At 74.4% G+C, this 111,748-nt stretch carries 107 protein-coding genes and 2 pseudogenes (1 of these 109 cut by a window edge); 50 read left to right on the top strand and 59 right to left on the bottom strand.

What is annotated here, in order from left to right:
• Positions 1 to 453: the 5' portion of an isocitrate lyase/phosphoenolpyruvate mutase family protein gene (locus tag ACIBPB_RS21880; RefSeq protein ID WP_396841360.1), read on the bottom strand. Its footprint begins 321 nt before the window's first position; 453 of the gene's 774 nt are visible here — the first part of the coding sequence; its start codon is at positions 451 to 453; its stop codon lies off the left edge, out of view.
• 272 nt (positions 454 to 725) lie between these two features.
• Entirely contained in the window at positions 726 to 2,180 is a 1,455-nt protein-coding gene (locus ACIBPB_RS21875) for an MFS transporter (RefSeq protein ID WP_396841359.1), read from the bottom strand.
• Between the two features lie 79 nt (positions 2,181 to 2,259).
• Between ACIBPB_RS21875 and ACIBPB_RS21870 the strand changes: the two genes are divergently transcribed.
• The 3 genes from ACIBPB_RS21870 to ACIBPB_RS21860 all read left to right on the top strand — a co-directional run bounded on the left by ACIBPB_RS21870 (position 2,260) and on the right by ACIBPB_RS21860 (position 5,498).
• Positions 2,260 to 2,655, top strand: a complete 396-nt coding sequence (locus ACIBPB_RS21870) for a winged helix-turn-helix transcriptional regulator (protein WP_396841358.1) — start codon at positions 2,260 to 2,262, stop codon at positions 2,653 to 2,655.
• An 80-nt stretch (positions 2,656 to 2,735) separates the two neighbouring features.
• A complete protein-coding gene (locus ACIBPB_RS21865; protein WP_396841357.1) occupies positions 2,736 to 3,284 on the top strand; it encodes a TetR/AcrR family transcriptional regulator in 549 nt (182 codons plus the stop codon).
• Positions 3,285 to 3,317: 33 nt separating this feature from the next.
• The gene (locus ACIBPB_RS21860; RefSeq protein ID WP_396841356.1) at positions 3,318 to 5,498 is read left to right on the top strand and encodes an MMPL family transporter; all 2,181 of its coding nucleotides are present in this window, start codon (positions 3,318 to 3,320) and stop codon (positions 5,496 to 5,498) included.
• Positions 5,499 to 5,674: 176 nt separating this feature from the next.
• On the opposite strand, the gene ACIBPB_RS21855 is transcribed toward ACIBPB_RS21860, so the two are convergent.
• Positions 5,675 to 6,931 (bottom strand): erythromycin esterase family protein, encoded by a 1,257-nt coding sequence (locus tag ACIBPB_RS21855; protein WP_396841355.1) that lies wholly within the window; start codon positions 6,929 to 6,931, stop codon positions 5,675 to 5,677.
• 89 nt (positions 6,932 to 7,020) lie between these two features.
• On the opposite strand from ACIBPB_RS21855, the gene ACIBPB_RS21850 reads away from it, so the two are divergent.
• Positions 7,021 to 7,212 (top strand): DUF2795 domain-containing protein, encoded by a 192-nt coding sequence (locus ACIBPB_RS21850; protein WP_357321107.1) that lies wholly within the window; start codon positions 7,021 to 7,023, stop codon positions 7,210 to 7,212.
• A 62-nt stretch (positions 7,213 to 7,274) separates the two neighbouring features.
• On the opposite strand, the gene erm is transcribed toward ACIBPB_RS21850, so the two are convergent.
• Together erm and ACIBPB_RS21840 are read right to left on the bottom strand one after the other, a co-directional pair.
• Entirely contained in the window at positions 7,275 to 8,105 is an 831-nt protein-coding gene (gene erm, locus ACIBPB_RS21845; protein ID WP_396841354.1) for an ErmE/ErmH/ErmO/ErmR family 23S rRNA (adenine(2058)-N(6))-methyltransferase, read from the bottom strand.
• 499 nt (positions 8,106 to 8,604) lie between these two features.
• A complete protein-coding gene (locus ACIBPB_RS21840; RefSeq protein WP_396841353.1) occupies positions 8,605 to 9,504 on the bottom strand; it encodes a Gfo/Idh/MocA family protein in 900 nt (299 codons plus the stop codon).
• Between the two features lie 158 nt (positions 9,505 to 9,662).
• On the opposite strand from ACIBPB_RS21840, the gene ACIBPB_RS21835 reads away from it, so the two are divergent.
• Both ACIBPB_RS21835 and ACIBPB_RS21830 read left to right on the top strand, forming a co-directional pair.
• Positions 9,663 to 10,058, top strand: a complete 396-nt coding sequence (locus ACIBPB_RS21835) for a hypothetical protein (protein ID WP_396841544.1) — start codon at positions 9,663 to 9,665, stop codon at positions 10,056 to 10,058.
• Positions 10,051 to 10,532 (top strand): annotated as a pseudogene (locus ACIBPB_RS21830) (hypothetical protein). The gene ACIBPB_RS21835 and the pseudogene ACIBPB_RS21830 overlap by 8 nt, the downstream one beginning before the upstream one ends.
• Here the strand turns inward: ACIBPB_RS21830 and fabG are convergent.
• Positions 10,505 to 11,263, bottom strand: a complete 759-nt coding sequence (gene fabG / locus ACIBPB_RS21825; protein ID WP_396841352.1) for a 3-oxoacyl-ACP reductase FabG — start codon at positions 11,261 to 11,263, stop codon at positions 10,505 to 10,507. The pseudogene ACIBPB_RS21830 and the gene fabG overlap by 28 nt on opposite strands.
• 55 nt (positions 11,264 to 11,318) lie before the next feature.
• Positions 11,319 to 12,971, bottom strand: coding sequence for an alpha-amylase family protein (locus ACIBPB_RS21820; RefSeq protein WP_396841351.1), 1,653 nt, complete (start codon positions 12,969 to 12,971; stop codon positions 11,319 to 11,321).
• A gap of 66 nt (positions 12,972 to 13,037) precedes the next feature.
• Between ACIBPB_RS21820 and ACIBPB_RS21815 the strand changes: the two genes are divergently transcribed.
• Both ACIBPB_RS21815 and ACIBPB_RS21810 read left to right on the top strand, forming a co-directional pair.
• A complete protein-coding gene (locus tag ACIBPB_RS21815; protein ID WP_396841350.1) occupies positions 13,038 to 13,631 on the top strand; it encodes a DUF1349 domain-containing protein in 594 nt (197 codons plus the stop codon).
• 80 nt (positions 13,632 to 13,711) lie between these two features.
• Positions 13,712 to 14,374: a DedA family protein gene (locus ACIBPB_RS21810; RefSeq protein ID WP_396841349.1), complete on the top strand. Its 663-nt coding sequence runs from the start codon at positions 13,712 to 13,714 to the stop codon at positions 14,372 to 14,374.
• Positions 14,375 to 14,387: 13 nt separating this feature from the next.
• Here the strand turns inward: ACIBPB_RS21810 and ACIBPB_RS21805 are convergent, their stop codons facing one another.
• From ACIBPB_RS21805 to ACIBPB_RS21790, 4 genes are all read right to left on the bottom strand, one after another.
• Positions 14,388 to 15,950, bottom strand: coding sequence for a cellulose binding domain-containing protein (locus ACIBPB_RS21805; protein WP_396841348.1), 1,563 nt, complete (start codon positions 15,948 to 15,950; stop codon positions 14,388 to 14,390).
• 136 nt (positions 15,951 to 16,086) lie between these two features.
• A complete protein-coding gene (locus ACIBPB_RS21800) occupies positions 16,087 to 17,511 on the bottom strand; it encodes a carbohydrate-binding protein (protein ID WP_396841347.1) in 1,425 nt (474 codons plus the stop codon).
• 76 nt (positions 17,512 to 17,587) lie between these two features.
• A complete protein-coding gene (locus tag ACIBPB_RS21795) occupies positions 17,588 to 18,331 on the bottom strand; it encodes a YidC/Oxa1 family membrane protein insertase (RefSeq protein WP_396841346.1) in 744 nt (247 codons plus the stop codon).
• 125 nt (positions 18,332 to 18,456) lie between these two features.
• A complete protein-coding gene (locus ACIBPB_RS21790; protein WP_396841345.1) occupies positions 18,457 to 18,750 on the bottom strand; it encodes a DUF6412 domain-containing protein in 294 nt (97 codons plus the stop codon).
• A gap of 124 nt (positions 18,751 to 18,874) precedes the next feature.
• Here ACIBPB_RS21790 and ACIBPB_RS21785 point away from each other — a divergent pair, with 124 nt between their 5' ends.
• From ACIBPB_RS21785 to ACIBPB_RS21765, 5 genes are all read left to right on the top strand, one after another.
• Entirely contained in the window at positions 18,875 to 20,014 is a 1,140-nt protein-coding gene (locus tag ACIBPB_RS21785) for a glutamate--cysteine ligase (RefSeq protein ID WP_396841344.1), read from the top strand.
• A 41-nt stretch (positions 20,015 to 20,055) separates the two neighbouring features.
• The gene (locus ACIBPB_RS21780; protein ID WP_396841343.1) at positions 20,056 to 21,435 is read left to right on the top strand and encodes an FAD-dependent oxidoreductase; all 1,380 of its coding nucleotides are present in this window, start codon (positions 20,056 to 20,058) and stop codon (positions 21,433 to 21,435) included.
• 19 nt (positions 21,436 to 21,454) lie between these two features.
• Positions 21,455 to 22,399: a hypothetical protein gene (locus ACIBPB_RS21775; RefSeq protein ID WP_396841342.1), complete on the top strand. Its 945-nt coding sequence runs from the start codon at positions 21,455 to 21,457 to the stop codon at positions 22,397 to 22,399.
• Positions 22,400 to 22,524: 125 nt separating this feature from the next.
• The gene (locus ACIBPB_RS21770; RefSeq protein WP_396841341.1) at positions 22,525 to 23,946 is read left to right on the top strand and encodes a WGR domain-containing protein; all 1,422 of its coding nucleotides are present in this window, start codon (positions 22,525 to 22,527) and stop codon (positions 23,944 to 23,946) included.
• Between the two features lie 165 nt (positions 23,947 to 24,111).
• The gene (locus ACIBPB_RS21765; protein WP_396841340.1) at positions 24,112 to 24,984 is read left to right on the top strand and encodes an aminoglycoside phosphotransferase family protein; all 873 of its coding nucleotides are present in this window, start codon (positions 24,112 to 24,114) and stop codon (positions 24,982 to 24,984) included.
• 186 nt (positions 24,985 to 25,170) lie between these two features.
• Here ACIBPB_RS21765 and ACIBPB_RS21760 read toward each other — a convergent pair whose 3' ends face one another.
• On the bottom strand, positions 25,171 to 25,980 hold the full coding sequence (locus ACIBPB_RS21760) for an Fpg/Nei family DNA glycosylase (RefSeq protein WP_396841339.1): 810 nt from the start codon (positions 25,978 to 25,980) through the stop codon (positions 25,171 to 25,173).
• A gap of 119 nt (positions 25,981 to 26,099) precedes the next feature.
• Positions 26,100 to 26,627: a hypothetical protein gene (locus ACIBPB_RS21755; RefSeq protein ID WP_396841338.1), complete on the bottom strand. Its 528-nt coding sequence runs from the start codon at positions 26,625 to 26,627 to the stop codon at positions 26,100 to 26,102.
• 162 nt (positions 26,628 to 26,789) lie between these two features.
• Here ACIBPB_RS21755 and ACIBPB_RS21750 point away from each other — a divergent pair, with 162 nt between their 5' ends.
• Positions 26,790 to 27,056 carry a hypothetical protein gene (locus tag ACIBPB_RS21750; protein WP_396841337.1) on the top strand — a complete coding sequence of 89 codons (267 nt, stop codon included), beginning with the start codon at positions 26,790 to 26,792 and terminating at the stop codon, positions 27,054 to 27,056.
• 31 nt (positions 27,057 to 27,087) lie between these two features.
• On the opposite strand, the gene ACIBPB_RS21745 is transcribed toward ACIBPB_RS21750, so the two are convergent.
• Positions 27,088 to 27,975 carry a septum formation family protein gene (locus ACIBPB_RS21745; RefSeq protein WP_396841336.1) on the bottom strand — a complete coding sequence of 296 codons (888 nt, stop codon included), beginning with the start codon at positions 27,973 to 27,975 and terminating at the stop codon, positions 27,088 to 27,090.
• Between the two features lie 178 nt (positions 27,976 to 28,153).
• On the opposite strand from ACIBPB_RS21745, the gene ACIBPB_RS21740 reads away from it, so the two are divergent.
• Positions 28,154 to 29,011: a thrombospondin gene (locus ACIBPB_RS21740; RefSeq protein WP_396841335.1), complete on the top strand. Its 858-nt coding sequence runs from the start codon at positions 28,154 to 28,156 to the stop codon at positions 29,009 to 29,011.
• Positions 29,012 to 29,131: 120 nt separating this feature from the next.
• Here the strand turns inward: ACIBPB_RS21740 and ACIBPB_RS21735 are convergent, their stop codons facing one another.
• Entirely contained in the window at positions 29,132 to 29,491 is a 360-nt protein-coding gene (locus tag ACIBPB_RS21735) for a winged helix-turn-helix transcriptional regulator (RefSeq protein WP_396841334.1), read from the bottom strand.
• Positions 29,492 to 29,594: 103 nt separating this feature from the next.
• Here ACIBPB_RS21735 and ACIBPB_RS21730 point away from each other — a divergent pair, with 103 nt between their 5' ends.
• The 3 genes from ACIBPB_RS21730 (at position 29,595) to rocD (ending at position 32,434) form a co-directional block, all read left to right on the top strand.
• Positions 29,595 to 30,233 carry an NAD(P)-dependent oxidoreductase gene (locus tag ACIBPB_RS21730; RefSeq protein ID WP_396841333.1) on the top strand — a complete coding sequence of 213 codons (639 nt, stop codon included), beginning with the start codon at positions 29,595 to 29,597 and terminating at the stop codon, positions 30,231 to 30,233.
• A gap of 171 nt (positions 30,234 to 30,404) precedes the next feature.
• Positions 30,405 to 31,220 carry a dimethylargininase gene (ddaH, locus tag ACIBPB_RS21725; RefSeq protein WP_396841543.1) on the top strand — a complete coding sequence of 272 codons (816 nt, stop codon included), beginning with the start codon at positions 30,405 to 30,407 and terminating at the stop codon, positions 31,218 to 31,220.
• Positions 31,220 to 32,434, top strand: a complete 1,215-nt coding sequence (rocD, locus tag ACIBPB_RS21720; protein WP_396841542.1) for an ornithine--oxo-acid transaminase — start codon at positions 31,220 to 31,222, stop codon at positions 32,432 to 32,434. Before ddaH ends, rocD begins: the two co-directional genes overlap by 1 nt.
• 62 nt (positions 32,435 to 32,496) lie before the next feature.
• Here the strand turns inward: rocD and ACIBPB_RS21715 are convergent, their stop codons facing one another.
• From ACIBPB_RS21715 to ACIBPB_RS21690, 6 genes are all read right to left on the bottom strand, one after another.
• A complete protein-coding gene (locus ACIBPB_RS21715) occupies positions 32,497 to 33,645 on the bottom strand; it encodes an FHA domain-containing protein (RefSeq protein WP_396841332.1) in 1,149 nt (382 codons plus the stop codon).
• Between the two features lie 143 nt (positions 33,646 to 33,788).
• Positions 33,789 to 34,835, bottom strand: coding sequence for a fatty acid desaturase family protein (locus ACIBPB_RS21710; protein ID WP_396841331.1), 1,047 nt, complete (start codon positions 34,833 to 34,835; stop codon positions 33,789 to 33,791).
• 121 nt (positions 34,836 to 34,956) lie between these two features.
• On the bottom strand, positions 34,957 to 38,949 hold the full coding sequence (locus ACIBPB_RS21705) for an SCO7613 C-terminal domain-containing membrane protein (RefSeq protein WP_396841330.1): 3,993 nt from the start codon (positions 38,947 to 38,949) through the stop codon (positions 34,957 to 34,959).
• 47 nt (positions 38,950 to 38,996) lie between these two features.
• Positions 38,997 to 39,317 carry a divalent-cation tolerance protein CutA gene (gene cutA / locus ACIBPB_RS21700; RefSeq protein ID WP_357321035.1) on the bottom strand — a complete coding sequence of 107 codons (321 nt, stop codon included), beginning with the start codon at positions 39,315 to 39,317 and terminating at the stop codon, positions 38,997 to 38,999.
• A 37-nt stretch (positions 39,318 to 39,354) separates the two neighbouring features.
• Entirely contained in the window at positions 39,355 to 40,377 is a 1,023-nt protein-coding gene (locus ACIBPB_RS21695) for a 1-acyl-sn-glycerol-3-phosphate acyltransferase (RefSeq protein ID WP_396841329.1), read from the bottom strand.
• Complete coding sequence (locus ACIBPB_RS21690) at positions 40,377 to 41,210, bottom strand: patatin-like phospholipase family protein (RefSeq protein WP_396841328.1); 834 nt, start codon at positions 41,208 to 41,210, stop codon at positions 40,377 to 40,379. The genes ACIBPB_RS21695 and ACIBPB_RS21690 overlap by 1 nt, the downstream gene beginning before the upstream one ends.
• A 174-nt stretch (positions 41,211 to 41,384) precedes the next feature.
• Here ACIBPB_RS21690 and ACIBPB_RS21685 point away from each other — a divergent pair, with 174 nt between their 5' ends.
• The gene (locus tag ACIBPB_RS21685; protein ID WP_396841327.1) at positions 41,385 to 42,866 is read left to right on the top strand and encodes a protein kinase; all 1,482 of its coding nucleotides are present in this window, start codon (positions 41,385 to 41,387) and stop codon (positions 42,864 to 42,866) included.
• Between the two features lie 3 nt (positions 42,867 to 42,869).
• On the opposite strand, the gene ACIBPB_RS21680 is transcribed toward ACIBPB_RS21685, so the two are convergent.
• The 9 genes from ACIBPB_RS21680 to ACIBPB_RS21640 all read right to left on the bottom strand — a co-directional run bounded on the left by ACIBPB_RS21680 (position 42,870) and on the right by ACIBPB_RS21640 (position 52,025).
• The gene (locus ACIBPB_RS21680; RefSeq protein ID WP_396841541.1) at positions 42,870 to 43,931 is read right to left on the bottom strand and encodes a glycosyltransferase family 4 protein; all 1,062 of its coding nucleotides are present in this window, start codon (positions 43,929 to 43,931) and stop codon (positions 42,870 to 42,872) included.
• A 141-nt stretch (positions 43,932 to 44,072) separates the two neighbouring features.
• The gene (locus ACIBPB_RS21675) at positions 44,073 to 44,744 is read right to left on the bottom strand and encodes a BON domain-containing protein (protein ID WP_396841326.1); all 672 of its coding nucleotides are present in this window, start codon (positions 44,742 to 44,744) and stop codon (positions 44,073 to 44,075) included.
• A gap of 197 nt (positions 44,745 to 44,941) precedes the next feature.
• Positions 44,942 to 46,480: a trypsin-like peptidase domain-containing protein gene (locus tag ACIBPB_RS21670; RefSeq protein WP_396841325.1), complete on the bottom strand. Its 1,539-nt coding sequence runs from the start codon at positions 46,478 to 46,480 to the stop codon at positions 44,942 to 44,944.
• A gap of 63 nt (positions 46,481 to 46,543) precedes the next feature.
• On the bottom strand, positions 46,544 to 48,097 hold the full coding sequence (locus ACIBPB_RS21665; RefSeq protein WP_396841324.1) for an ATP-binding protein: 1,554 nt from the start codon (positions 48,095 to 48,097) through the stop codon (positions 46,544 to 46,546).
• Positions 48,094 to 48,795: a response regulator transcription factor gene (locus tag ACIBPB_RS21660; RefSeq protein ID WP_046571468.1), complete on the bottom strand. Its 702-nt coding sequence runs from the start codon at positions 48,793 to 48,795 to the stop codon at positions 48,094 to 48,096. The genes ACIBPB_RS21665 and ACIBPB_RS21660 overlap by 4 nt, the downstream gene beginning before the upstream one ends.
• 74 nt (positions 48,796 to 48,869) lie before the next feature.
• Entirely contained in the window at positions 48,870 to 49,490 is a 621-nt protein-coding gene (locus tag ACIBPB_RS21655; protein WP_357321014.1) for a PadR family transcriptional regulator, read from the bottom strand.
• Complete coding sequence (locus tag ACIBPB_RS21650) at positions 49,487 to 50,326, bottom strand: DUF4097 family beta strand repeat-containing protein (RefSeq protein WP_396841323.1); 840 nt, start codon at positions 50,324 to 50,326, stop codon at positions 49,487 to 49,489. Before ACIBPB_RS21650 ends, ACIBPB_RS21655 begins: the two co-directional genes overlap by 4 nt.
• Positions 50,251 to 51,258 (bottom strand): lysophospholipid acyltransferase family protein, encoded by a 1,008-nt coding sequence (locus ACIBPB_RS21645; RefSeq protein WP_396841322.1) that lies wholly within the window; start codon positions 51,256 to 51,258, stop codon positions 50,251 to 50,253. Before ACIBPB_RS21645 ends, ACIBPB_RS21650 begins: the two co-directional genes overlap by 76 nt.
• Positions 51,255 to 52,025 carry a GNAT family N-acetyltransferase gene (locus ACIBPB_RS21640; protein WP_396841321.1) on the bottom strand — a complete coding sequence of 257 codons (771 nt, stop codon included), beginning with the start codon at positions 52,023 to 52,025 and terminating at the stop codon, positions 51,255 to 51,257. Before ACIBPB_RS21640 ends, ACIBPB_RS21645 begins: the two co-directional genes overlap by 4 nt.
• 182 nt (positions 52,026 to 52,207) lie before the next feature.
• Here ACIBPB_RS21640 and ACIBPB_RS21635 point away from each other — a divergent pair, with 182 nt between their 5' ends.
• From ACIBPB_RS21635 to ACIBPB_RS21615, 5 genes are all read left to right on the top strand, one after another.
• Positions 52,208 to 52,864, top strand: a complete 657-nt coding sequence (locus ACIBPB_RS21635) for a hypothetical protein (protein WP_396841320.1) — start codon at positions 52,208 to 52,210, stop codon at positions 52,862 to 52,864.
• Positions 52,865 to 53,026: 162 nt separating this feature from the next.
• Entirely contained in the window at positions 53,027 to 53,965 is a 939-nt protein-coding gene (locus ACIBPB_RS21630; RefSeq protein ID WP_396841319.1) for an ABC transporter ATP-binding protein, read from the top strand.
• Complete coding sequence (locus ACIBPB_RS21625) at positions 53,962 to 54,786, top strand: ABC transporter permease (protein WP_396841318.1); 825 nt, start codon at positions 53,962 to 53,964, stop codon at positions 54,784 to 54,786. Before ACIBPB_RS21630 ends, ACIBPB_RS21625 begins: the two co-directional genes overlap by 4 nt.
• Positions 54,787 to 55,058: 272 nt before the next feature.
• The gene (locus tag ACIBPB_RS21620; protein ID WP_396841317.1) at positions 55,059 to 58,796 is read left to right on the top strand and encodes a multifunctional oxoglutarate decarboxylase/oxoglutarate dehydrogenase thiamine pyrophosphate-binding subunit/dihydrolipoyllysine-residue succinyltransferase subunit; all 3,738 of its coding nucleotides are present in this window, start codon (positions 55,059 to 55,061) and stop codon (positions 58,794 to 58,796) included.
• A gap of 76 nt (positions 58,797 to 58,872) precedes the next feature.
• Positions 58,873 to 59,052, top strand: a complete 180-nt coding sequence (locus ACIBPB_RS21615; RefSeq protein WP_089009804.1) for a DUF6104 family protein — start codon at positions 58,873 to 58,875, stop codon at positions 59,050 to 59,052.
• A gap of 51 nt (positions 59,053 to 59,103) precedes the next feature.
• On the opposite strand, the gene ACIBPB_RS21610 is transcribed toward ACIBPB_RS21615, so the two are convergent.
• The 3 genes from ACIBPB_RS21610 to ACIBPB_RS21600 all read right to left on the bottom strand — a co-directional run bounded on the left by ACIBPB_RS21610 (position 59,104) and on the right by ACIBPB_RS21600 (position 60,789).
• Complete coding sequence (locus ACIBPB_RS21610; RefSeq protein ID WP_396841316.1) at positions 59,104 to 59,622, bottom strand: TetR/AcrR family transcriptional regulator; 519 nt, start codon at positions 59,620 to 59,622, stop codon at positions 59,104 to 59,106.
• Entirely contained in the window at positions 59,619 to 60,044 is a 426-nt protein-coding gene (locus ACIBPB_RS21605) for a hypothetical protein (RefSeq protein WP_396841315.1), read from the bottom strand. Before ACIBPB_RS21605 ends, ACIBPB_RS21610 begins: the two co-directional genes overlap by 4 nt.
• A gap of 169 nt (positions 60,045 to 60,213) precedes the next feature.
• The gene (locus ACIBPB_RS21600) at positions 60,214 to 60,789 is read right to left on the bottom strand and encodes a TetR/AcrR family transcriptional regulator (RefSeq protein WP_396841314.1); all 576 of its coding nucleotides are present in this window, start codon (positions 60,787 to 60,789) and stop codon (positions 60,214 to 60,216) included.
• Positions 60,790 to 60,838: 49 nt separating this feature from the next.
• Between ACIBPB_RS21600 and ACIBPB_RS21595 the strand changes: the two genes are divergently transcribed.
• The 4 genes from ACIBPB_RS21595 (at position 60,839) to ACIBPB_RS21580 (ending at position 65,437) form a co-directional block, all read left to right on the top strand.
• Entirely contained in the window at positions 60,839 to 61,342 is a 504-nt protein-coding gene (locus ACIBPB_RS21595; protein ID WP_396841313.1) for a GNAT family N-acetyltransferase, read from the top strand.
• A gap of 144 nt (positions 61,343 to 61,486) precedes the next feature.
• Positions 61,487 to 62,182 carry a DUF998 domain-containing protein gene (locus tag ACIBPB_RS21590; protein ID WP_396841312.1) on the top strand — a complete coding sequence of 232 codons (696 nt, stop codon included), beginning with the start codon at positions 61,487 to 61,489 and terminating at the stop codon, positions 62,180 to 62,182.
• A gap of 70 nt (positions 62,183 to 62,252) precedes the next feature.
• Entirely contained in the window at positions 62,253 to 64,322 is a 2,070-nt protein-coding gene (gene pta / locus ACIBPB_RS21585) for a phosphate acetyltransferase (protein ID WP_396841311.1), read from the top strand.
• Positions 64,319 to 65,437, top strand: a complete 1,119-nt coding sequence (locus ACIBPB_RS21580; RefSeq protein ID WP_396841310.1) for an acetate/propionate family kinase — start codon at positions 64,319 to 64,321, stop codon at positions 65,435 to 65,437. Before pta ends, ACIBPB_RS21580 begins: the two co-directional genes overlap by 4 nt.
• A gap of 76 nt (positions 65,438 to 65,513) precedes the next feature.
• Here ACIBPB_RS21580 and ACIBPB_RS21575 read toward each other — a convergent pair whose 3' ends face one another.
• Positions 65,514 to 65,684: a hypothetical protein gene (locus ACIBPB_RS21575; protein ID WP_357320969.1), complete on the bottom strand. Its 171-nt coding sequence runs from the start codon at positions 65,682 to 65,684 to the stop codon at positions 65,514 to 65,516.
• A gap of 160 nt (positions 65,685 to 65,844) precedes the next feature.
• Between ACIBPB_RS21575 and ACIBPB_RS21570 the strand changes: the two genes are divergently transcribed.
• The 3 genes from ACIBPB_RS21570 (at position 65,845) to ACIBPB_RS21560 (ending at position 68,404) form a co-directional block, all read left to right on the top strand.
• On the top strand, positions 65,845 to 66,792 hold the full coding sequence (locus ACIBPB_RS21570) for an alpha/beta hydrolase family protein (protein ID WP_396841309.1): 948 nt from the start codon (positions 65,845 to 65,847) through the stop codon (positions 66,790 to 66,792).
• 24 nt (positions 66,793 to 66,816) lie between these two features.
• Complete coding sequence (locus ACIBPB_RS21565) at positions 66,817 to 67,356, top strand: nucleotidyltransferase domain-containing protein (RefSeq protein WP_396841308.1); 540 nt, start codon at positions 66,817 to 66,819, stop codon at positions 67,354 to 67,356.
• Between the two features lie 85 nt (positions 67,357 to 67,441).
• On the top strand, positions 67,442 to 68,404 hold the full coding sequence (locus ACIBPB_RS21560; protein WP_396841307.1) for an alpha/beta hydrolase family protein: 963 nt from the start codon (positions 67,442 to 67,444) through the stop codon (positions 68,402 to 68,404).
• A gap of 27 nt (positions 68,405 to 68,431) precedes the next feature.
• Here ACIBPB_RS21560 and ACIBPB_RS21555 read toward each other — a convergent pair whose 3' ends face one another.
• The 3 genes from ACIBPB_RS21555 to ACIBPB_RS21545 all read right to left on the bottom strand — a co-directional run bounded on the left by ACIBPB_RS21555 (position 68,432) and on the right by ACIBPB_RS21545 (position 71,142).
• Complete coding sequence (locus ACIBPB_RS21555) at positions 68,432 to 69,394, bottom strand: zinc-binding dehydrogenase (RefSeq protein WP_396841306.1); 963 nt, start codon at positions 69,392 to 69,394, stop codon at positions 68,432 to 68,434.
• Positions 69,395 to 69,470: 76 nt separating this feature from the next.
• Positions 69,471 to 70,649 (bottom strand): NADP-dependent malic enzyme, encoded by a 1,179-nt coding sequence (locus ACIBPB_RS21550; RefSeq protein WP_396841305.1) that lies wholly within the window; start codon positions 70,647 to 70,649, stop codon positions 69,471 to 69,473.
• Between the two features lie 142 nt (positions 70,650 to 70,791).
• On the bottom strand, positions 70,792 to 71,142 hold the full coding sequence (locus tag ACIBPB_RS21545) for a S24/S26 family peptidase (protein ID WP_396841304.1): 351 nt from the start codon (positions 71,140 to 71,142) through the stop codon (positions 70,792 to 70,794).
• Positions 71,143 to 71,227: 85 nt separating this feature from the next.
• On the opposite strand from ACIBPB_RS21545, the gene sodN reads away from it, so the two are divergent.
• From sodN to ACIBPB_RS21530, 3 genes are read left to right on the top strand one after another with little or no spacing between them, the layout of a single operon-like run.
• Positions 71,228 to 71,632 (top strand): superoxide dismutase, Ni, encoded by a 405-nt coding sequence (gene sodN / locus ACIBPB_RS21540; protein ID WP_357320949.1) that lies wholly within the window; start codon positions 71,228 to 71,230, stop codon positions 71,630 to 71,632.
• Positions 71,629 to 72,153 (top strand): GNAT family N-acetyltransferase, encoded by a 525-nt coding sequence (locus ACIBPB_RS21535; RefSeq protein WP_357320946.1) that lies wholly within the window; start codon positions 71,629 to 71,631, stop codon positions 72,151 to 72,153. Before sodN ends, ACIBPB_RS21535 begins: the two co-directional genes overlap by 4 nt.
• A 32-nt stretch (positions 72,154 to 72,185) precedes the next feature.
• Positions 72,186 to 72,593 (top strand): ATP-binding protein, encoded by a 408-nt coding sequence (locus tag ACIBPB_RS21530; RefSeq protein WP_357320943.1) that lies wholly within the window; start codon positions 72,186 to 72,188, stop codon positions 72,591 to 72,593.
• Here ACIBPB_RS21530 and ACIBPB_RS21525 read toward each other — a convergent pair.
• Positions 72,587 to 73,039 (bottom strand): hypothetical protein, encoded by a 453-nt coding sequence (locus tag ACIBPB_RS21525; RefSeq protein WP_396841303.1) that lies wholly within the window; start codon positions 73,037 to 73,039, stop codon positions 72,587 to 72,589. The genes ACIBPB_RS21530 and ACIBPB_RS21525 overlap by 7 nt on opposite strands.
• On the opposite strand from ACIBPB_RS21525, the gene ACIBPB_RS21520 reads away from it, so the two are divergent.
• Together ACIBPB_RS21520 and ACIBPB_RS21515 are read left to right on the top strand one after the other, a co-directional pair.
• The gene (locus tag ACIBPB_RS21520) at positions 73,038 to 73,988 is read left to right on the top strand and encodes a diacylglycerol kinase family protein (RefSeq protein WP_357320937.1); all 951 of its coding nucleotides are present in this window, start codon (positions 73,038 to 73,040) and stop codon (positions 73,986 to 73,988) included. The genes ACIBPB_RS21525 and ACIBPB_RS21520 overlap by 2 nt on opposite strands.
• Before the next feature lie 451 nt (positions 73,989 to 74,439).
• Positions 74,440 to 74,697 carry a WhiB family transcriptional regulator gene (locus ACIBPB_RS21515; protein ID WP_088975879.1) on the top strand — a complete coding sequence of 86 codons (258 nt, stop codon included), beginning with the start codon at positions 74,440 to 74,442 and terminating at the stop codon, positions 74,695 to 74,697.
• 96 nt (positions 74,698 to 74,793) lie between these two features.
• Here the strand turns inward: ACIBPB_RS21515 and ACIBPB_RS21510 are convergent, their stop codons facing one another.
• The 4 genes from ACIBPB_RS21510 to ACIBPB_RS21495 are packed head-to-tail and all read right to left on the bottom strand — an operon-like array spanning position 74,794 to position 78,186.
• Positions 74,794 to 75,579, bottom strand: a complete 786-nt coding sequence (locus tag ACIBPB_RS21510) for a sirohydrochlorin chelatase (RefSeq protein ID WP_396841302.1) — start codon at positions 75,577 to 75,579, stop codon at positions 74,794 to 74,796.
• On the bottom strand, positions 75,561 to 76,328 hold the full coding sequence (locus ACIBPB_RS21505; protein ID WP_357320931.1) for a phosphoadenylyl-sulfate reductase: 768 nt from the start codon (positions 76,326 to 76,328) through the stop codon (positions 75,561 to 75,563). Before ACIBPB_RS21505 ends, ACIBPB_RS21510 begins: the two co-directional genes overlap by 19 nt.
• Positions 76,325 to 76,483 carry a hypothetical protein gene (locus tag ACIBPB_RS21500; protein WP_197087885.1) on the bottom strand — a complete coding sequence of 53 codons (159 nt, stop codon included), beginning with the start codon at positions 76,481 to 76,483 and terminating at the stop codon, positions 76,325 to 76,327. The genes ACIBPB_RS21505 and ACIBPB_RS21500 overlap by 4 nt, the downstream gene beginning before the upstream one ends.
• Positions 76,480 to 78,186, bottom strand: coding sequence for a nitrite/sulfite reductase (locus ACIBPB_RS21495; protein ID WP_357320927.1), 1,707 nt, complete (start codon positions 78,184 to 78,186; stop codon positions 76,480 to 76,482). The genes ACIBPB_RS21500 and ACIBPB_RS21495 overlap by 4 nt, the downstream gene beginning before the upstream one ends.
• A gap of 466 nt (positions 78,187 to 78,652) precedes the next feature.
• Here ACIBPB_RS21495 and ACIBPB_RS21490 point away from each other — a divergent pair, with 466 nt between their 5' ends.
• Complete coding sequence (locus ACIBPB_RS21490) at positions 78,653 to 80,197, top strand: glycosyltransferase family 39 protein (RefSeq protein ID WP_396841301.1); 1,545 nt, start codon at positions 78,653 to 78,655, stop codon at positions 80,195 to 80,197.
• An 18-nt stretch (positions 80,198 to 80,215) separates the two neighbouring features.
• Here ACIBPB_RS21490 and ACIBPB_RS21485 read toward each other — a convergent pair whose 3' ends face one another.
• The 5 genes from ACIBPB_RS21485 to ACIBPB_RS21465 form a co-directional block, all read right to left on the bottom strand.
• Entirely contained in the window at positions 80,216 to 81,760 is a 1,545-nt protein-coding gene (locus tag ACIBPB_RS21485) for a glycosyltransferase family 39 protein (protein WP_396841300.1), read from the bottom strand.
• Complete coding sequence (locus ACIBPB_RS21480; RefSeq protein WP_396841299.1) at positions 81,757 to 82,761, bottom strand: glycoside hydrolase family 26 protein; 1,005 nt, start codon at positions 82,759 to 82,761, stop codon at positions 81,757 to 81,759. The genes ACIBPB_RS21485 and ACIBPB_RS21480 overlap by 4 nt, the downstream gene beginning before the upstream one ends.
• Entirely contained in the window at positions 82,758 to 84,410 is a 1,653-nt protein-coding gene (locus ACIBPB_RS21475; protein ID WP_396841298.1) for a glycosyltransferase family 2 protein, read from the bottom strand. The genes ACIBPB_RS21480 and ACIBPB_RS21475 overlap by 4 nt, the downstream gene beginning before the upstream one ends.
• A gap of 266 nt (positions 84,411 to 84,676) precedes the next feature.
• Positions 84,677 to 86,251 (bottom strand): histidine kinase N-terminal domain-containing protein, encoded by a 1,575-nt coding sequence (locus tag ACIBPB_RS21470; protein ID WP_396841297.1) that lies wholly within the window; start codon positions 86,249 to 86,251, stop codon positions 84,677 to 84,679.
• Positions 86,252 to 86,276: 25 nt separating this feature from the next.
• Positions 86,277 to 87,308, bottom strand: a complete 1,032-nt coding sequence (locus ACIBPB_RS21465; RefSeq protein WP_396841540.1) for an SIS domain-containing protein — start codon at positions 87,306 to 87,308, stop codon at positions 86,277 to 86,279.
• Between the two features lie 183 nt (positions 87,309 to 87,491).
• On the opposite strand from ACIBPB_RS21465, the gene ACIBPB_RS21460 reads away from it, so the two are divergent.
• Positions 87,492 to 89,318 (top strand): tetratricopeptide repeat protein, encoded by a 1,827-nt coding sequence (locus ACIBPB_RS21460; RefSeq protein ID WP_396841296.1) that lies wholly within the window; start codon positions 87,492 to 87,494, stop codon positions 89,316 to 89,318.
• A gap of 329 nt (positions 89,319 to 89,647) precedes the next feature.
• Here the strand turns inward: ACIBPB_RS21460 and ACIBPB_RS21455 are convergent, their stop codons facing one another.
• A complete protein-coding gene (locus tag ACIBPB_RS21455) occupies positions 89,648 to 91,234 on the bottom strand; it encodes an MDR family MFS transporter (RefSeq protein ID WP_357320910.1) in 1,587 nt (528 codons plus the stop codon).
• 114 nt (positions 91,235 to 91,348) lie between these two features.
• Here ACIBPB_RS21455 and ACIBPB_RS21450 point away from each other — a divergent pair, with 114 nt between their 5' ends.
• Positions 91,349 to 91,978, top strand: a complete 630-nt coding sequence (locus tag ACIBPB_RS21450; protein WP_396841295.1) for a TetR/AcrR family transcriptional regulator — start codon at positions 91,349 to 91,351, stop codon at positions 91,976 to 91,978.
• 176 nt (positions 91,979 to 92,154) lie between these two features.
• On the opposite strand, the gene ACIBPB_RS21445 is transcribed toward ACIBPB_RS21450, so the two are convergent.
• Both ACIBPB_RS21445 and ACIBPB_RS21440 read right to left on the bottom strand, forming a co-directional pair.
• Positions 92,155 to 92,667 carry a GNAT family N-acetyltransferase gene (locus ACIBPB_RS21445; RefSeq protein ID WP_396841294.1) on the bottom strand — a complete coding sequence of 171 codons (513 nt, stop codon included), beginning with the start codon at positions 92,665 to 92,667 and terminating at the stop codon, positions 92,155 to 92,157.
• The gene (locus tag ACIBPB_RS21440; RefSeq protein WP_357321180.1) at positions 92,664 to 92,885 is read right to left on the bottom strand and encodes a biotin/lipoyl-binding carrier protein; all 222 of its coding nucleotides are present in this window, start codon (positions 92,883 to 92,885) and stop codon (positions 92,664 to 92,666) included. The genes ACIBPB_RS21445 and ACIBPB_RS21440 overlap by 4 nt, the downstream gene beginning before the upstream one ends.
• Before the next feature lie 222 nt (positions 92,886 to 93,107).
• Here ACIBPB_RS21440 and ACIBPB_RS21435 point away from each other — a divergent pair, with 222 nt between their 5' ends.
• Complete coding sequence (locus ACIBPB_RS21435; RefSeq protein WP_369752275.1) at positions 93,108 to 93,182, top strand: 50S ribosomal protein bL37; 75 nt, start codon at positions 93,108 to 93,110, stop codon at positions 93,180 to 93,182.
• Between the two features lie 71 nt (positions 93,183 to 93,253).
• On the opposite strand, the gene rsrA is transcribed toward ACIBPB_RS21435, so the two are convergent.
• The 5 genes from rsrA to ACIBPB_RS21410 form a co-directional block, all read right to left on the bottom strand.
• Positions 93,254 to 93,541 (bottom strand): mycothiol system anti-sigma-R factor, encoded by a 288-nt coding sequence (gene rsrA, locus ACIBPB_RS21430; protein WP_357320900.1) that lies wholly within the window; start codon positions 93,539 to 93,541, stop codon positions 93,254 to 93,256.
• A 2-nt stretch (positions 93,542 to 93,543) separates the two neighbouring features.
• Positions 93,544 to 94,350: a sigma-70 family RNA polymerase sigma factor gene (locus ACIBPB_RS21425; RefSeq protein ID WP_357320897.1), complete on the bottom strand. Its 807-nt coding sequence runs from the start codon at positions 94,348 to 94,350 to the stop codon at positions 93,544 to 93,546.
• Positions 94,351 to 95,419: 1,069 nt separating this feature from the next.
• Complete coding sequence (locus ACIBPB_RS21420; RefSeq protein ID WP_396841293.1) at positions 95,420 to 96,037, bottom strand: alpha/beta family hydrolase; 618 nt, start codon at positions 96,035 to 96,037, stop codon at positions 95,420 to 95,422.
• Between the two features lie 314 nt (positions 96,038 to 96,351).
• Entirely contained in the window at positions 96,352 to 96,744 is a 393-nt protein-coding gene (locus ACIBPB_RS21415; RefSeq protein WP_046563345.1) for a WhiB family transcriptional regulator, read from the bottom strand.
• A 211-nt stretch (positions 96,745 to 96,955) separates the two neighbouring features.
• Entirely contained in the window at positions 96,956 to 97,666 is a 711-nt protein-coding gene (locus tag ACIBPB_RS21410) for an SOS response-associated peptidase (protein WP_396841292.1), read from the bottom strand.
• Between the two features lie 102 nt (positions 97,667 to 97,768).
• On the opposite strand from ACIBPB_RS21410, the gene aroA reads away from it, so the two are divergent.
• The 4 genes and pseudogenes from aroA (at position 97,769) to ACIBPB_RS21390 (ending at position 102,357) form a co-directional block, all read left to right on the top strand.
• A complete protein-coding gene (gene aroA, locus ACIBPB_RS21405) occupies positions 97,769 to 99,070 on the top strand; it encodes a 3-phosphoshikimate 1-carboxyvinyltransferase (protein ID WP_396841291.1) in 1,302 nt (433 codons plus the stop codon).
• On the top strand, positions 99,040 to 100,170 hold the full coding sequence (gene rsgA / locus ACIBPB_RS21400; RefSeq protein WP_396841290.1) for a ribosome small subunit-dependent GTPase A: 1,131 nt from the start codon (positions 99,040 to 99,042) through the stop codon (positions 100,168 to 100,170). The genes aroA and rsgA overlap by 31 nt, the downstream gene beginning before the upstream one ends.
• 289 nt (positions 100,171 to 100,459) lie before the next feature.
• Positions 100,460 to 101,278, top strand: coding sequence for a histidinol-phosphatase (gene hisN, locus ACIBPB_RS21395; protein ID WP_396841289.1), 819 nt, complete (start codon positions 100,460 to 100,462; stop codon positions 101,276 to 101,278).
• A 60-nt stretch (positions 101,279 to 101,338) separates the two neighbouring features.
• Positions 101,339 to 102,357 (top strand): annotated as a pseudogene (locus ACIBPB_RS21390) (hypothetical protein).
• Here the strand turns inward: ACIBPB_RS21390 and ACIBPB_RS21385 are convergent.
• The gene (locus ACIBPB_RS21385; RefSeq protein WP_396841288.1) at positions 102,258 to 103,508 is read right to left on the bottom strand and encodes a glycosyltransferase; all 1,251 of its coding nucleotides are present in this window, start codon (positions 103,506 to 103,508) and stop codon (positions 102,258 to 102,260) included. The pseudogene ACIBPB_RS21390 and the gene ACIBPB_RS21385 sit on opposite strands and share 100 nt — an antisense overlap.
• Before the next feature lie 234 nt (positions 103,509 to 103,742).
• On the opposite strand from ACIBPB_RS21385, the gene ACIBPB_RS21380 reads away from it, so the two are divergent.
• The 3 genes from ACIBPB_RS21380 (at position 103,743) to ACIBPB_RS21370 (ending at position 106,184) form a co-directional block, all read left to right on the top strand.
• Positions 103,743 to 104,741 (top strand): SDR family oxidoreductase, encoded by a 999-nt coding sequence (locus tag ACIBPB_RS21380; RefSeq protein WP_396841287.1) that lies wholly within the window; start codon positions 103,743 to 103,745, stop codon positions 104,739 to 104,741.
• Between the two features lie 58 nt (positions 104,742 to 104,799).
• Entirely contained in the window at positions 104,800 to 105,531 is a 732-nt protein-coding gene (locus ACIBPB_RS21375; RefSeq protein WP_396841286.1) for an ATP-binding protein, read from the top strand.
• A gap of 80 nt (positions 105,532 to 105,611) precedes the next feature.
• Positions 105,612 to 106,184, top strand: coding sequence for a DUF5709 domain-containing protein (locus tag ACIBPB_RS21370; RefSeq protein ID WP_396841285.1), 573 nt, complete (start codon positions 105,612 to 105,614; stop codon positions 106,182 to 106,184).
• 4 nt (positions 106,185 to 106,188) lie between these two features.
• Here the strand turns inward: ACIBPB_RS21370 and ACIBPB_RS21365 are convergent, their stop codons facing one another.
• The gene (locus tag ACIBPB_RS21365; protein ID WP_357321174.1) at positions 106,189 to 106,821 is read right to left on the bottom strand and encodes a response regulator transcription factor; all 633 of its coding nucleotides are present in this window, start codon (positions 106,819 to 106,821) and stop codon (positions 106,189 to 106,191) included.
• Between the two features lie 11 nt (positions 106,822 to 106,832).
• A complete protein-coding gene (gene macS, locus ACIBPB_RS21360; RefSeq protein ID WP_396841284.1) occupies positions 106,833 to 107,957 on the bottom strand; it encodes a MacS family sensor histidine kinase in 1,125 nt (374 codons plus the stop codon).
• Positions 107,958 to 108,072: 115 nt separating this feature from the next.
• Between macS and ACIBPB_RS21355 the strand changes: the two genes are divergently transcribed.
• Entirely contained in the window at positions 108,073 to 108,540 is a 468-nt protein-coding gene (locus ACIBPB_RS21355) for an ATP-binding protein (protein ID WP_357320864.1), read from the top strand.
• 67 nt (positions 108,541 to 108,607) lie between these two features.
• On the opposite strand, the gene ACIBPB_RS21350 is transcribed toward ACIBPB_RS21355, so the two are convergent.
• Positions 108,608 to 109,546: a ribose-phosphate pyrophosphokinase gene (locus ACIBPB_RS21350; RefSeq protein ID WP_357320862.1), complete on the bottom strand. Its 939-nt coding sequence runs from the start codon at positions 109,544 to 109,546 to the stop codon at positions 108,608 to 108,610.
• 64 nt (positions 109,547 to 109,610) lie between these two features.
• On the opposite strand from ACIBPB_RS21350, the gene glpK reads away from it, so the two are divergent.
• Positions 109,611 to 111,098 carry a glycerol kinase GlpK gene (gene glpK / locus ACIBPB_RS21345; protein ID WP_396841283.1) on the top strand — a complete coding sequence of 496 codons (1,488 nt, stop codon included), beginning with the start codon at positions 109,611 to 109,613 and terminating at the stop codon, positions 111,096 to 111,098.
• 366 nt (positions 111,099 to 111,464) lie between these two features.
• A partial coding sequence (locus ACIBPB_RS21340; protein WP_396841282.1) for an endo-1,4-beta-xylanase occupies positions 111,465 to 111,748 on the top strand: 284 nt, incomplete at its 3' end.

The raw sequence follows: 111,748 nt of genomic DNA, 5'->3' as shown, positions 1-111,748 counted from the left end.
GACCCGGGCGTTGAGCACCAGGTCCACGCCGGCCTGCCGGGCCGCCGCCCGGATGCCGGCGAGCAGGTCGGCCTGCTCCTCGACGTCGGACAGCCGCTTGCTGCGCGGGTCGGAGTCCTCCAGGTTGGCGCCCACCGCGCCCGCCGCGAGCAGCCGCTCGACCAGTTCGGCCGGGCGTAGCCCGTACCCCCGCTCCAGGTCGGCGGTGACCGGGACCGGCACAGCGGCGGCGATCCGGCCGACCGCGGCGAACATCTCCGCCACCGGAAGGGCCTCGCCGTCGGCGTGTCCGAGCGCCTCGGCGACCGCGCCGCTGCTGGTGGCGACGGCCGGGAAGCCGGCCGCGACCACGGCGCGGGCGGAGCCGGCGTCCCAGGCGTTCGGCAGGATCAGCGGGTTTCCGGGGCGGTGCAGCGCGCGCAGCGCGGCCGCTCGGCGGCTCAGCTCGGTCATACCGGGATTCTCGTCCGGCCGGCGGCCCGGCCTCAGCGCCAATCCGGTGCCGTTGGACTGGGCCGATTTCGGCGCCGACCCGCGCCTGGCGCCGGCCGCCGGCCGGCGGCCAGGTCCCGGGCCGACCCACCCCGCTCCACCGACGACATCAGATCGGTGGTCGGCGCAGGGCGTCCCGGGCTGGCGGCGGTGAGGTCGCCGGCCGGCGCCCGCGCCATCGTGGTGACCTGTCGTCGGCCGGCGAGCGGAGGTCGCCACGGTGGCGATGGGCGTCAGCGTGCGGAGCGCCCGGCCGGGGCGGCGGAGATCAGGGCGGGTGCCGCCGGGTCGGGCCGGCGGGGCCGCCGGGCGGTGCGGAGCGCGACCAGGAGCGCCGCGGTGACCAGGGCGGCGGCCACCGCGAACGCCGAGCGGTACCCGGCGGCGAGGGCGGCGACCGGTTCGGTGCCGGCGGCGCGCAGCGTGCCGGTGCGGCTCGCCGCGAGGGTGGCGAGGACGGCCAGCCCCAGCGCGCCGCCCACCTGCTGGGTGGTGTTGGCCAGCCCGGAGGCGAGCCCGGCGTCGGCCGGGTCGGCGCCGGCCATGGCGAGCGTGGTGACCGCCGGCAGGGTCAGGCCACCCGCGACGCCGAAGACCAGCATGGCCGGCAGCACGTCGGAGGCATACCGGGCGTCCGCCGGGAGGCGGGTCAGCAGCAGGAAGCCGACCACGGCGAGCGCCAGCCCGCCCACCAGCACGGTGCGGGCGCCGTACCGGTCCACCAGCCGGCCGGCCAGGCCCAGCGAGACGGCGCCGATCACCAGCGGGGTGGGCAGGAAGGCGAAGCCGGTGGCCGCCGGGTCCAGGCCGAGGACGAGTTGCAGGTACAGGGCGAGCAGGAACTGGAAGCCGAAGTAGGCGGCCACCATGAGGAACTGGGTGGCGTTGGCGGCGACCAGGCCGGGCGCCCGCAGCAGCCGGGGCGGCAGCAGCGGGGTGGCGGCGCGGCGCTGCCGGGCGGCGAATCCGGCGAGCAGCGTCATGGCCAGCCCGCCGGCGCCGAGCGTGCGCGGCGAGGCCCAGCCGTGCTCCCCCGCGCCGACGATGGCCAGTACGGCGGCCATCAGCCCGGCCGTGGCCAGCACCGCGCCGAGCAGGTCCAGCCCGGCGCGTAGGCCGGCGCCGTGGTCCGGCGCGACGAGTCGGCGGGTGCCGGCCGCGATCAGCGCCCCGATCGGCAGGTTGATCAGGAAGATCGACCGCCAGCCGGCCAGGTCGGTGAGGATCCCGCCGACCAGCAGGCCGAGCGAGGCGCCGGCCGCTCCGGTGAAGCTGAACACGGCGATGGCCCGGGCCCGCTCGGCCGGCTCGGGGAAGAGCCGGACGATCATGCCGAGGCTGACCGCGGTGGTGAGCGCCCCGCCGACGCCCTGGGCGAACCGGGCGGCGACCAGGGTGCCCGGTCCCTCGGCCAGGGCGCAGAGCAGCGAGGCGGCGCTGAACAGGGCCACGCCGGCCAGGAAGACCTGCCGCCGGCCGAGCAGGTCGCCGAGCCGGCCGGCGAGCAGGAGCAGGCCGCCGAACGCCACCAGGTACGCGTTCACCACCCAGGCCAGCCCGGTGGCGGTGAAGCCGAGGTCGGCCTGGACGGCCGGCAGCGCCACGGCCACGATGCTGCCGTCCAGGATGATCATCAAGCTGCCGGCGCAGAGCACCAGCAGCGCCGGCCAGCGTTTCGTCCCCGTCATGGACATGCCTCCTTGGTGCACGGTTTGTTACCGAGGACATCGTCTGTGACCATGAGGCAGAGCGGAAGGAGGCACTTCGATGTCCCAGGGGAACAGCTGTGTCACCGTGACGGCGAACCAGGCCCGCGCCTGCACCGTCCGGGAGGCGCTGGACCGGGTCGGCGGCAAGTGGAGCATCGGCATCCTGATCGCCGCCTCGCAGGGACCGATCCGCTTCACCGAGCTGGAGCGCCAGGTCGAGGGGATCAGCCGGCGGATGCTCACGCTGACCCTGCGCAACCTGGAGCGGGACGGCCTGCTGCGCCGGCACGTCTACCCGACCGTCCCGCCCAAGGTCGAGTACACCGCCACCCCGGTGGCGCTGGAGCTGTACGAGTCGCTGGTCGCGCTGACCGCGTGGGCCGAGCGGCACCGGGAGTCGATCGGGGCGGCCCGGGCGGCGTACGACCGGGAGCACGGGGCGGCGGCCGGCTGACCGGCGCTGTGGCGAAGACCACCGGATCCCGCTGACCGTTCGGTCAGCACCTGACCGATCGGTCAGGCATGCTGGAGGACATGGCACGAGCGGTTCCGGAGACGCACGCCGAGATCCTGCTCGCGGCCGCCCGTCGCTTCGCCAGCACCGGCTACAAGGGCACCTCGCTGCAGGACATCGCCGGCGAGGTGGGCTGCTCGAAGGCGACCGTGCTCTACCACTTCGCCAGCAAGGAAGCGCTGCTCACCGAGCTGATGGCACCCGCCATCGCGGTGCTGGTGGGGCTCGACGCCCGCATCGCCGAGCAGGAGCGCGGGGCCGACGCGCAGCGGGTCGCCGGGGAGGGCTTCGTCGACCTGGCGGTCCGCTTCCGCCGGGAGATCGCCCTGCTCCGCGGCGAGTTCACCGAGCTGCTCCAGCAGCCGGCCTTCGTGCACATCCGGCAGATCTCCGACCGGCTGATCGACGCGCTGGCCGGCCGCCCCGACCGCCCCTCGGCCCGGATCGCCGCGCTGGTGGTGCTCGCCGGCATCGCCGAGACCTGCGCCGAGTTCATCGACATCCCCGACGACGAGCTGCGGCCCGCCCTGCTGGCCGTGGTCCGCCGGGCGCTCGAACCCGTCACCTGATCCCGCAACCCAATCCGAGGACAAGGAAACCTGATGGCGACCCTGCTGTACCGGCTCGGCCGGGCATCGTTGCGCCGACGGCGACTCGTCGCCGTCGTCTGGCTCGTCGTACTCGTCGGCCTCGGCATCGCCGCGGCCACCCTGAGGGGCCCGACAGCGAGCAACTTCTCCATGCCGGGCACCGAGTCGCAGCGCGCGATCGACCTGCTCGCCGACCGGTTCCCGGCGGCCAGCGGGGCCACCGGCACCATCGCCGTGAAGGCGCCCCAGGACGGTCAGCTCCTCACCCCGCAGGGGCAGGCCGTGGTCGCGCAGGTCACCCAGGAGGCGGCCACCCTGCCCGGGGTGGTCGGCGCGGTCGACCCGTACCAGGCGAAGGCGCTCACCCAGGACGGCCGGTACGCGCTGATCCAGGTGCAGTTCGCCGGCCGGGCCGACGACGTCACCGACGCCCAGCGCGACGCGTACGAGAAGGTCGGCGCGCAGGCCGAGGCGCAGGGCTGGCAGATCGCCCCCGGCGGTGAGGTGCTCAACGCCGAGCCGGAGGTCGGCTCGACGGAGGCGCTCGGCGTGCTGGTCGCCGCGATCGTCCTGGTCATCACCTTCGGCTCGCTGGTCGCGGCCGGGATGACCATGCTGAACGCGCTGATCGGCGTCGGGGTCGGCATGGCCGGCCTCTTCGCGCTCAGTGGCGCGGTCGAGCTGACCAGCACGGCGCCGATCCTGGCCCTGATGCTCGGCCTGGCGGTCGGCATCGACTACTCGCTCTTCATCACCTCCCGGCACCGGCAGAACCTGCTCGACGGGCTCTCCCCCGAGGAGGCGGTCGGCCGCGCGGTCGGCACCGCCGGCTCCGCCGTGGTCTTCGCCGGCGCCACCGTGGTCATCGCGCTGGCCGGCCTCGCGGTGGTGGACATCCCGTTCCTCACCGTGATGGGTCTGGCCGCCGCCGGCACGGTCACCGTGGCCGTGCTGGTCGCGATCACCCTGGCCCCGGCCCTGCTCGGCTTCGCCGGCCGGAAGGTGCTGCCGCGCAAGCGGCGCGACCAGGCGGCGATCGACTCGGCCGCGACCGGCTCGGAGGACCGCTCCGGCTTCGGCTTCCGCTGGGCGCACTGGGTGACCCGGCTGCGCATCCCGGTGATCCTGGTCGGCCTGCTCGGCCTCGGCCTGCTCGCCCTGCCCGCCCAGGACATGCGGCTGGCGCTGCCGGACGCCTCCGCGGCCGCCGCGGGCACCCCGGCCCGGGCCAGCAACGACCTGATCCGGGAGGGCTTCGGTCCCGGCTTCACCGGCCGGCTCGCGGTGGTCGTCACCGCCGACTCGCCGCAGGCCACCCAGGCCGCCGTACCGCAGGTCACCGCGCTGATCCAGAAGACCGACGGGGTGCTCGCGGTGGCCCCGCCGCAGCTCGACCCGAGCGGCCGGACCGCGCTGCTCGGGGTGATCCCGAAGACCGGCCCGACCGACGAGAAGACCGAGGATCTGGTGCACGACATCCGCCGGCAGGTCGGCGGCATCCAGAACGCGGAGGTGATGCTCACCGGCGTCACCGCCATCGGCATCGACGTGTCGGAGAAGCTCTCCGACGCCCTCCCGGTCTACCTGCTGCTGGTGGTGGGCCTGTCCGTGCTGCTGCTGATGCTGGTGTTCCGGTCGATCCTGGTGCCGGTGAAGGCGGCGCTGGGCTTCCTGCTCACCGTGGCGGCCACCTTCGGCATCACGGTGGCGGTCTTCCAGCAGGGCCACCTGGCCGATCTGGTCGGGCTGGACACCCCCGCGCCGCTGGTCAGCTTCCTGCCGATCCTGCTCATCGGCATCCTGTTCGGCCTGGCCATGGATTACGAGGTCTTCCTGGTCTCCCGGATGCGGGAGGACTTCGTGCACGGCGACACCGCCCGGCAGGCCACCATCAACGGCATGGGGCACGGCGCCCGGGTGGTCACCGCCGCCGCGCTGATCATGATCTCGGTCTTCGGCGGCTTCGTGTTCCTGGAAGACCCGATCATCAAGTCGATGGGCTTCGCGCTCGCGATCGGCGTCGCCATCGACGCCTTCGTGGTCCGGATGACCATCGTGCCCGCGGTGATGTCGCTGCTCAACAACGCCGCCTGGTGGCTCCCCCGCTGGCTCAACAAGCTCCTGCCCAACGTGGACGTCGAAGGCGAAGGCCTCCGCGCCCACCTAGCCGACCAAGAACCCGCCCACGTCTAACCCCACCCCCGTCCCCACCCACCCACCCACCCCGCCCCGCCCCGCCCCGCCCGCCCAGCTCGTCGATCAAGGAGTTGTGGCACCGAGCAAAAGCCGCGTAAGCGGACCGAGCAGGCGCCACAACTCCATGATCGACGCGGAAGAAGGGCGGGGCGGGAGGGGCGGGAGGGGCGGGGTTAGACGCCGGCGGGGTAGGTTTCCATTTCGCCGGGGGTGGGCAGGGCCGGTAGGGGGTGCAGGGCGGTGGACTCGTCGCACCAGATGAAGGCGTCGTAGCGCTCGCCGAGGCGGGTCGGCACGTAGTTGCCCCAGGACTCCAGGCTCGGGTCGTAGACCACCCCGATGGCCCGGTGGTCGGCGTCATCGCTCACCCACCCCGGCTGGTCCGGCCCGCCGAAGACCAGCACCGCGCGCTCCGGCAGCAGCTCGTGCAGCCGCCGCTCCACCGAGCCGTCCCGGGCCGGCGGCACCACCATCACCTCGGCCGGTGAGCCCCAGCGGGGCGCCGCCACCACCGTGCCCCGGTAGCTGCCGAAGCCCACCAGCGCCACCGCGTCCCGGCCGTGCCGCTCCCGGGCGAGCTGGCCGATGTTCACCATCCCGCCCGCCGTCATGTCGGTGGCCCGGGCGTCCCCCACGTGCGTGTTGTGCGCCCAGACGATGCCCCGGGAGCCCGGGCCGTACCGGTCCAGCAGCCGGTCCAGGGTGTCGGCCATGTGGGTGTCCCGGACGTTCCACGACTCCGGCCCGCCGCCCACCATCGCCCGGTAGTAGCGCTCCGCGCCGGCCACCACCTCCGCGTTCTGCCAGGCCGAGAAGCGGTCCGGGCCGTCCGCGGCGGCCTGTTCCCGGGTACGCGCCAACAGCCGGACCACCTCCTCCTCGCAGCGGGCGGAGACGAACCGGCTTGCCAGGCCGTACTCCTCGACCTGTCGGCCGTACGGCTCGAAGCAGCGGTACGCCTCCTGGGCCGCCTCCAGCGACGCCGGGTCCTCCTCGCCCAGGTAGTCGAAGATGGCCTGCATGGACTCCCAGAGGCTGTAGACGTCCAGCCCGTGGAAGCCGGCCCGCTCCCCCGCCGGCCGGTCCAGGTTCCACGCGCGCAGCCACCGGCAGAAGCGGGCCACCTCGGCGTTCGCCCACATCCAGGTCGGCCAGCGTTCGAACCGTTCCAGCGCGATCCGTGGATCGGCCAGCCCGCCCGGGGCACCCACCACCGAGCAGTTCACCCGGTCGCAGTCCGGCCAGTCCCCCTCCACCGCCACGAAGTCGAAGCCCTGCTCGGCGATGAGCCGCCGGGTCAGTTGCTCACGCAGCCGGTAGTAGTCGTAGCTGCCGTGCGTCGCCTCACCGATCATGACGATCCGGGCGTCCCGGACGCGTTCCAGCAACGGGTCGAAATCGCTCGGCGCGCCGAGCCGCTGAACCAGCATGCCCGCGGCTACCCGGGTCCCGCCCGCACAAACCGCCGCCCCGCCCCGCCGGCCGGCATGCCCGGGACCGGAACGGGTAGCCGGTCGGCATGACGGTCAGCGGCGTGCAGTTGCAGGAGTACCTGGCCGGGCTCGACTACCCGGTCTCCCGCGAGGACCTGGTCCGCTGGTGCCAGGAGAACGGCGGCAGCACCGAGATGCTTCAGCTGCTCCGGGGGCTGCCGGTGGAGGAGTTCGACAGCCCCGCGGAGCTGGGCGAGGCGCTGAACACGCTCGCCTGACCCGGCCGGGACCGGCCCGCGCCGGGCCGGCTCACCCGCGACGCCGCCTCGGCCTGGCCGGCTCACCCGCGACGCCGCCGCCGCGGCCGGGCCGGGTCCACCGCGTGCAGCAGCCGGAACAGCACCAGCCACTGCTCGGGCCAGACCAGCCCGACCGGGGTGTCCGGGGCCAGCCGGGCGGCCCGCAACGCCCCGTCGACCCGCGCGGCCGGGTGGGCCGCGCGCAGCGAGGCCGCGAGCGAGCCGCCGACCCCGCCGAAGCCCAGCTCCACCATCCGCCGGTACGCGGGCAGCGCCGCCCGGGACAGCAGCGGCTCGGCCCGCCGTTCCAGCCGCAGGATGCCCCCGTCGACGGCCGGCACCGGCCGGAACGCGGTACGCGGCACCCGGCCGGCCAGCCGCCAGTGGTGCTCGGGCCAGGTGAGCACGGTGAGCCGGCTCCACCGGCCCCGGTCGCCGGTGCGCTTGCGGGCGTACTCGAGCTGGGTGAGCAGGGTCGCGGAGCGCAGGTGGGGCGCGGCGAGGCACCAGCGGACCACGCCGGCGGTGAGCGACCACGGGATGTTGCCGACCACCGAGAACGGCTCGTCGGGCGGCGTGGCGGCGAGGAAGTCGGCCGGCCGGACCCGGACCCGCGGCAGCGCCGCGCAGACCTCGGTCAGTTCGGTCAGGACGGCCGGGTCGACCTCGTACGCGATCAGCCGGCCGCACCGGTCGGCGAGCGGGCGGGTCAGTTGGCCGCGCCCGGCGCCCACCTCCAGCAGCAGGTCGTCCGGGTCGGGGCGGGCCGCCCGGACCATCCGCGCGACGGCGGCCGGGTCGGCGAGGAAGTTCTGGGACAGCACGCGACGGGACCGGTCGCGGGCGGTGGTGCGGGATCGGCGGGGCGCCACGGGAATCGTCCTGTCTGTCGCCGGGCGGCGACGGATCCGGACAGGCGCGGGTACGGGCCTGTCCGAGCGGATGGGACTCGGACGACCCTGGAGATCGGCGGGAGACGCGACCCGGCACGCCGCCCGCCCAGCACCGGGCGGTCCCGGCGCACAGCGGACAGCACAGCCCGCACAGCGGACAGCACAGCCCGCACGGCGGGCGGCGGAGCGGATCGGCGCGGGCGAACCGCCGCGTGCCGGGAGGGCAGGCGGCGGAGCGCGACCGGCAGCCGCCGGCGGCCGGGCCCGGTCAGGGCGCGGCGCGGACGGTCAGGTCAGGCGCGGTGGGCGTCCCGGCCGGCCAGGGCCGGACGCCGGACCCGCGGGCGGGCGACCAGAAGGAGCCCTCGCGTGGCCGGCGTACCGACCACGTCGATCAGGGCGTGCGTGAACATGCCGGACAGGTTAGCCATCGGCGGGTCGTGGCGCGACGGATTTCCGCCCCGGCGCCGTGGTCCGCCTACAGCTCGACCGTGCGCCCCTCGGCGCGGGCGGTCTCGGCGGCCTCGAGCACCGCCACCACCTCGCGGCCGAACCGCACGTCGCAGCGGTGGTCCCGGGTGCCCGCCTCGATCTCCTCCAGCAACTGGTCGATCGCCGTGCCGAACGCCTGGAGCACGCTGCCGTCGCCCGGCGGGACGGACTCGATGCCGTTGTCGCCGAAGAAGACGAAGTCCCGGGTGACCGCCTCGGCGGGCGCGTCCAGGGTGAGGGAGATGCTGCTGGTGGCGCCGCCGTCGTGGGTGAGCAGCAGGTGCACCAGCCCGCTCGGGCCGTTCATCGCGGCCACCCGGGTGACCCGGCCGAGCACCGGCAGGATCAGCGACAGCGCGTGCGGGCCGATGTCCCACAGCGCGCCGTGCTGCCGCCGCCACTGGGAGTCCCCGTACGGGTTGCCGGGCTGGTAGATCGAGGCGAACATGGTGCCCCGGGCGTGCTGCCAGCCACCGGCCGCGGCCGTCGCGGCCAGGAAACCGGTGATGTTCGGGTGGAATCGCTGGGTGAAGAAGACCACCGAGGCCACCCCGGCGCCCTGCGCCGCGGCCACCACCCGGTCGGCCTCGGCGAGGCTCAACGCCAGCGGCTTGTCCAGCAGCAGGTGCCGGCCCGCGGCGGCGGCCCGGACGGCGATCTCGGCCTGCACGCCCGGCGGCAGCGCCACGGCGATCGCGTCGCACGCGCCGAGCAGCGCGTCCACGTCGTCGAAGGCCGGTACGCCGTGCCGCGCGGCCAGCGCGCCCGCCTTCGCCGGGTCCCGTCCCCACACCCCGGCCAGCGTGGCCCCGGGGTGGGCGTCGATGGCCGCGGCGTGCGTCTCCGCCGCCCAGTGACCGGTGCCGAACAAGCCGAACCGCAGCACGCGTCCCCCCGCCGTCGTCGTCGCCACGGCGTACGCCGGTGGCCGTGATCCACGCTAGTCCTCCGCCGGCGCCGGTGCGCGCGGACCCCGTCGGCGAGCCGGCCGGCGATGCCTACTACGCCGCTTAGTAGGCTGTGCCGGTGAACGGGACTGCGCCGATGACCAGTGCCGCGGCCGGCGGCTCGCCGGTGGACGGGATCCTCGCGACGGCCGCGATCGTGCTGTCGCTCGTACTCGCCGGCTGGGCCCTGGTGGCGGCGCTGCGCCACCGGGCGCCGGACCGGCCGCAGTTCGCCGGTCTGGCCGTGCTGGAGTTGGCCCTGCTCGGGCTCGCCGTGGCGGCGCTGGTCGCGCTCGGCGGCGGGGAGCGGCCGGGCGAGCCGGGGGCCTTCTTCGGCTACCTGCTCACGCTGGTCTGCCTGCCGCCGCTGGCCTGGGTGCTGGCCCGGATGGAGCCGACCCGCTGGGGCTCGGCGATCGTCTGCGCGGTCTGCCTGGTCACCCCGGTCGTGGTGGTGCGCCTGCAACAGACCTGGGAGGTCGTCGGTGGTTGACGCGCGGGCGCCCGAGCGGGCCGCCACCAACAAGGGGCCGGGCCGGCTGCTGATCGCGGTCTACATCCTCTTCGCGATCGCCGCGACCTCGCGGGCCGGGCTGCAGATCGCCACGAAGTTCGACGAGGCGCCGGTGGCGTACCTGCTCTCCGCGCTGGCCGCGCTCATCTACATCGTGGCGGCGGTCGGGCTGGCCCGGGCCGGGCACACCGGCCGCCGGGTGGCGCTGGCCTGCATTTCCGTGGAGCTGGTCGGGGTGATCGGGGTCGGCATCCTGAGCCTGGCCGACCGCGCGCTCTTCCCGGACGAGACGGTCTGGTCGGGGTTCGGCAGCGGCTACGGCTACATCCCGCTGGTCCTGCCGGTGCTCGGCCTGTTCTGGCTCTGGCGCACCCGGCACGACGCCTGACGGCGCGCCCCGGCGCGGGCCGGGACGCGCCGCGCGGTCAGTCCTTGGGGCCGCCCGCCACGTAGATGACCTGGCCGGAGACGAAGGACGCGCCCTCGCTGGCCAGGAACGAGATGGTGTGCGCGACGTCCTCCGGCCGGCCGGTGCGGCGCACCGGGATCTCCGCGGCGGCGTGCTGCTGGAGCGCCTCGAAGTCGACCTTCATCCGGGCCGCGGTGGCGGCGGTCATGTCGGTGACGATGAAGCCCGGCGCGACCGCGTTGACGGTCACCCCGAACGGGCCCAGCTCGATGGCGAGGGTCTTGGTGAAGCCCTGCAGCCCGGCCTTGGCGGCGGAGTAGTTGGCCTGGCCCCGGTTGCCCAGCGCGGAGGTGCTGGAGAGGTTGACGATCCGGCCCCACTTCCGCTCGACCATGTGCTGTTGGGCGGCCTGGCTGAACAGGAACGCCCCGCGCAGGTGCACGCCCATGACCGTGTCCCAGTCGACGTCGGTCATCTTGAACAGCAGGTTGTCCCGGAGCACGCCGGCGTTGTTGACCAGCACGGTCGGCGCGCCCAGCTCGGCGGCGACCCGCTCGACGGCGGCCGTCACCTGGGCCCGGTCGGCGACATCGGCGCCCACGCCGAGGGCCCGGCCGCCGGCCGCGGCGATGGCATCGACGGTCTCCTTGGTGGCCGCCTCCTCGATGTCGACCACGGCGACGGCCATGCCGTCGGCGGCCAGCCGGCGGGCGGTGGCCGCGCCGATGCCGCGCGCGGCTCCGGTCACGATGGCGACGCGGGGCTCCTCCGACATGATTACCTCCCGGTAACTTGAGCTCGATCGAAGGAGCTTATCCCCGATCGCGCCGTCAGAGGCGGTGGCCCCGACAGATGCGGATCCACCGGTAGCCGTAGCCGGAGAGCTTGAGCCGGTCCAGCTTGCCGACCTCCTCGTAGTTGCGGTCGGTGAACACGTCGATCGGCAGGTCGGCCTCCGGGGCCAGGATGCTCAGGTCGATCTCCACGTCCTCGGTGCCGAGGTTGTGCAGGAAGACCATGGTCCCGGTCGCCCCGTCGGCCCGGTGCGCGAGCACCCCGGGCGGCATCGGCACGTCGATGTGGCTGGTGGAGCCCGAGCCGATCTCCGGGGCCTCCCGGAGGGTACGGATCATCCGCTCGAACCAGCCCAGCAGCGAGCGCGGATCCCGGCGCTGGGCGGTCACGTTGACGTTCTGGTAGCCGTACTCGCCCTTGTCCAGGACGGGGCGGACCAGCTTCTCCGGGTCGGCGGTGGAGAAGCCGGCGTTCTCCTTGTACGACCACTGCATCGGGGTGCGGATCGCCTCCCGGCCGGGCAGCGACAGGTCCTCGCCCATCCCGATCTCCTCGCCGTAGCGCAGCACCGGCGTGCCGCGCAGCGAGAACTGCAGCGCGTACGCCAGCTCGATGCGCCGGCGGTCGTTGCCGAGCATCGGGGCCAGCCGGCGGCGGATGCCCCGGCCGTAGAGGCGCATGTTCTCGTCGGGGCCGAACTGCTCGTACACCTGGTTGCGCTGCTCGGCGGTGAGCCGGGACAGGTCGATCTCGTCGTGGTTGCGCAGGAAGGTGGCCCACTGCCCGCCCTCCGGCAACGCCGGGGTGTCCCGCAGCGCCTCGATCACCGGCTCCGGGTCCTGCCGGGCCAGGGCCAGCATCAGCCGCCCGTTCATCATGAAGTCGAAGAGCATGTGGATCCGGTTGGCCGAGCCGCCGCTGTCGCCGAAGTAGACCGGCAACTGGTCGGGCTCCACATTCGCCTCGGCCAGCAGGACCGCGTCGCCGCGCCGCCACTGCACGTGCTGGCGCAGCTCGGTGAGGAAGTCCAGGTCCTTGGGCGAGTCGGGGTTGCCCGGCTCGGTCCGCTCGATGATGAACGGCACCGCGTCCATCCGGAAGCCGGAGACGCCGAGCTGGAGCCAGAACGACATGATCTTCTTGATCTCGGCCCGGACCTCGGGGTTGGCCACGTTGAGGTCGGGCTGGAACTTGTAGAAGCGGTGGTAGTACCAGGCCTTCGCGGTGCGGTCGTAGCTCCAGGTCTCGTTCTGCTCGCCCGGGAAGACCATGCCCTGGTGGCGGTCGGGCGGCGCCTCCTCGCTCCACACGTACCAGTCGCGGTAGGGCGAGTCGGGCGAGGAGCGGGCGGACTGGAACCAGGGGTGCTCGTCCGAGGTGTGGTTGACCACCAGGTCGATGATCACGTGGATGCCCTTGTTCTTCGCCTGGTGCAGCAACTCGGCGAAGTCGCCGAGGGTGCCCAGCCGCGGGCTCACGTTGTAGAAGTCGGTCACGTCGTAGCCGTCGTCGCGGTTGGGCGACGGATGGATCGGATGCAGCCAGAGGCAGGTCACGCCCAGCCGGGCGAGATAGTCGAGCCGGCCGATCAGGCCACGGAAGTCACCGGTTCCGTCGCCGTTGGAGTCGGCGAACGTGTCCACGTCGAGGCAATAGACGACCGCCTCCTGATACCACCTGTCACCCATGCCCGGGTTACTTCTCCGGTTCCGGCGGGCGGCAAACCCACCGGTCCGACCGGTACCGTGCCGGGCATGAGCGCCGACAGTCACCCCGTCGACTGGTCCGCCGGCACCTGGCTGAACCCGCCGGAGCGGGCCGAGCCCGCCGGTGCGGGGCTGCTGGTCGAGCCGCGCGGCGGCAGCGACTTCTGGCGGCGGACCAGCTACGGCTTCGTGCACGACGACGGGTCGGCGCTGCTCGCCCCGTTCCCGCCGGACAGCGCCGTGGAGGTGAGCTTCCGGCTGGACTACACGGCGCAGTTCGACCAGGCGGGCGTGCTGGTCCGGGTGGACGAGCGGCGCTGGACCAAGGCCGGGGTCGAGGTCAGCGACGGCGAGCCGCAGGTCGGCGCGGTGGTCACCGACGAGCTGTCGGACTGGTCGGTGGCACCGGTGCCGGAGTGGTCGGGGCGCGAGGTGACCGTGCGGGTCAGCCGGGCGGGGGACGCGCTGACCGTCCGGGCCCGGGTGGACGACGAGCCGTGGCGGCTGGTCCGGGTCGCCCCGCTGGATCCGGCGGCGGTGGCGACGGCCGGGCCGTACTGCTGCTCGCCGAGCCGGGGCGGGCTGCTGGTCCGCTTCACCGGGTGGCGGCGGGGGCCGGCGGACGCGGCGCTGCACCCGTAGGCCGAGCCCGGCAGGTGTGACCGGCCGCCGTGGGGGTATCAGGTCCGGATCCCCGGCAGCAGCGTTACGGAAGGACGCCCATGGCGCACGCCCAGAACGTCGACCCGAACCAGTTCACCGGGCTGACCGGCTGGGTGGCCGACGTCATCGGCTCGCTGGGCGCGGTCGGGGTGGCCCTGCTGGTCGCCCTGGAGAGCATCATCCCGCCGATCCCCAGCGAGGTGGTGCTGGCCATGGCCGGCTACCTCGCCGCCGAGGGCCGGTTCCCGGTGGTGCTCATCGTGCTGGCCGCGACGGCCGGCTCGCTGCTCGGCGCGCTGGTGCTCTACTGGCTCGGCGCGGCGCTCGGCGAGGAGCGGCTGAAGCGCTGGCTGGACCACATCCCGCTGGTGGACCGGGAGGACCTGGAGAAGGCCGACCGCTGGTTCGAGCGGCACGGCCGGTGGGCGGTGCTGATCGGCCGGCTGGTGCCGGTGGTCCGCAGCCTGGTCTCCGTGCCGGCCGGGGCCAACCGCCTGCCGATCGGCGAGTTCGTGCTGCTCACCACGATCGGCAGCGGGGTGTGGAACGCGCTGATCGTCGGCCTCGGCTACGCCCTCGGCAGCCGCTGGCAGGAGGTCGACCGGTACAGCCACTGGTTCAACTACGCGATCCTGGCGGCGTTCGTGCTGATGACGGCGAGCTGGGTGGTCCGGAAGCTGCGCCGGCGGCGCGCCCGGCAGTCGGTGACCGCCGGGCGCTGACCGCGTCGCCGCCTCAGAACCCCGCGGTGATCGAGGTGAACTCCCAGGTGTTCTGGGCGATGCCGGAGCAGTTGGAGACCACCCCGCCGCCCGCGCAGGGCCGGTCCCGGTTGACCGACCAGAAGGTGAACCGGGCGAGCCCGCGGGCCTTGGCCCAGTCGCGGATCTGGGTCCAGGTGGCCGGCGAGGTCAGTTCCTGCTGGTCGGAGAGGCCGTTCATGCCGGAGATGCCCATGTGGGCGTACGCGGTGGCGTCGGACCAGCCGAACGCCGTCTTGAGCGCGTTCTTCAGCCCTTCGGCCGCGTTCACCGTGCTCTGGTACATGTTCGCGCCGCCGCCGAAGTCGAACGGCATGATGGTGAACACGTCGATGTTGGCGCCGAGCGCCGCGGCCTGGTTGATCAGCCGGGTGCCCCACCAGGACGGGCCGCTGGTCGAGGTGCCGATGGTGACGATGGTCCGGATCCCCGGGTTGTTCTGCTTGACGATCTTGAGGGCGCCGAGGATGCGGTCCTGGACCACCTCGTTCTCGAACTCGTCGGTGTTCTCGATGTCGATGTCGATCGCCTTCAGCCCGTACGCGTTGATGACCTGCTGGTAGGCGCCGGCCAGCGCGCTGGCGGAGGAGCAGTTCGGGCCGAGCTTGTTGCCGCTCCAGCCGCCGAACGAGGGGATCACGTCGCCGCCGGCGGCCCGGATCGCCGCGATGGTGTTGGCGTGCGCGCCGCCGGTGAGCGGGCCGCTGCCGTCCCAGGCCGGGGTGCAGCCGCCGCCGGAGAGCACGAACGCGATGGTGAACCACTTGACCCCGGTCGCGCTCATCACGGTCGACGGCGCGGGCGGGTCACCCCAGCCCGGGTAGAGGTAGGGCGCGGCGGCCATCGCCCCGCCGCCACCGCCGGTGCAGCCGGTGGTGCTGCCGGACACCGCCGCCGACTTCGCCGACTCCCCACTGGCGTTGTACGCGGTCACCGTGTAGCTGTGCCCGCTGCACGTGCTCAGCCCGGAGACGGTGGTCGAGGTGCCGGTGACGGTGGCCTTCACGGTGCTGCCCTCGTACACCCGGTAGCCGCTGACCGTGCCGGAGACGGCGTTCCAGGCCAGCGAGATCGAACTGTTGGTGGCGCCGGTGACCCGCAGGCCGCCCGGGGTGGCCGGCGCGGAGGGGTTGCCGCCCCCGCCGGTGCAGGAGCCGCCGTTGACCGTGCAGTTGGTCGGGTTGCCGGTGCCGTTGACGTTGAAGCCGAACGTGGTGCTGGCCCCCGGGGCGAGGCTGCCGTTCCAGGACTGGTTGACGGCGGTGACGTGCTGGCCGGAGGTGGTCAGCCGGGCGTCCCAGAACGAGCCGAGGGTGCTGCCGGACGGCAGATCGAACTGGACGTTCCACGAGGAGATGCTGCTCGAGGTGTTGTTGGTGACGGTGAACTTGCCCTCGTACCCGGTGTCCCAGGTGGTGGTGCGGACGAAGGCGGCGGTGGCGGCGGAGGCCGGTGGCGCGGCCAGCACGGTGGCCGCCACCAGGGCGGTGGCGAGCGCGGTGGCGAATGTCGCCGCGCGGGCGGGGCGGAGTCTCACGGCGTCCTCCAGGGGACCGTTGGGGGTGGAGAGGCATTCACGACCGTCGACGTTGCCGCCCATTATTAAGACTGTTAACTGTTTCTGTCCAGAGGGAAGGCCGGGGGTCTCCGGTGCGGACCCCCGGCCGGCCCGCTCAGCGGCGGAAGGTGAACCAGTTGACGTTGACGAAGTCGGCCGGCTGGCCGCTGCTGAAGGTGAGGTAGACGCTGTGCCGCCCGGTCACCGCCGAGACGTTGCCCGGCACCGAGCGCCAGCTCTGCCACCCGCCGGTGTTGGCGAGCGCGAAGCTGCCGATCGGCGGGCTCGTCGGGCTGTCCACCCGCACCTCGACCAGGCCGCTCACCCCGGACGGGGCGCCGGAGGCGACCCGGGCCACGAAGTCGCGCGGCGGGGTGGCGCCGAAGTCCACGTTGTCGTAGCGGGCCCAGTCGCCGTTGGCCAGCCAGCCGATGTCCTGGCCACCCTCGGCGCACGTCTCCACCTGCACGCCGCTCTGGCCGCTGAACGCCTCGGCCTGGATGGTCGAGTACGCGTCCACCGTGCCGCCGGGCGGCGGGGTGGTCGGCGTCGGCGACGGGTTGCCGCCACCGCCCCGGGTGTAGGCGGCCACGTAGTCGACCACCATGGGCCGGCCGGAGACGGTCGAGGCGGTGGGCGTGGCGGAGCCGGCCACCCCGTTCGGGAACCCACCGCCCATGGCGACGTTGAGCAGCAGGAAGTAGCCCGAGTGGCTGGTCATCTGGCCCCAGTACGGGTCGCCGACCCGGCTCTGGCTGACGCTGTGGAAGAGCTGGCCGTCGACGTACCAGCGCAGCTGCTGCGGGCTGACCGAGGCGTCCCACTCGAACCGGTAGGTGTGGAACGCCGACTGGCAGGTGCTGCCGGGACAGGCCCGGGAGGCGCCGATGCCGTTGAACTCGTCGCACGGGCCGCCCGGGGCGACGCCGCAGTGCAGCACCCCCCACACCGAGTTGATCCCGTTGACGTTCTCCATCACGTCGAACTCGCCGATGCCCGGCCAGTTCTGGTAGTTGCCCCGGTACGGCGACCCGAGCGCCCAGAACGCCGGCCAGTAGCCGGCCGCCTGCGCGCCGGTGACGTTCGGCATCTGGATCCGCCCCTCCAGGGCGAGCACGCCGCCGGCGGGCGGCTTGAAGTTGGCGCGGACCGTCTCGATCCGGGCCGAGGTCCACCGCCCGGCGGCGTCCCGGACCGGGGTGATCCGCAGGTTGCCGCCGCCGTCCTGGGCCAGGTTGGCGGTGCTGGTGGTGTACGTCTGGATCTCGCCGGTGCCCCAGTTGGCCGGGCCGCCCGGGTAGCTCGTGCCGGTGTCGATGATCCAGTTGGCGGAGGAGGGCAGCGTGCCGGCCGGGCCGGTGAAGTCGTCGCTCCACACCAGACTCCAGCCGGACGGGGCGGGCGGCACGGCGGCGTTGGCGGTCATCGAGACGGTAGCCAGCGCGGTGGTGGCGGCGAGCAGGGCCGCCGTCAGGGCGAGCCGCCGGCGCGATCGGCGCACGGCGGACGGGGCGGCCGGAGCCGCCGGGACAGGGTTCATCGGGGTGCCTCTCTGCGGGGACGGGTGCGAGAGAGCGCTCTCTGAGGCGTTTTCTACGCGCCCGCCCCCGCATTTGTCAATGCACGTCGATGGCTGCCGGCTGCGGACGGCGCAGCACGGCCTGCTCAAGCGCGGTCCAGCCGGTCGTGGTGACCAGGTAGAGCACCGCCGCGAGCGGCACCACCAGCGCCACCAGCACCGTGATGAACGGCAGCAGCGGCACCAGCCGGCCCAGCACGGCCGCGCCCGGCCCCTCGGCCGGCGCACCCGCGATCGTGCCGGTGGCCGCGGCGGCCCGCCGGGCCCGCCGCGACGACCACCAGGCCAGCACCAGCAGGAGGGCGAGCAGCACCCCGAAGACGGCCAGCACCGGGCCGGAGAGGCCGTCGCCGAGGTGCCAGCCCAGCGGCACGCCGAGAAGCTCCTCGCGCAGCAGCCCGGGATGGCCGTCGCCGGTGGCGAAGAGGCGGTACATGACCAGGAAGAACGGCGCCTGCAACAGCGCCGGCAGGCAGCCCGCGACCGGGCTCGCCCCGGCCCGCCGGTACAGCGCGAAGAGCTCGCTCTGCAGCCGGGCCGGGTCGTCGGCGTGCCGCCGCTGGAGGTCGCGGACCTCCGGGGCGAGCGCCGTGCGGCGGCGCTCGCCGCGGATCTGGGCCAGGGTGAGCGGCGAGATCAACAGCCGGACCCCCATGGTGAACAGGACGATCGCGGCGGCGGTCGCCGCACCGCCGGCCAGCGGGGCGAGCGCGTCGGCCAGCCAGGTGACGACGGTGGCGGCGGCCGAGGCCGCGGAGTGCAGTGGTGCGAAGGCGAACATGACAGACCCCTCGGTCCGATTCCGGAGCCCCGGCGGGGAGGGCATTCACCCGCGGGACGGTTGACGGCGGAATCGGCCGCGCGGCGGCAGGGACGGCCCGGACCGGGCCCGGGAAGCGCGCAGCGCTACGCGGCCGAGGGGCGCAGCCCGGGAGCCCGGGGACGGGGCCGGCCGGGAGCGTCCGGATCGACCTGCCGGGGCACCCGCCGGCCGCGGGCCCGGGCGCGCAGCGCGATCCCGTGCCGCCCGCCGGGCGGCTCCGGCAGCACCCGCACCCGCGCCGCGAGCAGCACGGTCAGCAGCAGCGCGGCGGCCACCGCCGCGCCCGCGAGCAGCGCCGCCGGCCGGTCGGCGACCAGGGTGAGCTGGGCGAGGGCGTACGCCCACGCGCTCGTCACCGCCACCAGCACTCCCGGCACGCGCCCAGCCTAGAACCCGCTGTCACCCCCACCGGGGCGTTTCCCCGCCCCGACACGGTGGGTAACAGGGCGTCGACGGCGCGGCACGGCGTCGCAACGCATTCTTCACGGACGGTGGTGGCCGATGAGCGGTTCAGTGGCGGAACGGGAACGGAGCGCCGCGCCCGGCGGCACCGACCTCCGCACGGTCGGTGTCGAGGAGGAGTTCCTGCTGGTTGATCCGCACACGGGGGTCGCCGTACCCGCCGTCGACCTGGTCATGGAGCAGGTGCCGGCCGAGCTGCGCGGCCAGGTGGAGCGGGAGTTCCAGACCAGCCAGATCGAGATCGGCACCCCGCCCGGGCTGGAGCTGTCCGCCATCCGGCACTCGCTGAGCGTGCTCCGCACCGAACTGGCCGCCGCCGCCGAGCGCGCCGGCGTACGGCTGTTGGCGATCGGCACCGGGCCGGTGGACGGGCCGGTGCCGCCGGTGGTGGACAAGCCCCGCTTCGACCGGATGATCGAGCGGTTCCGGCTGCTCGTGCCCGGCCCCGGCAACAACGGCATGCACGTGCACGTCGGGGTCCCCGACCCGGACACCGGGGTGCGGGTGCTCAACCACGTCCGCCCGTGGCTGCCGGTGCTGCACGCGGTCACCGCCAACTCGCCGTTCGCCCGGGGCGAGGACACCGGGTACGCCAGTTGGCGCTCGGTCGAGTGGGAACGCTGGCCATCGGTCGCGCCCACCCCCCACCTCGACGACCACGCGCACTACGAGCGGCTGATCCGGCAGCTCATCGCCAGCGGGGTGATGCTCGACGAGGGAATGCTCTACTGGTACGCCCGGCTCTCCGCCCGGTACCCGACCGTGGAGATCCGGATCGGTGACGTCTGCCCCTCGGTGGATGACGCGGTGCTGGTCGCCGCCCTGGTCCGGGCCCTGGTGGCGACCGCGATGACCGACATCGCCGAGGGCCGCCCCGCGCTCGACACCGACCATCACCTGCTGGTCGCCGCGCACTGGCGGGCCGCCCACGACGGGCTGGAGGGCGAGGGCGTCGACCCGACCGACGGTGAGCTGCGCCCGGCCTGGGAACTGCTGGACCGGCTGGTCGACCACCTCCGCCCGGAACTGGACCGGCACGGCGACCTCGACCAGGTGACCGACCTGCTGGGCGGGCTGCGCCGGCACGGCAGCGGCGCGGCGCGGCAGCGGGCCGTGTTCGCCCGGACCGGCAAGCTGCTCGACGTGGTCGAGGACGTGGCCCGGCAGACGCGCGGCTGAGCGCGCCCCACCGCGGCAACACCCGTGACACGATGGTGCTCGTGGCCGAACGGATGATCGTCATCGGCGGGGACGCCGCCGGGATGGCGGCGGCGTCCCAGGCCCGCCGCCGCCGGGACCGGGCCGACCTGGAGATCACCGCCTTCGAGCGGGGGCACTTCACCTCCTACTCGTCGTGCGGCATCCCGTACTGGGTGAGCGGGCAGGTGACGGAGCGGGACCAGCTGATCGCGCGCGATCCGGCGACCTTCCGCGACACGTTCGACATCGAGGTCAAACTGCGCCACGAGGTCACCGCCATCGACCTCGACCGCCGCGAGGTGGTCGCCCGGGACCTGGCCGGCGGCGGCGAGGTCCGCGCCGGCTTCGACACCCTGGTGTACGCCACCGGCGCGAGCCCGGTCGTGCCCGCCTGGGCCGGCGGCGGGGTGGCCGGCGTGTTCGGCATGCAGACCCTCGACGACGGCACCGCCCTGATCGACTGGCTGAACGGCGAGCCGCAGCCCCGCCGCGCCGTGGTGGTCGGTGGCGGCTACATCGGCGTGGAGATGGCCGAGGCGCTGCTGTCCCGCGGGCTCACGGTCGAGCTCGTCGAGCAGGCCGACCAGCCGATGGCCACCGTGGACCCGGACATGGGCGAGCTGGTCGCCGAGGCGCTGCGCCGGACCGGCATCGGCATCCACACCGGGCTGCCGGTCGAGGGCCTGGCGGAACGGGACGGCCGGGTCAGCGCCGTGGTCACGGCCGAGGGTCCGATCCCGGCCGACGTGGTGGTGCTGGGTCTCGGCGTACGCCCGAACATCGCGCTCGCCGAGGCCGCCGGCCTGCCGATCGGTCCGAGCGGCGCGGTCCGCGTCGACCGGCGGATGCGGGTGCCCGGGGTGCCCGGGGTCTGGGCGGCCGGCGACTGCGTGGAGAGCCTGCACCGGGTCAGCGGCCTGCCCGTGCACATCCCGCTCGGCACCCACGCCAACAAGCAGGGCCGGGTCGCCGGGATCAACATCGGCGGCGGGTACGCCACCTTCCCCGGGGTGGTCGGCACCGCGGTGACCAAGGTCTGCGACCTGGAGGTGGGGCGCACCGGCCTGCGCGAGCGGGACGCCACCGCCGCCGGCTTCGAGTTCGTCACCGTGCTCGCCGAGTCGACCAACCGGGCCGGCTACTTCCCGGGCGCCCGGCCGATGACCGTGAAGCTGATCGCCGAGCGGCCCAGCGGCCGGCTGCTCGGGGCGCAGATCGTCGGCTGGTCCGAGGCGGCCAAGCGGATCGACGCGCTTGCTGTGGCGCTCTGGAACGGCATGACGGTGGACGAGATGACCGCACTCGACCTGGGCTACGCCCCGCCGTACGCCCCGGTCTGGGATCCGGTGCTGATCGCCGCCCGCGAGGCCGTCGACGCCCTCGCCCACACCGGCCGCTAGCTGTCGCCTCCGGGTGCGGATGCCGCGAGACGACGCGTCAGGGCTGGAGTGGCTGCTCTTCACCCAGTCGGGGGTGTTGACCTGGGCGCAGGCGACGGCCGAGCTGACCCCGGCCACGGTCCGGCACCTGCTGGCCAGTGGCCGCTGGCAGCGGGTGTGCCGCGGGCTGCTGCGGGCCGCCCCGGACGGGCCGTTCGACCGGGACCAGCAATGGTGGGTCGCGGTGCTCGCGGCAGGGCAGGGCGGCGTGCTCGCCGGACTGGCCGCCGCACAGGCCGGCGGCCTGCGGGGCAGCTGGCGGTACGAGACGGTGGACGTCCTCGTCCCGCACCGGCGACGCGCCGCCGACCTGCTGCGCCGGCTGCCCGTGGGCCTTCCCGCGGTACGGGTGCGCCGGGTCCGTGCCCTGCCCGCCGCCGACCGGCAGCGGGGCCGGCCGGACCGGACGAGCATGGCCCGGTCCCTGGTGGACGCGGCCCAGTGGGCGCGTACCGACGAGGAGGCGCAGCAGCTCCTCGCGGCCGGCTGCCAGCAGCGGCGGGTCACCCCGGCCGAGGTCACCGCCGTGCTGGACCGGATGCCGCGCGCCCTGCGCAGGGGTCTGATCCGGGAGACGCTCCAGGACGTGGCCGGTGGCGCCCAGGCCCTCTCCGAGATCGACCTGGTCCGGCTCTGCCGCCGCCACGGCCTGCCGGTCCCGGACGGTCAGGAACGCCGGCGTGACGCGCGCGGCCGGGTGCGCTACCTGGACGCGTACTGGCGGCGCTGGGGCCTGCACGTCGAGGTGGACGGCGCGCACCACCTGGACGTCCGGCAGTGGGCGGCGGACCTGCGCCGGCAGAACGACGTGTGGATCTCCGGCGACCGGATCCTGCGGTTCACCGCGTTCGACGTCCGGCACCGCCCCGACGAGGTGGTGGCCCAACTCCGGGCCGCCCTGGCGGCGGCCGGCTGGCGGCCGTAGCTCGGTTGTGGGTGCGTTTGTTGTCGCTGGGGCGACAACAAACGCACCCACACCTCTTTGTCGGGGGGCGCGGTTACCTTGTCCGCGCTGTCGCCGGTTCCGGCCCTTTCCCTCGGAGGATCCCCATGTCGCAGGAGACGACCTACCTCGAACTGTCCGAAGTGGACGGTGCGGCGCACAAGTTCTACGAGGTGGTGGTGGAGGACACCGCGCTGACCGTGCGCTACGGCCGGATCGGCGACCAGGGCCAGGTGAAGACGACCACCTTCCCGGACAACACCCGGGCCCGGGCCGCCGCGGCGAAGAAGATCGGCGAGAAGATCCGCAAGGGGTACGCCCCGGCGGTGCCCGGCGTACGCCAGAAGCGCCCGGTGTCCCGCCGGCAGATCGTCAGCACCCGCTCCACCGCCCGCACTGCCCCGGTGCTCTGGCGGTACGCCTCCGGCGCGCCCGCGTTCGGCATCTTCATCGACGGTCAGAGCTGCCTGGTCGGCAACGAGCACGGGGTGATCACCACGCTGGACCACGACGCCCTGGTGCTGAACCAGGTCCGACTCCCCGACGGGGTGAAGTGCATCGTCGCCGACGACGCCTGGATCTACGCGGGCTGCGACGACGGCAACGTCTACGACCTCTCCGGCAAGGTGCCCCGGGTGGCGTACGCGATCGCCCCGGAGATCGACATCTACTGGCTGGACATCCACGACGGCGTGCTGGGGGTCTCCGACGCGGCCGGCGGGATCGCCGCGATCGACCACGAGGACGAGTTTCTCTGGCGCCGGCCGGGGCGGGGCCGGGCCGCCTGGATGGTGCGCTGCGACCGCGATGCCCTCTACCACGGCCACTCGCAGGGGGTCACCGGCTACGACTGGCGCAGCGGGCGGGAGTTGTGGCACACCCGCACCGGGTCGGTGCTCTTCGGCTGGCAGGAGCGCGACGCGGTGTTCGCCGGCACCGGCACCCGCGAGGTGGTACGGCTGCGCAAGGACGGGCGGGCCGACCGGACGTACCGCTGCGACGCCCCGGTCTTCTCCTGCGCCACCGCCGAGGACGGCCGGTACGTCTTCGCCGGCGACAACCAGTCCTCGATCTACTGCTTCGACGCGGCCGGCAACCGGCTGTGGAAGCTCGGCACCGGCTGCGGCTCGGCCTACTCGATGCAGTACCACCAGGAACGGCTCTACGTGGTGACCACCAGCGGCTACCTGGCCTGCGTCGACGCCGGCGAGGCGGCGATCCGGGCGGCCGAGGCGGGCACCGTGCCCGACGTGGTTGACGTCAAGGCGCCGGCCCGAATGCCCGAGCCGGCCGCCTGGACCACGGTCGAGGTGACCACCGACGACCGCTCCGGCGTGGTGGTGCAGTGCGTCGAGCAGGGCGGCCGGATGCGCATCCATGTGCTCTCCGACGGCTACCGGCGGGACTGGTCGGTGCAGTTCCCCAAGGGCATCCGCGAGCCGGGCGCGCGCTACCTGGTCACCGAGGTCCGGGAGTCCGGCCGGGGCGGCTTCTACCGGGCGTACGGGGACATCCGCCGGCTGCGCTGAACGACTCCGGTCCGGGGGCGGTGCGGGACCGCCCCCGGACGTCGCGCAGCACGGCCCGCTCCTCGACGCCGCAGTCCTCGGTGGACCGCACATCGGGGGCACCTGTCGCGCCGCCCGCGCCGGAAACGGTTGTACGCGACCGCCACCGGACTTCAGGATGGTCGGATGTCTCTGGAGATCCCCGAAGGGCTGCGCTGGACCGGACGGTATCCGGCCGGCCGGGCCTGGCTCGCCGGCCTGCCGGACCGGCTGGCCGAGTGCGTCGAGCGCTGGCAGCTACGGGTCGGTCCGCCGTTCCACTCCGCCTTCGCGTCGCTGGCGATGCCGGCGGAACTGCCGGACGGCACCCTGGCGGTGCTGAAGCTCCAGTATCCGGACGAGGACAGCGTGCACGAGGCGACCGCGCTGACGCAGTGGGCGGGGCGCGGTGCGATCCGGCTGCTCGCCCACGACGCCGGGCGGCGCGCGCTGCTGGTCGAGCGCTGCCTGCCCGGCACCCCGCTGCACGCGCTGCCGCCCGAGGCGGCCCTCGACGTGGCGGTCGCGCTGCTGCCCCGGCTCAGCGTGCCGGCCGGACCGCCGTTCACCCCGCTCGCCGAGGAGGCCGCCGGTTGGACCGAGCGGATGCCGGCCAAGTGGGAGCGGCTGAACCGGCCGTTCGAGCGGCGGTTGCTGGACGCCGCCCTCGGGCTGCTCGCCGACCTGGTGCCGAGCCAGGGTGAACAGGTGCTGGTCAATCAGGACCTGCACGCCGGCAACGTGCTGGCGGCCGGCCGCGAGCCGTGGCTGGTCATCGACCCGAAGCCGCTGGTCGGCGAGCGGGAGTTCGCGGCGGTGCCGATGGTGCGCGGCCGGGAGCTGGGGCACTCCCCCGCCGCGGTCCGGCACCGGCTGGACCGGCTCAGCACCGAGCTGGGGCTGGACCGGGAGCGGGTCCGCGGCTGGGCGGTCGCGCACACCCTGGCCTGGAGCCTCGGCGACGACCAGGTCTTCCCGCAGCAGGTCGAGACGGTCCGCTGGCTGCTCGACCAGGCGTGAACCGTCGGTGGGACCGCCTCGCGGGCGGCCCGGCGGCCGCTCACGGCCGGCCGGGCCGACCGGCGCCAGCGCACCGCCCGGGCGGTACCGGCCGTCCGCTCCGCCCGGCGGTACCGGGCCGGCCACTCGGCCCGGCGGTATCGGGCCGGCCGGCGGTGCCGGGCCGGCCGGCGGTGCCGGGCCGGTTCAGCCGGCCTGGCAGGTGGCGCACCAGTAGAGGTTGCGGCCGGCCAGCGTGCCCCGGCTGACCGCGGTGCGGCAGATGTGGCAGGGCGCGCCGGGGCGGCGGTAGACGTACACCTCGCCGCCGTGCCGGTCGACGCGCGGTGGCCGGCCCATCGCCTCCGGCAGGTGCTCGTCGCGGACGGTGTCGATGCGGCCCACGGCGACGGCGCGGCTCATCAGGTCGACCAGGTCGGCCCAGATCCGATCCCAGCCCGCGCGGTCCAGCGCCCGGCCGGGCAGCGTGGGCGGCAGGCCGGCCCGGAACAGCGCCTCGGTCACGAAGATCAACCCGGTGCCGGCCACCACCGACTGGTCCAGCAGCAGCGCGGCCAGCGGGGTGGGGCTGCGCCGGATCCGGGCGTACGCCCGGTCCGGGTCGGCGTCGGCGCGCAGCGGGTCCGGGCCGAGCCGGGCCCGCAGCGCAGCCACCTCGGCCGGGGTGAGCAGCTCGCAGGCGGTCGGGCCGCGCAGGTCCAGCCAGTGCGAGTCGCTGGTGAGCCGTAGCCGCACCTGCCCGACCGGGGCCGAGGGCTGGCCCGGGCCGTCCGCGAACTTCCCGTAGAGCCCGAGGTGCACGTGCAGGGTCAGCTCGCCGGCGTAATGGTGCAGCAGGTGCTTGCCGTACGCCTCGGTGCCGTCGAGGACGGTGCCGCTGAGCCGGGCCGCGCCCTCGGCGAAGCGGCCCTGCGGGCTGGCGGCGTGCACCTTGTCGCCGGCGAAGAGCTCGGCGTGCCGGGCCGCCAGGCGATGGATCGTGTGTCCCTCTGGCACAGGATCCAAGGGTAGTCAGCCGTTCTCGCGTCTCCCGGGTGACCTGTCGAACCGCGCTGTCACCCACCGGGCCTCGGCCCGCACCGTGCCGGTGACGGCCCCGGCTGATGTGCGGCGCGCTACGACCACCGGCCGCCGTTGCGGGCAGCCTTGGCCTCATCGAGCAGGTGGGCCAGCCGGTACCGCAGGACCCGCGCCTGCCCGATCGACAGCACCAGGCTGGCGGCGGCGCCGCCGGCCACGCTGGTCAGGTTCACCATCGGCTCAGCGGTTGGGTGCAACGCCCGCACCAGGCGCACGTCAACGACGAACGCCTCCGGGCGGTTGGTGCCCACGTGGCGGGCGCGGGAACGGTGCTGGCCCCGGCGCTCGCATCCGTCCCGGTCGCACCAGCGCGGGTGGCCCGGACCCTCCCGGGTGGCAAGCGTTCCGGTGGCGTAGACGTGCAGGTAGCCGCAGGGCCGATCCACGTCCGGCGCCAGGCCGACCGGGTGGGCGTCCAGCCCGGCGCGGCCGACCACGGCGGTGGCCTGGGCCGAGTGCGCTGCGCAGGTGTACGCGCAGCCGTCCAGGGAGTCGGCGGTGTACAGCTCGATTCGGACCGTCGCGGGTTCTCCGCAGACAGGCAGCGTCGGTAGGGTGCTCACGGGTCGCCTCCTTGCAGGCGATCAAGGCCCTCGGTTGGCGGTGCATCGCTGGCCGAGGGCCGTCTGATTGGTGGCCAATCCAGCAAACCGCAGTTGGCCTACCAAAGCAAGAGAACGTCATTGCCACTAGGCCAACTGATGATCGCAAACCTGCCGCCCTAGTTGGCCAGTGAGATCATCTGTCATGTGGCCAACCGACTAGCGGATGCTGTGCGTGCGTTCCACATGGCGCAGGCGACCGCCGCTGCCTCCGCCCAGCGCGCAGCCGAGGATCGGGAGAAGGTCACCGAAGCCCGGGATCAGCTCGCCACCGCCATCGTGGCCGCCGCCCGGGACGGAATGCGCCAGGTCGACATCGTGCGGGTCACCGGCTACACCCGCGAGCGGGTGCGCCAGATCCTCCGCGCCCACGGCATCACGCCCGACTAGCCCGCGGATCGCGGCGCACCGGCCGCCGGGATCAGTGCACCGGCAGCGCCGACGGTCCGCCACCCTTCACGCTTCGCCGCAACAGGTCGTACGACCAGACGAAGCAGCGGACCTGCCGGTCGCCGCGCGCCCACGCGGCAGCCGAGGGCAGCCCGTACAGGCTGCTGGTCCGGTACGGCAGCAGCCGGTCGACCGGCAGCTTCGCGTAGCCGGCGATCACCGTGCGGCAGGCGGCGTGGATCCGGTCCTCGTCGGCGGCCAGGGCGGCGAAGGGCACCTCCGGGGCGGTCCACGTGCCGGCGTACTCGATCCGGTGCGCGCTCGCGCACGGCACCTGGAGCAGCCCGCCCACCACCTGCTCCACGCACCGGTACGCCAGCGGCGACGCCGGGTTCCGGAGCGCGTCACGGAGGGTGCCGGCATGCTGGGCCGGCCAGTCGGACCGGTCGTCGTCGCCGACGGTCACCGCGCTGACCTCGAAGAGATCGCAGCGGAACCAGCGGCTGCCCCCGGCCCAGCCGTTCGGCGACGGCGGCGCGACCTGCACCACCAGGCGCGCCCCGTGCCAGTCCCCGCCAAGGAAATCGCGGGCCCGGGTGTCGCACTCGGCGTACGCCGGCCGTAGCACCGCCGAGCCCACCTTCGGCGGGGTGGGCCGGGCCGCCAGCGCGTCGCTGAACCGGCCGACGTGGAACGTCTCGGCGAGGTGCGGCCGGGCGCAGTCCACCGGCTGGTAGCTGCTCAGATAGCTGGTCGGGTCGCCGATCAGGTGGCAGTCGCCCACCTTCGGGCTGAACTGCTCGACCGCGCCGACCGGACGCCAGTCGTCGGTCAGGTCGCCGTCCGTACCGGCCGGCGCGGCGCAGCCGGCCAGCACCGCCATGACCACGGCGGCCAGGATCGTCATACTGCGTCGCATACCCATCTCCCCCGGAACACCGTGGCAACCGCGCGCAGCATACGGCCGGCCCGGGGCCGGCGGTGACGCCGCGTCGGTCGACGGGTGTCATTGCCTGCTCGCCTGGGTACGTCCTTGTCACGCGTGTGCCGGTAGGACGCTTCCGCGGCCGCCGCGCCGGAGATCAGGAGGTGTCGAGATGAAGATTCTGTCCCGCCGGAACGGTCCGGCGCGCAATGAGGACGTGAATGGCGACGGCGTGGTCGACGCCCGCGACGAAGTCACCGCCCGGGAGGAGTCCGTCGACCGCGACGGAGTCGCCGTTCGGGACGAGGCCGCCGCCCGCGACGAGGCCACCGCGCGCGACGGCGGACCGGTGGTCACCGACCGGGACGCCGAGCGGACGACGTACCGCAGCGGCGCCACCGCCGGCGACGGCGACCGGACCGCCGACGCCGAGCGGCGGGCGGCCGACCGGGCCGCGGCGGCGCGGGCCGCCACCGGCCGTCCGCTCGGCGCGGGCACCACCCGCACCGTGCCGCCGGTCGACGGCTCCGTCCGTACCGTGGCGCCGGCCGACGACGCCCACACCCGGGTGGCCGACGACGACGTCACCCGCACCGACCGGCGGCCGGACCCGGCCCCGGAACGCACCGTCGACCTGGACCGGGACGGCCGGCCGGACCGCCCGGCCGACCGGGAGCGGGTCGCGGACCAGGCGATCCCCGTGAAGAAGCCGCGGGCCAGCCTGCTCGCCACCCTCGGCCTGATCGTCTCGGTGGTCGGCGCGCTCTTCGTGCTCACCGGCACCCTGGCCGGTTACGGCATCGGGCTCGGCGCGGTCGGCGCGGTGCTCGCGGTGCTCGGCCTGATGGCCACCCGCCGCCGGCACGTGGCCGGCAAGACCGACGCGCTGATCGGCGTGGCCGTCGGCGTGGCCGCCGTGGTGCTCGGCATCGTGGCGATGACCGGCCAGTTCGACTGGCCGACCACCGACGGCGACTGGGTGGGCCGGTTCCGCGAGTGGCTTGATTCACAGTTTGCCAACTGGTTCTGACGGGCACTGTCCGGCTCGCCGGCGCAGCTCCGGCGGTCCGATCAGCTCTGGTGGTTCACCAGCCGGACACACACCTCCTTCGGGGGCGGCGATTCGCCGCCCCCGAAGCACGTCCCGGGGTCAGTCGGCCGCGGTCACGCCCTCGCGGGCGTCGAGCAGTTCCTCCCAGTGCTCCCGGGCCCAGGCGCAGGCGACCTCCATCGGGCCGAGCAGGCTGCGCCCCAGCGGGGTGAGCGCGTACTCGACCCGCCCGGCGAGGACGGCCCGCCGGACCAGCCCGTCGGCTTCGAGCCGGCGCAGCGACCGGGTCAGCACCTTGGCGGTGACGCCGCGCAGCGGCACCCGCAGCTCGGAGAAGCGCCGCGGCCCGCCCTCGAGGCAGCGCACCACCATGCCGGCCCACTTGTCCCCGAACCGGATCGGCGACAGGTCCGACGGGCAGAGCTCGTCGAACATCTCCGGGTCCAGCGGCGCGGCCATCCGTTCACCGTAGTCGGTATCCGGGTGGAAACCGGCCCGCTGGATAGCGTCCGCGGCGGGCGGCCGGCGACCACGCCGGCCCGCGACGACGAGGGGTACGCGGATGAGCAGGATCATCGTCTTCGGCGCCGGTGGCCGGGCCGGCCGCGCCGCGGTACGGGAGGCACGCGACCGGGGCCACCGGGTCACGGCCGTGCTGCGGGACCCGGCCCGCCATCCCGACCTGCCCGGCGCCGGACAGGTCCGGGTGGTCGCCGGCGACGTCACCGATGCGGAGCGGGTCGCCGAGCTGGCGGCCGGACACGACGCGGCGGTGCACGCGGCGGTCGACCTCGGTGCCGCGCCCGACGTGTTCTTCCCGGCGGCGGCCCGGGCGATGCTGGCCGGGCTGGACCGGGCCGGGGTGGGCCGGCTGCTGGTGGTCGGGCTGGCGTCGGTGCTGCCGACCGCCGGTGGCGTGCCGCTGATGGACACCCCCGGTTACCCGCAGGAGTACCGCGGCTTCTACCTGGGGCACGCGGCGGGGACCGAGGTGCTGCGGCGGGAGGGGTCGGCCGTCGACTGGCTGGTGCTCAGCCCGGCCGGCGACTTCGACCACGGCGGCACGCCCACCGGCCGGTACCGGTTCGCGCCGGCCGAGGCCGGGAGCCGGATCACGTACGCCGATCTGGCGGTCGCGCTGCTGGACGAGATCGACACTCCCCGGCAGCGGCACGGCCACCTCGGGGTGGAGCGCGACTGACCCGGCGACGCAACGATCCGCCGTGCGAAGTTGACCAGACGCAACGATCCGACGGCGTACGCAACTTCTCACGGTGGATGTCGCCGCCTGAGCCGCATACCGTTGGACCACGGCGCCAGCCCGTGGGCCACGGTGGCCGGGCGCGCCCGACCCTGGGAGCAGGACATGACGATGGACGCGACCCGCCAGCGCTTTCTGATGTGCCGGCCGACGTACTTCGCCGTCGACTACGCGATCAACCCGTGGATGGACCCCACCGCCCCGGTCGACGCCGACCTGGCGATCCGGCAGTGGGAGCAGCTCCGCCGGACGTACGTCGACCTGGGCCACGAGGTCGAGCTGATCGACCCGGTGGCCGGCCTGCCGGACATGGTCTTCGCCGCCAACGGCGGCACGGTGATCGACGGCAGGGCGATGGCGGTGCAGTTCCGCGACCCGCAGCGGGCCGACGAGGCCCCCGCCTACCGCGCCTGGTTCGAGGCCGCCGGCTTCGAGATGTACGACCCGAAGCACGTCAACGAGGGTGAGGGCGACGTCCTGCTGGCCGGCGACCACCTGCTCGCCGGCACCGGGTTCCGCACCGCGCACGCCTCGCACGCCCAGCTCCAGGAGGTCTTCGGCTACCCGGTGATCACCATGCAGCTGGTCGACCCGCGCTTCTACCACCTGGACACCGCGCTCACCGTGCTCGACGAGCGGACCGTGGCGTACCTGCCGGAGGCGTTCTCGCCGGGCAGCCGGGCGGTGCTGCGCCGGCTCTTCCCGGACGCCATCCACGCGACCATGGCCGACGCCGAGGTGCTGGGGCTGAACGCGGTCAGCGACGGCCGGCACGTGGTGCTGCCCGCGCAGGCCACCGACCTCGCCGCCAAGCTGCGCGACCGGGGCTACCAGACCATCGGCATCGACCTGTCCGAGCTGCGCAAGGCCGGCGGCGGACCGAAGTGCTGCACGTTGCGACTCCGTCAGGGAAAGGCGAGCAAGTGATCATCGACGACATGCTGCGGACTCCGTCCGCGGTCCAGGACGCGGAGCGGCACACGGCGCACAACTACCACCCGCTGCCCGTGGTGATCTCGTCGGCCGAGGGCGCCTGGCTGACCGACGTGGACGGCCGCCGCTACCTGGACTGCCTGGCCGGCTACTCGGCGCTGAACTTCGGCCACCGGCACCCGAAGCTGATCGAGGCCGCGCACGCCCAGTTGGACCGGCTCACCCTCACCAGCCGGGCGTTCATCCACGACCAGTTCGCCGACTTCTGCCGGGAGTTGGCCGCGCTCTGCGGCAAGGACCTGGTGCTGCCGATGAACACCGGCGCCGAGGCGGTGGAGACCGGCATCAAGGTCGCCCGCAAGTGGGGCTACCAGGTCAAGGGCGTGACGCCGGGCCAGGCCAACATCGTGGTGGCGGAGGGCAACTTCCACGGGCGTACGACCACGATCGTCAGCTTCTCCACCGACGAGGACGCGCGCGCCGACTTCGGGCCGTACACCCCGGGCTTCACGGTCGTCCCCTACGGCGACCTGGCCGCGCTGACCGCCGCGATCGACGAGAACACCGTGGCCGTGCTGCTGGAGCCGATCCAGGGCGAACAGGGCGTGGTGGTGCCGCCGGAGGGCTACCTGCCGGGCGTCCGCCGGCTCTGCACCGAGCGGAACGTGCTCTTCATCGCCGACGAGATCCAGTCCGGCCTGGGCCGCACCGGCGCCACCTTCGCCTGCGAGCAGGAGGGCGTCGTCCCGGACATGTACCTGCTGGGCAAGGCGCTCGGCGGCGGCATCGTGCCGGTCTCCGCGGTGGCCGCGAACGCCGACGTGCTCGGCGTGCTCCAGCCGGGCCAGCACGGCTCGACCTTCGGCGGCAACCCGCTGGCCTGCGCCGTCGCCACCGAGGTGGTGCGGTTGCTGGCCACCGGCGAGTTCCAGCGGCGCTCCGCCGAGCTGGGCGAGCGGCTGCACGCCGGGCTGCGCGGCCTGATCGGCAAGGGCCTGGTCGCGGTCCGGGGCCGGGGCCTCTGGGCCGGCCTGGACATCGACCCGGCGCTGATGACCGGCCGGCAGGCCTGCGAGCGGCTGATGGAGCGGGGCGTCCTGGCCAAGGACACCCACGGCTCCACCATCCGGCTCGCCCCGCCGCTGGTGATCACGGAAGAGGAGATCGACCACGCGGTGGCCCAGCTCGCCGCCGTGCTGGCCGGCTGACCCCGTAGCCGAAAGGGCGCCGGGACCGCGACGGTCCCGGCGCCCTTCGCGCGTCCGCGCGGTCAGACCCGCGGCAGCCGCATCGCCATGGTGGGCGCCTCGGCCATCACCGAGGTGGGGCTGAACTTCGCGTCGCTGGGCAACTCGTCGGCGCGGCCCAGGTGCACACCCGGGTAGAGCTCGATCACGTCCCCCTCGGCCAGCACCCGGGACTGCTGCGGGGCCAGCGCGATCCGGTCCGCCTCGGCCATCGAGCCGCCCGGCCGCACGCCCGAGCCGTTGGTGCTGGTGTCGGTCACGATCACCTCACCCACTCTCAGCTCGAACCGGACGTGGTTGCGGCTGATCCAGCGCCGCGCCTCGTCGTTGAGCCACTGCCCGAGGACGATCCCGCCATCCGGATCCGGTGCCCGCCCGACCAGCACCGGCTGGGCCTCGGTGAGCGCGAACCGGCGGCGCACCAGCCCACCGATCCGCACCGCCAGCACCTCCGTACGCGGGCGCGGCCCGGCGTCGCCGAGCCGGACCCGGTGCCGGGGACAGGTCGGCACCCCGTTGCGCAGCGTGGGCGGCGGCTGGCCGGCCGGCGCCCGGTCCACCCGGGCCAGGTCGGCGAAGGCGCCGCCGCCCCCACCGCCGCCGAAGAGCGCGCACCCCGGCTCCGGGCAGCGCCACTGCCGGGCCAACAGCTTCGCCCCGACCGGTGAGCGGCCGCCGGCCGCCGGGCGCTGCCCGCCGCCGACGTGGGCGATGAAGACCGGGCCGCCGGCGCCGGGCACCGGGGCGAGCACCCGCCCGGCCTGCCCGAGCCACGGGAACCGCCCCTGCCGGCCGTCGAAGCGGACCCGGCTGAGCACCGGCAGCCCGAGCAGGTCGGCCACCTCCAGCACCCGGTCGCCGGGCTGGTCGAGGACCTCGACCAGGCCGTCGTCGGCCCAGCGCCGGACCACCATCCGCTCGTTGGAGGTGAGGTCCGCGTCGGAGAGCAGGGCCCGGTGCACGATCGCGTACACCGGGACGCTGTCCTCCTCCAACTGCCGGGACAGGGCGTCGATCACCATGCCGAGCCGCAGCAGGCTGGCCGGCCGGCCGCCGTCCAGGTCCTGCCAGCGGATCACCTCGGCCAGGTCCACCACGGCGCGGGCCAGCGCCGGGTCGGTGCAGACCCGACCCTCGATGGCGTCCAGCACCTTGCTGATCTCGAATCTCATCGGGCGCTCCGGGTCCGCCGGGTCGGCCGTGGCCGCCCCGGCTCGTCCCGCACCGCCTCGGCGGTGAGCACGTCTGCCATGGCCCCGACCCTACCGGGGCGGCCCGGACCACCCCCGCCGCGGCACGCTCCCGACCGCCCGGGTCATCCGCGCCGCAGCGGGCGGCCCACCGCGTGCAGGTGCGCCAGCCCTTGCCGGTACGACTCGATCAGCCCGGTCTCCGCGTACGGGAGGCCCTGCTCGGCGCAGAACGCCTGGACGATCGGCCGGGCCCGGCGCAGGTTGGCCCGGGGCATGTTGGGGAAGAGGTGGTGCTCGATCTGGTAGTTGAGCGCGCCGAGCGCCACGTCCACGAACCGGCCGCCCCGGACGTTGCGCGAGGTGAGCACCTGCTTACGCAGATAGTCCAGGTCGTCCTCGGCGCTCGGCATCGGCATGCCCTTGTGGTTGGGGGCGAACGCGCAGCCCATGTACAGCCCCCACAGCCCCTGGTGGACGGCGACGAAGAGCAGGGCCTTCGCCGGCGACATCACCGCGAACAGCAGCCCCAGGTATCCGGCGGCGTGCGCGACGAGCAGCACCGCCTCGGCCGCCCGGTGCCGGACCGGGGTACGCCAGCGGCCGTCCGCCCGGCCGGTCACCGCGCGCACGCTCGCCACGTGCAGCGCCAACCCCTCCAGCAGCAGCATCGGGAAGAAGAGCCAGGCCTGCCGGCGGGCCAGCCAGCGGCCGAACCCCCGGGTCGCGGCCGCCTGCTCGGGCGTCCAGACCAGCGCGCCCGCGCCGACGTCCGGGTCCTCGTCGGCGTGGTTCGGGTTGGCGTGGTGGCGGTTGTGCTTCTCCACCCACCAGCCGTAGCTCAGCCCGACGGCGAGGTTGCCGGCGAGCAGCCCGACCAGCTCACTCGGGCCGCGTCGGCGGAACATCTGCCGGTGCCCGGCGTCGTGCCCGAGGAACGACACCTGGGTGGTGGCCACCGCCAGCACGGCGGCCAGGGCCAGTTGCGCCCAGGAGTCGCCGACCGCCACCACCAGCGCCCAGCCGGCCAGGAAGGCGCCCAGGGTGAGGCCGATCCGCAGCGCGTACCGGGCCGGCCGGCGGGCGAACAGGCCGGCCTCGGCGACCCGGCGGGACAGCCGCGCGTAGTCGCTGCCCCGCCGTGCCGGCGCCGTCAACGTCGATGAGGTCATCCGATCCCCGTTCCTCGTCCGCGGCACGCGCCGGGCCGGCGCGACCTTCCGTGATCGAGTCTGGTCGGGACGGTTGCGCTGGGTAATCCTGACAACCCCCCAGTCGGGGGTGGTGTTTTCCCTACCTCATGCCGCCGACCGCGGCGCGCAGCCGGACCACGTCCCGCCGCCGCCGCTCGTACGTGGCGGCCAGCGCGATCAGCGCCAGCCCGCCCAGCCCCAGGAAGATCCAGCGGGGCAGCAGGTCCCAACCCCGGGCCAGCTCGTGCAGCGCGAGCGGCACCAGGGCGGCCGCGCCCAGCACCACGGGCGCCTGCCAGCGCCGGACCGCGCCGCCGAGCACCGCGCCGAGGGCGACGACGCCGAGCGCCAGCCGCCGCCACGGCTGCGGTTCCGGCGCCGCCACCACCGACACCAGGCCGGGCAGCAGCACCGCCGCCAGCCCCGGGCCGAGCGCCAGCCAGCTGTTCAGGCCGGGCCGGCTGCGCAGCGCCACCAGGCCGACGCCGAGGGCCAGCGCCGCCGCCGGCACGGTGTACGCCTCCAGCAGCGTCACCCGGCTGGCCAGCAGTTGCAGCCAGCCGCCGAGCAGCACGCTGCCGCCCGCCACACCGGCGAGGGCCCACCGCCGCGCGCTCGACTCGCCCCGGCGCGGCACCCGCAGCGCCACGGCAACCCCCCAGAGGGTGCAGACCGTCGACGCCGGGCGCAACGCGCCGATGGTGAGCAGCAGCGCGAGCAGGGCCACCGCCTGCGCGGCCGCCTCCAGCGCCACCGCCGGATCCCCCACCCCGGTGCGTGCCGCCCCGGCCCGCACCCGACCGGCGCCGTCCGCCGGCGCCGGACCAACGGTGCCCGCCGGCACCGGACCGGCGGCGGTCGATGGCGCCGGACCACCGGTGCCCGCCGGCACCGGACCGGCACCGTCCGTCGGCACCGGACCAACGGCGCCGGCGGCGGTCGACGGCACCGCGGCGCCCGGGCCGGCCGGCGGCACCCGGACGGTCGTGGCGCGCAGCAGCGGTACCGCGTGCAGCACCGCCACGGCCACCGCCAGCACCGCGAAGGCCGCCGTCCGCAGCGGCAGTCCGGCCGCCAGCGGCGCGGTCACCGCGAACCCGGTGGCCGCCGCCACGGCCGCCAGCCAGCCGGCGAGCCGGGTGCCGGCGTAGCGGCCGGCCGCCCCCGCCACGGCGGCCGTGACCACCACCGCGCCCAGCCCGGCCAGCGTCCCGGCCCGGGTGGCGGCGAGCCCGCCCAGCCCGACCGGGGTGAGCAGCAGCCCGAGCGGGACGGTCACCGGCAGCAGTCGCGGTCGGGGCGCGGCGAGCGCGGCCACCAGCAGCGCGGCCAGCCCGGTGCCGAAGACCACGGCGGGCACCACCGGCCAGGGCGCGCCGGCCCCGGCCAGCAGCACCGGCAGCGCCACCGCGCCGAACGGCAGCGCCGCCGTCGCCGGGCGCCACCACCCCCCGCCCCGCCGACTCCCGCCTGCCGCGCCGCCGGGGTCCGGCGAATCCGCCGCCGGGCGGTCCTCCGGACCGGCGGAGGCCAGGACCGCCGCCGGGCGGCCGGCCGACCCTGGCGCGGTACGGAAGTACGCCGCCGCGGCGATGCCCAGCAGCACCAGCGCCAGCCCGGCGCGGGTGGCGCTCGGCACCGGCCCGCCCTCGGGCGCCCCGGACCAGGGACGTACCGGCAGTTCCCCGAGCACCTCGAGGGCCACCGGAGCGCTGGCCAGCAGCGCCAGGCCGGCCAGCGCGACGCCGACCACCCGCGGGGCGCGCGCCGGCCGGGCCCGGCCACCGGTGGCCACCGCCAGCAGCACGCCCGCCGCGGCGTAGCCGGAGAACGGCTCACCGTTGCCGAGCAGCAGCGGCGCGACGCCGACCGCGGCCAGCGCCACGGCCCAGCCGGTCACCGCGTACCCGTGCAGCTCGGGCCAGCTCCGGCGGACCGCGAGCGTGGCCACGACCAGCAGCGCGACGGCGACGGCCGCGCCGCGCAGTTGCCACCAGGACGGTGCGCCGAGGCCGAGCAGCGCGACCGCCACGCCGGCCGGCACGGCGAGCAGCGCGGCGCCCAGCGCCACCCCGGCGACGGCCGGCTGCGCACCGGCGCCCCGGCGACCCCGGGCCGCCGTCAGCAGGCCCACGGCGGCGAGGACCGCGAGGCCGGCGCCGGCCCCGGCCGGGTCGGCGCGACCGACCAGCAGGGCGTGTCCGAAGAGGACGGCGGCGGCGCCGCCGGGCGCCAGCACGGTGGACTGTTCCGGACGCGCGCGGAACACCGCGCCGAGCAGCAGCGCGCCGGCGGCGACCAGGTCCAGCGCCACCACCAGCGGCCAGGGGGTGTCGGCGACGGCGGGCGCGGCCAGCACCACCAGCGCCCCGCCGATTACCCAGGCCAGCGGCCGGGCGGGGCGGGGCAGCTGCGCCGCGACCGCGCCGGCGGTGAGCAGCACGGCCACCGGCAGCTGCCAGCCCCAGGCCGGCGCCGGCACCGGCGCCGCCCCCGTCCAGGCCGGGTACGCGGCGGCCACGCCGGCCGCCGCGACGAACGAGGTGAGCAGCGTGACGACCGGCCCCAGCCCGGCCGCCACGACCAGCGCGCCCGCCCGGGGGCCGGTGCGCAGCCGCGCCGGCACCGCCCGCGCCACCCCGGACAGTCCGGCCGCCACCAGACCGGCGGCCACCAGCAGCAGCCCGGGGCGCAGCTCGGCCACCGGCCGGAGCAGGGCGGCGGCCAGCACCGGCACCAGCAGCGCGGCGACCGCGGCCCGGTACCCGCGGCTGCCGGCGGCGTACGCCCCCGCGCCGAGGGCCAGCACCACCAGCAGCAGCGGACCGCCGGCCAGCAGCGGCGTGCCGGCGGCCCGCCCCAGCGCCAGCGGGACCAGCGCGCAGCCGGCCGCGACGGCGAGCGCGAGGGCGTACCCGAGCCAGCCGAGCGCCTGCCCCACCGCCGCGGCCGACGGCCCCTGGGTCGCGACCGCACCCCACGGCGCGAGCGCGCCGATCGGAGCGGGACCGGCGGGCGCCGGCGGGTGGACGCGGTTCGGGTCCGGCGGAGCGGCGGCCGGCCCCCCGCCGGCCGCCGTCCCCCCGTGCCGGACCGCCGGGGTGGCCGGCCCCCCGCCGACCACCCCGGCGCCGCCAGGCCCGCCACTCACCGGCGACGCCGGCGTCCCGGCTCCGGCGGGCGCCGGTGAGGTGGCCCGGTTCCGCAGGACGACCACCACCACGAGGTCGCCCAACGCGAGCCCGGTGAGGACCAGCGCCCAGCCGGCGGTCGACGGCGCGGCCGCCGCGGCGGCCAGCGGCAGCACCGGCTGGGCGGTGAGCAGCGCCGCGAACCACGGCCCGGTGAGCCGGCTCAGCCGGGCGTACCCGGCCGCCACCGCGGTGCCCACGCAGCCGACCAGCGCCGCGTAGCGGCTCCCCGGCCAGCCGGCCACCCCGAACAGGTTCACCGACCAGGCGGCGTACCCGTCGAGCAGCACCAGGAGCAGCCCCACCGCGGCGAACGTCTCGGCGGTGCCGCGCAGCCCGCGCCGGTGGGCCACCAGCGGTACGGCCAGGGTGAGCGCGGTGACCGCGAGCAGGATCAGCGCCCGCCCGGCCACCCCGAACGCGGCCCAGGCCACCGCGGTGAAGACCACCGCCGCGGTGCCGAGCAGCAGTCCACCGAGGACGAAGAGGAGCCCCTGCACCGCCCGGGTCGAGGCCTCCGCGCCGCCCGGTCGCACCGGCGCCACCGGACCGACCGGCGACACCGGGCCGACCGGCGACACCGGGCCGACCGGCGACACCGGACCGACCGGCGACACCGGGCCGACCGGCGGCGTCGCGACGACCGGACGCGGTGGCGGGATCTCGCGGCGGATCCGGACGCTCAGGTCCGACCGGCGCTGCCGGGCCGTCCCGAGCCGGGTCGCCAACTCCTGGTACGCCGCCCGGGCCCGCTCCACCTGCGGGGTGAGCGCCGCGATCTCCCGGTCCAGCCGGATCACCTCGGCGGCGGGCGGGTACGGCGGGCGACCGCAGCCGCGGCAGCCGGCCGTCAGGTCGGCGGGGCCGCCGCAGGCGGGGCAGGGATAGCCGGTGTTCTCCACCGGACCAGCATCGGCACCGGCCGCAAGCCGGCACAGAGTAGGCGTACCTAGGGTCGGGTCTGGTCGTGCACCCAGGCGGCGTAGTCGGGGTTGCCGCTCTCCACCCGGGTCACCAGGATCTCCGGGACCTCGTACGGGTGGTTGGCCCGGATCTGCTCGACGAGCGCGTCCACCCGGTCCGGGGCGGTCTTGAACTGCACCGACCACTCACTGCTGGTCTGGATCGCGGACTGCCACCAGTAGGTGCTGTCCACCTGCCCGCCGACCTGGGCGCACGCCGCCGCACGACCGGCGACCGCCGCGGCGGCGAGGACGTCCGCCACCCGGCGGGCATCCACGACCGTCGTCACCACGCAGATCTGCTCCACGATGGCACCCTACGCAACCAGGCGGCTCCCGGCTGGGTCAGCGCGCGGCCGCCCCGTCCCGGTTTGCGGCGATCCACCGGTCGATCCGTGCCCACCAGTCGAAGAGCCAGTCGATGCGTTCCTGCCGGCCGGTCGGCACCTCCTCCGGCGGCACCGACCAGAAGCGCATCACGATCCGCTTGTCCATCGGCAGTTCCCGCCACACGTCGGTGACGGTGAGCATCTGGTCCAGCCCGGTGTGCGCCACGAAGATCACCCCGGCGTCCGGGGCGGAGTCCAGGGCGGCGAGCAGCCCGCCGGGCTGCGGGGCGAGCACGTGGCGCATCCGTTCGGCGCGCCGGGCCATCCGTTCCAGCCCGAGGGCACGCAGCCGGGCGATGGCCCGCAGCCGGCGCTTCGGGGTGAAGTTGCCGCCCTCCGGGAAGATCACGAACGCGTCGTCGTCGTCCAGGTCGGTGGCGAGGTGCCCGATCTGCCGGATCGCCGAGTCGCGGCCGTCCGGTCCCGGCGCGATGAACCGGTTGGGCAGCCGGTTGAGCAGCACGTCGATCGCCGGGTCCCACTGCAGGCTCTCCTTGAGCACGATCCGGGGCTCCCGGTGGAACCAGTTCACCAGCGCGTGGATCAGGATGAACGAGTCGCCCGGCCCGGCGTGCCGGCAGAGCACCAGCTCGGGGCGGCCGGGCAGGGCCGTGTCGGGGTCGGTGCCGACCACGTCGATGGACAACCGCAGCGTCCAGCGGGCCTGCCAGAAGAGCACCCGGAGGAAACGCCCGGCGAGCAGGTAGTGCGCCCGCTGGAAGGCCGGCGACCGCTTGTGTGCCCCGAAGCCGGAGGCCAGCCAGAGCGCGAAGAGGGCGAGCAGCGCGGCCGCGTCCCAGACCAGGTAGACCGTGCCGATCCAGAGCAGCCGCAGCGGGCGCAGCCGCCCCGGCACCAGCGGCGACGCGGCCAGCGCCAGCAACGCCCAGGCGGGCAGGGTGAGCACCACGGCGACGGCGAGCAGCACGACGCCGGGAGCCAGCAGCAGTCGGCGTACCCATCGGGGCGGCAGCGGCATCAGCGCTCCAGGTGGGTGTCCAGGTAGCGGCGGGAGGCGGTGTACGCGCGGCTGATCCGCCGGCCCACCGCCGCCATGTCCCGGTAGGCCCACGGGCTGTCCTCGCGCGGCCCCGGACCACCGGTGGGCAGCACGTGCACCTCCACCCCGTCGGGCAGCGCCGCCATCTCCCGGGCGAACCGGTGCCGCCGGGCGATCTCGAAGGCCACCTGGGCGATCTCCCAGGGCCGCCGGGGCGGGGTCAGCTCACGCTCGATCCGGCCCACCTGGAGCACAAAGATCCGGGTGGCGCCCGCGGCGACCGCCTCACCGACCGGGATCGAGTTGACCACGCCGCCGTCGATGTAGTGCTGGCCGTTGATCTCGGTGGGCGGCAGCAGCCCCGGCACCGAGGCGGAGGCGAGCACCGCCGGCACCAGCGGTCCGCTGTGGAACCAGTACTCGGCGGCCCGCTCGATGTTCGCCGCGCAGCAGCGGAACGGCACCTTGAGATCCGCGAAGGTGGTCGCCTCACCCAGCTCGCTCTCCAGCAGCCGGCGCAGCGGCCGGGGCGAGTGCAGGTGGGTACGGGCGGCGAACCGGCGCAACTGCCGGGCCACCGAGTCGCCGTAGACCTCGCTGGCCTCGGGCGAGGCCCAGAGCCGGACCAGCCGGTCGGTGACCGCCTCGGTCGGGTCGGCGGCCACCAAAGCGCCGTTGACCGCCCCGATCGAGGTGCCGAGCACCATGTCCGGCCGGATCCGGGCCCGGAACAGCGCGCGCAGCATGCCCACCTCGACCGCGCCGAGCACGCCGCCGCCGCCGAGCACGAACGCCACCGGACCGCCTGCCATGCCGTTCATCCTGGCACGCGACCGGTAGCGGCTCCGGCGCGGCCGTCGCGTACGGCGTCCACAGCCCGCCGGCGCGGGCGGCGTATGCATCGTCGACCGCTGATCAGTCAACCGTTGACAGGTCGGACACATTCGCGCAACCTGATACCGCTCCCAAGCCCAGGCAGGTGCGATGTGAAGGCGTCACTGCACGCCGGCAGGCTGCTGGCCCGCAGGTACCGGCTCATCGACCAGATCGGGGCCGGCGGCATGTCGGTGATCTGGCGTACCCGGGACGAGGTCCTCGACCGGGTGGTCGCCGTCAAGGTGCTCGCCCCCTCGCTCGCCGCCGACGCGCGGTTCCGGGACATGGTGCGCGAGGAGGCCCGCTCCGCCGCCCAACTGGTGCACCCGCACGTCACCGCCGTGCACGACTACGGCGAGACGGTGGCCCCGGACGGCAGCATCACCTCGTTCGTGGTGATGGAGCTGCTCGCCGGCGAGGAACTGGAGTATCGGCTCACCGAGGGGCCGCTGCCCTGGCCGGAGGCCGTGGAGGTCGCCGCCCAGGTCGCCGAGGCGCTGGCCGCCGCGCACCGGCTCGGCATCGTGCACCGGGACATCACGCCGGCGAACGTGATGATGACCCGGGTGGGCGCGAAGGTGCTCGACTTCGGCATCGCCACCCGGGTCGGCGCCCCGGACGAGGACGAGGACGGCGGCACCTTCGGCACCCCCGCGTACGTGGCGCCGGAGCGGCTGGACGGGGCACCCGCCCAGCCGGCCACCGACGTCTACTCCCTCGGCGTGCTGCTCTTCGAGACGCTGACCGGGCAGGTGCCGTACCCGGCGGAGACCTGGGAGCAGCTGACCGAGGCGCTGGCCGAGGAGGAGCCGCCCAGCCTGGCCGGTGTACCCGGACTGCCGGCGCCGGTCGCGGAGATCTGCGTGCGCTGCCTGGCCCGCGAACCGCGGCGGCGGCCCACCGCGCACCAGGTGGCGAGCACCCTGCGGGACCAGTTGCTGCCCGCCGACCCGCAGGCCGCGACCATGCTGGCCCCGACCGTGACCCTGCCGGCGCTCCCCGCCGAGCAGCGGACCCAGCCGGGCTCGGCGCGGACCGTCCCCACCGGGCCGGAGGTCGACGCGGCGGCGGCCGGGACCCCGCCCCGGCGGCGCGTCCCGCTGCTCGTGGTCGGCGTCGCCGTGGTGGCGGTGGCCGGCGCCGCGGTGCTGGTGCCCACCCTGCTCCCGGACCGGCCGCAGCCACCCGCCGGGCTGCCGACCGCCGGGCCGGTGGTGGTCCCCTCCGCCACGCCGGCCGACCCGAGCCCGCCGTCGCCCACGCCCTCGCCGTCCAACCCGGCCCGGTCGACGCCCCCGACCAGCGGCACGCCCGCGCCGCCGCCGGTGGTCAGCCTGGCCGAGGCGGCCAACCGGATGGACGGGCTGATCGACGCCGGGCTGGCCGCCGGCCAGATCCGCCGGGACGTCGGGGTGGACCTGCGGAACCTGCTGCGCAACGCGACCGCGGCGTCCGGCGCCGGCGACCTGACCGTCGCGGTGGACCGGCTCCGCGAAAAGATCGACGACCGCCGGCGGGAGGGCAGCATCAGCCCGGAGTACGCCCGTCAGCTCGACGCCGCCGCCGCCGGGCTGGCCGCGGCCCGCAGCTGACCGTCAGCGGACGGCGACCCGCGCGGTCGCCCGCCCGCCCGCCGGCACCGCCCGGCTGGCCAGGAAGCTGCGGTAGACCGATTCGTAGTCCCACGCCATCCGGTCCACCGAGAAGTTCTGCGCCACGTGCGCCACGCAGTCGGCCGGGTCGAGGTGGTCCGCGTCGCGCAGCGCCGCCGGCAGGTCCTCGGGCCGGTCGCAGACCAGCCCGGTCAACCCGGAACGGACCAGTTCCGGCACCGCGCCGCGGCGCAGCGCCACCACCGGCGTCCCGGTCGCCATCGCCTCCACCATCACCATGCCGAACGGCTCGGCCCACTGGATCGGCATGATCAGGCAGCGGGCGTCGAGCAGCAGCCGCAGGGTGGCCTCCCGGTCGGCGTTGAGCACCAGCGTCACGTCGTCGCCGAGCATCGGCTCGACCACCTGCTCGAAGTAGCGGCGCTCGGCCGGCTCGTTGCACTTGCCGGCCAGGGTGAGCGGCAGCCCGGCCGCCCGGCAGGCGCGGATCGCCAGGTCGGGCCCCTTGTCGGGGCTGAACCGGGCGAGCCAGAGCACCGGGCCGCGGCCGGCCACCCGCTTGCGCGGGACGTCCCGCAGCGGCAGGGCGTTGTGCACCGTGCCCACCCAGGGCAGTCCCGGGTTGGCCCGGCGCTGGGCGTGCGAGATCGCGATCAGGCCCACCCCACGGTCGGTGTCGCTGAGCACGGTGCCGTACTCCCCCACCGGATTGCCGTGCACGGTGGCCACGGTGGGCACGGCGCGCCGGCCGGCGACCATCGGGCCGATGGTGGTGTGGTCGTGGACGATGTCGAAGTCCGCGGGCTCGATCAGGTGGTTGACCTGGGCCAGGTGGGCCAGCTCGGGCAGCGACTCGCCCAGCCGGTCGTACTGGAGGTCGCGGCAGGTGGCGACGTAGTCGGCGGCGGTGCCGTGCTGCGGCCCGGCGCCGAACAGGGTCACCGCGTGACCGTGGTCCACGAGCGCGTCGACCAGGCCGGCCACCACCTGCTCCAACCCGCCGTAACCGGGTGGCGGCACCGACAGCCACGGCGGGACGACCATGGCGATCCGCAACGGACGGCCTCCCGACCGGTCCGCCGACGGGTTCTTCACGGCCACGAGCCCTCCCCCGGTGGTCCCTGGCGTGCGTGATCGGCGACGGTTTCCCGACCCGCCGAGCGGTAAACGGCCCCGCCCGGTGGCTCAGCCGGCCACCACGATCCGGTCGTGGACCTCGCGTACGCCCGGCGTGGCCCAGGCGGCCCGCTCCGCCTCCTCCCGCTGCCACCAGGCGCTGACCACCCCGTCGAGCACCACCGTGTCGCCGCTGACCCGCACCTCGATCCGTTCCGTGCCGGTCCGGCGGAAGAGCACCCGTTGCAGGTCCCGCCGGTTCTGCTCGTCGCTGGGCGGGGTGGGCGGGCGCACCTCGACCAGGTTGGTGACCCCGCGTACGCCCCGCAGCCGGCGCAACTCCCGCTCGGCGGTGCGCCGCTGGAAGCCGTACTCCACGTCGCCGCGGAGCATCACCCAGCCGTCGGCCACGGTCACGTCCAGCCGCTCGGCGGGGACGAAGCTGTCCCACTCCAGCGCCCGGCTCGCCGCGATGGCCAGGTCCGCGTCGGTGCGCTCCTCGGTGACCGGCAGCCGCACCGCCAGGTCGCTGGCGACGGCCCGGACCCCGCGTACCCGGTGCGCGCAGCGCTCGGCCGCCCACCGGCGGGCGTAGCTGTCCACCTGGCCGGTCAGCGTGACCACCCCGTCGGCCACGGTCACCCCGATCTCGGCCGGCCGGGTCTGGGCGTCCCAGTCCAGCTCGGCGAGCACGTCGCGCTGGATCTCCGGGTCGGTACGGACGGCGGCAGTGGTGGTCATGACGTCCCCTCCCGTGCGGTTGCGCGTCCCGCCACCGTGCCGCCGGTCCGGGTGAGAGCGGCTCACCCGGACCGGGTGAGCGGGCCGGCCGGGCGGGGGCTCGCCGAGCCGGCGGCGCGAAAAAGGGCGGCGGGGGACGGAACCAACCCCCTTGGCTCCGTACCCCGCCGCCCGTGTGGAGGAGGCAGGTCCTGGTGTTACGACGTCTCGGCGAGCGTCACGGTTGCGTTCTGGGTCGATCCGTTTCGCTTGAACTGCACGTCGACCCGGTCCCCGACCTTGCCGGCCTGCACGGCGCCGACCAGGTCGTTGGAGTCGTTGATGGCCTTGTCGCCGAACTTGGTGATCACGTCGCCGCGCTGGAGGCCGGCCTTCTCGGCGGCGCTGCCGGCGACCACGTCGGAGACCAGCGCGCCGCCGTCCTCCGCGCCGGTCACGCTGACGCCGAGGGACGGGTGGCTGACCTTCTCGCCGCGCTGGAGCTTCTGGGCGACGTCCTTGGCCTTGTTGCTCGGGATGGCGAAGCCGACGCCGATGTTGCCGTTGCTGCCCTGCCCGGCGGTGGCGATCGCGGTGTTGATGCCGATCACCTCACCCCGGGTGTTGACCAGCGCGCCGCCGGAGTTGCCCGGGTTGATCGGCGCGTCGGTCTGCAGCAGCCCGGAGATCGAGCTGGCGGCCTGCTGCGGGCTCTGCTGTTGGCCGCCCTCACCGGCGGCGATGGTGCGGTCGCGGGCGCTGAGGATGCCGGCGGTGACGGAGCCCTGCAGGCCGAGCGGGCTGCCCAGGGCGAGCACCTGGTCGCCGACCTGCATGGCGTCGCTGTCGCCGAACTTGGCCGCCTTCAGGTCGCTCACCCCGCTGGCCTGGACCACGGCGAGGTCGGTCTTCGGGTCGGTGCCGATGATCTTCGCCTGGGCGGTCTTGCCGTCGGCGAAGACCACCTTCACCGTGTCGCCGCTGGCCGAGGCGACCACGTGGTTGTTGGTCAGCACGTACCCGTCGGCGCTGAGGATCACCCCGGAGCCCTCACCGCTGCCCGTCATGATCGTGACGATGCTGTCCTGGACGGAAGCCGCGATCTTCGGCAGGTCGGCGCTGTTGATCACCGGAGCGGCCGAGTAGCTGCGGGTCACGGTGGTGTGCCCGCCCACGGCGAGCGCCAGGGCGCCGCCGGCCACCCCGGAGCCGAGCATCAGGGCGAGCGCCAGGGCGCCGGCGCCGACGAACTTGCCCGCCCGGCTCGGCCGGGCCGGCTGCTGCTGCGCGCCCCACGGCGGGAGCGGCTGGCCGGGCTGGTGCGGCTGCCCGCCCGGGTACGCCTGGTGCTGCTGGTACGGCGGCACCGGACCGGCGCCGTGCGGCGGGTAGCCGCCCTGGTTCGACCAGCTCTGCTGCGCCCCGTACCAGTGCTGTTGCGCCTGGTACGGCGGCGCGGACGCGGTCGCCACCGGCGGCGCGTACGGGCTGGCGGGCTGGGCCGGCACCGCGGCGCGGTCGGCCTCGAGGGCCGGGTGGTGGCCGGGGTCGGCGGTCGGGGCGGCGGTTCCGGCGGCCGGGGAGTCGGCCGGAGCCACCGTCGCGGCCGGGTCGGCGGGGCGCTGCCCGGCGTCCGACAGCTCGGCGGTGGAGTCCGACTGCCCGTTTCCGGTGCGGGGCAGCTCGGCGGTCGGGTGCGACGGCTCGGCGTCGGCGGGAGCCGGCGACCGCAGCGGGTCGGTCTCGTGGTCGGTCATGTCCTCCACCTTTCCCGCCGGCACTGCGACCGGCCTGGAACCTGGCTGAATCTTTTCTGAAAGTCACTCGCCGGACTCGGCGGCCTCCGGCAGCAGCGGCAGCTTCACCCGGAAGGTGGCCCCGCCGCCCGGGGTCTGGACCACCTCGACGGTGCCGTGGTGGGCGGAGACCAGCGCCGCGACGATGGCCAGCCCGAGCCCGGTGCTGGTCGGCCCGCCGGCCCGCCGGGTTCGGGCCGCGTCCACCCGGTAGAACCGCTCGAAGACCCGTTCGGCCTGCTCCGGGGTGAGCCCCGGGCCGGTGTCCGCCACCTCCACCACGGCCAGGTTGCCCGGCTCCGACCGCAACCGCAGGGTCACGGCAGCCTCCGTGGAGGTGTGGGTGAGCGCGTTGGTCATCAGGTTGCCGATCACCTGGCGCAGCCGGGCGTCGTCGCCCAGCACCACCAGCGAACCCGCGCCCGGCTCGATGTCCAGCTCGATCCGGCGGTCCGGGTCGACCGCCCGGGCCGCCTGCACGGCGTCGGTGGCCAGCACCGGCAGCTCCACCGGGGCCAGGGTGATCGGGCGTTCCCGGTCCATCCGGGCCAGCAGCAGCAGGTCCTCCACCAGCAGCCCCATCCGGGCCGCCTCGTCCTCGATCCGGCGCAGCAGGCCGGCGGTCTGCTCCGGCTGCCGGGCCGCGCCCTGCCGGTACAGCTCCGCGAAACCCCGGATGGTGGTCAGCGGGGTACGCAGCTCGTGCGAGGCGTCGGCGATGAACTGCCGCATCCGCTCCTCCGACCGGCGGGCCCGGGCCTCGGACGCCTGGGCCGCCGCGGCGGCGTCCCGGGCGCTCACCTCCGCGGTCCGGGCGGCCGCCTCGGACGCCGCCCGGGCGGTGAAGGCCGCCTCGATCTGGGCGAGCATCGCGTTCAGGGCGCGCGACAGCCGACCCAGCTCCGAGGTGGGGCAGTCGTGTCCCTCCTCCGGGTCGGGCACCCGCCGGGTCAGGTCCCCGCCGGCGATGGCCGCCGCGGTCCGCTCGATCTCCACCAGCGGCTTGAGACTGGTACGCACGATGCCCGCACCGACCGACGCGAGAATGATCATTACCGCCCCGCCCACCAGCAGGTCGATCCAGACCAGCTGCCGGACCGCTTGATCGACATCGGTGATGTGCTGCCCCACCGCCAGCACCCGGCCGTCCGGCAGCTCCTGATAGAGCACCCGCCATCGCCTGCCGTCCTCGGCCCGGACGGTCCTGGGGGCGCCCTCCTGCTCCCGGAAACCCGTCAGGTCCCGCGGGATCGGCGGCAGATCCTCCACCCGCAGGTTCGGGTCATACGCGACGATGGCGGCCCGGTCGTCGTCGGCGAGCGCGACGACGTAATCGGTGGGCAGGGTGGCCGACCGTGCGGTGCCTGCCTCCAGTTCCGGCACCACCTTGCGGAGGTATGCGCTGGCGGCCCGCAGCTCGCCGTCCACCTGCCCGATCAGGTAGTTGTGCAGGAAATATGCGGTGAGGGCGCTGATCACGACGAGCGCCACCGCCACCAGGGCGAGGACCGCGGCGACCAGCTTGACCCGCAGCGGGATACCCCGAAGCTGGGACTTCGCGTCGTGGAGGGCGTTCACGCCGCCGGCTTGCGCAGCACGTATCCGACCCCGCGCAGGGTGTGGATCAGCCGGGGCTGGGTGTTGTCGACCTTGCGCCGCAGGTAGGAGATGTACGACTCGACGATGTTGTCGTCACCGCGGAAGTCGTAGTTCCAGACGTGGTCGAGGATCTGCGCCTTGGAGAGCACCCGGTTGGCGTTGAGCATCAGGTAGCGCAGCAGCTTGAACTCGGTCGGCGAGAGCTGCACCCGCTGGCCGGCCCGGTGCACCTCGTGGGTCTCCTCGTCCAGCTCCAGGTCGGCGAAGGTGAGCCGGGAGGGGGCGTGCTCGCCGGTGGCGGTGCGGCGCAGCACCGCCCGGATGCGCGCGGTCAGCTCCTCCAGGCTGAACGGCTTGGTGACGTAGTCGTCGCCGCCCAGGGTGAGCCCGCGGATCTTGTCATCGGTGGCGTCCCGGGCGGTCAGGAAGACCACCGGGGTACGCGTGCCGCCCTCGCGGAGCATCCGGATGACCTCGAAGCCGTCCAGGTCGGGGAGCATCACGTCGAGCACGACCAGGTCGGGGCGGTGGTCCTTGGCGGCGTTCAGCGCCGCGCTGCCGCTGGTGGCGGTGGCGACGTCGAAGCCGGCGAAGCGCAGGCTCGCGGAGAGCAGTTCGAGGATGTTCGGGTCGTCCTCGACGACGAGCAGTCTGGCCTCGGTCTGGGTAGCCACCATGGCACCCATCATCCGCGCTCCGGCTGCGGTCCCGCTGGGTGGATCCTGCAAACACGCTGTGAGCCGGCCGCGTGTCAGCGGAGCAGCCGGCGCAGCCCGTCCAACGCGCCGTCGAGCAGCCGGATGGCGGTCCGCAGCTGGGTGTCGGTGAGCCGCCCGGCCCGGACCAGCGCGCCGACCTCGACGGTGAATGCGGCGAGGCGCTGGTCGAACTCGGCGAGCAGGGGCGACTCCCCCGGGTTGGCCGGGCCGCCGTTGGCGGGCCGGTACGGCGGCGGGGTGGGCTGCCAGCGCGCCTGCCGGGTCTGCCGGGCCGCCTCGCGCAGCTCCCGCTTGAGGTCCCGCACCGAACCGCGGACCTCGGTGCGGATCTCCCCGGCCAGCGCCGAGAGGTCCGCCACCGAGGCGGTGATGTCGGATTCCAGGGTGGCCAGCTCGTCGGCGCGCTGGCGCAGCTCGGCCCGGCCCGCCTCGGTGATCTCGTACACCTTGCGACCGCCGGCGGCGGTGTGGGTGACCAGTCCCTCGACCTCGAGGCGTTGCAGCCGGGGATAGATGGTGCCGGCGCTCGGCGCGTAGAGCCCGAGGAAGCGCTCCTCCAGCAGCCGGATCAGCTCGTAGCCGTGCTTGGGACCGTCGTCGAGCAGCTTGAGCAGGTAGAGCCGGAGCCGCCCGTGGCTGAAGACGGCGGTCACGGCAGCTCCTGGAGGTCGTCGGTGCCCTCGACGGGCCGGGCGAGCAGGGCGATGCTGCCGGAGATCGCGGACGCCCAGAGCTTACCGGCGCCGCCGCCGAGCACCCCGTGGCTGTCCTTGACCGCGCCGAACCCGTGCTGCCCGGTGGAGACCTGGGGGAAGCCGCTGGTGATCCGGCCGGAGGTGGTGTGCAGGTGGACGGTGAGGTCGCTGTCCTCGCGTACCCGCACGGTGATGCTGCCGGAGATCGCGCTGAGCCGGATCTCGCTGCCGCGGGGGTTGTCGAGGTCGCAGGTGATCGACCCGGAGACCGCGTGGGCGCGGACCCGCTCGGGCGCGCTGTCGGCGAGGATCAACTCACCGGAGACGGTCTCCAGGTTGAGGTCGCCGCCCACGCCCAGCGCCTCCACCGGCCCCGAGGTGACCTTCGCCTGGGTCAGGCCGCGCAGCCCCATCAGGGTGACCTGGCCGGAGACGACATCGACCCGGGTGTCCCGGCGCAGGCCGGAGGCGACCAGCGAGCCGTCGATCAGGTGCAGGTCGGCCAGCACGTCGGCCGGTACCGCGATGGAGACCTCGGCCCGGAACCGGCGGCCGAGCTGGCCCAGCCACCAGAGCACCCCGGGCCAGCGGGCCGGGCGCGGGTGGCGGACGGTGAGCCGCCCGTCGCGCAGCTCGACGAGGATGGGCCGGCGGCTGACCCGGGCGATGTCGACCCGGGCCGGGCCGTCGGTGCCGACCACGTTGAGCCGGCCGCTGATCAGCCGGACGTCCAGCCGGGTGACCGGTTCGTCCAGGGTGAGCTGCTGCGGGCTGTCGACGGTCCAGCTGGCCATGGTGTCCTCCCCTCGGCGACGCGCCGGAGGCGCGTCGAGCGACGGGACGAAGCATAACGCGATACATCGCGACTGAACAAGACTGTCGCGAGTGCCGGCCGGAGCCGCCGGGCCGGACGGGTGGGGGTCAGGTGGATCGCCGACTCGGCGGCCCGGGCCAGCACCCGCCGGTCCGCGTCCGGCGCGGGGTGCAGCGCGGCGGCCACCCCGACCGACACGGTCAGCCCGCGCGCGGCCAGCACCCGGCGTACCGACCGCCACAGGCTCTCCTCGCCGAGGAAGGCGGCCAGCGTGGTGGCGTCGCCGGCGGACCGGTAGCGAAGCCGCAGCGGCACCACCGGCGCGCCGGCCGCGACCGCCGCCTGGAAGAGAGCCGGCCGGAAACCCCGGGCCGGCCGGCAGTCCGCCGCCGCGCCGCACCAGGTCGTGCCCTCCGGGAAGACCGCCACCGGGTGCCCGGCGCGCAGCGCCGCCGCCACCCGGCCGACCGTCGCCGGCAGGTCGCGCGGACGCGACCGGTCCACGAAGACGGTGCCGGCCGCGGCGGCCAGTGGCCCCACCAGCGGCCAGCCGCGGACCTCGCGCTTGGCCACCATCCGGGCCGGGGCGACCGCCAGCACCGCCAGGATGTCCAGCCAGGAGACGTGGTTGGCGACCAGCAGCGCCGGCCGGCGTGGCAGCCGGCCGTGCACGTCCAGCCGCACGCCGAGGGCGCGCAGGACGCCCCGGGCCCAGCCGCGCAGCGCCGCCCGCCGGGCCCGCGCCGGCAGCACCGGCAGCAGCGCGGCCAGCCCGACCCCGGCCAACACCATTCCCAGTACGCCGAGCAGCCGGCCGGCCCGGCGCGCCGGCGGCACGGCCGGCCCGGTGGCGGCCGGCAGGCACCCCGGACCGCAGCCGGATGCCGGCCGCCACAGCTCACCGGCGGTCACGACGCCGCCCCGCCGAGGAAGTGCCGCAGGTAGCGGGGGTTCAACCGGTCCAGGGAGAGGAGCACGTAGAAGTCGGCGCAGCCGAAGTCCGGGTCGTACGCCGGCTCGCCACAGACCCACGCGCCCAGCCGCAGGTAGCCGCGGAGCAGCGGCGGGACCAGCGAGCGCCCGGCCGGCGCCGGTGCCGGCCCGGCGGCCGGCGCCTCGGCGAACCAGGGCCGGCGAGGGCTCACCCGCAGCGGCGGCGGCGCCAGGTGCCGGGCGGTGACCTGCCGCCACACCTCGGCCACCGCGGCACCGCCGTCGGCCACCGGCACCGAGGCGCAGCCCCCGAGCCAGCGCGAGCCGCGCAGGTGCAGGTAGCGGGTGATCCCCGCCCACATCAGGTTGATCACGGCGCCGGAGCGGTGGTCCGGGTGCACGCAGGAGCGGCCCGCCTCGACCAGGTCGTCCCGGAGCGGGGCGAGCGCGGACAGGTCGAACTCGCCGTCGGCGTAGCGGCGGTCGGTCCGGCCGGGCGGCAGCAGCCGGTAGGTGCCGACCACCTCGTCGGCGCCCTCGCGCAGCACCACGAGGTGGTCGCAGTGGGCGTCGAACTCGTCGGTGTCGAGGCCGGCCGCCCCCGGCGGCAGGCTGGCGCCCAACTCGGCGGCGAACACCTCGTGCCGCAGCCGTTGGGCGGCCGCGACCAGGGTCGGGTCGTCGGCGATCAGGAGGGTGTAACCGCTGGTCGTCAGGGGTGCGCCAGCGGCATGCAGAACGGCCATGGCACCTGTGTAGGTGGCCCGGGTTGCCACCCCCGGTGGGGAAGGGTGTCGATCCGGTGAACGCCAACCGGCGGGCGGGCCCCGGCCTCGGCCGGTCGGGGCGGGCGGCGGCGGGCGGCTGGAGCGGGCCGGGGCGGGCGTGCGAGGCTGCCGGGGCAGGCGAGCGCATCCGGAGGGCAGGCATGATCATCGAGTCCCGGTTCCACGGGCCGGCCGGCTCCGGCAACGGCGGCTGGAGCGCCGGAGTCTTCGCGGCGGCCGTCGGCGACCGGGGACCGGTGGAGGTCACGCTCCGCCGGCCGCCCCCGCTGGAGACCCCGCTGACCGCGGTCGACGGCGAGGTCCGCGACCCGGCCGGCCAGGTGATCGCCGAGGTACGCCGGGTCGAGGAGTTCACCGCCGTGGTCCCGCCGGTGGACCGGCCCACCGCCGAGGCCGCCGCGAAGGCGTACCCGGGGCTGGTGGAGCATCCCTTCCCCGGCTGTTACGTGTGCGGGCCGGAGAACCCGGCGGGCCTGCGGATCTTCCCGGGCCGGCTGCCGGACGGGCGGACCGCCGCGCCGTTCCGCGCCCCGGCCGAGGTGGTGCCCGCCACCGTCTGGGCGGCGCTGGACTGCCCCGGCGGCTGGGCGGTGATCGCCCCGGGCCGCCCGTACGTGCTGGGCCGGATCGCCGCGGTGGTCCGGGCGCTGCCGCGGCCGGGTGACGAGTGCGTGGTGACCGGCGCGACGGTCGGCGGCGCGGGGCGCAAGGCGGAGGTGCACGCCAGCCTCTACGGCCCCGGCGGTGACCTGCTCGGCTACGCCCGGGCCACCTGGATCGCGCTGCCCCAGCCGTGACCCTCCTCCCTCAGGACGATCACCTCCTGCTCCAGCCGGAGGAGGACATCCCCATCGCGCCTGATTGACCCCCTTGCGCTGGCTTGCCAGGCTGTGCCACGGCGCCCCCGCAACGGCGTCCCCATCGGCGCGCCCCGCGCGCCGTGGCAGGAGAGGAGAACGATGTCCGACGGGCGAAGGAGCCCCAGCGCCGGTACCGGCCAGATCGTGGTGTCCGGACTGACCAAGGAATACAAGAATGTCCGGGCGGTAGACAATCTGTCCTTCACGGTCCAGCCAGGACGGGTGACCGGCTTCCTCGGCCCCAACGGCGCCGGTAAGACGACCACCCTGCGCATGCTGCTCAACCTGGTCACCCCCACCGCGGGGACGGCCACCATCGGCGGCCGGCGGTACGCCGACCTGACCGACCCGCTGCACTCGGTCGGCGCCGTGCTGGAGGCGTCGAGCGCGCACAAGGGCCGCACCGGGATCAACCACCTCCGGGTGATCTGCGCGGCCGCGGGCCTGCCCCGGCAGCGCGCCGACGAGGCGCTCGCGCTGGTCGGGCTGACCCCGGCCGCGAAGCGCAAGTTCAAGGGCTACTCGCTGGGCATGAAGCAGCGGCTCGGGATCGCGGCCGCGATGCTCGGCGACCCCCAGGTGCTGATCCTGGACGAGCCGGCCAACGGCCTCGACCCGGAGGGGATCCGCTGGATGCGCGGCTTCCTCCGGGGGCTGGCCGCCGACGGGCGGACCGTGCTGGTCTCCAGCCACCTGCTCTCGGAGATGCAGCTGCTCGCCGACGACGTGGTGATCATCGCGGCCGGCCGGCTGATCCGGCAGGGGCCGGTCGATCAGGTGATCGGCTCGATGGCGCACGGCGGCCGGGTGCGGGTGCGTACCCCGCAGTCCGACGAGCTGGTCGCCGCGCTGCGCGAGCAGTCGGCGACGGTCGACGCCGACGGCCACGGCGGCCTGCTGGTGACCGGGGTGGACGCCCCGACGGTCGGCCGGCTGGCCCTGGCCGCCAAGATCGAGCTGCACGAGCTGACCACGGAACGCCCCGACCTGGAAGGCGTCTTCCTGGAGCTGACGGCCGGAAAGGCGGAGATCCGATGAACCTGGTCCGTTCCGAGCTGCTCAAGATCCGTACCACCAGCACCTGGTGGATCTTCGCCCTGATCACCCTGCCGCTCTGGGCCCTCGCGATGGCCTTCAACTGGTTGCAGACCGAGGCGCTGAACAGCGGCGACCTCGGCGACGTGCCGGCCGATCAGGCCGACCAGGTGGAGGCGGTCCGTAACGTGGCCAACCTGGCCGCCAACATCTACACCAACGGCCAGTTCTTCGGCCTGCTCATCGTGATGCTGCTCGGCATCGTGGTGGTGACCAGCGAGTTCTTCCACCAGACGGTGACCACCACGTTCCTCACCGCGCCGCACCGCACCGCCGTGATGATGGCCAAGCTGGTCGCCGCGGGGGTGCTCGCGCTGCTGTTCTGGGTCGGCACCACGCTGCTGAACCTGGCCGTCGGCCCGCTGATCCTCAACGCCACGGACGTCGGGACGCACCTCGGCGACGGCGCGGTCTGGCGGGCGGTGGCCCTCAACGGGCTGGCCTACCTGCTCTGGTCGGTGCTGGGGGTGGGCCTGGGCGTGCTGATCCGCAGCCAGATCGGCGCCACGGTGACCGGCATCCTGCTCTACCTGGGTGGCGCGATCGGCGCGGCCATCGCGATCGGGCTGCTGGCCGCGAAGTTCGGCGACTGGATCAACCAGCTCCAGCTGCTGGTGCCCTCGCTGGCCTCCGGGCTGATGGTCAGCGGCACCGACATCCCCGGCAACCCGCCCCGCTGGGCGGGTGCCGCCGTGCTGATCGGTTACGCGGTGCTGGCCGGCGCGATCGGCGTGCTGACCATCCGCCGGCGCGACATCTCCTGATCCGCCGGCGACCGCACCACCCGTACCATCCGGCCCCGACCGGTGACCGTGCGTCACCGGTCGGGGCCGTCGTCGCTTAGCAGGACGGAACGGGACACGCAGCGTTTGCCGAACTTCTGGCATCTTCTGTGAAACCGGCCACCAGCCGGAGGCGAGAATGCCTGCGGCATCCGCACGGCGTAGCCTGGGACCCGTCTCCCGAGCGCCGGTGCAGCGCGCCCGGGGGCCACCGCGTGACATTCACAACCGCGTGAAAGAGGCGATTAGCGGCCGTGTCGACCCAGCAGACTTCGCAGGAGAACCCACTGGCGGGTTTCGGCCCGAACGAGTGGATCGTCGAGGAGATGTACCAGCGCTATCTCGCCGACCCCTCGAGCGTCGACTCGGCCTGGCACGACTTCTTCGCCGACTACCGACCGGCGCCGGGCGCCGGCACCCCGCGCTCGGACGGTGCCGCCCCGGCGGGCCGCCCGGAGCCGGCCGAGCAGCAGGAGCCGGTCGCCACGGTCAGCCCGGAGCCGGCCGCCAAGGCCGCGCCGGCCCCGGCCAAGCCGGCCGCCGAGCCCGCCGCCAAGCCGGCGGCGAAGGCCGCGGAGCCGGCCCCGGCGAAGAAGGCCGCCCCGGCCAAGCCGGCCGCGAAGGCCCCGGCCGCGAGCGCCGCCGGCACCACCCCGCTGCGCGGCGTCGCCGCCAAGATCGTCCAGAACATGGACGCCTCGCTCTCCGTGCCGACCGCGACGAGCGTCCGCTCGGTCCCGGCGAAGCTGCTGGTCGACAACCGCATCGTGATCAACAACCACCTGGCCCGCGGCCGTGGTGGCAAGGTCAGCTTCACCCACCTCATCGGCTACGCGCTGATCCGGGCGATCGTCGAGCACCCGGAGATGAACAACTCCTACGCCGAGGTCGACGGCAAGCCGGCGATGGTCCGCCCGGAGCACGTCAACCTGGGCATCGCGATCGACCTGGTCAAGCCGGACGGCTCGCGCAACCTGGTGGTGCCCTCCATCAAGGGCTGCGAGCAGATGGACTTCCGGCAGTTCTGGCAGGCGTACGAGGACGTGGTCCGGCGCGCCCGCCGCAACGAGCTGACCATGGACGACTACGCCGGCACCACCATCTCGCTGACCAACCCGGGCGGCATCGGCACGGTCCACTCGATCCCCCGGCTGATGCAGGGCCAGAGCGCCATCATCGGCGTCGGCGCCATGGAGTACCCGGCGCCGTACCAGGGCATGAGCGAGGCCACCCTGGCCGAGCTGGCGGTCAGCAAGGTCATCACGCTGACCAGCACGTACGACCACCGGATCATCCAGGGCGCGCAGTCCGGCGAGTTCCTCAAGGTGATGCACGAGCTGCTGCTCGGCGAGCGCGGCTTCTACGACCAGATCTTCACCTCGCTGCGCCTGCCCTACGAGCCGGTGCGTTGGGTGCAGGACGTGGCGGTCGACTCCGAGGGCCAGATCAACAAGACCGCCCGGGTGCACGAGCTGATCCACGCGTACCGGGTGCGCGGGCACCTGATGGCCGACACCGACCCGCTCGAGTTCACCATCCGCAAGCACCCCGACCTGGACGTGCTCCAGCACGGGCTGACCCTCTGGGACCTGGACCGCACCTTCCCGGTCAACGGCTTCGCCGGCAAGCAGCGGCTGAAGCTGCGCTCGATCCTCGGCGTGCTGCGCGACTCGTACTGCCGCCGGGTCGGCATCGAGTACATGCACATCCAGGACCCGGAGGAGCGGCGCTGGATCCAGGAGCGGGTCGAGCGCAAGTACGAGAAGCCGAGCCCGGAGGAGCAGAAGCACGTGCTCAACCGGCTCAACGCCGCCGAGGCGTTCGAGACCTTCCTGCAGACCAAGTACGTCGGCCAGAAGCGCTTCTCGCTGGAGGGCGGCGAGTCGCTGATCCCGCTGCTCGGCGAGATCCTGGAGTGCTCCGCCGAGGGCGGGCTGGACGAGGTCGTCATCGGCATGGCCCACCGGGGCCGGCTCAACGTGCTGGCCAACATCGTCGGCAAGCCGTACGAGAAGATCTTCTCCGAGTTCGAGGGGCACCTCGACCCGCGCTCCACCCAGGGCTCGGGCGACGTGAAGTACCACCTCGGCCAGAACGGCAAGTTCACCACCCCGGACGGCGCGCACGCGGTCAAGGTGTCGGTGGTGGCCAACCCGTCGCACCTGGAGGCCGTGGACCCGGTGCTGGAGGGCATCGTCCGGGCCAAGCAGGACCGGATCGACCTCAAGCTGGAGGGTTACACCGTGCTGCCGCTGGCGGTGCACGGTGACGCCGCCTTCGCCGGCCAGGGCGTGGTCGCCGAGACGCTCAACCTGTCCCAGCTGCGCGGCTACCGCACCGGCGGCACGGTGCACGTGGTGGTCAACAACCAGGTCGGCTTCACCACCGCCCCGGAGTACAGCCGGTCCAGCCTCTACAGCACCGACGTGGCCCGGATGATCCAGGCGCCGATCTTCCACGTCAACGGCGACGACCCCGAGGCGGTCGTCCGGGTCGCCCGGCTGGCCTTCGAGTACCGCCAGGCGTTCAACAAGGACGTCGTGATCGACATGGTCTGCTACCGCCGGCGCGGGCACAACGAGGGCGACGACCCGTCGATGTCCAACCCGCAGATGTACAAGATCATCGACTCGAAGCGGTCGGTCCGGAAGCTCTACACCGAGGAGCTCATCGGGCGGGGTGACATCACCGTGGAGGACGCGGAGGAGCTGCTGCGCGACTACCAGTCGCAGCTGGAGCGGGTCTTCAAGGCCACCCGGGACGCGGCCACCACGCCGCGCCAGCTCAGCCGGCCACGCCGCGAGGAGGAGCCGGAACCGCAGGTGGAGACCGCCACCGACGCCGCCGTGGTGAAGGCGATCGGCGAGGCGCACGTCAACCTGCCGGAGGGCTTCACCCCGCACAAGCGGATCCAGCAGCTGCTCGACCGGCGGGCGAAGATGTCCGTCGAGGGCAACATCGACTGGGGCTACGGCGAGATCATCGCGTTCGGCTCGCTGCTGCACGACGGGGTCACCGTCCGGCTCGCCGGGCAGGACTCCCGCCGGGGCACCTTCGTCCAGCGGCACGCCTCGATCGTCGACGCGAAGACCGGCGAGGACTACCTGCCGCTGAAGTCGCTCACCGGCGACGGCGAGCGGTCACGCTTCTTCGTGCACGACTCGCTGCTCTCCGAGTACGCCGCCATGGGCTTCGAGTACGGCTACTCGGTGGAGAACATCAACGCGCTGGTCTGCTGGGAGGCCCAGTTCGGTGACTTCGTCAACGGCTCCCAGTCGGTGATCGACGAGTTCATCTCCTCCGGCGAGGTGAAGTGGGGCCAGCGCTCCGCGGTCACCCTGCTGCTGCCGCACGGCCACGAGGGTCAGGGCCCGGACCACACCTCCGGCCGCCCGGAGCGGTTCCTCCAGCTCTGCGCGGAGGACAACATGCGGGTGGCCATCCCGACCACCCCGGCGAACTACTTCCACCTGCTGCGCCGCCAGGCCCTGTCGCCGAAGCGCAAGCCGCTGGTGGTGTTCACGCCGAAGTCGCTGCTGCGGCACAAGCTCTGCGTGTCGCCGGTGGAGGACTTCACCACGGGCACCTTCCAGCCGGTCCTGGCCGACACCGCCGCCCCGGCCCCGGAGCAGGTGAAGCGGGTGCTGCTCTGCTCGGGCAAGGTCTACTACGACCTGTTCCAGGCGCGCCAGGAGCGCGGCGTCACCGACACCACGATCATCCGGATGGAGCAGCTCTACCCGCTGCCCGTCGAGGAGGTCCGGGCCGCCCTGTCCCGCTACCCGAACGCCGAGGACTTCGCCTGGGTCCAGGAGGAGCCGGCCAACCAGGGCGCCTGGTCGTTCGTCGCGCTCAACCTGCTGGAGCACCTGCCCGAGGTCCGGCTGCGCCGCATCTCCCGCCCGGCCGCCGCCGCCCCGGCGGTCGGCTCGGCGAAGATGCACGAGGTCGAGCAGAACGCGCTGATCGAGGCGGCCCTGCCCCGCCCGTGACCCGATCGGCAGCGGCCCGTCCCGACGCCGGGGCGGGCCGCTGCCGTCGGCCGGCCGACGACGAGAGGACGAACCGATGTACTTCACCGACCGTGGCATCGAGGAACTGGTCGAGCGCCGGGGCGACGAGCAGGTCAGCCTGGAGTGGCTCGGCGAGCGGCTGCGCGACTTCGTCGACCTGAACCCGGAGTTCGAGACGCCGATCGAGCGGTTCGCCACCTGGCTGGCCCGGCTGGACGACGAGGACGACGAGTGACCGGCTGACCCGGTACGCCGGGTGCGCCGCGCCAGCCACCCGCCGGGCTGCTCAGCCCGTGGCGCCCGAGCCGGGCCCGGCCACGACCCGTTCGGCCATGGCGTGCGCCCAGACCGCATCGAGGTCGGCCCCGGGTGGAAACCGGCCGGCCAGTTCCAGGTCGACCAGCCCGTGTGCCAGGCCCCAGAGGGCGCGCGCCGCGGTCAGGTCACCACCGGTCACCCGGAGCAGCGGCGCCGCGGCGGCCGCCTCCACGCCGGGCGCGAGGCGCTCGCGCGCCAGCGGCAGCCGGGTGGCGATCTCGTACAGCCGGGGATGCCGGAGCGCCCAGTCGCGGTACGCGGCGGCGAGGGACGGCAGGTCCGGCGCCGCCTCCAGGGCTGCGGCGAGCCGCTGTAGCCCGCGCTGCTGGAGGGCCGCCTCGATCTCCGGCTTTCCCGCGACGTGCTTGTACAGCGACGGCGCCTGGATGCCCAGTTCGTCGGCGAGCCGACGCATCGTGACGGCCTCCGGCCCGGCGCGCTCCAGCAGGCGTTCCGCGACGTCGACGATTTCCTCGCGGCGGCTCACCGGCGCGGCTCCGCCACCCACCCGCGGCAGAGCACGAAGGCCAGCACGAGCAGCACCGACAGGGTGCCGTCCCAGACCAGGATGGTGCCGGTCCCCTCGATCGCGGCGTTCCGCGCGTAGACCAGCGCGGTCACCGTCATCGCCACCTTGTGGAAGATCACCAGCGGCCATACCCCGCGGTAGCCCCGGGGACGCACGGCCAGCAGGGCGAAGAGCCCGGCGAAGACCACGAAGCCGTACGCCCGCCACGTCTCGACCACCGTGACGGCTGGTTCGGCGTCGGCGACCGCGCCGTACGCACCCGCTGCCGCCCCCACCGCGCCGACCGCGGACAGCCAGAGCAGCACCCGGCCGGCCCGGTCCCGGACGCGCCCGCCGTCGGTCGTCACCGGTCGGGTCTGCATGGTCGTCGCTGCGGTCATCACGGCACGCCCTCTCTGGCTAACGCTGTTAGCCTAGACGCTAGCGAACAGCGTTAGCCGGGTCAAGGGGCAGCCTGGTGATACCTCGGCGCCGGGTACGCGGACGTGGTCGTCGACGAAGAGCGGGCCGGCGCCGGGCCGGGTTCAGCGGGCCGGCGCCGGCCCGGGTTCAGCGGGCCGCCGCCGCGAGCAGGCCCAGGTAGCGCTCGACGACCGCGGTGGCCCGTTCGGCGTCGCCGGTGGCCAGCAGGTCGAGCAGCGCCCCGCGCAGCAGCGCCAGGCCGAGGGCGGGATCCGCGCCACCGCCGTCGGCCCCGCCGCCGATCTCGGCGAGCAGCCCGAGCCAGTCCTCCACCGTCTGCCGGGCGAACCCCGCCCACGGTCCGCCCGGCTCGCTCAGCGAGCGGGCGTACGCCTGGACCCAGAGGACCAGCATCGGACGGTGTGCCGGGTCCACCAGCCAGCCCCAGGTCGCCCGCACCGCCGCGGCGAAGTCGTCGGCGCCGCCCGCTTCCCGGGCCCGCCGGAGCGCGGCCAGTTCGTCGACCCGGGCCCGCCCGAGCAGGTCACGGATGAGCTGATCCTTGGAGCCGAAGAGGAAGAGCAGGACGCGCGGGCTGGAGCCGATGGCGGCGGCGAGCGGGCGCAGCGACAGCTCGGCCAGCCCGTGCGTCAGGACGTACCGGTAGGCCCGCTCGAGGAGTTCGGCCCGGCGGGCGCTGGGGGGTCGCTCGTGGTCGCGCACAGCGTTACTCTGCCACTGAAACGACTGTTTCAGTAGTGGAGGGGTGTCGATGAGCGAGCAGGTCCTCATTCGTCCGCTGGGCCGGCCCGGTGACCTCGGCTGGGTGGTGCTGGCCCACGGCGAGACGTACGCCGCCGAGTTCGGCTGGGACGCCAGCTTCGAGGCGCTCGTGGCCCGGATCGTCGCCGACTACGCCGTCGACCACGACCCGGCCCGGGAGGCCGCCTGGATCGCCGAGGTCGACGGGGAGCGGGTCGGTTGCGTCTTCTGCGTCGCGGCCGACGACGAGACGGCCCAGCTACGGATCCTGCTGGTCGATCCCGCGGCCCGGGGGCGGTCCCTGGGCGGCCGGCTGGTCGACGAGTGCCTCGCCTTCGCCCGGCGGGCGGGCTATCCCCGCATCCGGCTCTGGACCAACCATCCCCTGGTCGCCGCCCGGCGGATCTACCTCTCCCGCGGCTTCCGGCTGGTGCGGGAGGAACCGCACCACAGCTTCGGCGCGGACCTGACCGGGCAGGTGTACGAACGGGAACTGGCGCCGGCCGGCGGCTGACGCGAGCGGGCGAGCCGACCGTTGACGTGGACAGCCCGCGTCGCGTCCACTGGAGGACAGACAACTCCGGGTCGGCGCGGCGTCACCTGGAGTCGTCGCGAGGACACGGGCGGGTCAGCCACCGCCCGAGGCCGGGAGGCGGCGATGAACCCGGAGGCGGCCCGCAAGCCACCGCAGGACGCCGTGACCGTCCGCCACCTGCGGCTCGGCGTCGGATCGGTCGGCATCGCACTGCCGGTGGTGCTGGTGGTCGGCCACCAGCTCGTCACCCGCCGGCTCACCCTGCTCGATTCGCTCAGCGGCTACTACCACACCGAACTGCGGGACGTCCTGGTCGGCGCGCTCTGCGCCATCGGGGTGTTCCTGATCAGCTACCGGTACCGCTGGCCCGACGACCTGCTCGGCACGGTAGCGGGCGGGCTGGCGATCCTGGTGGCGCTCTTCCCCACCACCGTCGGCGCGGCGGCCGGCACCGTCGGCCCCGGCGACCGGTTCGTCGGCGCGGTGCACCAGGTGGCCGCCGGGGCGCTCTTCGCGCTCCTCGCGGTCTTCTGCCTCGTCCTCTTCACCCGCCCGGACCGGGCCGGCGTGCCACCGCGCCGCTCGGCGGTCCGGTTCTACCGGCTCTGCGGCGGGCTCATCGTGCTGGCGATCGCGCTCGCGCTGGCCAGCACGCAACTCCCGGCGGACGTACGGCACACGCTCAAGCCGGTGCTCTGGTGCGAGACGCTCGCCGTGTTCGCCTTCGGCGCCGCGTGGGTGGTCAAGAGCGACGCGCTGCTCCGGGCCGCCGAGCCGGCCGGCACCGCCCCCGGGGCGGCCCGGACCACGCCCTCCTGACCGGTCCGGGCCGTCCGGCCCGGGAAGAAGGACCCGGGCGGGGCGTACCGCGATCTTGTAGCGTGAGGTCGTGGCGCGCAGCGTGTACCTGACGAGTGTCGGATCGGGTGGGGGCAAGTCGACGGTCGCACTCGGGCTGGCCGAGCTGCTGTCCCGTCAGGTCGAGCGGATCGGCGCGTTCCGGCCGCTGGTCGCCGGCCGGGGGCCCGACCAGATCCTCGCCCTGCTCACCGAGCGCTACCGGGTGGACCTGCCGGTCGACGAGCTGCACGGCGCGACCTACGCCGAGGCCACCGCGCTGGTCGCGGAGGGCCGGCGGGAGGAGCTGATCTCCCGGATCGTGGCCCGCTACCGGGAGATCGAGCGGCGTTGCCCGGCGGTCGTCGTGGTCGGCAGCGACTTCGCCGACGGGGACGGGGCCGGGCCGCGCGAGCTGGCCTTCAACGCCCGGCTGGCCACCGAGTTCGGCAGCGTGGTGGTGCCCGTGGTCGACGGGTTCGGGCAGCAGCCGGAGGCGATCGCGGCGGCGGTCCGCGGGGCGTACCACGACCTGGCCGACTTGGGCGCGACGGTGGTGGCGGTGGTCGCCAACCGGGTGCCCGAACCGATGGCCCTGCCCGACCTGCCGGTCCCCGCGTACGCCATCCCGGAGGTGCCCGCCGTGTCGGCGCCGACGGTGGCCGAGGTGGCCGCGGCGCTCGGCGCCACCCTGCTCGCCGGCGACGACACGGCGCTCGACCGGGACGTGCTCGACTACGTGGTCGGCGCCGCGCACGTGCCCACCCTGCTGGACCACCTGACCGACGGGGCCCTGGTGATCACCCCGGGCGACCGCGCCGACCTGCTGGTGGCGGCGAGCGCCGCGCACGTGGCCGGCCAGGTCTCGGTGGCCGGGCTGGTGCTCACCCTCGGCGAGCAACCCGACCCGCGGGCGATGCGGCTGGTCGAGCGGCTCAACACCGGGCTGGCCGTGCTCTCGGTGAAAAGCGACAGCTACGACACGGTGGCGGCGTCGAGCCGGATCGAGGGACGGCCCAGCACCGCGAACCCGCGCAAGGTGGAGGCCGCCCTCGGCGCCTTCGAGCGCTGCGTGGACACCGTGGACCTGGCCCGCCGGCTGCGGGTCAGCCGGTCCGCCCGGGTCACCCCGTTGATGTTCGAGAACGACCTGATCGACCGGGCCCGCGCGCAGCGCCGCCGACTGGTGCTGCCGGAGGGTACCGAGGAACGCATCCTGCGGGCCGCGGAGATCCTGCTGCGCCGGGGCGTGGCCGACCTGACCCTGCTGGGCCGGCCCGAGGACGTCGCGCGGCGCACCCGGGAGCTGGGCGTCGACATCACCGACGCGCAGGTGGTCGACCCGGCGCGCAGCGAGTGGCGGGACGAGTTCGCCGCCGAGTACGCGAAGCTGCGCGCGCACCGCGGGATGACCGTCGAGCTGGCGCACGACATCGTGGCGCAGCCGAACTACTTCGGCACCATGATGGTGGGGACCGGCCGGGCCGACGGCATGGTCTCCGGGGCCACCCACACCACGGCGGCCACCATCCGGCCGGCGTTCGAGATCATCCGGACGCTGCCCGACGTCTCGGTCGCGTCCAGCGTCTTCTTCATGCTGCTCGCCGACCGGGTGCTGGTCTACGGCGACTGCGCGGTGAACCGGGACCCGGACGCCGCCCAGCTCGCCGACATCGCCATCTCGTCGGCCGAGACCGCGGCGCGGTTCGGCATCGAGCCGCGGGTGGCGATGCTGTCCTACTCGACCGGCAGCTCGGGCGCCGGGGAGGACGTGGAGAAGGTCGCGGCGGCCACCGCGCTGGTCCGGCAACGCCGGCCGGACCTGCTGGTGGAGGGGCCGATCCAGTACGACGCGGCGATCGACCCGCAGGTCGCGGCGACCAAGCTGCCGGAGAGCCCGGTCGCGGGGCGGGCCACGGTGTTCATCTTCCCCGACCTGAACACCGGCAACAACACGTACAAGGCGGTGCAGCGCTCGGCCGGCGCGGTGGCGGTCGGCCCGGTCATGCAGGGCCTGCGCCAGCCGGTCAACGACCTGTCCCGGGGTGCCACCGTGCCCGACATCGTCAACACGGTGGCGATCACCGCCATCCAGGCCGCCACCGCCGGAGCGTCACGATGAGTCGCATCCTCGTCCTCAACTGCGGGTCCTCCTCGGTGAAGTACCGGCTGTACGACGGCGACCAGGTCCGCGACAAGGGCACCGTCGAGCGGGTCGGTGAGCCCGGCGGCGGGCCGGCCGACCACGAAAGCGCGGTCCGGGGGATCATCGACCGGCTGGACCTCACCGGGCTGGCCGGCGTCGGGCACCGGGTGGTGCACGGCGGCCGGAAGTTCAGCGAACCGGTGCTGATCGACGACGCGGTGTTCGCGGCGATCGAGGACCTGGTCCCGCTCGCTCCGCTGCACAACCCGGCGAACCTGGCCGGCATCCGGGTGGCCCGGGAGGCGCTGCCGGACACCCCGCAGGTGGCCATCTTCGACACCGCGTTCCACCACACCCTCCCCGAGGCCGTCGCCACCTACGCGATCGACCGGGAGGTCGCGCAGCGGTACGGCATCCGCCGGTACGGCTTCCACGGCACCTCGCACGCGTACGTGTCGCGCCGCGCGGCGGACCTGCTGGGCCGGCCGTACGCCGAGTCGAACATGATCACCCTGCACCTGGGCAACGGGGCGAGCGCCTGCGCCGTCCAGGGCGGCCGGAGCGTGGCCACCTCGATGGGCATGTCGCCGCTGGAGGGCCTGGTGATGGGCACCCGCAGCGGCGACCTGGACCCGACCGTGATCTTCCACCTGCGGCGGGAGGCGGGGCTGGGCGTCGACGAGATCGACGACCTGCTCAACCACCGCAGCGGCCTGCTCGGCCTGACCGGGGTCAACGACATGCGCGAGGTGCTGGCCCGCCGGGACGCCGGGGACGCCGCCGCCGCGCTCGCCTTCGACGTCTACTGCCGGCGGATCACCAGCTACGTGGGCGGGTACTACGCGCTGCTCGGACGGGTCGACGCGGTGGTCTTCACGGCCGGGGTGGGCGAGCACGCCGCGCCGGTACGGGCGGCGTCGCTGGCCGGCCTGGAGCGGCTCGGGATCGCCGTCGACCCGGCCCGCAACGCCGGCAGCGGCGACCGGGTGATCTCCCCCGACGGGGCCGAGGTCGCGGTCTGCGTGATCGGCACCGACGAGGAGCGGGAGATCGCCCGGGAGACCCGCGAGGTGCTGGCCGCGGCGGGCTGACCCGGCGCGCCACGACGGACGGGCCGGGCCGCACCGGGTCCACGTCCGGCGCCGCGCCAGGACCGGCCGACCCGGCTCAGCCCAGCGCCAGCCAGGCCACCAGGGCGACCACCACGACGGCGGCGACGATGCCGGCGACCAGCGGAAGCCGGGACGGGGCGGCCGCGGCGGGGGTCGCCTCGGGGGAATCGACGAAGGCGCGGAACTGCGCCGTGTTGCCGCTCGGGTCGGTGTAGTTCTCAGCCATGCGGGTGACCCTAGCGAAGCGCGTCCACCGGCATGGTCCCCGGCCGGGCCGGTGCCGGAAAGCCGACCCGGCCGGTGGAGGCGGGCGCCGACCGGGTGGTGGCGGCGACCGGTCCGGACGGTGGGACCGGCCCGGCGCGGTGACCGCCTACCGTGCGGGGATGAGCGTGCAGCGGCTGATCGCCGCGCTGGTGGCGGCGCTGCTGGCGGGCTGCGGCCCGGCCACCGCCGCGACCGGCGAGTCGGGCCCGGCCGCCGCGCGGCACGCCCCGTCGCGGTCCTACCCGGTGGGCATCCGGCAGTTCGTGCTCGACCCGGACGGCCCCCGGCCGCTGCCGGTCACCGTCTGGTATCCCGCCGGGCCGGCCGACCGGGGCCCGGTCGGCGGGCCCGCGGGGCCGGTGGTACGCGCCGCGGCGCCGGTGGCCGCCGGGCGGTTCCCCGTGGTGGTCTACAGCCACGGCCTGCGCAGCCTCCCCGACCTGCACGCGCCGCTGACCAGCCGCTGGGCCGCCGCCGGGTTCGTGGTGGCCGCGCCCACCTTCCCCCGCACCAACCTGCGGGCCCGCGACTTCACCCGCGCCGACGTGCGCAACCAGCCGGCCGACGGCTGGCGGCTGATCCGCCACCTGGTGGGCCTGGACACCCGTCGCGGGGACCCGCTCGCCGGGCACCTGGACGTCGCCCGGTTCGCGGCGGCCGGCCACTCGGCCGGCGGCTTCACCACGGCCGGCATGTTCACCTCCGGGCACTCGGCGCGGCTGCGCTCCGGCATCGTGCTCGCCGGGGGCGGGCTGGCCGGCAGCTTCGCCGGGCCGGCCGCGCCGCTGCTGTTCGTGCACGGCGCCGCCGACCCGATCGTGCCGGAGTCGGTGGGCCGGGCCGCCTACCAGCGCAGCCCCGGGCCGGCCGTCTTCCTGAGCCTGCCCGGCCAGGGCCACGGCGAGTACCTGACCCCGGGCCGGCCCGGCTTCGCCCAGGTCCTCGCCACCACCACCGACTTCCTCCGGTGGACCCTCTACGACGACCCGGCCGCGCTGCGCCGGCTGCCGGCGGACGCGCTGCTGGCCGGCACCACCACCCTGACCACCCGCGCCCTGCCCGGCTGAGCCCGCTGCCGCTAGGGTCGTCCGGTGGCGAACGACGGGTTGCCCGAGCGGCAGTTGACCGCGATCCGCGAGGTGCGGGAGCTGGCCGGGACGGCCGGGATCCCGGTCTGGCTGCGCGGCGGCTGGGCGATGGACTTCCACCTGGGCGAGGTGACCCGGCCGCACGTCGACGTCGACTGGTACTGCTGGCGGTCCGACGCCGCCCGCCTGGCCGCCCTGCTCGACCGGCACGGCTGGCGGCCCGACCCCCGGCTGCCGGTCGAGCGGCAACTGGACCTGCTCCGCGACGACGTGGAGGTGAGCTTCGCGTACCTGGACCGGGACGCGCGGGGCCGGGTGGTGGTGGGGGCCGGGCCGTGGGCCGGCACGCCGCTGCCCGAGGGCATGCTGGACGGCCCGCCCGGGCGGATCGGCCCGCACCGGGCACCGGTGATCAGCCTGGCGGCGCAGATCGAGTTCAAGGAGATGTACCCGGTGTGGATGCCGGAGCGGCCCCGTCGCGCCAAGGACGCCGCGGACCTGGCCCGCCTGCGGGCGAGCCGGGACGGCCATCCGACCCACTGAGATCATCCCCGTCCGGGGCGCCGATCCGCGCCCCCTCGGCCGATGTCCGGCCGGCCGCCCCCGGCCGCGAGGCACAATCGTCTTCATGCTTCGTCGCCGTACCGCCCTGGTCGCCGCCGCGCTGGTCGCCGCCGGTCTGGCCGGCTGCTCCGGCGGCGCCGCCCCGACCGCGCGGCCCGCACCCGAGGACCCGCCGAAGGCGACCACCCCGGCACCCCGGGTGCCGGCCGGGCACGCGCCCACGGCGAGCTTCGCGGTCGGCGTACGCGAGCTGAAGCTCAACCGCGACGGCGACCGCCCCCTGCCGGTGACCATCTGGTACCCGGCCCGGGGCGCGGCGGGTGGCACGCCGGAGCGGTCGGTGCCGGCCGCGGCCGGGCGGTTCCCGGTGGTGATGTTCAGCCACGGGCTGGGCGGCCGGCCGGCGGACTACCAACTGCTGCTGCGCCGCTGGGCGGCGGCCGGGTTCGTGGTGGCCGCCCCGACGTTCCCGCACACCGGCGCCGGTGGCGACGGCAACCCGCTGGACGTGCTCAACCAACCGGCCGACGTGTCGTACGCGCTCACCCGGGTGCTCGCCCTGGACCGGAAGGCCGGCGACCCGCTGCGCGGGCACCTGGACCCGGACCGGGTCGCCGCGGCCGGGCACAGCGCGGGCGGGGTGACCACGATCGGGCTCTTCACCGCCGGGCGGGACGACCGGCTCGACGCGGGCATCGTCTTCGCCGGTACGGCGCTGGGCGTCGGCACCGCCTTCGCCGGGGCGGCCGCGCCGCAGCTCTTCGTGCACGGCGAGGCCGACGAGGTGGTGAGCTACGCCGCCGGCAAGGCGGTCTACGACGCGGTGCCGTGGCCGAAGGCGATGCTCAGCCTGCCCAAGGACGACCACGGGCGGGCGCTGCTCAGCGACGGCACGGCGCTGCGGGTGGTCGCCGACACCACGGTCGAGTTCCTCCGCTGGACGCTGTACGGCGACGCGACGGCGAAGAAGCGGCTGCCCGCCGACGCCACCCGGGGCGGCCTGGCCACCCTGGACGACCACCTCTGAGCGGGCCGTCCAGGGCGGCGGCGCGGGTCAGGCGGTGTGGTCGACGACCAGCTTGCCGAAGACCTCGCCGGAGTCCAGCCGGGCGAACGCCTCCTCGATCCGGCTGAACGGCACCACCCGGTCCACCACCGGGCGCACCACGTGCTCGGCGCAGAACGCCAGCAGCTGGGTGAGTTCGTCCGGGGTGCCCATCGAGGTGCCCAGGATCTCCAGCTGCATGGCGAAGACCCGGCGCAGGTTGACCTTGGGCTCGTGCCCGGCGGTGGCGCCGGAGACGACGATCCGGGCCATCGGCGCGGCGGACTTGAGCGAGTGCTCGAAGGTGGCCGCGCCGACCGTCTCGATCACCACGTCGACGCGCTCGGGCAGCCGGGCGCCGGGCTCCAGCGCGGTCGCGCCCAGCTCGCTGATCCGCTCCCGCTTCTCGGCGTTGCGGCTGGTCGCGTAGACCCGCTTGCCGAGCGCGACGCCGAGCGCGACCGCCGCGGTGGCCACGCCCCCGCCGGCCCCCTGGACCAGCACCGACTCGCCCTCGTCCACCCGGCCCTTGGTGGTGAGCATCCGCCAGGCGGTGAGCCAGGCCGTCGGCAGGCACGCCGCGTCGGTCGCGGAGAGGCCGTCGGGCAGCGGCAGCAGGTTCATCCGGGGTACGGCCACCCGCTCGGCGAAGGTGCCGGGGAAGTGCTCGGAGAGGATGGAGACCCCGCGCGGGTCGCCCGGGGTGGGCACCACCGGGTAGATGACCACGGCGTTGCCGTGCGGGTCGGTGCCGACCGCGTCGCAGCCGAGGATCATCGGGAGCTGGTCGGCGGTGAGGCCCACGCCGCGCAGCGACCAGAGGTCGTGGTGGTTGAGCGAGCTGGCCCGTACCTGCACGGTGACCCAGTCGTCCTGCGGGTGGGTCGGCTCGGGACGGTCGCCGACGGTGAGCGCGGCGAGCGGGTTGTCGGCGTCGAAGGCCGAGGCATAGGCGGCACGCATGATCGGCACGGTAACAAGCTGAGCGGCGGTTAAGAAGGGGCCCTTCCTGTGCATAACGCGATAAGAGGGGCCCCTCCCCTACTGCTCAGCGGCGGGCGACGCCGTCGCGGCGGGCCGCCTCGGCGACGGCCTCGGCGACCGCCGGGGCGACCCGCGGGTCCAGCGGCGAGGGCACGATCGCGTCGGCGGTCAGCGACTCGGCGACCACGTTCGCGATGGCGTCCGCGGCGGCCACCTTCATCCCGTCGGTGACCCGGGTGGCCCGGGCGTCCAGGGCGCCCCGGAACACGCCGGGGAAGGCGAGCACGTTGTTGATCTGGTTGGGGTAGTCGCTGCGCCCGGTGGCCACCACCGCGACGTGCCGGGCGGCCACCTCGGGGTGCACCTCCGGGGTCGGGTTGGCCAGCGCGAAGACGATGCCACCGGCGGCCATCCCGGCCACCGCCTCCTCGGGGATCTGCCCGCCGGAGACGCCGATCAGCACGTCCGCGCCGCGCAGCGCCTCGGTGATGTCGCCCTGGCGCCCCTCGGCGTTGGTCGTCTCGGCCAGGTACGCCTTGGTCTCGGTCAGGTCGGGCCGGTGCCGGCCGATGATGCCCCGGGAGTCGCAGACCACCACCTGGTCCGGGTTCACTCCCCCGGCGACCAGCATGTGGGTGACCGCCACCCCGGCCGCGCCGGCCCCACTGACCGTCACCCGCAGGTCGCCGAGCTTGCGGTTGAGCAGGGTGGCCGCGTTGCGCAGCGCGGCCAGCACCACGATCGCCGTGCCGTGCTGGTCGTCGTGGAAGACCGGGATCGGCAGCGCCTCGTCCAGCCGGCGCTCCACCTCGAAGCAGCGGGGGGCGCTGATGTCCTCCAGGTTGATCCCGCCGAACGAGGGGGCGAGCGCCCGCACCGTGGCCACGATCTCGTCGACGTCCTGGGTGTCCAGGCAGATCGGCACCGCGTCCACGCCGCCGAACTGCTTGAACAGCACCGCCTTGCCCTCCATCACCGGCAAAGCGGCGCGCGGGCCGATGTTGCCCAGCCCGAGTACGGCGGAGCCGTCGGTGACCACGGCGACGGTGTGCGACACCCAGGTGTAGTCGTCGGCGAGGTCGGGATCGGCGGCGATCGCCTCGCAGACCCGGGCCACACCCGGGGTGTACGCGAGGGAGAGGTCCTCCCGGCTGGTGAGCGGCACGGTCGAGGCGACGGCCATCTTGCCGCCGACGTGCAGCCGGAAGACGGGATCAGCGGGGTCCGGGGTGGACGAAGGCATGGTGACTCCAGGATCTGTCGAGCAGACGGACCGGCCGGCTCGGCGCGCCATGTGTCAGCGGCGAGCGGGGCGGCTGGTGCGGGGGGTCACCCGGGCACTTTCCGAGCATAGTCACGCGGCCCGCGCCGGGATGTGAGCGGGGTCATATCCGTCGCGGAGGGATCCGGCCCGGCCGCGGCCAGTACCGGGCCACCACCCGGCCCCGCACGTCGGCCACCCCGTAGGCCCGGGAGTCGTCGGTGACCAGGTCGTTGTCGCCGCGCAACCACCAGCCGCCGTCCTGCGGGCGGACCGCGCGCTTGACCACCAGCAGGTCGGGGCGGCTGCGGAAGACGGCGACCACCACGTCGCCCGGGCGCACCGGCCGCCCCCCGGTGCGCACCAGCACCGCGTCGCCGTGGCGCAGGGTGGGGGCCATGGACGGACCGGTGACCAGCACCGCGGCGAGCGGCCCGCGCGGCAGCGCCGGGCCGGACCGGTTCGGGGTGGGCACCGGGGTTTCACCTCCCGCCCGCCGGGGAGCATGTCCAGGAGTAGTGTCGTCACGGATCATCGCAAACATCCCATGGAGGACCCTGATGCGCCTTCGGAGCTTCCTCACGCCCCGCGTGACCGCCAGCGCCCACTGCGACCTGCCTTGCGGCGTGTACGACCCGGCGCAGGCCCGGATCGAGGCCGAGTCGGTCAAAATGATCTGCGAGAAGTACCAGGCCAACACCGACCCGGAGTACCGCACCCGGGCGATCCTGATCAAGGAGCAGCGGGCCGAGCTGGTCAAGCACCACCTCTGGGTGCTCTGGACCGACTACTTCAAGCCGCAGCACTTCGAGAAGTACCCGCACCTGCACCAGCTCTTCAACGAGACCACCAAGCTCGCCGGTTCGGGGGGCGCCAAGGGCAGCATGGACCCGGCGGTCGCGGACCAGCTGCTCCAGAAGATCGACGAGATCGCCAAGATCTTCTGGGAGACCAAGCAGGCGTGACCCTGCCCGACCCGGCACCGACGATCCGGCCGGCGCGTCCCGAGGACGTGCCGGCCGTCGTCGCGATGGTGCACGAACTCGCCGACTACGAACGCGCCCCGGAGCAGTGCCACCTCACCGAGGAGCAGCTGACCGTCGCGCTCTTCGGGCCGGCGCCCGCGCTCTTCGGCCACGTCGCGGTGGACGCGGCGGACCAGCCGATCGGCTTCGCCCTCTGGTTCCTCAACTTCTCCACCTGGGCGGGCGTGCACGGCATCTACCTGGAGGACCTGTACGTCCGGCCGGCCGCCCGGGGCACCGGCGCCGGTCGCCGGCTGCTGGCCACCCTCGCCGCGATCTGCGTCGAGCGGGGTTACCGCCGGCTCGACTGGTGGATGATCAATTGGAATCCGGCGGCGCGCTTCTACGCCGCGATCGGGGCGACCCCGATGGACGAGTGGGTGCCGTACCGGCTGACCGGTCCGGCGCTGCACGCCCTCGCCGCGCAGGTGTCGGCCGCGCCCACCCGTCCGGGGGCCTGACCGGGTAGAGTCCCGCACCGGGGGGATGAGGCGTGACTCAACTGACCGGCCAGCCGACCACCGACGACGACGTGGTGCACCTCACCGTGCCCGCGGACGGCGGCTACCTGGGCGTGCTCCGCACCGCCACGGCCGGCCTCGCGGCCCGGCTCCAGTTCGCCCTGGACGAGATCGAGGACCTGCGCATCGCGGTCGACGAGGCCTGCGCGATGCTGCTCGCCATCGCCACCCGCAACGCCGAGCTGGAGTGCCGGTTCGCGGTCACCGAGGACGCGCTCACGGTCGAGGTGACCGTGCCGACCGTGCGCGGCGCCGCGCTGCCGTCGGAGTCGTCGTTCGCCTGGAAGGTGCTCACCGCGTTGACCACCTCGGCGGCCGCCCGCGCCGTCGACGGCCGGGCCACCATCTCCCTGCTGACCCGCCGCGCCTCCGGCTACTGACCGCCGGCCGGCCGGTCGACGCCGAGCGCCCGGTTGGTGGGCGCGCTCACCAGCAGACCGGTGACGCCGAGGCCGAGCGCCATCAGCGGCAGGCCGAGCCAGCCCAGCCCGCCCTGGATCATGTACCAGCCGATCGGCAGCAGCATCAGCTGGAGCACGATGGCCGGTGCCCGGGCGCCGGCCCGCCGGCGGAGCAGCCCGCCGCCCAGCGCCCAGAGCGCCGCCGCCCCGCCGGCCGCGAACGCCGTCACCAGCAGCGCCGAGGTGAGGTGGGTGGTCCGCGCGGTCAGGTCGGACCAGATCAGCCACACCGCGACCAGGCCGAGGGCGACCGCCTCGGCGCGCAGCAGGAGCACCGCCCAGCGGAGCGGGGCGGGTGCCGGCTCGGAGTGGATCGTCACGCGCGACACGATACCCGTGGGTAGGCGCGGTACAGTGCCGCCCATGCGGGCCGTCCTGGTGGTCAACCCGAAGGCCACCACCACCAGCGAGCGCAGCCGGGACGTCCTGGTCCGGGCTCTGCGCAGCGAAGTCGATCTGTCAGTGCGGTACACCCGCCGCCGTGGCCACGCCGTGGACCTGGCGCGGGAGGCCGCCCAGGAGGGCGTCGACCTGGTCGTGACGCTGGGCGGCGACGGCACGGTCAACGAGGTGGTGAACGGCCTGATGGCCGCCGATCCGCCGACCTTCCGTACCGGCGGCAGCCTGGCCGAGCGGCTGCCCGCGCTGGCCACCGTGCCGGGTGGCTCGACCAACGTCTTCGCCCGCGCGCTCGGGCTGCCCCGGGAGTGGCCCGACGGCACCAGCATGATCCTCGAAGGGCTGCGGCTGGGCCGGTCCCGGACCATCGGGCTGGGCCGCGCGGACGACCGCTACTTCACCTTCTGCGCGGGCTTCGGGCTGGACGCGGCGGTGATCAAGCGGGTGGAGCAGGCCCGCAAGCGGGGCCGGGTCTCCACTCCGGCGCTCTACTTCCGTTCCACGGCGGCGCAGTTCTTCCTCGGCTCGGACCGGCGGCATCCGACCGTCACCCTGGAACGGCCGGGCGAGGCCGCCGAGGCGGATCTGGCGACGGTCATCATCCAGAACACCGCACCGTGGACGTACCTGGGCGAGCGGGAGATCAACCCGAACCCGGAGGCGTCCTTCGATCTCGGCCTGGACGTGCTGGCGATGCGGCAACTGAAGGTGGCCAGCACCGCACGCACCGTGACCCAGTTCTTCTCCCACAGCCCCGACCCGCACGGCAAGCAGGTGCTCCGGCTGCACGACCTGGCGGAGTTCACCCTGCTCTCGGCCCGTCCGCAACCGTTCCAACTGGACGGCGACTATCTGGGCGAGCGGGAGAAAGTCAGATTCACCTCCGTACCGGCGGCACTGAGAGTAATCTGTTAGGTCTCGGGTACTCCCGTCGGTTGACGCGGTGACCTACCGCACGCCGTGCGGTGACCGCGACACCCGAAGGACAGGTGCCGGAAATGTCAGCAACGTCACGCAGACCGTACTACATTGATTCTCGACTGTGGCACGCCGGGTAACCAGAGCCCTCGGAAACCCGGACAAATGGGTGGTGAGCCCGCTCACTGTTCGGAGTTTTTCCGAGCGTCACCCTTGACATCGCGGCAGTTCGTGAAAGTATTCACAAGCGAACTCGTGTTACCGGGACATTGCCTGGATATGCTCGGCAGGTTGAGCTGTTCCAGCAGGTCCGCGGAGCCCACAGCCTGCTCACGCAGCGCCGAATTGACGGATGCTGACCGTCACCGATCGGCAATGCGGACGCATATAGGAATAGCAACGAAGCGTTTATCTGGCCACCCACTTAAGAATGAGGAGTGTTGCCGCCATGGACTGGCGCCACGATGCCGTCTGCCGCGACGAGGACCCGGAGCTGTTCTTCCCGATCGGGACGTCCGGTCCGGCCCTCCTGCAGGTGGAACAGGCCAAGGCCGTCTGCCGGCGTTGCCCGGTGACTGACCATTGCCTGCAGTGGGCGCTGGAGTCCGGTCAGGACGCCGGCGTCTGGGGCGGGATGAGCGAAGAGGAGCGCCGCGCGGTGAAGCGCCGCGGCGGTCTCCGGGTGCTGCGCGCTCACTCCGCCTGATCGCACCACAGCCGCACGCCCCGGCCGGGTCACCCGCCGGGGCGTTCTGCTGTCCGGACCCATGCCTTCCCCTTACCCCGTCGCCGCCGTCCGTGATCATCGGACGGCGGCGACGTCCGTCACGGCCCCGGCCCAGCCGGCACTGGCGTCATCCACCCGCCGCAGCACCAGCTCGGCCAGTTCCGGCAGGTCGGTGAGCGGATCGGCGACCGCCACCGCACCGGCCCCGCCGGCCGCCGCCACCACCCCGTCGTGGAACAGGCCCGGCGCCAGGAAGTACGCGGCCACCGCCACCCGGCCCGCCCCGCCCGCGCGTAGCTTCGCCACCGCGACGTTCGCCGCCGGGGGCGCCGCCGAGGCGTACGACACCCGGCAGCGCACGCCCAACTCGGCGCCGAGCGCCGCGGCGACCCGTCCCACCGAGCCACGGGCCCGGGGATCGCGGGTGCCGGCGGCGGCCAGCACCAGGGCGTCGTACCCGCCGGGCCCCGCCTCGGCCAGCCGGCGGCGCAACCCGCCCAGCAGCCGGGCGTCGACCACCCCGTCCGCCGGGCCCAGCACCTCGGTGACCCGCACGTCGATCGACGCGCCACCGGTGCCGACGGCCGCCACCGCCGCGGGGATGTCCACCTTCCGGTGGTACGCGGCGGTCAGCAGCAACGGCACCAGCACCGCCCGCGGCCGGCCGGCGGCGGCCAGCTCGCGCAGCACCACCGCCGGACCCGGCTCGGTGTGGTCCAGCCAGCTCGGCAGCACCGGGACGCCGGGGCGGGCGGCCGTCACGGCCCGGGCCAGCGCCCGGGTCGCCTCGGCCGCCCGCGGGTCACGACTGCCGTGCGCGACCAGCACCACGGGCGGGGCGGTCAGGTGTGCAGCCCGCACTCGGTCTTCTCGAACATGGCCCACCGGCCGGCCCGCGGGTCCTCCCCGGCCTTGGTGCGGCGGGTGCAGGGCCAGCAGCCGATCGACCCGTAGCCCCGCGCGAACAGCTCGTTGACCGGGATGTCGTAGCGGGCGATGTAGGCGTCCACGTCCCGCTGGGACCAGGCGGCGATCGGGTTCACCTTGACCTTGCCGCGCCGGGCGTCGAAGGCGACCACCGGCGTGTTGGCCCGGGTCGGCGACTCGTCCCGGCGCAGCCCGGCGGCCCAGGCGTCGTACCCGGTCAGCGCCCGCTCCAGCGGCTCCACCTTGCGCAGCTGGCAGCAGTCGTCCGGGGAGCGGTTGAACAGCCGCGGGCCGTACTGGCCGTCCTGCTGCCCCACCGTCATCCGGGGCCGGATGGACCGCACCGTCACCGGCAGCCGGCGGGCCACCTCGTCGCGGACCTTGAGCGTCTCCGGGAAGTGCAGCCCGGTGTCCAGGAAGACCACGTCGACGCCGGGCGCGACCCGGGACACCAGGTGCGCCAGCACCCCGTCGGCCATCGAGCTGGTCACGCAGAACCGGTCGCCGAAGGTCCCGGCGGCCCACCGGGCGATCTCCAGGGCCGGCGCGCCCTCCAGCTCCCGGCCGGCCTCCTCGGCCAGCGCGCGCAGCTGCTCCGGGTCGCGCCGCGCCGGGTCGGCGGGCGCCGGGCCGCCCAGCCCGACCAGGCCCAGACCGGCGGCGGAGAGCAGGCCCCCACTCATCGGGCCACCGCCTCGGCGAGCAGACCGGTGAACCGCACGGTGAAGACCCGGGCGCAGGCGTGGCACTCCCAGGCGCCGTGCCCGGTCTCGCTCGGCCGCAGGTCCTCCTCACCGCAGTACGGGCAGTACAGCGGCACGGAACGGGTTTCACTCATCGGAGTTCCTCCTCGTCGACCCTGATCACCCAGTTGGCGAAGGTCTCGCCCTCGGTCCGGCCGGCCAGGTAGCGGCGGGCCAGTCGTTCCACGTACTCCGGAAGCTCGTCGGCGGTGGTCTTCAGGCCGCGCAGCTTGCGGCCGAAGCCGGCGGTCTGCCCCTGGGCCATGCCGAGGCCACCGCCCAGGTGCACCTGGAAGCCCTCCACCTGCCGGCCGTCCGGGCCCACCACGAGCTGTCCCTTGAGGCCGATGTCGGCCACCTGGGTACGGGCGCAGGCGTTCGGGCAGCCGTTGAGGTGGATCGAGATGTCGGCGTCGAAGTCGCGCAGCCGTTCCTCCAGCCGGGCCACCAGCTCCTCGCCGCGCCGCTTGGTCTCCACGATGGCGAGCTTGCAGAACTCGATCCCGGTGCAGGCCATGGTGCCGCGCCGCCAGGCCGACGGCTGGGCCTCCAGGCCGATCTCCCGCAGTCGCGCCACCAGCGAGTCGGTCCGCTCCGGCGCCACGTCCAGCACCAGCAGCTTCTGGTACGGGGTGAGCCGGATCCGGTCGCTGCCGTGCGCCTCGACCACGTCGGCGAGCCGGGCCAGTTGCGGGCCGGCGACCCGACCCACCACCGGGGCCACCCCGACGTAGTTGCGGCCGTCCCGCTGCCGGTACACGCCGATGTGGTCGATCGGCCGGTCGGGCAGCTGCGGCGCCGGGCCGTCCAGCATGGTCCGGCCCAGGTACTCCTTCTCCAGGACCTCCCGGAACCGGGCCACGCCCCAGTCGGCGACCAGGAACTTCAGCCGGGCCCGGTTGCGCAGCCGGCGGTAGCCGTAGTCGCGGAAGATGCCGACCACGCCGGCCCAGACGTCCGGCACCTCGGCCAGCGGCACCCAGACGCCGAGCCGCTTGGCCAGCATCGGGTTGGTGGAGAGGCCGCCGCCCACCCAGACGTCGAAGCCGGGGCCGTGCTCCGGGTGGTCGACGCCGAGGAAGGCGACGTCGTTCGCCTCGTACGGGATGTCGGCCAGCCAGGAGATGGAGGTCTTGAACTTGCGGGGCAGGTTGGAGAACTCCTTGCTGCCGATGTGCCGGTCGACGATCTCGTCGAGCGCCGGGGTCGGGTCGAGCAGCTCGGCCGCCGACACGCCGGCCACCGGGCTGCCGCAGACCACCCGCGGGCAGTCGCCGCACGCCTCGGTGGTCTGCAGGCCGACCTCCTCCAGCCGCCGCCAGATCTCCGGCATGTCCTCGATCCGGATCCAGTGGAACTGGATGTTCTGCCGGTCGGTGATGTCGGCGGTGTCCCGGGCGAACTCGCGGGAGATGTCCGCGATGACGCGGAGCTGGGCCAGGTTGAGCTGACCACCGTCCACCCGCACCCGGAGCATGAAGAACTCGTCCTCCAGCTCGTGCGGCTCCAGCACGGCGGTGCGCCCGCCGTCGATGCCGGCCCGGCGCTGGGTGTAGAGGCCCCACCAGCGGAACCTGCCGCGCAGGTCCTGCGGGTCGATCGAGGCGAAGCCCCGGTGGGCGTAGATGGTCTCGATCCGGGCCCGCACGTTCAGCGGGTCGTCGTCCTTCTTGATCCGTTCGTTGGGGTTGAGCGGCTCGCGGTGCCCGAGCGCCCACTGCCCCTCGCCGCGGGGCCGGCGGGGAGCCCGGGCGGCCGGCGCGTCGGGCCGGGTCGTGGTGGTGCTGCTGACCGCCATCGCGGCGTCCTCCGTTGTCTGGTGTGCCTGGAAGCGCGGACGCGGCGGCCGGCCCGGGTAGGGGCCGAGGACGGCGATGTCAAAGACGGCCGGCGCGGAACGCGCCCGAGACGGATGGGTCGGGCGTCGTCAGTGGGCCGGACAGATCGCGCTGCGGACGCGGCCGTAATCGACGTGGCGGCGAGCCACGAAGCGGCGGATGACAGCGGCGGTCATGCGGAACATGCTGCCACACCCGCCAGGCCCGGACCACCGGCCGCCGATGTGATCCCACATCACGGGCCGCCGCCACCGCATCGACCGTGATAGGTTGCCGCACCCCTCGCCCGCCACCAGACAGCCGGCCGGGATGCGTGGGCCGGTGGGCTGCGCCACGGTGCCTCATCCGGTCCCGGGGCCGGTGGCGTGGCTGCCGGGATCGGCGGACCGGCCCGGCGGGCCGCGCCGGCGTGTGAGGCTGCGGGATGTGACCGCGCCCGCAGCGTCCCGCCCGCCCCGTGCCCACCGGGGCTGGCCGGTGTGGGCGGTCCCCGGCCTGGGCACGCTGGCGGTCACCCTCGCCGGGATCGGGCGGGCCCAGCTCTGGCGGGACGAGCTGGCCACCTGGAGCGCCGCCACCCGCCCGGTCCGCGACCTGGTCCGGCTGGCCGGCACCATCGACGCGGCCACCGGGCCGTACTACCTGTTCATGCACGCCTGGACCGCGCTGGCCGGGACCTCGCCGACCGCGCTGCGGCTGCCGTCCGCGCTGGCCATGGCCGGGGCCGCCGCGCTCACCGCCCGGCTCGGCGCGCGGCTGGTCGGCGACCGGGCCGGACTGCTGGCCGGGCTGCTCTTCGCCGTCCTGCCCGGCACCTCCCGGTACGGCCAGGAGGCCCGCCCGTACGCGGCGGCCACCCTGCTGGCGGTGCTGGCCACGCTGCTGCTGGTCGAGGCGCTGCGCCGGCCCGGCTGGCGGTGGTTCACCGGGTACGCCCTCGCGGTGGCCGCCCTCGGCCTGACCCACCTGATCGCCCTCACCCTGCTCGCCGCGCACGGACTCGTGGTGCTGCTCGCCGCCGGCCGCGGACCGGCGGCGGCCGGCCTCGCCCCGCCGGACCCCCGGCAGCCGGCGGACCCGGCCGGCCTCCCGCCGACCGGAGGGGCACGCCGGCGCCCCGGCGGTCGTGGCCTGCTCTGGCGCTGGCTGATCGCGCTGCTGCCGGCCGTCCTGCTGGTCGCCCCGCTGGTGCTGCTCGCCCGGGGACAGCGGTCCCGGCAGCTGAACTGGGTGGACCTGGCCCGCCTCCCCGACCTGTCGGCCCTGCCCGGCGGGGTGGCACAGAGCGGGGTGGTCGGCGGCCTGCTGGTCGGCCTCGCCGCGCTGGGAGTGGGCCGGCTCGGCCGGCGCGCGCTGCTGCCGGCCGCCGCCGTCCTGCTGCCGGTGCTGCTGCTCTACGCCGCCGGCACCGCGCAACCCCTCTGGGTGACCCGGTACCTGGTCTTCACCGTGCCGTTCGCCTGCCTGCTGGCCGGTGCCGCGCTGGCCGGGGTACGGCTGGCGCCGGCGCTCGCCGTGGTCACCCTGGCCGGCCTGCTGGGCCTGCCCGACCAGGCCGCGCTGCGCCGCACCCACGAATGGCCGCGTACCGCCCCGATCGACTACGCGGGTGCGGCCCGGGTGATCGCCGGCCAGGCCCGGCCCGGTGACGCGATCGTCTTCTCGCCCCGGCGCAGCTGGCTCTTCCTCGACCTCGGGATCGCGTACCACCTGGGGTCGCGGGAGCCGCGTGACGTGCTGGTGGTCCGCGACGAGCGGCAGCGCGCGGACCTCTGGGCGAGCGAGTGCGACCGGCCGGCGGAGTGCCTGGCCGGCGCGCGCCGGGTCTGGCTGGTGGTGTCCGGCCGCCGCGACGACCCGCTGGCCGCGGTCGGTGGCGCCAAGGGCGCGGCGCTGCGCGACGGGTTCGCGGTCACGACGGTCACGCCCCGGCCCGGGCTGACCGTGGCGCTGCTCACCCGGCGGGGTTGAGCAGCGCCACGGCGCGGGTCAGGCCGGCTTGCGTTCGAGCAGGACCACCCGGACCCGGTCAAACCGTTCGACGTGCTTGACCAGGAACTTCTGCCGCAGCAACCCCTCCCGCGCCGGCGGCATCCCGGCCAGCGGGTCGTTGAGGTGACCGGTCTCGACCAGCCAGAGCCGCTTGGCGTCACCGAGGCAGACGGTCGGCACCTTGCACTCCCGCGCGGTCAGCCAGCCGGTCTCCCGGGCCGGGACGGCGACGAAGACGTCCCGGGGCTGGAGTTGGTCGCGCAACCCGTAGTTGACGGCCTTGCGCGCGACGTCGCTGGATCCGCCGAAGCCGTCGTTGAACGCGACGCCGTCGCCCGGCTTCACCTGCTGGCCGAGGTAGCGGACCGCGTCCAGGTAGTGCGGCTGGCCGTCCGCCTCGTTGGACCGCACCTTCTCCTGGGCGGGCAGGGTCTGCCAGGCCAGTGCGGGCAGCAGCAGCAGCGCCCCGACCAGCCACACCGCGGGCAGCCGGTCCCGGGTGAGCAGCCGCAGCGACCGGCACACGCCGAACGCCGCGAGCAGCGTCCAGGCCGGCACGGTGAAGAGGAAGTACCGGGCCAGGAAGAGGTGCAGCCAGGCGAAGGTCAGGTAGCCGACGAGCGGTGGCAGCAGGGCCCAGACCACCAGCATGAGGACGGCCGGGCGGCGCGGTGCGCCCGCCACCGCCACCGCGAGGACCGCGAGCAGCCCGGCCACCGCCAGGGCGGCCGTCGTGCCGGTCAGGTTCTCCAGGAACCGGAGCACCGCGTCGCCGTCGTTCTTCACCCAGGAGATCTGGCCCGACTGCCGGCTGCCGAGCAGCAGCAGCGGCAGGACGAACAGTCCGGCGATGCCGACCGTGGCCGACCAGCGCCACCGCGGTTCCTCGCCGGGCACGGCGCGCCACAGGTAGAGCAGGTGCGCGGCCACCACGAGCAGCGCGACGAAGTGCAGCCAGCCGACCATCACCAGCAGGACGCCGTACGCCCACCAGCGCCCCCGGGTCGGCCGCTCGACCGCCCGGAGGAAGAGCCAGGTGGCGGCCACCGCGGCCAGCGTGACCAGCGCGTACGACCGGGCCTCCTGGGCGTACCGGGAGACGGCGGGGAGCAGGGCGAACAGCAGACCGGCGAGCACGCCGACCGGGGTGTCGAAGAGCCGCCGCCCGATCAGCCCGATCAGCCCGGCACTGGCCCCGATGGCCAGCACCGAGGGCAGCCGCAGCACCGTCACCGAATCGCCGGCCACCGCCGTGACCGTCGAGATGATGAGGTAGTAGAAGGCGTGCACCAGGTCGATGTTGCCGATCATCATGCGGAACTGGCCGGCGGAGAGCGAGGTGGCGTGCCAGGTGACCAACTCGTCGTTCCACAGGTCCCGCGACTCCAGCCCCCACCAGGCCAGCGCGGTGGCGGCGAGCGCGGGCAGCAGCGCCCACCACCCGCCCCGGGCCCGCGGCCGTGCCGGTGGCGTCGCGGCGGCCACCGCCCTGACCTCCGCCGGGGTGGGCCGCCCGGTCCACTGGACCGCCGGCGCGGTCACTTGACGGTCCTGATGTCGAAGCCGAAGGCGTCCTTCGCGGCGGCCCGTTTGAACGACGACAGCGCGCGGCGGTCCTGGTCGATGTTCCACTTCCCCGAGCCGTTGATGTTGAAGTAGGCCACCCCGATCACGTCCTTGCGCCGGGACACGTTGGTCAGCAGGTCGGTGATCTGGGCGGCGCGCCCGGCGGCCGGCTCGCAGCCGGTCTCCACGATCAGCAGCGGCCGCCGGGTGAACCCGCGTACCGCCTTGATGGTCGGGCCGAAGAGGTCCGAGAACGTCTTCTGGCCGCGGACCGTGTAGTAGCCGTCCATGCCGACCCAGTCGACATAGCCGTCACCGGGGTAGAGCGCCTTGAGGCTGATCTTGCGGAGATAGTTGATGACGTTCGGGGTCCAGGTCCAGATGACGTTGGTGGCACCCTGCTGCTCGAAGATCTCGTGCAGGTGCCGCCACGCGGCCACGAACTCGGCGGCCTTGGTGTCCCGGTAGCCCCACGAGTACCAGTGGCCGTTCATCTCGTGCGCGAAGGTGAGCGCGATCGGCAGGTTCAGGGTCCGCACCGCGGTGGCGAACTCCTTCACGTACGCGTCGTGCTTGCCGTCGGCGATGTCGCGCAGCGCCACGTCGTGCGGTTCCCAGCGGATGACCGCGAGCGCGCCGTACTGGTGCAGCTCGCGGACCTCGCTGGCGGCGAACTTGTCGTCGAAGCTCTCGAAGATGGCCACCAGGTTCGGGGCCTTGCCGATCTCGTCGGCGAAGCCGCGCACCCGGCCCATCTCGGCGCCGCCCTGCACGGTCACCCCGAGGTACTTGCCCGGGGGCGACTTCAGCTTCGTCACGTCGTACGCCGGCACCTGCTCCTCGGCGGCGCCGGCCACGGCGGCGGGCCCGCCGGCCGCGCCCGGGGTGACCTTGAGGTCCACCGCCCGCAGCACCGCGATCTCGGTGAACGCCAGCGCCAGCACCGCCACGAACGTGACGAGGTACTTGGTCCTCACCGCACGACCTCGACATCCTGCTCCGGCTTCACCAGCAGCGCCTGCCCGACAACGGTCAGGTAGAACACGGCGCTGAGGAAGGCCGGCGCGAAGATCCACGGTTCCGGGTCGGTGAGCATCCGCCAGGCGGCGAGGCCGGCCCAGACCAGGCCGGTGCCCGCGGTCCACACCTTCATGCCGGTCCAGAGCCGCTTGGTCTTGCTCTTCTTGGCGGTGCCGCCGGTGGGCTGCCAGCCCATCCGCCGGCCCCGGATGATGTCGAAGATGGCGAAGGCGTGCGCCCAGCCGTAGATCATCTTGACCGTCCAGCTCTCCAGGCCGTACCGGTTGCGGTGCCAGAGCGGGAAAATGATCATGTTGTAGATGATGCTGGGCAGGATCAGCACGTAGTTGGCGATGGCGATCTGGTGCGCGAACGCGGTCAGCATGAGCACCGGAATGATCGGCGCCACGAAGGTGAACAGCCCGGTGTGCAGGTAGTAGCAGAACCCGGAGATGTAGCTCAGCCGGGCGCGCAGCTTCAGCCTGGTCTGCCAGAACTTCTTCGAGCCGAGCAGGCTCATCGACCCGGCGCACCAGCGGTACTGCTGGGTGAAGAACGAGTCCAGGTCCGACGGGCAGAGGCCGGCGGCCAGCACGACCGGGACGTAGCGCAGGTTCCAGCCCTTCATCCGCAGGTCGAAGCCGGTGTGCACGTCCTCGGAGTGCTCGATCAGGGTGGACCCGCCGATGGAGAAGAGCGCGTCCCGCCGGTAGATGGCGCAGCTGCCGACGCAGATCGCCGAGTCGTGCGCCTGGCGGGACACCTGCACCGAGCGGTAGAACAGCTCCTGCACGGCACCGGCGCCGCGCTCGACCCAGGTCTGTCCCCGGTGCACCCGGAAGTACTGCGGCGACTGCACGATGCCGGCCCGGGGCTCGGCGTCGAACCAGGGCAGCATCTGGTCCAGCATGTCCTTGCGCGGCACGAAGTCGGCGTCGAGCACCAGGATGAAGTCGCTCATGGTGCGCTCGAAGGCGTACCGCATGTTGCCGGCCTTCTTGAACCAACCGCGGTTGGGCCGGCGCTGGTAGACGAAGCCGAAGGCGAGCGCGGTGCGCTCCATCGCCTCGTTCGGCGAGTCGTCGAGGATGTAGACCGTGACGTCACCCCGGTAGTGCCGGCTCATCGCCCGTACGTGCTCCCAGGTGTTGCGCAGCACGTGCGGCGGCTCACCGCAGACCGGCAGGAAGACGTCGACGCTCGGGTAGCGCGCCGGCCGCCAGGTGCGCACCAGCTCCTGGTGGCGGGCCATATCGAAGCCGGGCGTGAAGAGGTTCACCGCCAGCGAGATGAGGTAGTAGACGACGGTGAACGCCAGCAGCGGCACGAGCAGCCACAGCCACGGCGTCAGCCGGACGAAGAGCACCTGGCTGGTGATCAGGCAGCCGAAGCTCACCAGCGAGGGGAGCATCAGCGCGGCCATCCGCCGCTTGCGGTAGGAGACCAGTTCCTCGTCGGTGGGCGGTAGCGGCACCACCGCGTACGCCGGCCGGGTCGGACCCTGGTCGGCGCGGCGCGGGGTCCACCGTGAGAACTGGCTCGGTACGCGGAACTCGGCGGTCGGATCCGGCACGGTTGCCGGGTCGATCGCAGGTGGTGAGGTCATCCCCGTCTCCCCCCGTCGTCAAGCAGCGACTCCCTCCTCCGTCGAGCGGGCGAGGGTGTTTCGCCTGACGCAGCCAGGAAGCCGGGCACGGCAAGATCGGCCGTGTCTGCTTGATGGTCGCGACAAAGTTATTCAGTTTCGCGCAAGGTGTCAATGCGTTGAAATTCGTCGAAAGCGGCTTCGTACCCCGAACCGCCCAGAGGCCTTGCTCACATCGATCCGAACGACACCCAAGATCATCCGGAGGTCCGAGGTCGCCGGCCCGTTCAGGCCCGCGCCAGGGGCACGACCAGCACCGCCTCGGTGCCACCGGCCGCCCCGTTGCGCAGCTCGATGCTGCCGCGCAGCTCCCCCGTCACCAGCGCCCGGACGATCTGCAGACCGAGGTTGCCGCCCCGCTCGGCGTCGAACTCCCCGGGCAGGCCACGGCCGTTGTCCGCCACCGAGACGTGCAACTGCTTGCGGAACCGGTGCGCGGAGACCACCACCTCGGGCACCGGCGCGCCCTCCGGAGCGGCCACACCGTCCTCGCCGGCCGGCGGGAAGCCGTGCTCGCCGGTCGGCGGGAAGCCGTGCTCGACGGCCGGCGGGAAGCCGTGCTCGACGGCGTTGAGCAGCAGCTCGTTGAGGACCATCACCAGCGAGGTGGCGATCTCGGCGGGCAGCACGCCGAAGCTGCCGGTGCGGCGCATCCCGACGGACACCTCGGTGGCCGCGACCTCGGTCGCGGCGCTGGCCACCCGGTCGACGATGCCGTCGAACTCGACCGCCTCGTCGCTGGACATGGAGAGCGTCTCGTGGACCAGCGCGATGGACGCGACCCGGCGTACCGACTCCTCCAGGGCGACCCGGGCCTCGGGCATCGACACCCGGCGGGCCTGGAGCCGCAGCAGCGCCGCGACGGTCTGCAGGTTGTTCTTCACCCGGTGGTGGATCTCCCGGATGGTGGCGTCCTTGGTGATCAGGGCGCGGTCCCGGCGGCGCACCTCGGTGATGTCGCGGACCAGCACCAGCGCCCCGATCGGCACGCCGGCCGGCATCAGCGGCAGCGCGCGGGTCAGCATGGTGGCGCCGCGGGCGTCGATCTCGCGCCGGGGCGGGGCCTCGCCGCGCAGCGCGGCCAGCACCGCGTTGCCCGCGTCGGTGCCCTCCAGCGGATCACCGGCCAGCCGGCGGTGCAGCTCGGCCAGGTCCTCCCCGACCAGGTGCGAGGCGTAGCCCAGCCGGCGGTACGCGGACTGCGCGTTCGGGCTGGCGTAGGTGACCTTGCCGTTGGCGTCCAGCCGGACCAGGCCGTCGCCGACCCGGGGCGCCGAGGTGGTCTCCCCCGGGTGCCGGGGCGGCGGGAAGGTCCCGTCGGCGACCATCTGGGCCAGGTCGTCCGCGGTGGTCAGGTAGTTCAGTTCGAGCTGGCTGGGGGTGCGCGCGGTGGAGAGGTTGGTGTCCCGGCCGACCACCGCGATCACCTCGCCGGCCTCCCCGTCGCCGCCGCGCAACCGGACCGGGATGGCCTCGTGCCGGGCCGGCACGTCGCCGTACCAGACCGGGTCGCCCTCCCGCCAGATCCGCCCCTGCCGGTGGGCCACCTCCAGGTGCGCCACCTCCGGCCCGCCGACGATCCGGCCGACCTGGTCGTCGAGGTACGCGGTCGGCGCGGTCGTCGGGCGGACCTGGGCCACGCAGAGGTACGTGCCCTCGGCGTCCACCGGCACCCAGAGCAGCAGATCGGCGAAGGACAGGTCGGACAGCAGCTGCCAGTCGCCAGCGACCCGGTGCAGGTGGTCGATGTCGGCCGGGCGGAGCTGGGTGTGCTCCTCGGCGAGGTCACGGAGGGTGGACACGCTGACCAGCGTGCCACGCCCGGGCTCACATCGTCGCGGTGACCTTCTTCAACCCGCGCGGCGCGTCCGGGTCCTCGCCGCGGGCCAGCGCCAGGGCCAGGGCGAGCCGCTGCAACGGCAGGATGTCCAGCAACGGGGCGTACCGCTCGTCGACCTCGGGAACCGCCATCCGGGCGGTCGCCCCGACGTCGGCGGAGCCGACCACCACCACGTCGGCGCGGCGCTCGCCGAGCCGGGGCAGCACCTCGCCCATCGAGCGCCCGCCGGGGCCCGAGCCGACCACGGCGAGCACCGGCACGTCCGGGTCGGTCATCGCGAGCGGGCCGTGCAGCAGGTCGGCGCCGGAGAAGGCGAGCGCCGGCAGGTACGAGGTCTCCATCAGCTTGAGCGCCGCCTCGCGGGCGGTCGGGTACGCGTAACCGCGCCCGGTGGTGACCAACTGGGCGGCGAACCGGTAGCGCGGCGCGAGCCGGGCCGGGGTGTCGTCGGACAGGGTGCGTTCGGCCAGCTCGGGCAGGCGGGCCAGGGCGGCCCGCTCCTCGGCGGGCAGCTCGCCGGCGCCGGCGCGTACCCCCTCGACCAGCATCAGCAGCGCGAGCAGCTCGGCGGTGTAGGTCTTGGTGGCGGCCACCGCCCGCTCGTGCCCGGCGGCGATGTCGATGCTCAGCTCGGCGGTCTCGGCCAGCGGCGAGCCGGGGTTGTTGGTGACCGCCAGGGTCAGCGCGCCGGAGGCGCGGGCGGTGCGCAGCACCTCGGCCAGGTCGGGTGAGCCGCCGCTCTGGCTGACCCCGACGACCAGGGCGTCGGAGAGGTCCGGCCGGGCGCCGTAGACGGTGACCGCGCTGGGCGAGGCGAGCCCGGCGGGCAGGCCGAGCCGGATCTCGGTCAGGTACGCCGCGTAGAGGGCCGCGTGGTCGGAGGTGCCCCGGGCGGTGAAGACCACGTGGCGGGGCCGACGCTCGGCGATCACCGCCGCGACCCGGGCGATCGCCCCGGCGTGTTCGGCGGAGAGCAGGCGGTCGTAGCCGGCCGGCTGCTCGTCGATGTCGGCGGCCATCCCGGCCCCTGGACGCGTCACGTACGACCCCCTTCTGCGCGTTTCCCGCGCGATCCATGCTCAGTCTTGCACCTTTGAACGTCGACGAGCAATCGAACGAGCAGTAGTGCGCAGTGGATCACCAATTCGACCAGTGATCCCCTACGCTGGCCCGGCTGACTGCTCGATCATCGAGAGGACGACGTGCCCGACGACGACCCCGCGCTCTCCGCCCAGGAGGAGCTCGCGCTGGCCCGGCTGGCGCTGGGCGAGGGGGACCTCCGGCACGCCGCCGGCCACGTCGCCGCCGCCCTCGTGCAGGCACCCACCCTCCCCGAGGTGCACGAGACGCTCGCCCGGCTGAACGCCGCCAGCGGCGGAGACCTCGACCTCTTCCCGCTCGGCCAGCACGCCTTCGTCGGCGCGGTGGTGGCCCGCGCCCACCTGCTCGCCGCCGCCGGCCGACCGGCCGAAGGGCTCGACCTGCTCGCCGCGGCCACCGGATACGCGCCCGGCGCCGACTGGGCCGGCGTGCCCTGGGTGACCGCGCCCGGCCTGCCGGAACGGCTCGACCCCGAACGCACCGCCCGGATCCTCATGCAGATCTGCGCGGCGGTGCCCGACCCGGTGCCGCGCCGCCGACGCGACCCGCTGCGCCCGTACCTGACGCTGGCCCGCAACGCGATCACCGTGCATCCCCGCCACCCGCTGCTGCTCGGCGCGGCGTCCGCGCTGGCCCGCCGGCTCGGCGAGGTCGCCCTCGCCGTCACCTGGGCCGCCCGCGGGGTACGCGCCGAGCCCAGCAAACTCGGCGAGGTCTGGCTCGGATACGCCTACCGCAGCGCCGGCCGCACCCGGGACGCGCTCGCCGCGCTCGGCCGGGCCGTCGACCTCGACCCCGACGACCTGGCCGTCTACGCCGACATCGCCGGCACCCTCGCCGACAACGGCCGGCTCGACGAGGCGCTGGACTGGATCGACCGGGCGCTGGCCAAGGACCCCACCTTCGACTGCGCCGTGCACACCGCGCACCGGCTGCGCTTCCAGCGCGACGGGGACGTGGTCCACCTGGTGGCCCTCGCCGACTTCGTCCGTGACCACCCGGACGACACCCACGAGCACGGCGACCTGGCCGAGTCCTGCCGCAGCCGGCCCTGGCTCGGGCAGGTGACCCCGGCGGCCGGGCCGGTGCTGGACGCGCTGCGCCAGGCCCTCGCGGCCGAGGGCGCCGCCCCCGTCGCCGTACGCCTCGACGCGCTGGAACCGCCGAGCGCCATGCGTACCGCCGCGGCCGCCGTGCCGGGCCTCGACGTCGAGGTGGCCGCGGTGGCCGACCCGGACCCGCGCGAACCCCGCCGGGACTCGACCCGACCGCTCTGGCGCTACGAGGGCACCACCGCCGCGCCCACCCTGCCGGCGCCCTCGGCCGAGGCCGCCGAGCGGATCCGGCAGCTCGCCCACCCGGCCTGGCCCCACCCGCCGGCCGCGTACGACGCCGCGGTGGCGCTGGCCACCGTGGACCTCGACGACCTGCTCGGGCTGCTGGTCCACCCGCCCGACGCGCCGGGCACCGCGCTGGGCCAGGTGCTCACCGGCCAGGACCCCTCGCTCTGGGTCCGCTGCGTGCAGGTCTGGGCCTGCCTCGGCCTGCTGCACCACCGCACCGACGAGCCGTGGGCCGAGTCCACCCGCCGCCGGGTGCTCCTCGAACTGGTCTGGGGCGTCGAGGACTGGATCACCGAGGCCGCGCTCTTCGCCCTGGTCACCGCCGCCTGGGTCGACCCCGGCGTACGCCCCGACGTGGCCCGGGTGGTGGCCGAGCGGCTCGCCGACGCGGCCGCCGTGGCCCGCGAGCGCCGGGTGCCGATCGCGGTGTCCCTGGCCCACCTGGCCCTGGCCACCCCGGACCTGGACCCGGCCACCCGCGACCTGGCCGGCGAGCTGGTCAGCGGCCCGGCCCGGGACACCCCGCCCGGGGCGCTACGCCGCCTCTGGCACCGCCTCACCCACCTCTTCCGCCCCCACCCCTGACCAGCCCACCCCGGCCGACCGTGCCCGGCGCCGGCAGCCCGGCCGACCCCGACCGAACCGGTCGCGCCTCGACGCCCCCGGCCGGTCGTGCCCGCGTCGGCCCCGGGCCGGGCCGGGCCGGCCGGTCGCGCAAGATCGACTCCGGTTGCGGCAATCCGGGCCTTCCCGCCTGCGGGAAGCAACACTTTGCCGCATCTCGAGGCACGGGCCGTCGACGCTCGTGGCCCTCGGCGGCGGTGTTGAGCGACCCGTCCGGTCGGCCAGGCCGGAAAGTGGCGCGGCCACGCCGTACCCCTGGTGGGGTGGGCGTGGCCGCGACGGAGGGTGGGTCAGGCGACGGGCGCCGTGCCGAGAGCGGCCTCGGCCTGCTCCTCGGGGGTGCCGCCGGCGGGCGGGGCGTCGTTCGAGGAGCGCAGCGGGACCTCCTTGATGAACCAGGCGAGCACCGGCACCGCCACGGTGAACAGCATCGCCCAGACGAAGACGTGCGAGATGGCGTCGGCCAGGCCGCCCAGGACGACCTCCCGCAGCTGCGCCGGCAGGTCCTTGAGCTTCTCCAGGTCCATGCCGCCGCCCTCGCCGCCGCCGTTGAACGCGCCGCCCGCTGCCGAGTCGGCGAGCCGGTTGGCGAAGATCGCGCCGAAGAGCGAGATGCCGAACGAGCCGCCGATGGAACGGAAGAAGGTGGCCGCGCCGCTCGCCGCGCCGAGGTCCTTCTGCTCCACGCTGTTCTGCGCGATCAGCATCGAGGTCTGCATGAGGAAGCCCATGCCGACGCCGAGTACGACCATGTAGAGCGACGACTCGGTCTTGCTGGTGCCGACGTCGAGCAGGGTCAGCAGGCCCATGCCGGCGGCCATCACCACGCCGCCGACGATCGGGAAGATCCGGTAGCGGCCGGTCTTGGTGATGGTCCGGCCCACGGCCAGCGAGACCACCAGCATGCCGAACATCAGCGGAAGCAGCAGCAGGCCGCTGTTGGTGGCCGAGGCGCCCTGCACGGTCTGCTGGAACATCGGCAGGAAGTTCATCGCGCCGAACATGGCGAAGCCGAGCAGGAAGCCGATCACCGAGATGAGGGCGAAGTTGCGGTTGGCGAAGAGGCGCAGCGGCAGAATCGGCTCGACGGCCCGGCGCTCCACGAAGCCGAAGACCACCAGGGCCACCCCGGCCAGCGCCGCGAGGCCGAGGATCTGCGGGGAGACCCAGTCGTACTCGTTGCCGCCCCAGGTGGTGATCAGCACGATCGCGGTGATGCCGACGGAGAGCAGCGCGGCACCCAACCAGTCGATCTTGTGCTCGGTACGGTACTTCGGCAGGTGCATGGTGGTGGCGAGGACCAGCAGCGCCACCCCGCCCAGCGGCAGGTTGACGTAGAACGCCCAGCGCCACGAGAGGTGGTCGGTGATGAAGCCGCCGACCAGCGGGCCGGCCACCATGGCGATGGCCATGATGCCGGCGATCATCCCCTGGTAGCGGCCCCGCTCGCGGGGCGGCACCAGGTCGCCGATGATCGCCATGACGCCGACCATCAGGCCACCGGCGCCGAGACCCTGGACGGCCCGGAAGGCGATCAGCTCGACCATGCCGTCCTCGACGCCGCCGAAGACGCTGGAACCGGACATGCCGCAGAGGGCCGAGCCGATCAGGAAGATGACCACGGCGGTCAGGAAGACCGTCTTGCGCCCGTAGAGGTCACCGAGCTTGCCCCAGATCGGGGTGGAGACGGTGGTGCCCAGGACGTACGCGGTGACCACCCAGGTGAAGTGGTCGACCCCGCCGAAGTCGCCGACGATCCGCGGCAGCGCGGTGCTGACGATCATGTTGTCGAGCATCGCGAGCATCATCGCGATCATCAGACCGAACAGGACAACCCGGACGTTGGGTCGCACTGTCGCCTGGACTTGTTCACTCATCGGTAAGCTCCCCCGAAGATCTGTGACCTACTTACTTGCCGTCCGGCTAGTCACCTTACTAGCCGGACGGTAAGTTGGACAGCAGAAACCCGTCAAGCGAGTTAGGTGGTAATGGTGAGGGAGAGCACAGGCGGCACGCGGCACCGGATCCAGGCCGTCGCGCTGGAGCTCTTCACCGAGCAGGGGTACGAGAAGACCTCGCTCCGGGAGATCGCCGAGCGTCTCGGGGTGACCAAGGCCGCCCTCTACTACCACTTCAAGAGCAAGGACGAGATCGTCAACAGCCTGGTCGAGGACCGGCTGCGCCGGATGGACGAACTCATCGAATGGGGGGCCGCCCAGCCCGCCACCCTGGCCACCCGGCGCACCCTGATCGGCCGGTACGCGGACACCATGTTCGGCGGTGACCTGCCGTCGGTGATGCGCTTCTTCGAGCAGAACCAGACCGTGCTGAAGAGCCTCAGCGCCGGCATGCAGATGCGGGACCGGATGATGCGGCTGGCCAACGAGCTGTGCCGGGGAGACGACTCGCCGGAGGCTCAGCTCCGCGCGGCGCTGACCCTGTTCGCGGTGCACACCAGCTGGTTCGCGATCCGCGCCCCGCACATCACCGCCGACGAGCGCAAGAGGATCGCCCTGGACGTGGCCGACGAGCTGCTGGCAAAGATCGCCGGACCCGACGACCCCGACCGGCCCAGCGCACCCGACCGACCCGGCGAACCTGACCGGCCCCGCGCCGCCTGACTCACCCGGCGAACCCGACCGGCCTGGCGCCGCCGACCGGTCCCGCGCTGCCCGACCGACCCCGCGCCGCCGGACCGGCCTGGCGCCGCCCGATCGACCCGACGAACCCGACGGGTCCCGCGCCGCCGGACCGACCCCGCGTCGCCCGACCGGCCCGGCGCGCCGAGGGTCCCGGGTCAGGCGCGGGCCGGCAGCTCCAGGCGCAGGCCCAGCAGGTCCACCCCCGGCAGCGGGGACCAGTCCTTCTCGGGCAGCCGGACGAAGCCGAGCCGCTCGTAGAGGCGGTGCGCCGCGGCGGCCATCCCGCTGCGTACGCAGATCACCACCGCCGAACAGCCCAGCTCGGTGGCCCGCGCCACGCAGGCCCGGACCAGGACCGAGCCGGCGCCGCGACCCTGCGCGGCCGGGTCGACCGCGAGCATCCGGAACTCCGCCTCGCCAGGCCCGGAGAGTTCCGCGTACGGGGTGCCGGCCAGCACGAACGTCACCGCGCCCAACACCTCGCCGGTGGCCTCGTCCACGGCGACCAGCACCTCGCCGGTCTCCGCCCGGGTGGCCACGTCGGCGAGCACCGCGCCGTAGCCGTTCTCGCCCTTGAGCTGCCCGTCCGCCTCGTACGCGGCGACCGTCAGCCGGGCCACCGCCGGGTGGTCGGCCGGCTCCGCACGGCGGACGACCAGGGCACTCAACCGATCACCGCGATCAGGTCACCGTCCTGCACGACGTCGCCCTCGTTGACCGCGAGCTGCTGGACCACCCCGTCGGACTCGGCGACCACCGGGATCTCCATCTTCATCGACTCCAGGATCACCAGGGTGTCCCCCTCGGACACGGTGTCCCCGGCCGACGCGACGACCTTCCAGACGTTCGCCACCATCTCGGCGCGGATCTCCTCGGCCATCTCCAGGCCCTCCCTCTCCACCGGTCTGCCTGCGAACGGTATCCAATCATGGCTTCCGTCACGTCCCGACCCCTGACCGCCGGCACACCCGAACGTGCCCCGGCGGCCCCCGGCCCGCCCCGGCGGCACTAGCATCAGCGGGTCGGTCCCGGGCATTCCCGGAGCACCGGTACGCGACCTCGCCGCGTTCGCCGCGGCCGGACCGTGACCAGCACAAGGAGGCAGAACATGGCGAAGAAGGCCCGTAAGAAGAAGGCCCGCAAGAAGAGCAGCGCGAACCACGGCAAGCGCCCCAACTCCTGAGGGCGACACAGCGGTGGCCCGGGTCCGCACGGACCCGGGCCACCGCTGTCGTCAGATCGTGCCGCGCCCGCTCAGTCGGCGAGTTCGCGGGACTCGGTGGTCTCGAAGACCACCAACTCGGTCAGGCGTACCCGCAGCCGCTCGCGCAACTGCTCCGGCGCGGTCTCGTTGCCGCAGCAGCGGGCGACCAGCGCCTTCACCTCCTGCTCGATGCCGAACTCGCGCAGGCACGGCCCGCACTCGTCGAGGTGGTGCCGGATCAGGGTGCGCCGCTCCTCACCGCACTCCAGATCGAGGTAGAGGTAGACCTCGGCGAGCACCTCACGGCAGTCCGTCTCGTGCGGCTCTCCACAGCTCACGGTCACACCTCCCGGCCGGCGGCGGCGGTCGAACCCTTCGATGGCGCGGAGCTGAAGCCCCGCTCCGCGGCGTATCCCTCAAGCAGCTTGCGCAGATTACGTCGACCGCGGTGCAGCCGGGACATCACGGTGCCAATCGGGGTGCCCATGATGTCGGCGACCTCCTTGTAGGAGAAGCCCTCGACGTCGGTCAGGTAGACCGCCAGGCGGAACTCCTCCGGCAACTGCTGGAGGGCCCCCTTGACGTCGCTGTCCGGCAGCCGGTCCAGCGCCTCGGTCTCCGCCGAGCGCAACCCGCTGGAGGTGTGCGACTCCGCCTCGGCGAGCTGCCAGTCGGTGATCTCGTCCGTGGGCGCCTGCACGGGCTGGCGCTGCCGCTTCCGGTAGGAGTTGATGTAGGTGTTGGTCAGGATCCGGTAGAGCCAGGCCTTCAGGTTCGTGCCCTGCTCAAACTGGTGGAAGGCCGCGTACGCCTTCAGGTACGTCTCCTGGACCAGGTCCTCGGCATCCGCCGGGTTACGCGTCATGCGTAGCCCGGCAGCGTAGAGCTGATCGACGAAGGGCATCGCGTCCCGTTCGAAACGGGCCCTGCGCTCGTCCGTCTTCTCGGTGGTCAACCGCACATCCCCTCGCGTCGGATGCTGTCCCGCCGAGAATACGCGTACCCGCCTGACGGCAGATTCACTTCCGGACTGTGTGCTGGTGCTCACGGCCGACGCCGCCGCGGGCCACTCCGGCGCGTCGAGCAACTCCCTGAGCTGCCGCGCGTCCCGTTCGTCCCGCTCCCGGCTCCGTGTCTCGGTCGGCACCGGTCACCCCCCTCGCCTGGAAATGTCATCCGGAGGTAGTAACGCGGGTCGTGGGCCGGCGCATTCCGCCACCGCCCCCGCCGTTCCTGGTCCCGGCCCCGGCCGCGACCGGCGCTGGGACCAGGAAGGGCCTGGGAGGTGGCCCCGGAAGCCCGAACCGGGCGACCGGCACCATCCGATGCAACGACCGCCGCCACCCTCGGTCACGCCGACCACGCACGCCGTGCCCGTCCCGTGACCCGCGAAGCCGCCGGCGCGGCCCGCGAGCCGATCCCCGTCCGGCCCCGGTCCGACGCACACCAGTCAGCTCCACACGGCGCGGGCGGCGATCGGGCCGGCGGACGAACGGACGGCGAGCGGACGGGCGGACGGCAGGGCGGGCGGCGGGCGGCGAGCGGCGAGCGGACCGGCGGACGGGGAGGCCGGCGGACGGGGAGGCCGGCGGACGGGGAGGCCGGCGGACGAACAGACCGGCGGACGAGCGACGAGTGAGCCGGCGGGTGGCGCGCGGCGGCGCGGCGCGGCCCCGACGGGCCTCGGTGGAACACCATGGAGGTCAACGGCCCGTTTTGACCGCCATGGCGTTCCACTCGCGGCGCGGCGGGCGCGGCGCGGCCCCCGACACGCCTCGGTGGAACACCATGGAGGTCAACGGCCCGTTTTGACCTCCATGGCGTTCCACTCGCCTGGCTTCCGGTTGGCTCGGGCGACAAACACACGCGCCCGGAGCGCTCGGAAGCCACCGCCCAGATGCCCGGCGTCCATGCCGCCGGACGCGGGAGGCCCGAAGCCGGACGCCGAGGCCGCCGGACGCGGGAGGCCCGAGGCCGAACGCCGAGGCCACTGGACGTCGAGGCCCGATGCCCGAGGTCGAACGCCAACGCCCTCGCCGAACGCCGATGCCGAAGCCCGGACGCCGAGCCCGACGGCGGGCGCGCAAGCCGACGCCCGGCGCGCAAGCCGACGGCGGGCGCAGAAGCCTAGCGCCGGGCGCAGAAGCCGACGGCGGGCGAGCAAGCCGACGGCGGGCGTCGAGGGCTTGAGGACTGGCGGATGGGAGGAGGTCGGGTCAGGCCGGCGTCCAGCCCTGTGCGCGCAGCCAGTCGCGGACCACCGCGGCGGTTCCTGGCGGGTCGCCGCGCAGGTCGTGCCGCTCGCCGGGGCGGAGGACCACCTCGACGCCCGGCCCCAGTGCCGGAACCCCGAACGGGTCGCGGTCGCCGTTGACGACCAGCGTGGGCAGGCCGGTGGCCAGTTCGTCGGCGCGGGACCGCTCCGGACGCCCCGGTGGGTGCAGGGGGAACGCCAGCGCGACCACGCCGGCGGCACCGACCTCCCGAGCGGTACGGCAGGCCACCCGGGCGCCACTGGACCGGCCGCCCACGATCCAGCGGGACACCGTGGGGTGGCGTTCCCGGAGCACGGCCAGTACGGCTCGCCAGGCCTCGTCGAGGTGGCCGGCCGGGGCGGGTGCCCGACGGCCGGCGACCCGGTAGGGCTGGGTCACCCGGATCACGCCCAGCCCGGCCTCGGTCAACGCGTCCCGCACGGCGACCAGGTCCGGGGCGTCCACGTCGCCGCCGGCGCCGTGACCGAGCACCAGCATGGTGGAGTACGCCGCGCCGGGCAGGTCGGTGTCGACGCGGGCCGGGCCGCGCGGTGTCTCGATCTCGTCGCCGTGGGGCACCGGCCCATTCTGCGTCCCCGCCGACCCGCGAACCCCGCAGTGCCGGGAAACGCGGGACCGCTCCGTCCACCGACCGGCAGACCCGGCGGTGCCGGGAAACGCGCGACCGCTCCGTCCACCGACCGGCAGACCCGGCGGTGCCGGGAAACGCGGGACCGCCCCGTCCACCGACCGGCAGACCCGGCGGTGCCGCCAGCCGGCTCGCAAGCCCGTCAACCGACCAGCAAGCCCGGCCCCCGTCGACCGCAACCCGGCAGTACCGGGAAATGCCGCCGCCCGCGGCCCCTGGACAGGAGCGCGGGCGGCGGCATCGGTCAGCTCAGCGGCACCAGGGTGAGCAGGCGGTCGCGGACCGGCGGACCGGCCTCGTCGAGAGCGTGCGGATCCGGCTGCACCTCCTGGCGCCAGGCGACGAGCATGGCCCGGCGTTCGCGGGGCGTGGTGCCGCCCCAGACGCCGTGGCAGTCACCCACCTCCAGCGCCCAGGCCAGGCAGGATCCCTGCACTTCACAACTGCGGCAGAGCGCGACGGCCGCGTCGGCCGGCTCGTTGGGTGCCGGAAAGAACGTTTCCGGATCCACGCTCTGGCAGGTCCCTCTGGTCCGCCACGCCTCGTCCTGTCGCCGTTCGCGCAACGCCCGCAGCAGTCGCGGGTCGCGCCGCGCGGCGGCGACTTCGTGCGGGCGGGGCATACGTGCCCGTGTCAATACACCCACCTCCCCCGTGGGACCGGCCTTGATCATGAAGAATCGATGGGTGTCGTCCGCCCCGTGCGGACAGACGCCCAACGCCGGCGCTGTGTTCTATCGCACTCGAGCACACGGAGACAAGACTCTATCCCCAAACATGGCTGAACGGCCGGGCGACTTTTCAGGGCCAACCCCGGCAAATCAGCACACGGCAATGTGCTGAGCGTGATCAGAACAGCGTCATGTCCGCGGCCGCCTCCTCGCGCGCCAGGGGAACCCGGGCAGTGAGCTCCGGGCCGTCGTTCCGGACGTCGCCGACGGCCGGTGCGACCGGGCGGATCTCCAGCCCGGCCAGCCACTCCCCCGGCGGCGGGGCGAGCAGTGCGGCGGGATCCTCGGCCGGCCCGAGCCAGTCCGCCCAGCGCTCGCGGGGCAGCAGCAGCGGCATCCGGTCGTGCACCTCGGCCAGCTCGCCCACGGCGGGGGTAGTGAGCACGCTGAAGGTGAGCAGCTCCGCGTCGCCCGCCGCCCAGACCGACCAGATGCCGGCGAAGCTGAGCACCGAGCCGTCCCGGGGCGTCATGAAGTACGGCTGCCGCCGGCCACCCGGCTCGCGGACCCACTCGTACCAGCCGTCGGCCGGGACCAGGCAGCGCCGGCGGGCGAAGGACGGCGCGTACGCCCGGCTGGTGGCGACCGTCTCCGCCCGCGCGTTGATCATGCGGGCCGCCCCCGCGGCGGTGCGGGCCCAGTGCGGCAGCAGGCCCCAGCGGCCCACCGACAGCAGCCGGTGCCCCTCCGGCGCGAGGCGCACCAGCGGCACCGGATCGGTCGGGGCGACGTTCCAGTCCGGGCCGACCTCGCCGCCGGTCTCGTCGTACGACTCGAACAGCGCGCTCAGGTCGCCCGCGCTCCGGGTCGTCGCGTACCTCCCGCACATGGCGCACACGCTAACGCGCCGCCGGCGTCCCGGTTGTCCCGCCAGCCGGGAGCTGGGGCGACGGGCGGTTCCATCGGCTCCGGGAGTTGGCAGAATGTGAGCGTGGGGAATCTGACCGCTACGCGCCCGCCGCAGCCGTGGACGCCGCCGACCGCCACCGATCCGGTCGGCGTCACGCTGCGCCTGCCCGGCTCCAAGTCGATGACCGCGCGGGCCCTGGTGCTCAGCGCGCTGGGCAGCGGGCCGAGCACGCTCGCCCAGCCGCTGCGCGCCCGGGACACCGAGCTGATGGCCGGTGGGCTGCGCGAGCTGGGCGCGCACGTGTCGGTCTCCGACGACGAACGCTGGCTGGTCCGGCCGCACCGGTTGGTCGGCCCGGCCCACGTCGACGTCGGCCTGGCCGGCACGGTGATGCGCTTCCTGCCCCCGGTGGCCGCCCTGGCGGAGGGTCGGGTCACCTTCGACGGCGACCCGTACACCCGGGTCCGCCCGCTCGGCCCGCTGATCGGCGCGCTGCGCTCCCTCGGCGTACGGATCGACACCCCGGAGACCGGCAGCCTGCCGCTGGCCGTCCTGGGCGCCGGCCGGGTCACCGGCGGCGAGGTGGTCATCGACGCCTCCGCCTCCAGCCAGCTCGTCTCCGGCCTGCTGCTGGCCGCGCCCCGGTTCGACCGGGGCGTGGTGGTCCGGCACCAGGGGCCGCCGGTGCCCTCGGCGCCGCACCTGCGGATGACGGTGCAGATGCTGCGGGCCGCCGGGGCCGCGGTCGACGACAGCACGCCCGACGTCTGGGCCGTCGAGCCGGGCCCGCTGACCGGGCGGGGCTGGGAGATCGAGCCGGACCTCTCCGGTGCGGTGCCGTTCTTCGCCGCCGCGCTGGTCACCGGCGGCGAGGTGACCCTCCAGGGCTGGCCGCACAGCAGCATGCAGCCGGTGGAACAGCTCCGCACCCTGCTCACCCGGATGGGCGGGGAGGTGACGCTGGGCACGGCCGGGCTGACCGTCCGCGGCACCGGGGTGGTGCACGGCCTGGACGCCGACCTCTCCGACGTCAGCGAGCTGACCCCGGCGCTGACCGCGCTGGCGATGCTCGCCGATTCGCCGTCCCGGCTGACCGGCGTCGAGCACATCCGGGGGCACGAGACCAACCGGATCGCCGCGCTGGCCACCGAGTTCACCGGGCTGGGCGCCGACATCACCGAGTTCCGCGACGGCCTGGAGATCCGGCCCCGCCCGCTGCGCGGCGGCACCTTCCGGACGTACGCCGACCACCGGATGGCGCACGCGGCGGCGGTGGCCGGGCTGGCCGTCCCCGGGATCGAGGTCGACGACGTGGCGTGCACCTCGAAGACCATGCCGGAGTTCCCGGCACTATGGTCGGGGATGGTGACCGGCAAGAACTGACGCGACGGGGGGACGTCCTGGCGACCAGGCGGCGGGAGTACGACGAGGACGACGTCCGGGTCCGGCCCGGGAAGTCCTCGCGCCCGCGTACCCGGACCCGTCCCCGGCACGAGGACGCGGTCGACGGCTTCGTGATCGCCGTGGACCGGGGCCGCTACACCTGCGTACGCCCCGGCGACGGTCCGGCGGTCCCGGCCGTGACCGCGATGCGCGCCCGCGAGCTGGGCCGCAAGTCGGTGGTGGTCGGCGACCGGGTCGGGTTGGTCGGCGACACCTCGGGCGCGCCCGGGGCGCTGGCCCGGATCGTCCGGATCGCCGAGCGCAGTTCGGTGCTGCGGCGCACCGCCGAGGACGACGCCACCACCGCCGAGGGGCGGTTGGAACGGGTGGTCGTGGCCAACGCCGACCAGTTGGTGATCGTGAGCGCGCTGGCCGACCCGCCGCCGCGCACCGGGTTCATCGACCGCTGCCTGGTGGCCGCGTACGACGCCGACATCGAGCCGCTGCTCTGCCTGACCAAGGCCGACCTGGCCGGCCCCGAGGCGGTGCTCGGCTACTACACCGAGCTGGAACTGCCGTACGTGCTGATCCAGCCGGACGCCGACCTGGCCGGGCTTCGCGCGCTGCTCGCCGGGCGGATCTCGGTCATGGTGGGCCACTCCGGGGTGGGCAAGTCGACGCTGGTCAACCGGCTGGTGCCGGCCGCCGACCGGGCGGTCGGCGTGGTCAGCGCGATCGGCCGGGGCCGGCACACCTCGACCAGCGCGGTGGCGTTGCGGCTGCCCGCCCTCGACGACCGCACCGACGACCCGGGCTGGATCATCGACACTCCCGGGGTACGCAGCTTCGGGCTGGCCCACGTCTCCGCCGAGAGCCTGCTGCACGGCTTCCCCGACCTGGTGGAGGGGACGGTCGACTGCCCGGCGAACTGCCCGCACACCACCGACGAGACGGAGTGCGCGCTGGACGCCTGGGTGGCGGCGGGCCGGGCGGACCCGCGCCGGCTGGCATCGTACCGGCGGCTGCTGGCCTCCCGCAGCGGGGAGGGCGACCCGCGCGAGGCCGAGCGCAACCCGGGCGACCCCCTCGCCGGCTCCTGACCCACCGACCCCGGCGGACGCCGCCGACCTGGGCGGACGCCGCCGACCTGGGCGGACGCCGCCGACCCGAGCGGACCCCGCCGACCCGGACGGACGCCGCCGACCCGAGCGGACCCCGCCGACCCGAGCGGACCCCGCCGACCCGAGCGGACCCCGCCGACCGAGCGGACCCCGCCGGCCCGGGCGACCCCGCCGACCCGGACGGACGCCGACGACCCGGCGCTCCCGACCGGCGGACGCCGCCGACCCGGCGGCCGGGAGCGTGCGCCGGCCTCGCTACCGTTGCGCCATGACCGGGTACGCCGAGGACCTCGCCCTCGCCCACACGCTCGCGGACGCCGCCGACGCCATCTCCATGGCCCGGTTCCGCGCCCTGGACCTGCGGGTCGAGTCGAAGCCGGACCTCACCCCGGTGTCGGACGCGGACACCGCCGTCGAGCGGGCGATCCGTACCCTGCTGGCCGAGCACCGGCCGGGCGACGGCCTGCTCGGTGAGGAGTACGGGGAGCAGCCGGCGGCCGGCCCCGACGGGCGGCGCTGGGTGGTCGACCCGATCGACGGCACCAAGAACTTCGTCCGGGGCGTGCCGGTCTGGGGCACCCTGATCGCGCTGCTGGAGGGGGACCGTCCGGTCCTCGGCCTGGTCTCCGCCCCGGCGCTGGGCCGGCGCTGGTGGGGCGCGCGCGGCGCGGGCGCGTACGCGGGGCCGGACCTGGCCGCCGGCACGCCGATCCGGGTCTCCGGCATCAAGGAACTGGCCGCCGCCAGCTTCTGCTACTCGTCGCTGACCGGCTGGGAGGAGGCGGGCCGGCTGGACGCGGTCCTCCAGCTCATGCGCGACGTCTGGCGCAGCCGCGCGTACGGCGACTTCTACGGTTACATGCTGCTCGCCGAGGGGGCGCTGGAGGTGATGGTGGAGCCGGAGCTGTCGCTCTGGGACATCGCCGCGCTGGTCCCCATCGTGACCGAGGCGGGCGGGACCTTCACCAGCCTGGACGGCCGTCCGGCGCCCGCCGGGGCCAGTCCGAACGAGATCAGCGCGGTCGCCAGCAACGGCCTGCTGCACGACGACATCTTGGCCCGGCTCGGCCGGCCGGCCGAGCACTGACCCGGCGACAGCCCTTATCCTCGCCAGGTGGTTTCCTCCGGTTGGTGCTTCCTGGCGGCGATGATCGTCGCGTACGGCTTCGCCAACCTCCTCCAGTCGATCGCCGCCGCGCGGACCACCGTGCACCACACCTTCGATCCGGGGCTGCTGCTGCGGCTGGCCGGCCACCGCACCTACCTGGTCGGGCTGCTCTGCCAGATCACCGGGTTCGTGCTGGCCTTCCTGGCCCGCCGGGACCTGCCGCTGTTCCTGGTCCAGGCCAGCGTGGCGGCCGGGCTGGGGGTGACCGCGGTGATCGGGGTGGTGGTGCTCAAGTGGCGCCTGCCGGCAGCCGAGGTCGCCCTGCTGGTGCTGCTCTTCGGCGGGATCACCGCGCTGGTGCTGGCCGCCGAGCCGGCGCCGTCCCGGCAGCTCGGCACGGCCGGCCTGGTCGGGCTGGTCGGCGCGCTCGGGCTGATCTCCGTACTCGGCTTCTTCGCGGCCCGGCTGCACGGCCCGCCGGGTTCGGTGGCGCTCGGCTCGCTGGCCGGGATGGCGTTCTCCGCGGCGGCGGTGGCGGCCCGGCCGCTCGCCTCGGCCGACTCGGCGGAGGCGTTCGTCCGGGATCCGCTGCTCTACCTGCTGATCGTCCACTCGGTGGTCGGGCAGCTCCTGCTCGGCCTGGCCATGCAGCGCGGCTCCACCACGGCGGCGGTGGCCGCGATGGACGCCGCCGGCGCGGTGCCCGCGGCGATCGTCGGCCTGCTGCTGCTCAACGACCGGATCTGGCCGGGACGGGAGTGGCTGGCCGGGATCGGCTTCCTGGCCACGCTGGCCGCGGTGGTCGGGCTGACCCGCTACGCGGAGCCGCAGCACCACCACGCGGTCGCCCGCGCCGCCCGGGAGCGCCCGATGATCGCCGCGGCCGCGGCGGCCCGGCCGCGACAGTGAGCCAGGGTCAGCCAGCCTCGACCGGCCCGGCCGCGACAGTGCGCCGGGGTCAGGCCGCCTCGACCGGCCCGCGCTCGACGACCACCTCGACGGTCGGGGCCGGTTCCGCCGCCTCGGCCGGCCGGCGGCGGCCGATCACCCGCTCGTAGAGCCGTTCCAGCGCGCCGGCCGTCCGCTCCCAGGTGTAGCTGCACCGGACCCGGTCGACCGCCGCGTGCCCGTACGCGAACCGGCCGGCGTTGTCGGCGAGCAGTCGGCGCAGGGTGACCCCGAGGGTCCGGACGTCGCCGGGCGGGATCAGCTTGCCGGTCACCTCGTCGACGACCGCGTCGGCGATGCCACCCATCGCGTAGCCGACCACGGGCACGCCGCAGGCCATCGCCTCCAGCGACACCCGGCCGGCGGAGGCGTAGTGCGGGGTGCAGGCGACCACGTCGGCGGAGCGGTACCAGGTGGCCAGCTGGTCGTGCGGCACCGCGCCGACGAGCTTGACCTGCTCCCCCACCCCGGTGTGCTCGGCCAGCTCGCGCAGCCGGCGGGCCTCGGCGTGGTCGGCGAGCTGTTCGGCGGGCGGACCGCCGGCGATGACCAGTTCGGCGTCGCCGACCAGCCGCATGGCGCGGATCAGGTCCTCCTGGCCGTGCCCGGGCGCGAGCCCGCCGACGGAGAGGATGCGGGCGCGCTGGTCGCGCGGGGCGGCCTCGCCGTCGGGATGGAACTGCTCGGTGTCGACGCCGGTGGGCACCATGGCCACGGAGGTGCGCTGCAACCCCATCCGGGTCAGCTCGTCGACCTCGTCGTTGCACTGGGCGACGGCGATGTCCACGGCCCGGATCAGCGCCCGTTCCAGCGGGATCCGCTCGCCCGGACCGTCGTAGCACGACCCGAGGTGGCGCAGCTGCTCGACGCCGAGGGAGTGGAAGGTCTGCACGACCGGGATGTCGGTCTCGCGGACGGCGTGGGCGGCGGCCAGCCCGCCCACCCAGTAGTGACCGTGCACCACCTCCGGCACCCAGGCGCCGGACCACTGCCGGGCCAGCCAGGCGCCGAGGTCGGTCACGTACGGGACCAGTTCGGCGGTGGGCAGCGGGCTGGCCGGGCCGATCGGCACCCGTTCCAGCCGGTACCCGCCGACCTCGGCGACCTCGGGCTGGTTTGGCTCGTCGCGGCGCTCGTACACCCGGACGTCGTGGCCCCGTGCGGCGAGTTCGGCCGCCACCCGCGCGACGTGCTGGTGCGTGCCGACGGTGGGACCGTCGGTGGACGGGCCGGCGTGCGCGCACACAAGGCCGACGCGCATGGTGCACCTCCATGCGTTCTCGCGAGCGGTGGTCCTCCGGTCAGAGGGTCCCATTAACCCGGCCCCGTTGCGCCGAAACCTGGCAGATCGGGACCGGTCCGACGGGCCCGGCCGGGCTGGTCACCCGGACGTTCCGCCGTTCTTGGTGACACCTGCCCCGTACGGCCGCGCGGTAACCGTGATCCGCGTTGCTCCGACGGCATGACCCGGCCGCGCCGGGGGTACGGGCGAGGAATGCCTCTCACCCGCACTCTGGACGACGCGACGGTGGTGATCACGGGGGCTTCCAGCGGGATCGGCGCGGCGACCGCGTACGCGCTGGCCCGCCGGGGTGCCGACGTCGTGCTCGCGGCCCGCTCCGAGGACGCGCTGCGCCGGGTCGCCGCACACTGCCGGGAGCTGGGCGGCCGGGCGCTGGTGGTGCCGACCGACGTGACCGATGCCGAGGCGGTGCGGCAGCTCGCGGCGCAGGCGGCGGCGGAGTTCGGCCGGATCGACGCCTGGATCAACAACGCGGCGGTGGGCGTGGTCGGGCTCTTCGACGAGATCCCGGTGGCGGAGTTCCGCCGGGTGCTGACGGTGAACCTGCTCGGCACGGTGCACGGGACGAAGGCGGCGTTGCCCTGGCTGGACGCGGCCGGCGGCGGCGTGGTGGTCAACAACGCCTCGGTGCTGGCCGAGGCCGCGATGCCCTACCAGTCGGCGTACAACGCGGCCAAGCACGGCATCCGCGGGCTGTCCGACACGATCCGCCAGGAGCTGCGGGTCACCGGGCGCGGCCACATCTCCGTCTGCACGGTGCTGCCGGCCACCATCGACACCCCGTTCTTCCGGCACGCCGCCAACCACACCGGGCAGGAGTTGGTCCCACCGCCGCCGGTCTACCCGCCGGAGGTGGTCGCCGAGACGATCGTCCGGCTGCTGCGCCGGCCGCGCCGGGAGGCGTACGCGGGTGGCGCGGCGCGGCTGCTCGGGCTCCAGTGGCGGCTCGCCCCGGCGCTGGCCGAGCGGGTGCTCGGCTGGTACACCGCGCGCACCCAGTTCGGTCCCGGGGTGCGGCTGGACAGCACCGGCAACGTGTTCCGGCCGGACGCGGCGGGCGAGCAGACCGGCGGCTGGCACGGCCGGCGCCGCCAACTGGTGCGGATGACGGCTGCCTTCGGGTTGGCCGCGGCGGGCACCGCGGTGGGCACGATGGCCGCGATGAACCGGCGGGCCAGGGCGGATCGGTGAGGAACGGGTGAGCTGGCCGGGTGCGCGTGCCGCTACGGGCATGCACAATGGGACGATCATGCCGACGGACGTGCGATGCCTGGTGGAGACGGACGAGTCGTCCGCCGTCGTCCGGCTGACCGGGGTGCTCGACCTGCCCGGGGCGGATGCCGTCCGGGACGCGCTGCTGGCCCGGCTCTGGCAGCGGCCGGGCCCCGTGATCGTCGATCTGTCCGGGGTGCGGATCGTCGCGCCGCAGGCGCGGGCGGTCGTCGACGACGTGCACCGGGCGGTGGCGGGCTGGCCGGCGGCCGGCCTGCTGGTGCTGGACCCGGCGACCGACGCCCCGGCCGGCGACGCCCCGGTCTTCCCGACGCTGGACGCCGCGCAGGACGCGCTGGTCGCCGCGCCGCTGGCCGCGATGCTCAGCGCCGACCTGCCGCCGGTGGTGGCGGCGGCCCGGGAGGCCCGTGCGCTGGTCACCGACGGCTGCGCCCGGTGGCGGATGCCGGAGTTGGCCGAGCCGGCGTGCATCGCGGTGACCGAGATGGTCAACAACGGGGTCGCCCACGCCCGGTCGGCGATGACGCTGCGGGTCGGTCCCCGCGACGGCGCGCTCCACCTCGCCGTCCGCGACCACTCGTCGCGGCCGCCCGCGTACGCCGGGCTGGCGCCGCTGACCTCGACCGGGGGCCGCGGGCTGCTGCTCATCGACACGGTCTCGCGGTGCTGGGGCAGCACTCCGCTGCCGGACGGGAAGGTGGTCTGGTGCGTGCTGCACGCCGAGGACGAGGCGGCGTTCCGGAGCTGAGGCCGGGTTTGACCCTCTTTCTCCCGATCCACCCCGCCGGTTGCGGTTAATCCGGCGAGCACAGTGGGTAGTTCCCCGTCATGCGCGACGACGAGTACCCCACCCCCGTGTCCGACCCCGAGGCGGAGGGCCTGCCCGACACCGCCGACGACGACTCCACGGCCAACGACGACGTCTTGACCGGACGCGAGGCGGACGGCCCGGAGCCGGCCCAGCTGCCCGGCGACCGGACCCCGGTGGCCGTCGACCAGTTCGGCACCACCGCCGAGGAGCAGCTCGACGGGGAGTCACTGGACTACAAGCTCCATCGCGAGCAGTACGAGCGACCCGCCGACGACCCGCTCGCCGGCTCGGTCGACCCGGACATCGCCGCCGAGGCGGACAGCGAGGAGGCCGCCGCGCAGGCCCAGCTCGACGCGGACGTGATCGACCCGGGCCCGACCTCCGACCCGCACTCGCCGGTCTCCCTCTACGACCACGGCCAACTCGGTACGGTCGCCGACCACCAGGTGGGCCGCCTGGTCGAGCCGGACGAGGGCGCCCACACCGACCAGGAGACCGACAACGTCGCGTACGACGCCGGTTCGGCCGGCGGCGGGGCGACCGCGGAGGAACTGGCCATCCACGAGACCCGCCCGCCCGAGGCGAGCTGACCGGTCAGCCGTCCAGGCCCCGCTCGATGGCGTACCGGGTCAGCTCGACCCGGTTGTGCAGCTGGAGCTTGCCGAGCGTGTTCTGCACGTGGTTCTGCACCGTGCGGTGGGAGAGCCCGAGCCGCTCGGCGATCTGCTTGTACGACAGGCCCTTGGCCACCAGTCGCAGCACCTCGGTCTCCCGTTCGGTGAGCCGAGGTGCCGCGTCGTCCGCGGTGGCCGGCCCGGCGGCCAGCCGGCGGTACTCGCCCAGCACCAGCCCGGCGAGCCCGGGCGTGAAGACCGGCTCGCCGGCCGCGGTCCGGCCCACCGCGTCCAGGAACTCGGCCGGCGCGGCCGACTTGACCAGGTAGCCGGTGGCGCCGGCCTTCACCGCGTCCAGCACGCTCTGCGGCTCGCCGCTGGCCGACAGCATCAGCACCCGCACCTGCGGCAGCGCGGCGCGCAGCCCGCGGATCACCTCGACCCCGGAGACGTCCGGCAGTTGCAGGTCGAGCACGACCACGTCGGGGCGGGCCGCCGGGGCGACCCGGATCGCCTGCCGGCCCTCCCCGCTGGTCGCCACCACCAGGTAGCCGGCCTCGGTCAGGTCGCGGGCCACGCCCTCGCGCCACATCGGGTGGTCGTCGACCACCATCACCCGGATGCTCACCGGTCACCCCTCGGCACGCTCAACTCGATCTCCGTACCGGCGCCCGGGGCGGAGACGATCCGCACCTGGCCGCCCAGGTCGGCCACCCGGCCCTGGATCGACTGGGCCACCCCGAGCCGGCCCTGCGCGACGGCCTCGACCAGCCGCCCCGCCGGGATGCCCGGCCCCTCGTCGCGTACCGAGACGGTCACCGTCTCCCCCTCGTCCTCGATCAGCACCCAGGCCCGCCCGGCGGCGTGCCGGGCCACGTTGTCCAGCGCCGCGCCCACGGCGGCGGCCAGCTCGCCGGCCACCCGGGCGGGCAGCCGCACCGGCGTGGCCGGCGCGGCCACCTCGACCGTCGCCGAGGCGTACCGGTCGAGCAGGTCGCGCAGGTCCCGGGCGTCGCCCTCCTCGGCCGGGGCGGCGCCGGCGCGGCCGATCAGCGCCCGCAGCGCCGCCTCCTGCTCACCGGCGAGCCGGGCCAGCTCACCCGCCTCGCCGTCCAGTTCGGCGCCGCGCCGCTGCACCAGCGCCAGCACCTGGAGCACCGAGTCGTGGATGTCCCGGGCCAGCCGCTCCCGCTCGCGGCTGGCCGCCTCCAGCTCCACCGCCCGTTGCAGCCGCTGCTCGGCGGTCACCGCGAGCCGGGCGACGTGCCCGACCACCACCCCGGCCAGCAGCATCAGGATCACCCCGGTGAGCGAGGACTGGCTGACCCGCTCCCGGGCGACCAGGTCGGTCCCGCCGAGCACCAGGGCGGCGACCGCGCCGCGCCGCCGCCCGCCGGAGACCGCCCAGGCCAGCACCGGCCCGGCCTGCCAGGCCACGGTCAACGTGGGCACGCCGGCGGCGAGCGCCGCGCGGCCCACCACCCAGGGGTTGGCCAGCATGATCGCCAGGACCACGCCGAGGTCGGCCAGAAGCAGCGGCCAGCGCCGCCCCGCCGGGCGCGCGTAGCCGGCCGCGGTCGCCGTGCTCCAGGCGAGCATGACCAGGAGTACGCCGCCGGCGGCGAGCGGGTGTGCGTACCGGTCCGCGTCGCGCAGGACCAGCAGCCCCACGTACGCCAGCGAGGCGAAGCGGAACACCGCGATCGACCGCCAGAGCGGGACCTCCAGACCACCCGGGGACGACGGCATGCGCGCCACCATCCCATAACCGACGCGGGACGGGGTGGTGGGTGCGGCTCGGGAAACCCTGACGTACGGTGGAAATGCCGCGAAAATCGTCGAGATCAACCGCCGGGACGGGGCCATGACGAATGCAGAACCCCCCGCACCGCGTACGGTTGTGCCCATCGAACCTTCCCTCCTCATCGCCGAAGCCTTCGACCAGGGGCGGGTGACCGAGCTACGCCACTCGGTCACCTCCTGTGCGCGCGGCGCCGGACTGGCCGGCCAGCGGCTCGACGACTTCGTGCTGGCGGTCAACGAGCTGATCACCAACGCCGTGCGGCACGGCGGCGGCCAGGGCCGGCTGCGGTTGTGGCAGCAGGACGGCCAACTGCTCTGCGAGGTCGCCGACCACGGCCAGGGGATCAGCGCGCGGCAGCTCAACGACCGCGACCGGCCCGCTCCGGACGCCGCCGGCGGCTGGGGGCTCTGGTTGGCCCGGGAGCTGAGCGACACCATGGCGGTGCAGACCGGCCAGGCCGGCACGATCGTGCGGATCAGCGCCACGCTGGCCGCTCGGCAGCAGGTCGCCGAGCCCGCCGAGAACTGACCGCCCCACTGCCTCAGGCGAAGAGCGCGCTCACCGAGCCCGCCGAGAGCCGACCGCCCTCGCCGCCTCAGGCGAAGAGCGCGCTCACCGACTCGCCGTTGTGGATCCGGCGCATCGCCTCGGCCAGGGCCGGCGCCACCGACAGCACCGTCAGCTCCGGCACCCGCTTCTCGGCCGGGATCGGCACCGTGTTGGTGCAGACGATCTCCAACACGCCGTCCTGGGCGCTCAGCCGCTCCAGCGCGTCGCCGGAGAAGAGGCCGTGGGTGCAGGCCAGCCGGATCGAGCGGACCTTCCGCTCGCGCAGGTGGGCCATCAACTCGATCACCGTGCTGCCCTTGGCGATCTCGTCGTCGAGCACGATCACGTCCCGGTCGGCCACCTCGCCGATCACCGTGCTGATCTTCACGCGGTCGTCCCGGAACCGCTGCTTCGCCCCGGCCGCCACCGGCGTGCCGAGCATCCGGGCGAACGCGGCGGCCTCCTTGGCGTTGCCCAGATCCGGCGAGACCACCACGGCGTTGGCCAGGTCGTAGCGGGTGAAGTGGGCGGCCAGCTCGCGCAGCGCGTGCAGGTGGTCCACCGGCACGCTGAAGAAGCCGTGCACCTGCGGCGAGTGCAGGGTCATCGCGAGCACCCGGTCCGCGCCGGCCGAGGTGAGCAGGTCGGCCACCAACCGGCCGCCGATGGAGATGCGCGGCGCGTCCTTCTTGTCCGACCGGGCGTACGCGTAGTGCGGCAGCACCACGGTGATCCGGCCGGCCGACGCGCCCCGGGCCGCATCGATCATGAGCAGCAGTTCCACCAGGTGCTCCTGCACCGGTGGCACCAGCGGCTGGATCAGGAAGACGTCGCGCTCCCGGCAGTTGGCCTGCAACTGCACCTCGAGGCAGTCGTTGGCGAACCGGGACACCCGCACCGGGTGCAGCGGCACGCCCAGGTGGGCACAGATCTCGGCGGCGAGGTCGGGGTGGGCGGTCCCGCTGAACACGGCAATGTCACGCACGCTTGATGATCGTACGGGGCGGCCGGGGGAGGCGCCGGACGCTTCCGCCGGGTACGGTGCTGCCGTGACCGGAGACTTCGTCGCCGCCATCGATCAGGGCACCACCTCCTCCCGGTGCATCGTGTTCGACCGGTCCGGAGCGATCGTCTCCGTGGCCCAGCGCGAGCACCGGCAGATCTTTCCCCAGCCCGGCTGGGTCGAGCACGACGCCGAGGAGATCTGGGCCAACGTGCGGCAGGTGGTGACGGAGGCGCTCGCCACCGCCGGCACCGGGCCGGACGGGCTGGCCGCGGTCGGCATCACCAACCAGCGGGAGACCACCGTGGTCTGGGACCGGGCCACCGGCCGCCCGGTGGCCCCGGCCATCGTCTGGCAGGACACCCGCACCGGCCCGGTGCTGCGCGAGCTGGCCGAGACGTACGGTGAGGAGCGGCTGCGGGCCCGCACCGGCCTCACCCTGGCCACCTACTTCGCCGGGCCGAAGCTGCGCTGGCTGTTGGACCACGTGGACGGGCTGCGCGAGCGCGCCGAGCGGGGCGAGGTCCTCTTCGGCACCATGGACAGCTGGCTGATCTGGAAGCTGACCGGCCGGCACGTCACCGACGTGACCAACGCCAGCCGCACCATGCTGATGGGTCTGGAAACCCTGGACTGGGATCCGGAGCTGCTCGACGCGCTGCGGGTGCCGGCGGCCATGCTGCCGGAGATCCGCTCCTCCAGCGAGGTCTACGGCACCGCCGACGAGCTGCTCGCCGGGGTGCCGGTGGCCAGCGCGCTCGGCGACCAGCAGGCCGCCCTCTTCGGGCAGACCTGCTTCCAGCCCGGCGAGGCCAAGTGCACCTACGGCACCGGCAGCTTCCTGCTGCTCAACACCGGCGCCAGCGCGGTCCCGTCCCGGCACGGCCTGCTCACCACGGTCGCCTACCGGATCGACGGCCAGCCCGCGGTGTACGCGCTGGAGGGCGCCATCGCGGTCACCGGCTCGCTGGTCCAGTGGCTCCGGGACAACCTCGGCCTCATCTCGACCGCCGCGCAGGTCGAGGAGCTGGCCCGCACCGTCGACGACAACGGCGGCTGCTACGTGGTGCCGGCGTTCTCCGGGCTGTTCGCCCCGCACTGGCGCAGCGACGCCCGGGGGGTGATCGCCGGGCTGACCGGCTACATCACCAAGGGGCACCTGGCCCGGGCGGCGCTCGAGGCGACCGCCTGGCAGACCCGCGAGGTGGTCGACGCGATGGACGCCGACTCCGACGTGGCGTTGCGGCGGTTGCGGGTGGACGGCGGGATGACCGGCAACGCGCTGCTCATGCAGTTCCTCGCCGACGTGCTCGACGTGCCGGTGGTGCGCTCCCGGATCACCGAGACCACCTGCCTGGGCGCCGCGTACGCCGCGGGCCTCGCGGTGGGCTTCTGGCCGGACCTGGCCACCCTGCGTGAGCAGTGGCGTTCGGACGCCCGCTGGGAGCCCGCCATGGACCCGGCGCACCGCGACCGGGAGCTGCGCAACTGGCGCAAGGCCGTGCAGCGCACCCTCGACTGGGTGGACGACTAGGGCCCGCGTTCAGACCGAGCGAATCCCGGAAGTTTCAACCTTTCGGTCCGGCACGGCACCCCACCGGATCCGCCACTCCTGCCGGCCACTGGTCCGCCCGGAGGCCGCCGGAACCATAAGAACCGCTGGTAGAGGCGGCAGCCTGCCCCCGTTCCGGAACCCTTGCCGAGTAGAGGTTGCCGGAAGTTTTCCGGAACCCATTGTTTCCGGGATGTTGCCATGCCAGCATGACCTGGCATTGAAACCTGTCGTTCGCCGGTCCAGGTCACGCGATCCACCGATCCCGATTCGCACGCGCGGCGGCTGCGGCCAGCCCGGTGTGTGGTGCTCGGCGTCCGGGGCCCAGACCCGAGAAAGGAGGCCACCGTGGCAACCAGTTCCCCTGCCCGCTCCGCTGACTCCCCCCAGAGCCGCTCGTTAAGGTTCCGACTGCTGATCGGCGGCACCGTCGCCGCCGTCGCGGCGATGGGTGCCGTGATGGTGATGCCGTCGGCGAACGCCGCGGCGAGCACGTTGGGTGCGGCGGCCGCGCAGTCGGGCCGGTACTTCGGCACCGCGATCGCGGCGGGCCGGCTCGGTGACTCGACCTACAGCACGATCGCGGCGCGTGAGTTCAACATGATCACCGCTGAGAACGAGATGAAGCCGGA

This window comes from Micromonospora sp. NPDC049836, from assembly GCF_044465125.1.
GTDB lineage: Bacteria > Actinomycetota > Actinomycetes > Mycobacteriales > Micromonosporaceae > Micromonospora.
This window is presented reverse-complemented; position numbering and strand designations above follow the sequence as displayed.

Bases quoted from the DNA above. Each gene is read 5' to 3' on its own strand.
- ACIBPB_RS21380 (WP_396841287.1), top strand. From the start codon at position 103,743: ATGCCTCTCACCCGCACTCTGGACGACGCGACGGTGGTGATCACGGGG.
- ACIBPB_RS21650 (WP_396841323.1), bottom strand. From the start codon at position 50,326: ATGGCCAGCTGGACCGTCGACAGCCCGCAGCAGCTCACCCTGGACGAA.
- ACIBPB_RS21355 (WP_357320864.1), top strand. From the start codon at position 108,073: ATGACGAATGCAGAACCCCCCGCACCGCGTACGGTTGTGCCCATCGAA.
- ACIBPB_RS21875 (WP_396841359.1), bottom strand. From the start codon at position 2,180: ATGACGGGGACGAAACGCTGGCCGGCGCTGCTGGTGCTCTGCGCCGGC.
- ACIBPB_RS21590 (WP_396841312.1), top strand. From the start codon at position 61,487: ATGAACCCGGAGGCGGCCCGCAAGCCACCGCAGGACGCCGTGACCGTC.
- ACIBPB_RS21775 (WP_396841342.1), top strand. From the start codon at position 21,455: ATGCCGCGAGACGACGCGTCAGGGCTGGAGTGGCTGCTCTTCACCCAG.
- ACIBPB_RS21785 (WP_396841344.1), top strand. From the start codon at position 18,875: ATGAGCGGTTCAGTGGCGGAACGGGAACGGAGCGCCGCGCCCGGCGGC.
- ACIBPB_RS21835 (WP_396841544.1), top strand. From the start codon at position 9,663: ATGACCAGTGCCGCGGCCGGCGGCTCGCCGGTGGACGGGATCCTCGCG.
- ACIBPB_RS21525 (WP_396841303.1), bottom strand. From the start codon at position 73,039: ATGGGCGGCACTGTACCGCGCCTACCCACGGGTATCGTGTCGCGCGTG.
- ACIBPB_RS21860 (WP_396841356.1), top strand. From the start codon at position 3,318: ATGGCGACCCTGCTGTACCGGCTCGGCCGGGCATCGTTGCGCCGACGG.
- ACIBPB_RS21695 (WP_396841329.1), bottom strand. From the start codon at position 40,377: ATGCCGCTGCCGCCCCGATGGGTACGCCGACTGCTGCTGGCTCCCGGC.
- ACIBPB_RS21495 (WP_357320927.1), bottom strand. From the start codon at position 78,186: ATGGCGGTCAGCAGCACCACCACGACCCGGCCCGACGCGCCGGCCGCC.
- ACIBPB_RS21455 (WP_357320910.1), bottom strand. From the start codon at position 91,234: ATGAGTGAACAAGTCCAGGCGACAGTGCGACCCAACGTCCGGGTTGTC.
- ACIBPB_RS21850 (WP_357321107.1), top strand. From the start codon at position 7,021: ATGACGGTCAGCGGCGTGCAGTTGCAGGAGTACCTGGCCGGGCTCGAC.
- ACIBPB_RS21515 (WP_088975879.1), top strand. From the start codon at position 74,440: ATGGACTGGCGCCACGATGCCGTCTGCCGCGACGAGGACCCGGAGCTG.
- ACIBPB_RS21740 (WP_396841335.1), top strand. From the start codon at position 28,154: ATGAAGATTCTGTCCCGCCGGAACGGTCCGGCGCGCAATGAGGACGTG.
- ACIBPB_RS21370 (WP_396841285.1), top strand. From the start codon at position 105,612: ATGCGCGACGACGAGTACCCCACCCCCGTGTCCGACCCCGAGGCGGAG.
- rsgA (WP_396841290.1), top strand. From the start codon at position 99,040: ATGGTCGGGGATGGTGACCGGCAAGAACTGACGCGACGGGGGGACGTC.
- ACIBPB_RS21855 (WP_396841355.1), bottom strand. From the start codon at position 6,931: ATGCTGGTTCAGCGGCTCGGCGCGCCGAGCGATTTCGACCCGTTGCTG.
- ACIBPB_RS21595 (WP_396841313.1), top strand. From the start codon at position 60,839: ATGAGCGAGCAGGTCCTCATTCGTCCGCTGGGCCGGCCCGGTGACCTC.
- ACIBPB_RS21800 (WP_396841347.1), bottom strand. From the start codon at position 17,511: ATGAACCCTGTCCCGGCGGCTCCGGCCGCCCCGTCCGCCGTGCGCCGA.
- ACIBPB_RS21465 (WP_396841540.1), bottom strand. From the start codon at position 87,308: ATGGCCGCCGACATCGACGAGCAGCCGGCCGGCTACGACCGCCTGCTC.
- ACIBPB_RS21575 (WP_357320969.1), bottom strand. From the start codon at position 65,684: ATGGCTGAGAACTACACCGACCCGAGCGGCAACACGGCGCAGTTCCGC.
- ACIBPB_RS21570 (WP_396841309.1), top strand. From the start codon at position 65,845: ATGAGCGTGCAGCGGCTGATCGCCGCGCTGGTGGCGGCGCTGCTGGCG.
- ACIBPB_RS21710 (WP_396841331.1), bottom strand. From the start codon at position 34,835: ATGACCTCATCGACGTTGACGGCGCCGGCACGGCGGGGCAGCGACTAC.
- ACIBPB_RS21745 (WP_396841336.1), bottom strand. From the start codon at position 27,975: ATGCGACGCAGTATGACGATCCTGGCCGCCGTGGTCATGGCGGTGCTG.
- ACIBPB_RS21815 (WP_396841350.1), top strand. From the start codon at position 13,038: ATGAGCGCCGACAGTCACCCCGTCGACTGGTCCGCCGGCACCTGGCTG.
- ACIBPB_RS21660 (WP_046571468.1), bottom strand. From the start codon at position 48,795: ATGGTGGCTACCCAGACCGAGGCCAGACTGCTCGTCGTCGAGGACGAC.
- ACIBPB_RS21630 (WP_396841319.1), top strand. From the start codon at position 53,027: ATGTCCGACGGGCGAAGGAGCCCCAGCGCCGGTACCGGCCAGATCGTG.
- ACIBPB_RS21765 (WP_396841340.1), top strand. From the start codon at position 24,112: ATGTCTCTGGAGATCCCCGAAGGGCTGCGCTGGACCGGACGGTATCCG.
- ACIBPB_RS21680 (WP_396841541.1), bottom strand. From the start codon at position 43,931: ATGGTCGTCCCGCCGTGGCTGTCGGTGCCGCCACCCGGTTACGGCGGG.
- ACIBPB_RS21735 (WP_396841334.1), bottom strand. From the start codon at position 29,491: ATGGCCGCGCCGCTGGACCCGGAGATGTTCGACGAGCTCTGCCCGTCG.
- ACIBPB_RS21675 (WP_396841326.1), bottom strand. From the start codon at position 44,744: ATGACCACCACTGCCGCCGTCCGTACCGACCCGGAGATCCAGCGCGAC.
- ACIBPB_RS21635 (WP_396841320.1), top strand. From the start codon at position 52,208: ATGATCATCGAGTCCCGGTTCCACGGGCCGGCCGGCTCCGGCAACGGC.
- ACIBPB_RS21500 (WP_197087885.1), bottom strand. From the start codon at position 76,483: ATGAGTGAAACCCGTTCCGTGCCGCTGTACTGCCCGTACTGCGGTGAG.
- ACIBPB_RS21505 (WP_357320931.1), bottom strand. From the start codon at position 76,328: ATGAGTGGGGGCCTGCTCTCCGCCGCCGGTCTGGGCCTGGTCGGGCTG.
- fabG (WP_396841352.1), bottom strand. From the start codon at position 11,263: ATGTCGGAGGAGCCCCGCGTCGCCATCGTGACCGGAGCCGCGCGCGGC.
- ACIBPB_RS21625 (WP_396841318.1), top strand. From the start codon at position 53,962: ATGAACCTGGTCCGTTCCGAGCTGCTCAAGATCCGTACCACCAGCACC.
- ACIBPB_RS21365 (WP_357321174.1), bottom strand. From the start codon at position 106,821: ATGGTGGTCGACGACCACCCGATGTGGCGCGAGGGCGTGGCCCGCGAC.
- sodN (WP_357320949.1), top strand. From the start codon at position 71,228: ATGCGCCTTCGGAGCTTCCTCACGCCCCGCGTGACCGCCAGCGCCCAC.
- ACIBPB_RS21870 (WP_396841358.1), top strand. From the start codon at position 2,260: ATGTCCCAGGGGAACAGCTGTGTCACCGTGACGGCGAACCAGGCCCGC.
- ACIBPB_RS21690 (WP_396841328.1), bottom strand. From the start codon at position 41,210: ATGGCAGGCGGTCCGGTGGCGTTCGTGCTCGGCGGCGGCGGCGTGCTC.
- ACIBPB_RS21410 (WP_396841292.1), bottom strand. From the start codon at position 97,666: ATGTGCGGGAGGTACGCGACGACCCGGAGCGCGGGCGACCTGAGCGCG.
- ACIBPB_RS21560 (WP_396841307.1), top strand. From the start codon at position 67,442: ATGCTTCGTCGCCGTACCGCCCTGGTCGCCGCCGCGCTGGTCGCCGCC.
- macS (WP_396841284.1), bottom strand. From the start codon at position 107,957: ATGCCGTCGTCCCCGGGTGGTCTGGAGGTCCCGCTCTGGCGGTCGATC.
- ACIBPB_RS21580 (WP_396841310.1), top strand. From the start codon at position 64,319: ATGAGTCGCATCCTCGTCCTCAACTGCGGGTCCTCCTCGGTGAAGTAC.
- ACIBPB_RS21810 (WP_396841349.1), top strand. From the start codon at position 13,712: ATGGCGCACGCCCAGAACGTCGACCCGAACCAGTTCACCGGGCTGACC.
- ACIBPB_RS21865 (WP_396841357.1), top strand. From the start codon at position 2,736: ATGGCACGAGCGGTTCCGGAGACGCACGCCGAGATCCTGCTCGCGGCC.
- ACIBPB_RS21795 (WP_396841346.1), bottom strand. From the start codon at position 18,331: ATGTTCGCCTTCGCACCACTGCACTCCGCGGCCTCGGCCGCCGCCACC.
- ACIBPB_RS21520 (WP_357320937.1), top strand. From the start codon at position 73,038: ATGCGGGCCGTCCTGGTGGTCAACCCGAAGGCCACCACCACCAGCGAG.
- ACIBPB_RS21770 (WP_396841341.1), top strand. From the start codon at position 22,525: ATGTCGCAGGAGACGACCTACCTCGAACTGTCCGAAGTGGACGGTGCG.
- ACIBPB_RS21670 (WP_396841325.1), bottom strand. From the start codon at position 46,480: ATGACCGACCACGAGACCGACCCGCTGCGGTCGCCGGCTCCCGCCGAC.
- ACIBPB_RS21475 (WP_396841298.1), bottom strand. From the start codon at position 84,410: ATGACCTCACCACCTGCGATCGACCCGGCAACCGTGCCGGATCCGACC.
- ACIBPB_RS21385 (WP_396841288.1), bottom strand. From the start codon at position 103,508: ATGCGCGTCGGCCTTGTGTGCGCGCACGCCGGCCCGTCCACCGACGGT.
- ACIBPB_RS21615 (WP_089009804.1), top strand. From the start codon at position 58,873: ATGTACTTCACCGACCGTGGCATCGAGGAACTGGTCGAGCGCCGGGGC.
- hisN (WP_396841289.1), top strand. From the start codon at position 100,460: ATGACCGGGTACGCCGAGGACCTCGCCCTCGCCCACACGCTCGCGGAC.
- ACIBPB_RS21715 (WP_396841332.1), bottom strand. From the start codon at position 33,645: ATGAGATTCGAGATCAGCAAGGTGCTGGACGCCATCGAGGGTCGGGTC.
- ACIBPB_RS21820 (WP_396841351.1), bottom strand. From the start codon at position 12,971: ATGGGTGACAGGTGGTATCAGGAGGCGGTCGTCTATTGCCTCGACGTG.
- ddaH (WP_396841543.1), top strand. From the start codon at position 30,405: ATGGACGCGACCCGCCAGCGCTTTCTGATGTGCCGGCCGACGTACTTC.
- ACIBPB_RS21375 (WP_396841286.1), top strand. From the start codon at position 104,800: ATGCCGACGGACGTGCGATGCCTGGTGGAGACGGACGAGTCGTCCGCC.
- ACIBPB_RS21640 (WP_396841321.1), bottom strand. From the start codon at position 52,025: ATGGCCGTTCTGCATGCCGCTGGCGCACCCCTGACGACCAGCGGTTAC.
- ACIBPB_RS21605 (WP_396841315.1), bottom strand. From the start codon at position 60,044: ATGACCGCAGCGACGACCATGCAGACCCGACCGGTGACGACCGACGGC.
- ACIBPB_RS21550 (WP_396841305.1), bottom strand. From the start codon at position 70,649: ATGCCTTCGTCCACCCCGGACCCCGCTGATCCCGTCTTCCGGCTGCAC.
- ACIBPB_RS21730 (WP_396841333.1), top strand. From the start codon at position 29,595: ATGAGCAGGATCATCGTCTTCGGCGCCGGTGGCCGGGCCGGCCGCGCC.